Here is a 115,343-nt window from a genome sequence, read left to right as displayed (position 1 = left end):
TGGGTGTCCCGCATATTGTATTTGAGCGTAACCGCATTGCAGAGCGCTGGCGTTCAGAGCGTTGGGATTCACTGGTCGCCAATGGCCCCGCCTGGCACGATCGATTTCCATCAATGAAATTCGACAATATTTCTCAGGAAGCTTTTCCTCCTAAAGAGCGCATGGCTCAATATTTCGAAGATTATGCCAAAATGCTCAATGCGCCGGTGCGCACTGGCGTTGAAGTGCATCAGGTTGAACGTCTGCCGGGACGTAGCGGCTTCAAAGTGCTGACCTCTATTGGAGAATTTGAAGCAGATAATGTGGTGGCGGCAACAGGGCCGTTCCAGAAGCCTTCATTCCCGCAAATCGTGCCGGACAGTGCCAACCTGCATCAAATTCATTCCTCTTCCTATAAGAACCCGCAGCAGTTGCCAGAAGGCGGCGTGCTGGTGGTGGGCGCGGGCGCGTCAGGCTCACAAATCGCGGAAGAGCTGGGTAAAACGGGCCGCAAAGTCTATCTGTCGGTCGGCGAACATTATCGTCCACCACGCTCTTATCGTGACCGAGATTACTGCTGGTGGCTGGGTGCTTTAGGCTTGTGGGATGAAGTGAAAATCAAGCCGAAAAAACAGCACGTTGCCTTTGCCGTGAGCGGCTATGAAGGCGGTAAAACGGTTGATTTTCGTCGTCTGGCTCATATGGGCATTACCCTGGTGGGTATTACTCAGCAATGGGATAACGGCGTGTTGAGCTTTGCTGATGGCCTGGCTGAGAATATTGCAGAAGGTGATAAAGCTTATTTCGACGTACTACGTGATGCCGATGCTTATATCGAGCGTAATGGTCTGGATCTGCCGCTGGAGCCACAGGCCTGGGCATTATTATCCGATCCAGACTGCCTAATTAATCCTTTAACGAAATTAAACCTGGCCGAGGCCGGTATCACCTCTATTATCTGGGCGACAGGTTTTAAATTTGATTTTAGCTGGTTGCAGGCGGATGCATTTGATGAGAAAGGCGTGCCTTTCCATAAGCGTGGTATTTCAGCGGAGCGGGGTATTTATTTCCTTGGTTTACCGAATCTGGTGAATCGCGCCTCCTCCTTTATTTATGGCGTGTGGCACGATGCAAAATATATTGCCGATCATATCGTGCTACAGAATGCCTATACCGACTACGAGAAATCGTAAGTTATCTGTGTGTGTATTTGCGTGATCGCAGGCGGCTAAATGTTATTTTATTTGGCCGCTTTTTTTATCAGGTGGAAAAGTGACCATTACCTGTATTGAAGAATTGCGGCAACTGGCGCGAAAACGTGTGCCAAAGATGTTTTATGACTATGTCGATGCAGGTTCCTGGACGGAATATAGCTATCGCGCCAACGAAGCTGATCTACGCCGCATCGAATTTCGTCAGCGTGTCGCGGTGGATATTGCGGAACGCAGCACGGCAAGCCGAATGATGGGGCACGATGTCGCGATGCCGGTGGCGATTGCCCCCACCGGACTGACCGGCATGATCCATCCCGATGGTGAAATTCATGCGGCACGCGCAGCCAAAAAATTTGGTATTCCCTTTACGCTCTCTTCCATGAGCATCTGTTCGCTGGAAGCTGTATCTCAGGCCACGCAGGAGCATCCATTTTGGTTCCAGCTCTATGTATTGCGTGACCGGCAGTTTGTGGCAAATCTGATCGATCGCGCTAAAGCGGCCAACTGCAGCGCGTTGGTGGTGACCATGGACTTGCAGGTCTTTGGTCAGCGCCATAAAGACATTAAGAATGGCCTTTCCACGCCGCCCAAAATGACGCTGCGCAATGTGCTCAATATTGCCACTAAACCGCGCTGGTGCTGGCAGATGCTGAATACGAAGCATCGTAATTTTGGCAATATTATCGGGCATGTAAGCGGTGTGGATAACATTGACTCGATGGTGGAGTGGACGGCACAACAGTATGATCCGCGGCTCTCCTGGAAAGATATCGAATGGATTAAACGGCACTGGGGCGGCAAGTTGATTGTGAAGGGCATAATGGATGCCACTGACGCGCAACTGGCGATCGAAGCGGGTGCCGATGCGTTGATTGTTTCCAACCACGGTGGGCGTCAGCTGGACGGCGTGTCTTCGTCAATTACACTGCTGCCGGAAATTGTGGCGGCGGTCGGCGATCGAATAGAAGTGCATTTTGATGGCGGCATTCGTTCCGGGCAGGATGTATTAAAAGCCATAGCGTTAGGCGCCAAAGGCACCTACATCGGGCGTAGTATGCTGTATGGATTGGGGGCGCTAGGTGAAGAAGGGGTGACCACAGCGCTAAGCATCATCCGTAACGAGTTTGATCTGTCGATGGCGTTTTGTGGCAAAACCAGTGTAGCGGCCATTGATGGCGGGATTTTACGCGTGCGCTGAAAGACGGGGAAATAGCGGGAGGCTAGTCATCCTCCCGCCGCGTCATTAAAACACTTCATCCAGCAATTGATACAGGCGTTTGAAGGCACGCTGCGTCACTTCCGGATGATACTGCGATACGCCAGCATTATCGGCTTTTGGATCGGTGAAGGAGTGCACCGCACCGGCAAAGCTCACCAGCTGCCAGTCAACGCCTTTGCTGTTCATCTCATTGGCGAAGGCGGCTAGCTGCTCGCGCGGCACAAGAGGATCGGCCGCGCCGTCCAGTACCAGCAGTGAAGCCTGGATAGTATGACTGTCATAAGCGCCCTGGGTATCCAGCGTGCCGTGGAAAGAGGCGGCCGCTTTGATGTCCGCGCCGCTACGTGCCAGTTCAAGCGCACAATGGCCGCCGAAGCAGAAACCGATAGCCGCAACCTTATCCGCGTTGACGGGGGCGGTGGTTTGGGTGCGCAATGCGCTGAGGGCTGCCTGCATGCGCGCCACTTCGGCGGGGGTGTCTTTCACTGCCATCATCATCGCACCCGCTTCTTCGCCGTTAGTGGGGCGTTGACCCTGACCGTACAGGTCAGCTACCAGCACCACATAGCCGTGGGCGGCAATGGCTTTGGCTTGTTCAGCAACATCAGTGGTGGCCCCCATCCAATTGGGCGCAATAACAATGCCCGGTTGAGCAGTGTTATTATCAGCCTGGTAAACTAAATAACCTTCAAATGTCTCGTTGTCCACGGTGTAAGAAAGGAATGAAGACTGGATGTTGCTCATTAATTAAGCTCGCTTATTTTTATTAGCAGATGAAGCCACGACGTTACCGACTATTTTGAATTTAGCAATTGCATGCTGGGCTCACCGCACCAAATGTTTAATGTCATATTTAACATTTCACTTCAGCATTAAATTTCTGCCATTTTTGGCTGGGCTTTTCCTCCGCCAAGCGTGCTAAGAAAACTGAACAGGGTGAATACCGTCATAATGCTCACCATAATCCAGGGCGTACCGTTGTTAAGCCCTGCCAGCAGCAGTGAGGAAACAATCCCACTACCGTATTGCAATGAACCTATTAGCGCGGAGGCTGAACCGGTGGCATTCGGCACGGCATCCAGCGCGGCCGCGGTGGCTGAAGCTGCAATAATCCCGTTCATCGAGAAGAAGATAAAAATACAGATAACCAATCCCGCCAATGCTGCCGGATGCGTTTTCAGTACAAAACACATCACGAAAGTCATCAGTGCGGCGATAAAAGAGGCGGATTTCAGCAGCGTCTCAAGCCGTACCTTTTGCACTAAACGTTTATTAACGGTGCTGACCGTCACCAGTCCAAGGATATTTATGGCGAACAGCCAACCATAATGTTGCGGATCGATGCCGAAATAGCTGATATACACCGCAGGCGATCCGACAATAAAGGCGTAAGCGGCAACGTAGTAAAAAGTCACGCACAAGGTAAAACGCATAAAGTTTTTATTTTGCAACAATGCGCGATAATTACCCATTATTTGCCGAGGTGACGCCGTTACCCTTTTTTCTGCCGGCAGTGTTTCAGGAAGCCAGAGCAGTGATATAAACATCAATGCGCCGACTACCGCCAGAAACCAGAAAATCACCGGCCATTGCGAGTAACGAATGATTTGCCCACCCATTAATGGCCCCGCGATAGGGGCAATCGCCATAACAATGATCAGCGTCGACAGCATTTGCGCAGCGCGCGTGCGGGTGAAAAGGTCGCGGATCATCGCACGCGCCAGCATCGGGCCGGTGCTGGCGCCAGCGGCCTGAATGACACGCCAGAAGACAATCTGAGGCATGTCGCTGGAGAGTGCGCATCCCGCTGAGCCGACAGCAAAGATAATCATCCCGATATATAGCGGTGTTTTTCGGCCGAGTTGATCGCTAATCGGGCCCCAGATTAGCTGTGCGATGGCAAAGCCAATCAGAAATCCGGTGAACGTCAGTTCCGAATCGCCGTGTAACGCGGCTGACATCGCGGGCATCGCCGGAAGATAGATGTCGGTTGAGAGCGAGGTAAATGCCATCAGCGCGCTAAGAATAATAATAAAAGCGATGCCGGTTTTCATATCCGGAGGATGCGTTGCAGTTTTGATATCCATAGTGTCCTTTTATAAGAAAAGGATGGGGCCTGTGCGGTGCCAGGGCTTGAATACAGTGATGGAAAAGGGATTGCGGGGTAGCTTAACAAAGGCGGAAGGGATTGATTAGGTGCGCCAGTCTACTAGCACCTATGAGCAAAATTCATTAATGGGAGGGTTAATAAGACGAGGGCGCATCACCGCCAGAGCAGTGATGCGCTTTAACGCGATTAAGGCTGTTGTGCTGCCAGTTGCAGCAGCAGCGCTTTCGCCACATCTTCTGAGCTGGCCGGATTTTGCCCGGTGATCAACTGACCGTCTTGTACGACAAACGGTGCCCAGTCCGTGCCTTTTTGATAATGCGCGCCCAGTTTGATGAACTCATCCTCAATCAGGAAAGGCACCACGTCGGTCAGCTCAACGGCTGCTTCTTCGCTATTGGTAAAGCCGGTGACCTGCTTACCCTGAATTAACGGGGTGCCGCTCGCAGCTTTCACATGGCGCAATGCGCCAGGTGCATGGCAGACAAAACCCATCGGCTTACCCGCACGATCGAAAGATTCGATCAACTGGATGGAGTCTGCTGACTCCGCCAGATCCCACAGTGGACCGTGGCCGCCAGGATAAAAGACCGTATCGAAATCCTGCTGATCAATGCTTGCCAACTTCACGGTATTGGCCAGCGCCTGCTGTGCCGCCGCATCAGATTTGAAACGTTCGGTCATAGCAGTCTGAAATTCAGGTAAATCACTTTTTGGATCCAGCGGCGGTTGTCCACCCGCCGGAGAAGCCAACACCACTTCGGCACCCGCATCTTTAAACACGAAGTAGGGTGCGGCGAACTCTTCCAGCCAGAACCCGGTTTTTTTGCCGGTGTTGCCCAACGCGTCATGTGATGTCAAAACCATCAAAATTTTCATTGTCTGTCCTCGATTAATGTTGGTTATTCAGTAATGCAGTCAATGCTGCGCTTTTGTCCTGATAGGGCGCACGCAGCCGTAAATTTGTGGTGCCCGCCTCATCCTGGATCACAATCGGCTTGGCGTGACTGAAACGACGGAATCCGTGAATCCCGTGATACGCGCCGATACCGGATGCGCCCACGCCACCAAATGGCAGGCTGTCGAGAGAAGCATGGGTCATGACATCATTTATCACCAGTGCGCCAGAAGTGGTGTGCTGAGCCATCAGCTTTTGACGCTGTTTATCATGGCCAAAATAGTAAGCGGCCAGTGGACGTGGATGCGCATTGATATAGCGAATCGCTTCCTCTACCTCTCCGCTGTAGCTTTTGACTGGCAGCAGCGGGCCAAAAATCTCTTCCTGCATGACTGCCATCTCTTCGGAGACATTGAGGATCAAATGCGGCGCGATTTTGCGGCTTTGGGCATCAAAGTCCGGCTCGCCCGCAGGGGCCAGGCTAACGATCCTGGCACCTTTAGCTCGGGCATCTTCGATCAGATCGATCAATCGCTGATAATGACGAGCACTGATTATGGCGGTGTAATCCTTGTTGCTTTGCAGCGTTGGGTACGTCTGATGCATGAACTGCTGTGACGCGGTGATAAATTCCGCTTCAGCGGCATACGGAAGTAATAGGTAATCCGGTGATATACAAATTTGACCGGCGTTAAAGGTTTTTATGGTCAGGGTTCGGGCTGCCGCCATTGCCACATCCGCATCTGCGTCGATCACCACCGGCGACTTTCCACCCAGTTCCAGCGTAACAGGCACCAGATTCTCTGCCGCTGCACGCATCACATGCTTACCGACGGCGGTGCTGCCGGTGAAGATCAGATGGTCGAATGGCAGAGCGCTAAACGCTTGTCCCACGCTGGCGTCACCCAGAACCACGCTGAGTTCATCGGCGGCGAAGTAACGCGGCACTAACTCCGCCAGTAATGCGGAGGTGTGGGGTGTCAGCTCAGAGGGTTTTAGCATCGCAGTGTTGCCCGCAGCAAACACACCGGCCAGCGGGCCAAATGCCAGGTTAATCGGGAAGTTCCATGGGCTGATAATGCCGACTACGCCTAAGGGTTGTTGTTCGATGCGCGCCTGCATATCCGCAACCGGGACTTCGGCGATCTCCGGCTGCATCCACTGCTCCAGATGCTCCGCGGAGTGCTGCAACATACTGATAGTGGTCATCAGGTCGGCCGCCTGGGTTTGATAGGCACTGCGATGACCAAAATCGGCGCTGATAGCCGCAGTAAACGCGGCATGATTCTCGCGAATTAATGCCACGCTGCGTAATAAGCGATCGCGGCGAAGTTCGGCGCTAGCAGGTTCGTTCTGCAGATGAGCCTGTTTCATTGTGTGCAGCAAATGCAGTAATTCTTGCTGAAGTGACATGATTTTTTCCCGTGCGTTTCAAGATGTGGGCAGCTTACTCGCGCTGGTGTTTGACGGCTAACAAGGCTATTTTGGCAGGGGTATAAAATAATTTATGGGGCACTATGTCACTTGTTCGCTTACGAACGTTTATGGAAGTGTATCGCCAGCGCTCAATTTCCGGTGCGGCGCGCGCACTGAATCTGACGCAGCCTGCGGTTTCGCAACACATTAGCGGCCTGGAAGTCGCAGTGGGTCGACCGCTGTTTGAACGTCAGGCCCATGGCGTAATGCCGACGGCCGCTGCCGACGATTTGGCCGCTGATATAGGCAACTCTCTGGATACCGCAGAGTCTGCTTTATCATCGGCGCGTGCCCGATCGATGGATGTGAGTGGAACGTTGCAGATCATTGGACATGCTGATTTTATGGCGGAGAAATTATCGGCTGAATTGCTGCCTCTGCTTGAAAGCGGCATTCGCGTGCATATGCACAGCGGTGATGGTCCGCTCGTTGCGCAGATGGTGATTGAAGGGCACTGTGATCTTGGCGTGACGGCACATCCGGTGACCGATCCACGTTTAAAGGCTGAAGTGATTTTTCAGGACCGTGTGGTTGCAGTGGCTGCACCGGCCGTGGCGGCTCGCTTACACAACAGTGCAGATTTTTCTGCGGATTTGATTAAAGAACCTTTGCTGGCTTATGACCTAAAACTCTCTTTGATTGATCATTGGCTGGATAAAAATCGCATTAAATACCAGACGCTGTTACCTGCGGTAGTTGGGCAGGATTTACGTGGTTTGCGAAGTTTACTCTGCGGCGGATTTGGCTGGTCGGTGATGCCAGCATTTTTATGCCAGGCGCAAATCGCGCAAGGGGAGTTGGTGATGCTGGACGCGCCGGTGGGGGATACGGAAATTCGTTATCACCTTATCTGGTTACCCAGCGCTCTGCGCCAACCGCGTATTGCCCATGCAAGACAGGCACTGGTTTGGGGGATGAATAACAGCCATTAAGATTTATTATCTAAAGGTTGTGACTGGTAGCTTTTATAATGTTTCCTGACTAGCGGATCGTCAATGTCGCTATAATTGATTTGCCCTTTATCCAATCCATCCAGGCCTTTAATACTACCGATGGTTAAAGGCCATTCGTCCCTGCTATGAATCTCGATAATGAACGGTTGGAGATAATGATCCAGATGTCCTTTCCCAGGTTCACGAATTTCTCTGCTCAATGTGCGAAGGTAATCATCTTTTTTTGTTTTAGACCAGTCGACAGAAAAACCTGCACGGAAGCTTAATTCCATGAAAGTTAGCAAAATTGTACGTCCGTTACCATCGAGGAAAGGGTGAGCAAAAGCCAACTGCCCCATCACTTCTCCTGGCTTTTGACGAAATTTGTCCCTGTCACTGGCAAGCTTTAACGCATACTCCACTGCAAGCTGAATAAGATGTGGATATTCAAATACCGTAATGTGTTCGTCTTCACGCGTGCCTTTAAAGATCGATAGGTGAGGAACTAACTCGTTTCGGTCTTTTCCTGCCCAGTGATAGAAGTCACCGAAAAGAATTTCGTGAACTTTAAGTATGGAAGAATATTTTACGTGTTTTCGCGTTGATAGGTACAGCAGCGCATCTTCCAGACTCAGTTCGAATGAAAGATGTTCAGAAGCTTTAACTTCATCAGGATCTTTTAAATTTAAGGCATTCTGTAAATAACCCGCTGTTTCATAGTCGCCGAAAGGATCAAAAATCATGCAGAAAAATTCTGTTTAATTTGTCTTTTCTCACGCAGATAGTCGCCTTGCATCTCCAGCGTTTCTGCCTTGGTTAAAATGCCTTTTTTCTTCAGATTAACCAGAAGTTGTTCGATGACATCAAGTTCTACGATGTCATCGGCCAGGCGAGTAATTGCAACAGCCATGCGACTCATACCATCACGGTCAGCCGTTACGTGGTGAACTTTAGCCAGTTCACGTACCTGATTAGCAACACTTAATGATGCAGATTTATTCATGTCTTTGCCTCATTCAATGATACCCAATTTTAGCACGCAGAAGGTTGAGTGTCTGCTATGCGATTTGACCTTATTCCAGACACAAAAAAGCCGGACATTGTCCGGCTTTCTTCATTAGCGCGAAGGAGAATTACAGCGCCATATCCTGCTTAGCGGATTCTGCACGAGGCTTAGCCTGCGTAGGGGCAACGGACTGATCACCCATGTTGATGACCGGTGGTTTAGTCAACTGCAGCGTGGCTGCGGTGTTGTCCCAGACCTGCTGAGTCAGTGCGGTGTTACCGTTCAGTTTCTGGCCGAAGCTTGGAATGATGCCGCGGATCTTCTCTTGCCACTCAGGAGAAGCGAACTGCTCCGGGAACAACTTCTTCATCACGTCGAGGGTGATTGGCGCAGCAGTTGAAGCACCTGGTGATGCACCCAACAGGGCCGCCACGGTTTTCTGCTGATCGGTCACGATTTCGGTGCCGAGTTTCAGCACGCCGCCTTTATCCGCATCTTTCTTGATGATCTGTACGCGTTGACCCGCCTGGATCAGTTTCCAGTCTTCTTTACGTGCGTTCGGGTAGTACTCTTTCAGCGCGGCAAAACGATCGTCGTCGTTCAGCATCACCTGACCAATCAGGTACTTCACCAGGTCAAAGTTATCGATACCCACGTGAGTCATCGGCATGATGTTGCTGGTGGTGGTAGCGCTTAACAGATCGAACAGTGAGCCATTTTTCAGGTATTTGGTGGAGAAGGTCGCGAACGGCCCAAACAGCACTACGCGTTTACCGTCCAGATTACGGGCATCGATGTGTGGAACAGACATCGGTGGCGCACCGACTGAAGCCTGGCCGTAGACTTTTTCCAGGTGACGGCTGGTCACTTCTGGATTCTCAGTCATCAGGAACGAACCCCCGACCGGGAAGCCGCCGTAGTTATCCGCTTCAGGAATACCGGTTTTCTGCAGCAGTTTGATGGCCGCGCCGCCTGCACCGATAAACACATATTTCGCGTCAACCGAACGGTTCTCACCGCTCTTCACATCTTTGATGGTGACGTGCCATGAATTATCGCTGTTACGTTTGAAATCAGTAACTTCTGAAGAGGTTTCTAATTTGAAGTTCTGATCTTTCTTCAGGCTGCCAATCAACTGACGGGTGATTTCACCGTAGTTAACGTCAGTACCGACTGGCGTCCAGGTGGCTGCCACCTTCTGATTAGGATCGCGACCTTCCATCACCAGCGGAGCCCACTGCTCAATCTGCTTGTGATCGGTTGAGAACTTCATGCCCTGGAACAGGGTGGTTTTCTGCAGTGCATCGTAACGCTTAGTCAGATACTCAACGTTTTTATCGCCCCAGACAAAGCTCATGTGTGGGGTGGAGTTGATGAATGAACGCGGGTCATGCATTACGCCGCGCTGTACCTGAGAGGTCCAGAACTGACGGGAAATCATGAAAGCTTCGTTAATTTCCAGCGCCTTGCTCACGTCGATTGAACCGTCTGCACGCTCTGGCGTGTAGTTCAGTTCCATGTTCGCAGAGTGACCGGTACCGGCGTTGTTCCAGCCGTTAGACGATTCCAGTGCGACGCCATCCAGACGCTCAACCATCAGTTGCTTCCAGCCTGGTTGCAGTTCCTGTAGCCAGGTTCCCAGTGAGGCGCTCATGACGCCGCCGCCAATCAACAGAACATCGGTTTTTTCTGGTGCGTTTTCAGCGTGGACCACTGAAGAAACAAGCAGCGCTGCCAGTGAAAGGGCAGACACGATTTTTTTAGAGTGAGTCATTCTGATCCTGATCTTTGTACTTTGCAGGTGAACGTTAAAATTTCGGTTTGCAAATTAAAAGATTGTTACGAAAAGATTAACTTGTTTTTAGTTAATAAAGTATTGGTGTTAATTACTTAACTTACATAAAACCAATATTGCGGGAATTTAAGCAATGAATGCGAAAGGTAGGGAGATATATCCGTGAGTACTGCGCGGTTATTCTTTATAGCGAGCATCGCGACTTAGGTCAAATAAAACACCATAACGCCAGGTTAAATATTTACTCGCTAACTGGGTGCGCATGGCTGCGCACCACGACGATGACTAAGCGCGAGCTTTAAAATTGCGTTTCAGCGACATACCGTATCCCATCAAGGCGCAGCCAGCAATGAACCAGGGAATCATCTTCACCACGCTGGAATCACTGCCGCTTAAGGATTGCAGATTATTAACCACCAAAATAATCGTCACGCTCATGCACACCATTGACAGTAACGGTGCCCAGAATACGGTGAATGGATTTTCGCTATTCTCCATCCGACGGAAGAACAGTATCACGGCAGCGGAAACGCCCAGTTGTAAAATCAAAATACACAGTGTGGCGACGGCAGAACCGATAGCGAAGATGTGCACCATCGGGTCCAATCCCGCGCTGCCCATACCTGCCAGTAGCATCAGCATGATCACGCTGTGAACGTGGCTGGCATTATGTGGCGTGCCGTTAGTGGGATGAGTTTTGCACAACTCTTTCCAGATCAGACCATCGCGGCTAATGCTAAACAAATACCGTGAAATATTGTTATGAAACGCCAGCGCCGCTGCAAATAAACTGGTGATCAGCAATACCGACATGGTTTCTACAGCCCACTGTCCAACGTATTGCCGGGTAATGTTAAACACGAAGTTGCCGGGATCTTTACTGGCAATCGCGACAATCTGATCAAAACCGTATGCCTGCACCAGTGACCAACTGGTGAAACAGAAAAATGCCGTGATCAGTAACAAGGCACAAACTGTGGCACGCGGCACAGTTTTATGTGGGGCACGGCACTCTTCCGCATATATGGCGGTAGATTCAAAACCGATAAAAGCGGCGATGGTGAAAATAAAGGCGATGCCAAGGTTGCCCTGCATAAACACCGACGGCTCGAACGATTGGAAGCTGTAAGGACCGACTTTTTTGATTAACAGCATCACGTCGGTGAGTAACACAATAGCCACTTCCGCCAGCATTAATATGCCGAGTAATTTTCCACCGACTTCGACGCGTTTAATGCTCAATACCCAGCATACCAGCACAAATAGCATGCTCAATGCCCACCAGGGAATATGGGCTGAAAAGTGCTCTTCAATAAATAACTGCGTGAAGAATCCCAGCATTGCCACGATGGCAATCTGAATAGAGATATACGCCATTAACGCTAATACTGACGCGGAAGCGCCCCAGTTTTCGCCGATTCCTTTAGAGATATAGGTATAAAAGGCCCCCGCATTATTGACATGACGGCTCATGGCAATAAAGCCCACGGCGAATAACATCAAAATAATACACGAGAGAATATAAAACACCGGAATGCCACCGCCGTTGCCAGAAATAATCGCCACCGGCAAGCCGCCCACCACGCCTGTCAGCGGCGAGGCTGCCGCGACGACAAAAAAGACCAGAGAAAACAAACCCAACGTATTTTTGCGTAAGCCGGAATCCTTATTCATCGCCAAAGCCCTCAACCGCTAAGAGAAAGTTCTCAGGCAATCTGTGCCGCCTGAGGCCGGTAACATAGCGGCATCATTTCTCAGCTGAGCATCTGGCGGATAGAAAAAATCGGACAGCGTCACAGTGCAACGCTGCACCCTTTTAGTGCTCAGTGGAAACGCAAACGATGGAAATAGGCATCATGCGAAATACGCCGCTGATAATCACAGGGCGTGGTGCTGACAAACTTTTTAAACTCGCGCAGGAAGTGCGACTGATCGCTAAATCCAAGATCAAAGGCCAGATCGCTAAACGATACTTCCTGCTGTAAGTGAATGCTGCCCAGCGCCGACTGGCAGCGCAAAATGCGGCTAAAAGCCTTGGGTGACATCCCGGTATCCTGGCGAAACTGGCGCTGGATAGTGCGGCAGGTGTAGCCGGTCAGCGCTTCCAGTTGATCAATGCGAATGTTGCCTTTCTGCTGGCGCATGGTGTGGATGATCAAGGATGTGACGGCGGAAGCTTTGCGCACCAGGCGCGGCGTGAAACTGGCGTTGAACAAAGCAATCTGCCGCGAAAAATCGCGCGTCTGCACGATCTGTTCAAAGGCTAACCGTGCATCCGGCACCACATCGAGGAAATTAAACTCACGATCGGGAATCTCTTCTGCCATCACATCGAGGAAATCAGGAATGATGCCCGGTGCGAAGCGCACACCAAAATAGTGGTGGTTATGCTGCATATCGGCACCGCGCGCTTCCAGCGTGGTGCCACACACGCGTGCTGCAGGCCGCTGCGCATCGCAATCAAACACTATATCCACGCAGCCGTCGGGAATCGCCAGCGTCATGCTGGCACTCTGCGCCACATCAAAACTGTAGAAATGGGAAATAGCCGGGTTGTCTGACGCAATCAGCGAATAATGCTGCGCGGCGTTCAGCACAAACCATGGCTGCTCGGGTTGAAATCCACTGTGGCGATAGAGAGGCAATTGTGTCATGGCGGGCTCCGCTGCGGGCTATTTACTGTCTGTGTGATGCAAGGGCTGTGCCACGCACGAATTTCGTCATGTCGCAAATATTCAATACAGCTCGACAACTGACGCGCTATTTCTATTTCACCCAGCGAAGACCATCGACACCTAAGACGGTTTTAGCCAGTGAAATCGCTAGTTATGGCAGCGCTCGCCACGGCGGGAAATAGACCAAAAGACTGATTGATGAGGCGACTTATGAGTGATTCAACCCGGATTGATTTTATTTACCTGTCGGAGCAAGACATGATTCGTGCGGGCGTGACCGATATGGCCGCCTGTGTCGATACCATGGAAGAGATGTTTGGCCTGTTGTATCACGGCGACTATCGCATGGCCGGATCCAACAATGATTCACACGGCGCGATGGTGACCTTCCCGGAAAATTCGCCGTTCCCGACGATGCCAAAACCCACTGCCGATCGCCGCATGATGGCGATGCCTGCCTACCTTGGCGGCAATTTCGGCACGGCTGGGGTCAAGTGGTATGGCTCCAACATCGCCAACCGTGAGAAAGGGCTGCCGCGCTCGATTCTGATGTTCACCCTCAATGATGCGGATACCGGCGCGCCGCTGGCGCATATGTCAGCCAATCTGCTGTCGGCGTATCGCACCGGGGCGGTGCCGGGCGTCGGCGCACGTCATCTGGCGCGAAAGGATTCTCGCGTGATCGGTTTGCTCGGACCGGGCGTGATGGGAAAAACCGCTGTTGCGGCATTTATTGCTGTTTGCCCACACATCGACACCATCAAAGTCAAAGGACGCGGCCAGCGCAGCCTCGATAACTTCATTACCTGGGTGCAGGAGACCTATCCACAAATTAAGCAGATAGAAATTGTCGACTCACTGGAAGCGGTAGTGCGCGATAGTGACATTGTCACTTATTGCAGCTCAGGTGAAGTCGGTGATCCCGCCACTTATCCGCTGGTTAAACGTGAATGGGTGAAAGCTGGCGCGTTCCTCGCCATGCCTGCGCTGTGCAATATCGATGAAGGAATGGAGCAGTCGGATGTGCGTAAGGTGCTGGATAACACCGGACTCTATCATGCCTGGTTTGATGAAGTTCCCAAGCCTGCGCATCGCTGCGTGCCGATTATCGGTGTGCGCTTTATGGATATGGTCGCTGAAGGGCAGCTGCAGGCGGAGCAGCTGGAAGATATTGGCAAAATTGTCGCCGGCGAGGCGCCTGGCCGCCAAAACGATAGCGAAATCATCATCATGTCTGTCGGTGGTATGCCGGTGGAAGATGTGGCCTGGGGCACGGTGTTGTATCGCAACGCACTGGAAAAAGGCATTGGCGTCAAACTCAACCTGTGGGAATCACCGGTTTTAAGCTAAATCATTCATTAATAGAGAAAACATCATGACCAATATCATTAAAGTAAAAACCGGTTCGAAATTTGAAGAGCAGGCGAGTTATTCGCGCATCGTGGCCGTGGATAACTGGATTTATGTCTCCAACACTGCCGGTCGCAACCCACAAACCAAAGAAATTCCCGAAGACCTGCGCGAGCAGACTTTGCAGGTGTTTGCCAATATCGAAGCCGCACTGGCAGCCATCGATGCCTCATTACAGGATGTGGTGTGCTCGCGCGTGTTTATTCAGAATCCGGCGGATGTACCTGCAGTGATGCCGATCATTGGTGAGAAGTTCCGCGGAATTAATCCCGCCTCGACAGTGACTTGCCCGCCGCTGGGATCGACCGTTTATAAAGTTGAACTGGAAGTTACGGCCTATCGCGGGGCCGGTAACGCTCAGGTTCAGGAAATTACCGTAGCCCTGTAAGGGTGGGAGACGCGCTATGGCACCTGTTATTTCTCCGGTTACGCCTTCGCCAACGTTGCCGGATGCCACCACGGTGGTCGTTATTGGCGGCGGGATTGTAGGGTTGACCGCCGCACTGACGCTGGCGGAGCGCAATATTCCCGTCGTGGTGTTGGAAAAGGGGCGGATTGCGGGCGAACAGTCTTCCCGCAATCTCGGCTGGATCCGTAAAACCAGCCGTGCGCTGGAGGATATCCCGCTGGCGCAGGCCGCTGACCGCTTGTGGGCGGGGATGGCCGCGCGGGTTGGCAGTGACGTGGGATATCGTCAGGCTGGCATTATGTTTGTGGCACGCAACGAGCAGCAGATGTCACTGCATGAAAAATGGTTAAGCGGGGTTAGTGCCGCTGGCCTGGATACGCGCTTGCTCAGCCACGCACAAATTGCAGCACAAGTGCCAGGCGGTGCGGAGAAATGGGCAGGCGGGATTTATACTGCTTCCGACGGGCGAGCCGAACCCACGCTGGCGGCCAGCGCGATGGCGAATGCCGCCATCGCCAGGGGGGCGATTATCATGGATCACTGTGCGGTGCGTGGCCTGGTCACCAGCAACGGCAAGGTCAGTGGTGTGATGACCGAACGCGGTGAGATTCGTTGTGACCAGGTGTTGCTGGCGGCAGGTGCCTGGTCGCGTCGTTTCCTTGGCAATCACGGTATTAATCTGCCGACGCTGCCGCTGATTTGTTCGGTGATGCGCACTAAACCGCTGGAAGGCCCGGCCAATTTAGCGGTGGGCGCTCCTGACTTCTCATTCCGAAAACACCAGGACGGTGGCTTTATCATCACTCAACGCGGTGCGCTGGATGCGCCAATAACGCTTGATCATCTATTGATCGGCACACGTTATATGCCTCAGCTACGGCAGGCGCGTGACAACCTGCGGATTTCGCTGGGCAAATACTTTGTGAAGGATCTTGCACTGGCACGTCGCTGGCGCAACGATCGGCGTTCACCCTTTGAGCAGGTCCGCACGCTGGACCCTCTTGCCAATCCGGCACTGAACCAGGAAGCGATGCGCAACCTTCGCGCGGCGTGGCCGGTGTTCCAGCAGGCGGAGATGGCGGAGTCATGGGCTGGCGTGATAGATGTTACCCCGGATTCGAACCCGGTGATTGGCCCAGTGGCTTCGATACCTGGGCTAACTTTGGCGACGGGCTTTTCAGGGCATGGTTTCGGTACATCACCCGCAGCCGGGCAGTTAGCCGCAGATTTGGTGACCGGGCATACGCCGCTTATCGATCCCGCACCTTATCGCTTCGAACGCTTGCAGTAGCATCATACTTCTATCGGCGGCTGTGAGGTCGCCCATTAAACACACTTCATAAACCATCACTTCACGTACTGTGTTCATAGTCTTAACCACAACTGTATTACCCTAGAGTCTCTAATGACTTGTTGATACTTTTATGTGGGCAATCGCATGGCTAACAAAACACTGTATGAAAAACTGATCGACCAGCATGTGGTACGTCAGTTAGACGATGAAGGGCATGTGTTGCTCTATATTGATCGATCAATACTCAACGAATACACCAGCCCGCAGGCCTTTAGCGGGCTGCGTGAACATCATCGCCCGGTACGTCGTCCGGCGACTATCTTACTCAATGTCGATCACGTAAATCCCACGCGTCCTGAGCGTGACGATGCGATGACCGATGCCGGCGGGCAGCTGCAGGTGGATTACTTCCGTCAAAATGCCGCCCATTTTGGCATCGAACTGTTTGATGTCATGGACCCGCGCCAGGGCATCGAGCATGTGGTTGCGCATGAGCAGGGACTGGTCATGCCCGGTATGGTGATCGCCGCCGGTGACAGCCACACCACCACCTATGGCGCATTTGGTGCGTTGGGTTTCGGCATCGGAACGTCAGAAATTGAACATCTTCTCGCTACGCAAACTCTGATTTATCGCACGCTGAAAACCATGCGCGTCACGGTAACGGGTGAGCTGCCTTATGGCTGTTCGGCTAAAGACATCATTCTGGCGTTGATTGAAGATATTGGCGCCTCAGGGGCAACCGGTTATGCCATCGAGTTTGACGGCCCGGCGATTGACGCGCTGAGTATGGAAGGGCGCATGACGCTGTGCAATATGGCTGTCGAGGCCGGTGCACGCGGAGCGATTATTGCGCCAGATGAGAAGGTATTCGCCTACATCCAGGGCAAACCGCAAATGCCAACGGGTGCATTGTGGGAGCAGGCAAAGGCCGAATGGATGACTTTGCGCAGTGATGACGGGGCCAAATTCGACCGTGCGATTGAGCTGGATTGCAGCGACCTTGAACCTAAAGTGACCTGGGGCATCAGCCCGGATCAGACCTGTGCTATTGGCGGCTGTGTACCTGATCCGCAATACGAACCCGATTTGATTAAACAGCAGGCAATACAAGCCGCACTGAAATATATGGGGCTGGAACCTGGCATGCGCCTGTCTGACATCGCCATCACCCATGCGTTTATTGGCTCCTGTACCAACGGCAGAATCGAAGATTTGCGCGCTGCAGCAGCGGTGATTGGCGAGCGCAAAATCGCCCGACACGTGCGCGGGATCATCGTGCCAGGCTCCACACAGGTGCGTCAGCAAGCAGAGGCTGAAGGCTTAGCCGACATTTTTATCAATGCAGGTTTTGAGTGGCGGCAGTCGGGGTGCTCAATGTGCCTGGCAATGAATGAAGATGTCCTGGAACCCGGCGATCGCTGTGCTTCAGGAACCAACCGCAATTTTGCGGGCCGCCAGGGTGCAGGAGCACGAACCCATTTAATGAGCCCGGCGATGGTCGCCGCCGCTGCGGTGGCCGGTCATCTGGTCGATGTACGCAACTTCACGACAGTAGAGGTTTAATATGGACGCTTTTCACAGCATGACCGGACGCATTGCCCATTTACCGGCGGCCAACATTGATACGGATGTGATCATGCCAAAGCAGTTTCTGAAAGGCATCGATCGCCAGGGTTTGGATCGGGGCGTGTTCTTTGACCTGCGATTTTTGCCCGACGGCAGTGCGAATCCCGCGTTTATCCTCAACCAGCCTGCCGGAAAGAACGCGGCATTCTTGCTGGTAGGACCCAACTTTGGCTGTGGTTCCAGTCGCGAACATGCGGTGTGGGGACTCAATCAGCTGGGCATTCGCGCCATCATCGGCACCAGTTTTGCCGGCATCTTTGACGATAACTGCCAGCGCAACGGCGTATTGACGCTAACGCTAAGTGAGGAGGCGTATCAGCAGCTCAGCGCTGCTACCGCTGATGCAGAACACAACCAGATTACGGTTTCTCTGGAAGATAAGACCCTCACCTTCAATCAGCAGGTGTTGCATTTTGAGGTCAGCGCGCTCAAACGTGAGATGTTAATGGGTGGCGGCAGCGCGGTAGACTGGACGCTCCAATACGAGACTGACATTACGCAGTTTGAACATCGGCACTTTGCTCAGCGCCCCTGGCTGCAGCGGGTTAAAGGACCAACAGCATGAGTGATATCAAGGATTGCGGCGCATCGCCGTTTATCGACGGATTTGCCTTGAAAGCGGTCACGCTGAGCAACGGTATCACACTACGCGTGGCAATCGGGGGCGAAGGACCGCCGTTGCTGATGCTGCACGGGCATCCACAAAATCATCTGGCGTGGCGTAAAATCGCTCCGCAGCTGGCGCAAAAATACCAGGTGATCCTGCCTGATCTGCGCGGCTACGACGACAGCGACAAACCCGCCAGCGACGAACGCCATCTGGCCTATTCAAAACGCGCCATGGCTGAAGATATCAGCCAGTTGATTGATGCACTGGGTCTTTCGCGTGTCGCGTTTGTCGGACACGATCGCGGTGCCCGGGTTGGACATCGTCTGGCGCTTGACCATCCGGAGAAAGTGGCTTGCGGCACTTTCGTCGATATCGCCCCGACTGCCACCATGTATGCGCAGACCGATAAGGCGTTTGCTACGCGCTATTTTTGGTGGTTCTTTCTTATCCAGCCTTACCCACTGCCGGAGACGATGATCGGCCACGATCCGGCCTTCTTCCTGCGAAAACATATTGACGGTCAGCTCAAGACAGCGGGGGCGACTTCAGAAGCGGTATTCAATGATTATTTGCGCTGCTATCAGCAACCCGAGATGATCCACGCCGTCTGCGAAGATTACCGCGCGGCCGCCACGTTGGATTTAGAGCACGATGCAGAGGACAGCGACAAACGCATCGTTTGTCCGCTTCAATTGCTGTGGGGGGAAAAGGGCACGGTCGGTCAGCTATACGATGTGGTTGAAACCTGGCAGGAGAAGGCCATTAATGTGCAGGGTAAGGCACTGCCTTGTGGGCATTCCCCACAGGAAGAAGTCCCGGCGGTATTTTTAGCACAGCTTCAGGGCTTTCTCGATTCTGTGTTATAACCGCTCGATGTTGGCTAACTGCGTAATAGTATGAAGCTCTTGCTTGCCGGGAAAAACGTTCAGAAACCGCTACAGGGCTGGCCCTCTGTCGAAGACCTCTATGTGTTTATCAGCGTGGCGCGTCATGGTGGTTTTGGTCGCGCTGCCGTGGAGCTGGGCCAGTCTCCATCGTATATCAGCAAACGTATCGCCATTCTTGAGAAACAGCTCGACACCCGGCTTTTCTTCCGCACCAATCGGGTGATGCGCCTGACGCCAGAAGGTGAGAAAGCGCTGGAGGGGGCGCTGCTAGTGGTACAGGAAATGGATGCGTTTCTGAATAATTTTCAGCAGTGGCGCGGCGAATTAACCGGTGAGTTGACCGTTGGCTGTTCGCTGGGATTTGGTCAGGCGTATTTATCTGATGCCATTTCAGCCTTTATTTCTCAGCATCCATCTTTAAATATCAAACTCATTTTAAGCGATCGTGAGATTGATTTGATGCAATCCGGCACCGATGTGGATATACAGGTTGGCGATAATCTGAATCACTCTTACATCGCGCGTAAACTGGCCGTTAATCGGCGTATTCTTTGCGCATCCCCTGAATATTTAGCGCGCGCTGGGGCGGTCAATTCGCTGGATGAATTAATTGACCACAGCTGCCTTATCATCAATGAAAAGAACAATTCATTCGGCAATTGGGCGCTGACTGACGGTAAGCAACAGGTATTGTGCCGACTGAATAGCCGTTATTCGTCAAACAGTGGCAAGGTCATTTTAAACTGGGCGTTGAAGTCACACGGGATTGCGCTCCGCTCGGCATGGGATGTAACGCCTTATCTCAGCACGGGCGAATTGGTCCATGTTTTACCGCAGTGGTATCAGCAGGCGAATATCTGGGCGGTGTATACGCAACGGACATCGGAATCGCCGCGCATGAAAGTGTTTATTGATTTTCTCGCCGAATACTTTGCAGATAAAAGCCTGTCACAAGAGTTGCAGGCTTAAATGCAACAGCGAAGGGGGGTTAACATTAGCCGTACGCCACTTTGCTATTGATATGGTACAGGGTTGCGGTAGCCGCCATTACATGCTGACCATCGTGGCCCGGCTCATGGGATTCAACATCAGTGATGTGATAACCCACGGCCCCTGCAGCGAGCGTTTTTTTCACAATCGCATCAGTCAGTTCTTCCATCGAAGTGGCCCAGCTCACGGAAGTAAAGCCCACAGGATGAATCGATGATAATTCACGATGGGTCAAATCCGCACGGACTAAAACGGGTTTAACATTTTGCGGTGTGAAAATAGAGATAACGTCATTAATAAGTTCTTTCATGGTCTTACTCCTCAAAATAACTGCTGAGCCGATTTCGAAGCTATGCATTTTATTGTTGATGGTGATTTTATACATTCCGACAGTTGCGCACGGCAGGTAATGAGTGCCGGTAGGCTTAATAAACACCTTTTGAGGTTATGCGTTTTAGCTTTAATTGCTAATTAGTTGTTAAGAAAAGTTCAGCCACAACTCCGTTAAACTTTCGGGAATATTCTTTCATCTGGTTACATTTGTGGCAGGGCAATAAGTTGAATGAGGCGTCATGCACGCCCCATTTTGTTAAAACTCGCGTTGTCCACCCAGTTCGATAACGCGATTGGGTGGAATATTAAATTGCTCATGCGCACGCAGCGCATTGCGTTGGCAGAAGTGAAAGATGCCGCCTTTTATTCTTGCCAGTCCGCGGCGTTTTTTCATCACCAGGGTGTCGTGTGAGGTAAAGAAAGACGCTTCATTCAGCGTGCAGCCAAAACCTTCCAGTCCGCACAGGTGTAAAACCTCCGCCATTGAAGGGACTTCTCGCCAGCCGTATGCCGCGGTTACCTGCCAAAAGGACGGCGAAAGTTGGGTGATGGTGATGCGCTTCTGATTGTGCACGCGCGGCGTATCTGTCGTGCGGATGTTCAGCAACACCACGCGCTTATGCAGCACCCGGTTATGCTTGAGGTTATGCAGCAGCGCCTGTGGAATCTCAAACTCTTTACGCGCCAGGAAGATGGCAGTACCCGGTACACGACTGGGCGGATTGGTTTCCAGTGATTTCACCAGCGCCTGCAGGCTTTCCGGATCGTTGTTCAATTTTTTGATTAACCGATTACGCTCGGTGCTCCAGATCAGCATCAACCCCATCATGGTCAGCGCCATCAGTACCGGAACCCAACCACCTGACAGCAGTTTCATCAGGTTCGCCGCAAACAGCGGCACGTCAATGCTCAGCATACATAGCAGGAAAATCCCCGCCAGCGGCAGTGGCCATTTCCAGTTACGCAGCGCCACCACGCCGGCCAGACAGGCGGTGATCACCATAGTGCCGGTCACCACGATACCGTAAGCGGAGGAGAGGGCCGAGGACTGACGGAATGCCAGCACAATCACCGTTACCGCAACAAACAGCAGCCAGTTCACCACGGGAATGTAGATTTGGCCAGATTCAGTATGCGAGGTGAACACAATACGCATGGGTGGCAGAAACCCCTGACGAATCGCTTGATGCGTCAGGGTGTAAACGCCGGTAATCACCGACTGGGCTGCGATCACCGTGGCGAGCGTTGACAGCACTATCAGGGGAATTTGCCCCCAGCCCGGCGCGAGGTTGAAGAACGGGTTATTGATCGTCTTCGCATCCGCAATCACCAGTGCACCCTGGCCAAAGTAATTGAGCACCAGGGCAGGCATGGCAATCACCAGCCACGCCAGGCGGATCGGCGCTTTGCCGAGATGTCCCATATCCGCATACAGCGCCTCGGCACCGGTAACGGCCAGTACCACCATACCCATCGCGGCAAAGGCGAGCGCTTCATGAGTCAGCAAAAAGGTCAGCGCGTAGCTGGGATTCAGAGCCTGCAAGACCGTGGGGTTGAGCGCAATCCCGCGAATACCCAGTAAACCAATCGAGACGAACCAAACAAACATCACCGGCCCAAATACTTTACTGACTTTTTCCGTACCGTGTTTCTGGATGAAGAACAACAGCGTGAGTATGAGTACCGCCAGTGGGACCACGTATTTGTCGAGTTGGGGTGATACCACCTCAATCCCTTCAATGGCGGAGAGCACCGAAATCGCCGGCGTGATGATGCCATCACCGTAAAAGAAGGCGCCACCCGTCAAACCGGCCAGAATAATGATGTGACCAATCTTCGGACCGACGTTACGACGCGCCAGTGACATCAGCGTTAAAATACCGCCTTCACCATCATGGTCGGCACGCATGACAAAGCAGACATATTTCAGGGTAACGATCAGGGTTAACGCCCAGAAAATCAGTGACAGAAAACCCATCACGGCAGTGGTTGAGATTGATCCATCCGGTAAGATCGACAGGCACTCTTTCAGGGTGTAAAGCGGGCTGGTACCGATATCACCAAACACGATCCCTGCGGCGGCCAACATGCCAGCAGGCAGAGACTGTTTCTCGGTCTGACTCATATATTTCCTGTTTCTTATCAGCGTGGAACGGCGATGGCTGTGTCTATGACGGCGAACATACCTGTTTACCCGAACGGTTAATAGCGGGTGGTGGTTTTGTGACCTGCATTTTTACGCCTGGCAGCGAAATTTTTACGACATTTTTATATCGCGGCGGTTTTTTAATCTCAGAATAGACGAACGGTGAGAAATAAAATGACGGATGGTTATCAGAGATAAACGAAAGCTAACTGGACCGCTTTTTCCCTCACCTTGTGCAGATCGCATTTATCCGCCATTTATCTGCGCTGGCATACATTCGAAGCCACGCTCAATGGACCGTTTTCGTCCAGAAACCAACTGATAGCTGAATACTATGAATACGATTTTAATTACTGGCGCAACCGGATTTTTAGGCGGAGCAGTAACGGTTAACTTATTGAAGAAAAGCGAGAATAATCGACTGTTACTGCTGGTGCGCGGTGATTCACCCACCGAAGGACTGAGTCGGTTGCAATCCAATCTGGCTAAATTTGGCGTGGCACAAAATCTGTTGGAGTCACTGACCACAGATAACATTCTTATTGGCGATCTCGCGGAACCAGAGCGGTTTACTGCCGACCCGCGTCTGGATAGCGTTACACATGTGCTCAACTGTGCGGCTGTGGCTTCGTTTGGGGCGAATCCTTACATCTGGAAAGTTAACGTTGAAGGAACTTTCACCTTCGCCAGTCGTATGAATCAGGTCAGCGGACTTAAGCGCTTTATTCATGTCGGAACGGCAATGTCTTGTGCGCCGGAAGCTAACACCCTGGTGACCGAGAGCAAACTGAATACGCTGCGCGATCAGCACATTGTTGAGTACACCTGGAGTAAAGCCACGGTGGAAAAAATGATGAGCGAGATGTTACCCGAACTGCCGCTGGTTATTGCGCGTCCCTCTATTGTTGTGGGCCATTCCGATCATGGCTGCACGCCATCGCCGAGTATTTTCTGGGTGTTCCGCATGGCACTGACATTGGGTAAGTTTATGTGTGAGCTGGACGATCGTATTGATGTGGTGCCTGTGGATTATTGTGCAGATGCGCTGGAGCTGTTGTTGACCGCTGAAAACGTCGATAAAAGCATTATTCACATTTCGGCGGGGCTCAACAGCAGTGTCACCTTCGCGGAGATTGATAAAGCGATGGCGAAAGCCTCAGGCAATGTGCCCGTGGGCGAGAGTTATCAGAAAGTGAATTATCGCGAACTGGCCGAAAGTAAGAAAAACTTCGCGTCGTTATTTGGGCCGTGCAATGAGCGGATTGTATTGCGCGCCATGAATCTTTACGGCCATTTCTCCAAACTCAACGTGGTGTTCTGCAATGAGAAGTTGCTGGAGTTAGGCATGCCGCCCTCCTCGAAATTTACTGATTACCTGCACCGCTGCGTGACCTCGACACAGGATTCAACCATCGCTGAATTGATGGCAGTGGATTTTAAGTAATAAAAAGCCGCGCAACACGCCTGTTGCGCGGCTTTTTTAGCGGCTATTACCAACCCTTGATAATGTCGCCTTTGTAAATCTCGTTTGCTTTATCCAGTACTTCTTGCGACTGGAAAGCCTCTTTCAGCTTCTGCACATTTGCGCTGTCTTTGTTATCCTCGCGCGCCACAATCGCATTCACATACGGCGACGCTTTGCCTTCCATAAACATGCCATCCTTCGACGCGGAGAGGTTAACCAGCGCGGCAAAGTTGTTATTGATGATGGAGATATACACCTGCGGATCGTCGAGAGTGCGGGCCAGTTGCGGGGTATCGACTTCAACGATTTTAAGCTTCTTCGGATTATCCGTGATATCCAGCGTGGTTGGCAGCAAGCCCGCTTCGGGTTTCACTTTGATCAGTCCCTGAGCTTGCAACAGCAACAGGCTGCGACCGAGAGTGGTTGCTTCGTTAGAGATGGTAATGGTCGCGCCATCTGGCAGTGCATCGAGCGCTTTGATCTTGCGGGAATAGCCGGCAATCGGGAACACAAACGTGTTGGTGACCACGGCGAACTTATAGCCACGCTCTTTCGACTGCATCTCCAGATAAGGCAGGCTCTGGAAGGCGTTGGCATCGACATCTTTATTGAACAGGGCTTCGTTCGGTTGTACATAATCGTTAAATGCCACCACATCGACATCCAGATGATATTTATCATGAGCGACCTGTTTAACGGTCTGCCAGAGCGCTTCGTCAGGACCGGTGTTAATGGCGACTTTGATGGCATTGTCTTTGTTGTTGTCGCAGGCGCTCAGCAGTGAAACTGCAGCGGCGAGAAGGGTGGTAACGAGTAATTTGTTCATAGTACGAGTCCCTGAGTAACGTAGGAGACGGACTATAATATACGTCTGGACGTCTGTACATCCGTGAATGGTTCGTTCGTCGAAATTTCGTCCGGTCTAAAAAGCACCGATGTATAGCAAATAATAATTAATATCGGTGAGTGACGTTGTGCGTTGTTGATATATTCAGCAAGCAATCATCAAGAAAAACCACAGTTTTACGTTTCGCTTTAAGGGTAAATTGCACTCTTCAGAGCTGAGATCGATCTCATTAATCAGAGAATCTGCGGGTTTTAAAGCGGGTGGCCGCAATCCTTCATCGGATTTTTTGCAGATTGTAATATTAATATAACTGCATTGTGCATCAAGAGAATTACAAGATAATCTGTTGAAGCAGATTATCTTGTTATAGATCGGGAGAAGATGATGGAGTCTGTTAAAGCGTTGGATATGGAGCAGTTAAACTCGTTTCTGAGTAGCGGTAAACACCCTTCAGTTATTATTGGCTTCAATTTAACCAGTGATGCGTTTTTCAATATGGCAGCATACTGGCGTGAACGCGGTGTCACGATTGAAAAACACGATAACTATTTTGTCGCCAAATCGGACAGTTCAGTGACCACGTCCTGAATCGAAAAATTTCTATTATTCAAAGCGCGAGTTTAATAAAGGCATGCAGATCGCTGATTGCCTGTTCCCGCGCTTCAGCTTCCTGCACCACAATGAGTAAATCCGCATAGCCGTTCAGCATAGCACTGAGCTGACGCGCTACCTGTTCTGCATCAGCCTGACGAAAAACACCTGCATTTATCCCATCACGTATGATGTCGGTCATCAGTGCATGCCACTGCTTTGTTACCTGAGTGGCCAGTTCGGCATAGTCGACTTCCGTAGTGGCTTTTCGCCAAAGTGAGCTGTAAAGCTGCCATACCGCATCCGGTTCCAGCGGCAGATAATCGGCAATAAAGGCTTCCAGTCTTTCATGGAAGGGCAGCATTCCAATTTGCTGCGTAAATTCCTGAAGATCTTTTTGTGCGAAGCGCGCGCACGCCTCCAGACTCAATGACGCCCAGCCTGAAAAGTAGTGATAAATGTGGCTACGGGATAACCCCAACTGTGTCGTCAGTTCGCGGGTTTTCACATTCTCTAAACCTTTTTCGATGAACAGTGCCACCGCTGTATCCAGAATCTTTTCACGCAATTCTGCTGTTGTCTCTTTCATCACCACCGCCGTTGACTTTGAGCAAGTGCTCAAATACACTTTTGCCATTTTTGAGCAACCGCTCAAAAGTGGCAATTTGAACGTAATCTAATGCAAATCATACCTGAAAATATATCAAGCGGGGCCTCACGCAGCGCCCTTAATACACTGAAAGTGCTGGCGAAACGTAATAAGAAAAAATTACTGCTAACCATGATGCTGGTGATCGCTGAAAATGTGGTTTACCTGCTTTACCCGTTGCTGGCGGGTTTCGCGATCAACGCCATCATGCATGGCAACGCACTTCACGGCCTGTTTTATGCCGGTTTAGTGATGATTATGTGGTTGATTGGCGCAGCGCGCCGCACCATGGACACCCGCACTTTTGCACGCATTTATGCCGGTCTGGCAGTGCCCGTGATCCTCGCTCAGCGTGAAGAGGCGCACAGCCATTCCGCCATTGCGGCAAGGGTGACGCTTTCACGCCAGTTTGTGGATTTTTTTGAAACGCATCTTCCGATGTTGATCACCTCCGCGGCCTCGATGTGTGGTGCCGTGGTGATGTTACTCACCATTGAACCCTGGGCCGGATTGGCGTGTTTAACGGTTTTGCTGCTGTTTGCCGGATTCTTGCCGGGCTACACACGAAAAAATGAATCGCTTATCGGGCGGATGAATGATCGACTGGAGCGGGAAGTGGGTTTTGTCAGTACCGCAGGCGAACAGAAGCTTAATCGCCATTATCACTTTCTGGCGCAAGTGCGGATTCGCTTGTCTGACCGCGAAGCGATTGGCTATTTGTCGATTGGTATTGCCTCCGCACTGCTGTTTGGCATCACGATCAGCGTGATGGCGTTAAAAGGCGGTATGAGCGCAGGCCATATTTATTCGGTCATGACCTATTTATGGATGTTTGCCATGAGCCTTGATGATGGCCCGTCCTTGCTGGAAAAGTATTCTCAGCTGAAAGAAATCGGTAAACGGGTGAATACCGGGCTGGCAGGTTAATTATTGCAGGCAGCGGATATAACGTTCAGCTGCCTGTCTGACAATGGATTGTGCCTGCTGTGTCATTTCCCGACCGGCAAAAGCGCCATAAATCTGCGAGAAGGTGACCTTATCCAGTCGGTGAATGAGCGTATTCACCGTAGCTGCAGAAAGCGGCAACATGTTGGGATAGCTCCACATAAATGACACGGAATTTGCACCGGGTGTCACTTGCACAACATCACCACTCAACAGCACGCCATCATGTTGCGACCAGTGCAGTACACAGCCTCCTTTAAAATGCCCACCCAGGCGTAATATCGTGACATCGGGCAGTAAATCCAATTCGTCACCTTGCCAGAGATGAATATGCGAGCTCTGGCGCATAATCCATTCCCGATCATCCTCATGCAAATAGATGGGTGCATTAACTGCCGCAGCCCAGTCTTGCATGGTGCTGTAGTAATGGGGATGAGAAATGGCAATGGCATCAATACCGCCGAGTGCGTGTATCAATGATTCCGTGGCGTCATCCAGATTCGCAATGCAGTCCCAGAGAATATTCCCCTGCGCGCTTTGCAGTAAAAAAGCACGTTGGTTGATGGCGAAACTCGGGACAGTTTGCAGGCTGAATAATCCCTTTAGATGCTGCTGCCATTTATTTTGATGTGTGGCACGCAGAGCCGAGAATTCCAGCCATTGCTGCCCTTTGACAGGCACAAACTGCCGCTCGTCTTCGCAAATTTTGCAATGTGAGATGCCTGGATCATCTTCATAAGAAGTACTGCAGGCGGTGCAGAGTTTGCTCATCTGAATGCTCCTTGATGCGGTTTGCATTCATTCTAGCCTGGCTTATTAAGTGCGAGCGTGCTGCAACCCATACCGCAGAGAATACCTATGCCGCAGAAGCCAGATGTATTCTCATTTCGCAAGGTATCGTGGGCGTTGCGCTTGCTTAGGCTGGAAAAGAGCAGGGCAGATTAGGCCTGTGGCGGCTGTAACTGATAAATCCACGCTGTGATTTTCTCTCCTTCGAGGGTGGTGACTTCAACATCAACACGATCATAACCCTCCTCGAACTCATCCAGCATTGTCCAGTGCGCGGTCAGATGCTCTGAGAAGAAGAGTGAGCCTTTGACAAGGCCCGCATTGTTGTCCAGCACAATGCCGGGAAAATCCGCTGCCGCGCCCCAGCCGCGTTCATAGAAGATGCCGTTGACCGTTCCGGGCAGCCACTCTCCACCGATACTGTCCAGAATATGCGCATTTGAATGACCTGGTTGCAAGGTGCCGTATACAAATAAAGGTTTCATTTTCCCTCGAAAAATCAAACAAAAGAGTGACTTTAGCGCTCATGAAATGAAAAGTCATCTGAAGGTTGAATTTCATGACCAGACCGCCCGTTATGCCATATAGGGTTCACTAAAACACGGTATTGTGAGCCATCGTATCCGGTCAGGAAAAGATCAATGTTGAATTGTTCAGGCATCTCCCGCAGTGCCATCAAGGGTTATCCGCAATCCGCACAGTTCGATGGCAAGCGTTTCACCAATGCTGCTCCCCGGCAGCCGTTGAAATTCAGCGAATATATGAAGATGTTCTGGGATTTGGCGTTCAACAAGCCAAAAGAAACGGTACCTCAGCAGCAATTACCTGTGCAGCCCATCACGTCCGAGGCGCTCGCCATGGCAGCCGACAACAGTGTGTTTCGACTGGGGCATTCATCGCTGCTGCTCAAATTGAAAGGTAAGTATTGGCTTACTGACCCGGTATTTAACCTGCGAGCGTCTCCTTTTCAGTGGCTCGGGCCAAAGCGTTTTCAGGCTGCACCCATCGAGCTGAGCGATTTACCGCCTATTGAGGGCATTATTTTATCCCATGACCATTATGATCATCTGGATTACCAGACGATCATGCAGTTGAAAGATCGTGTTCGCTATTTCCTCGCTCCGCTGGGCGTCGGCGATTTGCTGGCGAAGTGGGGAGTGGCTGAGGAGAAGATCACCCAACTGGATTGGTGGCAATCTACGGAGGTGGGCGAGGTGCATTTTGTCGCCACACCGTCGCAGCACTTTTCCGGACGTGGTTTGTTTGACGGCAATAAACGTTTGTGGTGTTCATGGAGCATCATCACCGATGAGTTTCGTTTATTTTTTGGCGGTGACTCCGGCTATTTCCCAGGCTTTAAAGAAATCGGCAATAAATACGGTCCATTTGATGTTGCCTGCCTGGAGAATGGGGCTTATGACAGCCGGTGGGCGGATATTCACATGATGCCAGGGGATACCATCCGGGCGTTTCAGGATTTAAAGGGAAAATGGTTAATGCCCATTCATAACGCGGCCTTCGATCTTGCTTTTCATCACTGGAATGACCCCCTGATACAAATAGCGGAGCTGGCGCGTGAGCAAAAAATTAAATTGTCTTTACCGGTCATCGGACAAGCCGTGAACATTGTGCAACCAAGGGAAGAAGCTGTCTGGTGGTAACTGGAAATATAGGCTGCTATTTACGGTAAGTAGCAGCCATTCTTTTTACGATTCAGTCAGTAAAACGCCATGTTTTCATTACTCAGCGGTAAGCTCATCATAAAGACTGCGCAATCGCGTACGCAGGGAAAGCACCGCTTTGTGTTTGCGTGATAACAGCGCCTGGACGCTGACGCCGCTCTCTTCAGACAGGTCGTTGTAGCTGTAACCCAACAACTCTGTTTTTTCGAACACTTCGCGCTGAGCGAGTGGCAGTTCCGCTAAGGCTTCCTCCAGTTCTTCCCATAACAGCGCTTTGAGATATTCATCTTCCGGTGTTTCCGGCACGCCAAATAGCGTTTCAGCCAGCTCATCTTCAGGGAAATCCGCTTCATTATCGCCGTCTAAGAGAGCGGATAGTGGCAGTTCACGCTTTTTTCGTGCCCGGTCGGTCATCTCATTGCGTGCGGCACGGAATAACCAGGCCGCGACATTTTCCACCGGTTGCTCAACCTGCATGAGCTTGTAGGTCACTTCCTGCAGGATATCGTCGGCATCTTCACGGATCGAGGAGCGGCCGCGAATAAATGCGCTCAATTTTGCCCGACAGGCGTTCAACGCGGACATCAGCAGAGAATCCTGCGCCATGGCGTTTACTCTGCGTCTGACGATTTAGCGGGAGCCTCGTCGGAGGGTGAGCGCGCATCATCGCGACGGCCATGCCAGTCACAGCGATCGCGGCGTCCACGGTGCGAACGTTCACGGCGGTGTTGCATAAACTCTTCGCGCTGTTCTGGGGTCATCTGCATCCAGCGTTCGTGCATGCGACGACGTGCCATACCGAACATGCCGGGGCGGAAACCTAAGCCACCAAACAGTATGCGGCACAATACCAGTAGCCCGATCGCCTGCCAGAACCCAATCGCCTTCACGCCGATGATGGCTGGCAGCACGGCATTCCACAGCGACATCACCAGCAGCCCGAGTGCCGCGATGATCACCACGCCGAGCAACAGCGGTTTCATCATGCGATGACCACCAAAATGGTGGTCACGGCGGTGTTGTCTGCGCATATCGAAATCTCTCATTGTTGTTATTCCTCATTACAGTAGCCGATATTGGCTCGTACTGAGGTAGACGAATGAGCGATGTGAATATTGCCAAAGAAGTGAAAATATTTTCCGAGCTTATAAATTTAGCGGTGATTCGGTGTTGTTCTACCGATCCGATTCACCGCTGCTCCCGAAGCGTATTCTCCTGCGATGAACGGGATCCATCCAACGATGGCTGCTACCCATACTGTCAGGGTTAAACCATAAGCTGACGTATAAACGTTAAATCAGCTTGCTGCGCTAATTCCTTTAGGCGCTGATAAAGCAATTCTGCCTGGGGTAGCGCTGCACAACAATCTAAGAACTTTGCCTGGCGATCGTCGGTGCTGAAAGGTTCGTCTAACGCACCACGCGCCCGCAATCTGGCGTGGACAATTTCCTGACCATTCCTGAAACGCAAAGTGAGGATATGCGGCAAGTTTCTGTCTTCAGCCTCCTGTTCCGCTGTCCATGGCGCGAGGGTAATCATCGCCAACAGTTGTACATCTGCCTGTTGTTTTACGCTGGCGGCTGTAAAGTCCTGCACGCTCAACGTGCCGTTCCTGAGCATCATGGCAACGCAATATTGCATTGAGAAGCGCGCTTGCATTTCATCCTGCGGCTGGTGGTAGGCAAGATTGCGCCAGTTGGCGATCCCCACCTGGCAGTGCACGCTTTCAATGTCGTCAATCTTCAATGTTTGCTGTTGCTGGATATCGGCAATTGCATCGAGAATGCGGTGGGTAGACCCGCAGCACGGATATTTTTTCGGCATCACACCGATTTGTTCAATGACATGCTGCTCAGCGCCGGGCAGCGACGGTTGGCTTAACAGACCGGCATAGAGTTCCGCAAAACCCTGTGCGCACTCAAGAATATCCAGACGACCTTGCATGCCGGTTTGCGCCAGCGTCGCGGCTTCAACGGCATTGCGCGCCGCCATTCCGGCATGAAACGGTTTCAGAGGCGTGCCAAACTGGCCTTTGACCCCACTGGCCAGACTTACCGCAATGCTCAACGTACGGGCAATCCCTGCTGCATCCTGGCCGAGCAGGGCAGCAACACCTGCCGCGCTGCCAATGCAACCCACGGTGGATGTACCATGCCAGCCAGCAGTGTAGTGCTGATAGCCGATGGCTTCGCCTATATAGGCTTGTGCCTGCAGACCAATTAAATAAGCGTGTATCAACGATGCGCCGTCGCTGTTTTGCGCCACGGCCAGCAGTGCAGGTACCAAAACGGCCGATGCGTGACTCATGCCCGGTGCAAAGTTGTCGTCAAAGTCGATAGCGTGAGCGGCCGTGGCGTTGAACAACGCATCGAGCGCCTGGCTACGGGGTATCTGAGGCCATGCCTGCTGCACCGCCTGGGTAGAAAAGTCGCTACGGCCAGCTACCATGCAACCCAGGGTATCAATGATGGCGTCAATCGCCAGTTCACGAGCACGAAGAGTAAAGGGCGGTGGATTGGCACACCACTGTGCCAGAGATTCGATGAGCGTCATGATGATGTCTCCCTGTCCAATACGGTGAGCAGCCTGTGCAACAACGAGCCAATCTGGAAACGGTTCACCTCTTGCCCCGGTGTGCGGGTGTCAACACGATGCACGATCACCCTATTCTGTTGCGGCATCACCAGGCAGAAGTGACCGCCTGCACCACGCGCTGAGTAACTGCCCGCTGGCAGGATCACCTCTGGCCAGGCCACGCCATCGCGCGTGATCCACCACATATAGCCGTAGCCCCCGCGATCGCCCGCATGCGAAACAGGCAAGGTGCTGGTGCGAACCCACTGTTGCGGGATGATTTGTCGATCGCCCCAGCGCCCCTGCTGCAGAAAGAGCTGGCCGAATCGCAGCAGGTCGCGACTTGAGAGCGTAAAGGGATAGGCAGGGTGATCAGAAAATTCTCCGGTTTCCAGCCAACTGTCCTGATCAACGCGATAATCCTGCATCCCCAGCGGGTCGGCAATGCGCTGCGCAAACGCCTGGTTGATCTCCTCTCCCGTGAGCTGACGGTAGGCACTGCCCAGCACATTAAAATCCCAGTTGCTATAGCACCAGTTCTCGCCTGGCGCATGCAGGTGGCGCGGGGGTTTAATACGCTGCATCCAGGCGGTTTCATAGTTCGCCGGATGATAAATGCCAGAACGGGCGGTCAACAGATCGTATAGCGTGGCCTGTTTCTCGCTGACGCTCAGTCCTTCACGGTCATCGATTCCCAGCGTCTGCAAGGTTAAGGAGAGATCAAAACGGCCTTCTGCCACTGCGCAGCCGATCAGCGCACTAAGAAAGCTTTTGCGCATCGAGTGGCAGGGGTAACGTTGGGCAGCATCGCCGTAACTGAACAGGATTTCATCACCCTGCGCCACCAGCAGCACGGCAGTGGCCTGGCCTTCAAGTTGTTGCTGAAGTGATTCAAACATGGCAAAGCCTCATCGTTTTAGTGTGGATCAGAGGTTCACGCCTCACTCGCCGCCAGAAACTCGCGGGTATAGATTTCCCGTGCTCCGCCCTGACGCACGCTATCCGCACTGAGTTCTTCCAGCAATTTGCCGTGATGCATGATGCCGATGCGACGGCACAGGTGTGTCACGACCGCCAAATCATGCGTCACCATTAAATAAGTGAGGCTGCGCTGCCGTTGCATGCTGCTGAGTAAATTGAGGATTTCAGCCTGAACTGAGACGTCCAGCGCTGATGTCGGCTCATCCAGTAACAGCACGGAAGGTTCGAGAATGAGGGCCCGCGCGATGGCCACACGCTGACGTTGACCACCAGAAAGTTGATGGGGATACCGATAACGGTAGGCATCGGAAAGTCCGACCGCATGCAGCACATCGCTGATGCGCGCTTCATGGTGGTCCATAGCATGCAGCTTCAGCGGTTCACGCAGACTGGCCCACACCATTTTTCGTGGATGGAGCGAGGCGTAAGGGTCCTGAAACACCATCTGCACCTGGCGATAAAAGGCTTTATCTCGCTGCGGCTGCTGTTCACGATTATTGAACAGAATATGGCCCTGATAATCGTGATTCAGGCCAGCCAGCGCGCGCAAAATGGTGGATTTTCCACAACCCGATTCACCAATCATGCCGTAACATTCACCTTGTGCCAGCGTCAGGCTAACGTTATCGACCACCTGACGCCGATGCGTACCCTGACCGAATGCAATGCTGACATCCACCATTTCAATACTGCGTTGTGCGGTTGGAATAGGTTTCATATTGCGACTCCATCACGAAAGCAGGGGCCATTGAGCCAGCTGGCATCACGCGTTGGCACACGCAGCGTATCAAGGGGATGATGCAGACGTGGCTGACTGGCAAGTAATGCCTGCGTGTAAGGATGCTGCGCCTGTTCCAGACGTTCGGCACGAATCTCTTCGACGATACGCCCGGCGTACATCACCAGCACGCGATCGCAGAAACGAGAGACCAGATTAAGGTCATGACTGATAAACAGCAGGCCGGTTTGACGCCGCGCCAGCTGTTCATTCAGGATGCTCAGCACCTGCTGGCGCACCGTCACGTCCAGTGCGGAGGTGGGTTCGTCGGCGATGATCAAATCCGGCTCGGGGATTAGCATCATCGCGATCATCACGCGCTGGCCCATACCGCCAGAAATCTCGTGGGGATAGAGGCGTGCCACTTTCGCCACGTCGCGAATATGCACCGATTCCAGCATCGTTAGCGCGCGATCTCTGGCTTCGCTTTTACTCACCCGGCGATGCAACCTGAAGGCTTCCGCCACCTGATCGCCAATGCGCATTAGCGGATTAAGCGAGAAGCGGGGATCCTGCAGGATCATTGAAATACGATTTCCGCGAATCTGGCGCATCTGTTTTTCACTGCTGTTGAGCAGATCTATATCACCGAACTGCATCTGATCGGCGGTAACGCGACCGATTTTGGGCGTCAGCTGCAGCAATGCACGGCAGGTCTGTGATTTTCCCGAACCGGATTCACCGACAATCGCCACTTTCTCACGTCCAACATGAAAAGAGACGTCACGTACCGCGCGGTGCTCCCCGTGCGCGCTGCGAAATACGATATTGAGGTTTGTCACCTGAAGCAGATTATTCATGGCGGATATCCATTACGTCGCGCAGGCCATCACCCAACAGGTTGAAGGCGAGACTGGTGAACAATATTGCTAATCCAGGGATGGCAGCGATCCAGCCATTGTTCAGCATGAATTCGCGGCCGGAAGCCAGCATAGCGCCCCATTCCGGACTAGGCGCTTGAGCGCCAAGCCCCAGGAAACCCAGTCCAGCGGCGGTAAGGATAATCGCCGCCATGTTAAGGGTGACGCGCACGATGACAGAAGGCAGGCACATGGGGATGATATGTCGCACGATGATGTGCCAGGCGGATGCCCCTTGTAAGCGTACCGCGGCGATGTAATCCATCTTACGGATGGCCAGAGTTTCGGCGCGCGCGAGGCGGGCAATCGGCGGCCAGGCGGAGAGAGAAATCGCGATGATTGCATTCTCGATACCAGGCCCCAATGCCGCAACAAACGCCAGTGCCAAAATCAAACTGGGGAAGGCAAGGAAGATATCCACCAGACGCATCAGCACCGTATCAACCCAACCGCCGAGATAACCTGCACTGGTGCCGACCAGTAAGCCAATGGGGGTGATGATCAGCGCGGTTAAGCCTGCGATATACAGTGTGATGCGCGCGCCATACAGCAGACGGCTGTAAATATCCCGTCCCAATTCGTCGGTCCCTAGCCAGTGTTCAGCAGAAAACGGTTGCAGGCGGAAAGCGAGGTTTTGGGCATAGATATCGTGTGTGGCTAACCAGGGCGCAAACACCGCCGCGCCAGCAATGATCAACAGCACCAGCAAACCAAAGAGCGCGGAGTGATTAGCGCAGAAGCGTCGCCACTGAATCCATAGCTGTTGCATGTGCGCCTGAAAAGGTGACTGCGGCGAAGGATCGCGCAGCCAGGCGCGTAAGCTACGCGAAGGGTTGACGCGCATCGATTTATTGACGGAATCGGTCATGCTTCCTCCTGACGCGTACGCGGATCGAACAGACGATAAAGCAGGTCGCACAGCAGATTGATGCCGACAAAAATCGCGCCAATTAGCAATGTGCAGCCGACGACCGCATTCATATCGCCCGCCAGTAAGGCATTGGTCAGATAGCGACCAAAGCCGGGCCAGGCAAACACGGTTTCGGTGAGAACTGCGCCTTCCAGCAGCCAGGCCCAGGAAAGGGCCACCACTGTCAGTGTGGGCACGGCGATATTGCGCAGAGCATGCACCCAAACACATCGCGCCCACGACAAACCTTTCACGCGAGCGGTAATGATGTATTCCTGCGACAGTTGTTCCAGCATGAAGCTACGCGTCATACGGCTGATGTAAGCCAGCGCGCTCAAGCCAAGAATCGACGCGGGCAAAATGATGTGACCAAACACGTTGCGGAACATATCCCAGTTTCCGCTCAGCGCGCTGTCGATCAGCCAGAATCCCGTCACCGGATGTAAATCGAACTCGTAGATAAAATCGATGCGTCCTGGTCCGCCAATCCAGCCGAGCGTGGCGTAAAACAGCAGCAATCCCATCAGACCCAGCCAGAAGTGCGGGGTGGAATAGCTGAGTAGCCCCACGAAGCGGATCAGATGATCGAACCACGTGTTGCGGTACATTGCCGCCAGCACGCCCGCCGGAATACCGAAACCGACGCCGATAATGGCCGCCACGGTGGCCAGTTCCAGCGTAGCGGGGAAGACGCGCGCGATATCCTGCGCCACCGGATGGCTGGTGGTCAGAGCGATACCAAAATCGAGGTGCAGCAGTTGCCAGACGTAGTCGGCAAATTGGTGCCACAACGGTTGATCCAGCCCCAACTGATGAAACATCTTGTCGTAGGCTTCCTGACTGGCGTTATCGCCGATGATCGCGACCACCGGGTCGATAGGCAGTAAGCGACCAATAAAGAAGGTCAGGGCAGCTAACCCTAGTAGCGTGCAAACAATCGAGACAAGCCCACGAGCAAGGCGTCTTATCAGACGCCAGCCAGCGGAAGGGGGGTTGTGTGCAACGGGTATCATGACCTGTGACATCTGCCACCTCCATTATTTACTTGCGGCACCATACCAAACGCGAAAACCGTTCCAGGTCCAGTTTTTCACCGTTGGGCTAATTCCCGCGGTGTTGTACATCTGGAACATGATCGCCATAGGTCCTTTTTGCATCTGCTCTTTCTGCAGATCGCCATAGAGTGCAGCGCGCTTGGTGTCATCCGGTTCTAACAGTGCGGTTTCCACTTTCTGATTCATCTGCGGATCGTAATAAGCGGCACGCCAGCTTGGATATTGCGTGGCACGCGCTTCTTTACGATTGTCAGGGTTATAAACCAGACGTGAGGCATTGCCGTAGGCATCGGGCACCGAGGTTTGCCACGCCATCATTGCGCTCTGGAATTCCCGGCCACGTACCCGGCTGAACAACTGCGCGTTAGCCATGCGTTCCAGATTGAGTTTCACGCCGATTTTGGCGGCATTCTGCTGTACGCTTTGCGCGATTGGCGCCGAATGCGGCAGGGTGCCAAACAACACCGCCGTACTGAAACCATTGTGATAACCGGCTTCCGTCAGCAACTGTTTGGCTTTATCCAGATCGAGATGGAAAGGCTGACCTTGTTTGGCATCCAGCGCACCAAACGCCCCTTGTTGAACAAAACTGGCGCGCGGCACGCCGAGATAAGGCATGACGCTCTTCGCTAACCCGTCGTAATCGATCAGATAGCGCATGGCGAGACGGACTTTTTCGTTTTTGAAAATGGGGTCTTCATTATTGAAGGTCCAGAAAAACAGCTGTGGCTTCAACACTTTTTCCACTTTCACTTTGCCGCCCTGATCCAGCGTTTTCAGATCATCAGCTGAGAGATCGCGAGCGATATCCACATCGCCCTGCGTCACCAGCAGACGCTGAGTGCCGGTTTCAGCCACATGACGAATCAGAATGCGCTTCAGTACCGGCGCTTTTCCCCAGTAGTTCGGGGTGGCCTGGAGCACCACACCTTCACCGGCATTCCAGCGCACCAGTTGATAAGGCCCAACACAGGCGGTATGAGTGGAAAGGTATTTGTGTCCCAGATCGCCATCCACTGCCTGTTTTTCGACTTCTTTGCGGTTAAGCAGGGAAGAGACGTTATTGGCGGCAATCGCCTGGAGCACCAGATTCGTGGGGTAAGCTTTATCGAAACTCATCACCAGCGTTTTGTCATCGGGCGCGCTAATGCGTGAGTCGACGTTATCTTTATCAAAGCCATACTCCTTGATAGCGGCTGCATTGCCGTAGCCCAGTTTCACTACGCGCTGCATCGACCACGCCAGGTCGCTGGCGGTTGCGGCTGAGCCATCGGCAAATTTCAGGTTGTCCTGTAAATGAAAGGTGATGGTCTTGCGATCGGCAGAGACATCCCAACTTTTGGCCAATGCAGGATCGAGTTGCGTTTCATCACTGACGCGAAAATCAACCAGTGTGTCACAGGTGTTTGAATAGATTTCACTGGTGACCACTTCACCAATCTGCGCCGGATCCCAGGTACTGATGGCATCAATGTTCCACGCCATCACTAAAGAATCGGCGGGCGTTGCGGCCTGTGCCGAAGCGCAGCAGGTCGCTGCCAGCGTCAATGCGGCAGTTAACATCTTGTTTTTCATCTATCTCTCCTGAGGCGTTACAGAGTATCCGGGCGCGGTTGAATGGGTGGTTTCACCTCAGCTGGAATAGGGCAGTGATAGGGTTTTTCACTGACCTGCTCGAAATGGGCTTTCTTCATCTGGGCCATCAGTATTTTGTCGGTCAGCACGTCCACCGCCGTCGCGGCCATGAGTTTCGCGACATGGCCCAGCGCTTTGTGTGCGGCCGGCATTTTGCCTTGCGCGGTCAGTTGCCATGAGTGACCAGGGGTTCCAATAGCCATGGTGGGTACGTGCGCCTGCACGGTCGGGATCACCCAACTGACATCACCGACATCGGTCGAGCCAATCATGACCTCTCCGTGGGTATCGAGCGGAATGATGTAATCGCTGAGGGGTTTAGGATCGGCGGGTTTCACACCGGTTTTGCGGTAGCAGTTATCAATCTCTTCCGCTGTTAGCGTGGCCTGAATTTCAGCTGCAAAGGCGAGGTCAGCCTGGTCAAATGGCACCGGACCAAGCGCTTCCAGATTCCGCTGCATCGCTTCTTCTAACGGACGATTGCCAAGCAGGTTGGATACCGCGCTCATGATGCTGATATCCACTTCGGTATCGGTCATGATGGCGGCACCCTGAGCCACGCGCTTGACCCGCTCATTCAGTTCAAACATCGCGTGGACATCGCGCGAGCGAATGGCATAACGCACGGTAGATTTTGCCTGTACCACATTGGGAGCCACACCACCGGCATCGAGGAAGGCGTAATGTATGCGGGAATCTTGCGGCACGTGTTCGCGCAGGAACTGTACGCCAACGTTCATCAATTCGGCGGCATCCAGCGCACTGCGCCCAAGATGTGGAGAAGCCGCAGCGTGGGATGAGCGGCCACGGAAAGCGAAATCCATGCGGGTGTTAGCGAGAGAAAGCGGTTTTGCCACTTCATGATGCGCGCTTGGATGCCAGGTGATGGCCACATCGACGCCATCGAATGCGCCAGCACGCGCCATAAAGGATTTGGCCGCACCGCCTTCTTCTGCCGGACAGCCATAATAGCGAACGCGGCCCGGTGTGCCGCTCTCTTCAAGCCATGACTTCAACGCAGTAGCCGCCAGCATGGCAGCCGATCCCAGCAAGTTATGCCCGCAGCCATGACCATGGCCGTTGCCCGGCAGTGGAGAATAACGCGCCACGCCTGCTTCCTGACTCAACCCTGGCAAGGCATCATATTCGCCGAGGAAAGCGATGATGGGACCGCCTTCACCGGCTTCACCCATCACCGCCGTGGGGATGTCGGCCACGTTTTCTGTGACGCGGAATCCTTGCTGATTTAGCATCGCGGTGTGTTCAGCCACCGAACGATACTCGGTATAGCAAATTTCCGGCATGCCCCAGACGCGATCGCTCAGTTCACAAAATACCCCTTGATATTCTTCTACCCACTTCCAGACTAACGCTTTGTTTTCCATGATAGTCCCCAGCTTGGTTGGTCAGGTTTTCGTCTCTCTGAAGCCCCAGCATGGAGTAAATCATCAGCGTAAGGCCAATGAGCAATTCACACTCCCCATTCCAAAACGGCATAGTTTTATGTCAGGCCGCATTAGCCGTCTCGCTGGCACATGCTCGCAGCCACAGTTGTTCAGCCTGAGAATTTTGCAGAATCGGTTGACGATAGAGCCGAATCGCCAGCGACATATCCCAGCTGCTGTCATCGGCGCGCACTAAACTGCCGCTGGCCAGTTCTTCATGTACCAGACTCAGAGGCAACCACGCCACGCCGCCACCGGCCAGGACCATGGCTTTGAGATTCACCGACATACCATTTTCATATACCGCTTCAAGAGGAAGCGGGCGTTTGCTGAGCATTTGCGCCAGCGCATGAGCAAAGAAGGTATGTTGTCCATAGCTCAACCACGGAATCGGACCGCCATCCGCGCGCACCGGATAGAGTGGCTTGCCACTGCTATCCGGGCGACACACGGCAATGGCACGCTCACGGCCCAGTTGCACCATGGGATACGCCGCCAGCTGATGTATTAGCGACACCGCATCGTGCGCGTAAGTCAGTAGAAAATCGGTTTCACCGCTGTGTAAGGTGGAGATGTGCTCAGCGAAAGTCGGTTTTTGATTACACAGGCGGATATAGCTGAGATTGGGCTGCAGATTTAATCGCTGTATCCAGTCAGGGAAGAACGTCAGAGAAAGGGTATTTAGCATCGCAAAGCGTAATACCGCAGTGCGCGAACTGTAGCGCTGGTGCAGATCATTGCGCAGATGCGACATGGAAAATACCGTTTCGCTGGCGGTCGCGAGGAAGGTTTGTCCCTCTGGCGTGAGCGTAACCGGATAGGTTTTACGATCGAATAACGGCACACCCAGCCACTCTTCCAGTTGCCGGATGCGCCGACTGAGCGCCGATTGCGTGATATGCCGCTCATCCGCGGCACGGGTAAAACTATAACAGCGTGCAACACTGAGAAAATCTTCAAACCATTTCAATTCCATAGCAAAGACCTCTTTGGATGAATGGGAAAGCAACGTCAGCGGTGGGAAACCTTTTGTTACACGCAAGAAACGCGCCAGGCTTAATTACGGCGGTACAGGCACTGGCACAGCCACGACGCCGTCTTAAACGCTTAGGATGGAGCAACCACTGCACTCGTGGGGTGCAGAGGATTTGCCCTGATGATGGTTGGAGATTGGCAAAGTCGAATTGACCAGGCGACAATAAAGGCCTTTGAAATTTAAGCGATGAAATGAATCTATGAATGCCCATATTGAATCTGTTGAGCTGGAAAAAGCCTATCGCCTGATCAACCATGGCCCAACGACATTGGTTTCCTCCCGCCATGACGGGATTGACAATGTGATGTCTGCATCCTGGGTATGTGGATTAGAGTTCAAACCGGCAAAATTGACGGTTGTGCTGGATAAATCCACCTTCACGCGTAAGTTGATTGAGCAAAGCCTGAAATTCGTTATACATGTCCCAACCGTCAGCCAGGCGCAGATGGTTCATTATCTCGGTACGCATTCCCGCGCTGAGCAGTCAGATAAGCTAGCCACAGCTGGCGTCGAGTTCTTCCAGTTACCGGAAAGTCATCTCCCTTTGGTGGTTGGCTGTGCGGCTTGGTTGTACTGCGAGTTGATACCTATCGAACAAAATCAGATCGACCACGATTTGTTCATCGGTGAAATCAAGGGTGCCTGGGCGGATAGCCGGGTGTTTAAAGAAGGGCGCTGGTTATTCGAGGACGCACCAGACGAGATGCGCAGTTTGCATTACATCGCGGGGAAACGTTTTTATAAAACGGGCTCACTGCTGGATGTCGAGTGAACCCGTCCAATTCATTCATTGAGTTTGGCCTGGCGCATGGGCATTTTATCAATGGTTGAGAGCAACACCTCAGTATTCAGAGGTGTTGTTTCGCGTAGTTTCATTCCACCATCTTTTCCAACCAGCACCACTTCAAATCCTTTCGGATTGAGTTGTTTACGCAAAGTACCATTAGCTTTGGGTGAAGTATCACTGAACACAATGATATCGCGATCGGCCAATTCTGCTTTCTGCTTCTCCAGCATCGCTATCTGCGCGACATAAGCAGGATCTGTTTTTGATGGGGCAAAGATCACCAGAGGGCGATTGTGCCAGCGATATTGAGTGAGGTCTGAGACCTTCGGCGATAAAGGCTGGAACAGGGGCTCTTCAGCCGCACGAACGTTGTTAAGGCTCATTATTGAACAAATGGCCAACAGCAGCATTGGCGTCTTCAGCAGTAAATTCGTCTTCGACATGATGGTTTCCCCGGCAGGTTAAAGAACGTGTACTACCAAGGTTAGCGGAACCGTGCGCGTGCGTAGGTTACTTCACGTTTCTTTACCCACAGAGGGAAAAATGAAAACAAGAAATGTCTTTCGTGTTGCTAATGTCACCCGGAACTTAAGGCTTCGTATGTCACATTCTGATGTTTTTCTGAAGAAGAGAACAGGGCATATACATATGTCAAAGCTGGGCATATACTAGACATATGCTGAGTGATAAAGCTCAAAACATAAAGCCGGTGACGGCACCGTTCCGGAAGTCCGTTCAGGAGGATTGCTCATGCGAACTGTTTCTGTATTTAAAAATGGCAATAACCGCGCCATTCGTTTGCCACGCGATATGGATTTTGAAGGGGTGAGTGAGTTAGAGATTGTCCGGGAAGGTGACAGCATCATACTGCGTCCCGTACGGCCGACTTGGGGCTCATTTATGCAGCTTGAGAAAGCGGACCCGGATTTTATGATGGATCGCGGGGATGTTGTCAGTGATGAGGGAAGATTTGATCTGTGAACAAAACCTACATGCTGGATACTTGTATATGTTCGTTCATTATGCGCGAGCAACCAGAGGACGTGATCAGACGGCTTGAACAAGCGGTGCTGCGCAACCATCGCATTGTAGTTTCGGCTATTACTTACGCAGAAATGCGCTTTGGTGCTATTGGAAAGAAAGCCTCGCCGCGTCATGGTCAACTGGTTGACGAATTCTGCGCCCGACTTGATGCGATTGTGCCCTGGGATCGGGCGGCGGTGGACGCCACCGCTGTAATTAAGGCCACCCTAAGCGCAGCCGGAACACCGATAGGCCCAAATGACACGGCGATTGCCGGCCATGCCATTGCGGCCGGCGCTATCTTGGTGACAAATAATACCAGGGAATTTGCGCGGGTACCGGATTTGGTGCTTGAAGACTGGGCGAAGTAAGCCGCTTATCAATCTCGGAAAGTACCTGAAGCATTTCTGCGGTAATTTGTGGGCAAAACCCACGTAATTTTCACGTAGCAGCGTCAGTATGTGGTGGCGCAGACTCTCATCGATGCGATGTGTGCCGGGCTTTCCACTCCGTGCATCGGTAAGACCGGCTGCACCAGACTCGCGGTAGCGCTGAAGCAGGCGACGACAATGCCGGTCGGAAATACTGAGACGCTCAGCAGCGAGGTGGGTTGTCAGCCGCCGGTCGACAACGTCCTGAATAACTTTGACGCGGTTAATCTCTTTCAACGTAAATACCCCTGAGCTATCTGCGATCACGGCAAGCCTCCCGGTAGTTTTACTGACTGAAAACGACTCTGTGAGAGGTACCATAACGCGGTCATGTTTATTGAGCCACAAGCGGACATTACTATTGGGGTGCTACAATCAAAGTGCGCATAATCATGATTATGTTAAATTGGATATTTTGAAGCACACCACACATCATGCTGGGCTTTCTGGTGCTCACTTCTACGGCGCCAATTCTCGCTCATCAGATTTATTCCACAAATGCATAAAATTTTCTTTACTCAGCTTATGACAGTTACATGAATCCTGTAATATCCCTATCCACTCTGCCCACCTTTTCAGCATGCACAAAGAGTATCAATGCGTAAAAGTGTCCTCTCAGATAGCACCCCTCGTCTGCTAAAGACTTCTCTTGGAAGAAGTATGGCCGTATTTCTGCTTTCCATCAGTTTACTGGTTGTGGCTATTAATGCCTGGTCTCTTTGGCACTCCTGGCAGCAACACCTGGCAGAAAAAGAAGAGGATGCACGCAATCTCTCGCTCTCATTAGCCAAACAAGCTGAAGATGCCTTTTTACAGGTTGATATTACCCTCGCGGATGCTGTGCGCCAGTTACGTCAAAACGGCAACAGCTTTGCTGCAACACCGCAGTTCCTGCATCAAATCAAAGACCAGCAGAGCAAGCTCCCTCAGCTGCACGGATTGTTTGTTTACGATACCGAGGGACATTGGGTGGCTTCATCTGGCAACTTCACGCCAACCAATGCCAGTAACGCCGATCGTGATTACTTTGTCTGGCATCGGACGCATCCCAGTCTGGATATCCATATCAGCCATGTCATCCGCAGTCGCTCCACCGGTGATCTGGTGATTCCTGTTTCGGTACGCCTAAATGATAATGCGGGGAATTTTGCTGGTGTCGCCCTTGCGACGGTCAAAGTGGATTATTTCCGGCAGTACTACAGCTACTACACGCTTGGCGATAAAGATGCGTTGGGATTGATCCTGGCGGATGCCACGGCCCTCTACATCCGCCCTTTCCCTGACTCTTATATTGGCCGGACCCTATCCGCCAGCCCGCTGTTTCAAACCGAGCTGAAATCCGCTTCAAGTGGCAGTGCAACCTGGCGTTCAACGCTCGACGGTGTTGAACGTGTGTTCGGCTATGCTCGACTAGAGCGTTATCCACTGATTGTGACGGCTGGCTATGACCGTGACCGGCTTCGCATGGAGTGGATGACGGCCAACCTGACGAATGTTTTGCTCAACATTGTGCTGCTCTTAACTATTACCGGCATGGGCGTCTTTGTATTGCGTCAGGTGGGTACCAATGTGCGTAATCAAATTGAACTGACCCATGTTCGTGATGAACTGACCACCATCAACCACACGTTGCAATCTTTAGCATTGGTGGATGGCTTGACTGGCCTGGCAAACCGTCGTCAGTTCGATGCTCTGCTGGAGCAAGCCCTGCTTCGTTCAGAAAAGCACGCTGAGCCGCTCTCGCTGGTGATGATCGATATCGATTATTTCAAGCGCTATAACGATACCTATGGGCATGTTGCGGGTGATGAGTGTTTGCAGGATGTCGGCCTGGCGTTAAAGGATAGCGTGCATTATCAAGGCGATATCGTGGCACGTTATGGCGGTGAAGAGTTTGCGATCATTCTGCCCAGCACCTCAGCCTTTGATGCCAAAAAAGTGGCGGAGCGCGCGGTCAGATTTGTTGCAGAAACCGGCATTGCACATGAAAGCTCAGATGTTCCAGCTGGCGTAGTGACCATCAGCGCTGGCTACAGCACGCTGACGTCAACTGGTAAAACCGGCGAAGCAGACCAGCTGAAACAGGACGCCGACAAAGCCCTTTATCTGGCAAAACGCAGCGGGCGTAATCAAATTAAGCCCTGATGTTCGCTATCAGTGCGCTCTATTTCTTCACGCTGAGAGACAGGTGTTTAGCGAGCAAAAACGGCCTTAAATAGCCAACAGCATTGGATAGCGGCAATACATCGGCATTGAGTTTAATGCCGATTTCATTGCGCAGGTAATCACGTCGACGTGTAATTCGCTGCCAAAGTTTCGGATACGCTTCAGCGATCTTAGCCTGAAGTGATGAATCGGCCAACGCAACACACTCTTCTGCGCTGACACCGTTATAGCCCGGTACCGATGGAATGATATCGAGCTGCAAGATCATGCCACTTCTCAACAGTTCGCCGGAATTTGGGTAAACCGGCGATGACATCCACTCTTCATCAGCAACCAGATGGCCAGGATTGAGATGCCAGCCATATCGGGTTTTGGGCAGTACATCTTCGATCACGTCATAAAGCTCACCGCCAGACATACCCACGCGGATATTTTCCAGCCAGGCTACCTGTGCAGAGAAGTGGGGTTTAGCGATTCTGTCTAACCAATCTTTCTGAGCGTCAGGCAGTTCAGCAGGACTGGCGATAACGAAAGCAGCTCTGCTGGACAAGCCACCTTTAAATCCTGTGGTCAGCGACAAAGGATCGCCGTGCTGCACCCTTTTGTATGTTGGAAAAAGGTTAGCATGATCGAAGCGGACGCCGGTGGCAGCGATGGAGACCACCGTATTGTATTGGCCTTCCGCCGTCAGAAGCGCGCCCAAATCAATTTCCCGCACTCCTACTTCCACCGCGTCCATCGCATTAAGAATACAGTTAGATGCCAGATTGGCCCCATACTCATAATGCGCGATTTCATTGGCGTTGTTGGTCACTCTTGCACCGCCAGCGCCGCTAATAAATAAGTGCGCTGCATTTAACAGTTCAGCCTCTTTTTTCAGCGTGCGTTGCAACGCATCAACAATAAAATAAGGTACATCGAAATAGGCAGAACCATTGCCTGCGGCTGGGGTGAACATTTTCCATCCCACCAGGCCTACTTTACTTTTGTTACTCAAGCCGGCAGATGCCAGAAGGTTTTCAAGCGGTGTTTCATGATCCATTGGCTGGTTAGGCAGCGAAAACAACGGGCAGTGAAGCAACGTGACAGGTACGCGTGAAAAGCGAGCCAGTTTGAGATTCTCATTCCCGAGAATAGCGGTACATTCTCCACTGGCATCAACGATCAACAGCCCCTCTTCAAAACGCGGGATGAACCCTGTTAAGTATTCAAAATTCCCGCCGTGTTCTTTGTCTGCATAAATGACCAGCGCATCAAAACCGCCCTCGACCATCCTTTGCATAACCTTATTTTTTCGCTCCAGCATAGTCTTGTCGGAGAGGAAAACGGGTTCAACCTGGGTAAATTTTATCGGTACTTTAGTCGGGCCAAGCTGAATTGGGGGAGACATCATGATGAATGACCTCAGGTTAACGTGTTTAAGGCTGGAGTGGCGGAAACTGATTGCCGCAGGATTAAGCAAGGTAGCACCTGTTGATTTTAATTGTGCACGGATAATGTCTTTCCCGATTCCTTTCTCACCTCAGACACACAAATTTTGTGTGAGGCCACCCTCAATTTCTTCACTCAATGCTGGTTAAGCAAGAAGCTCAAGGCGCAGAATGGAATATATAACCGTTAGTGAATATATATTCATGCATTATTGTAGCGCCTCGGATTACCCTAATCCCTAAGGAGAATGTCTTATGAGTGGTTACACCTACCCGAAATTTGGTGCCGGTTTGTGGCATTTTGCTAACTACATAGATCGTTATGCCGTCGACGGATACGGTCCGGCGCTCAGCACGCTAGACCAGATCAAACTGGCTGGCAGTGTTGAAGACTTATCGTATGTTGATGTGCCCTATCCCTTTACTGAAGGTGTTACCGTTGCCCAGGTTAAAGAAGCCTTAGACCAGGCTGGGCTGAAAGCGATTGGCGTGACGCCTGAAATCTATCTGCGCCGCTTTTCTCGCGGTGCCTTTACTAATCCTGATCCCGCACTGCGCAAACAGGCCTTCGACCTGATGCATGAAGCGGCCACAGTCGTGCGAGAATTGGGTGCTAATTATGTGAAAATCTGGCCGGGACAAGATGGATGGGATTACCCCTTCCAGGTTGATCATAAAAATCTTTGGAAACTGGCGGTTGATGGCATGCGCGAACTGGCGAGTGCCAATCCTGATGTCAAATTTGCCATCGAGTACAAACCGCGTGAACCACGCGTTAAAATGACCTGGGATTCCGCTGCGCGCACCTTGTTGGGGATCGAAGATATCGGCCTCGATAACGTCGGCGTGTTGCTGGACTTTGGCCACGCGCTATTTGCCGGTGAATCACCAGCGGACTCAGCCCAGTTGATAATTGACCGCGGCAGGCTGTTCGGTATGGACGTGAATGACAACCTACGTGGCTGGGATGACGATCTCGTTGTCGGCACAGTGCACATGACAGAAATTTTTGAGTTCTTCTATGTGCTCAAAATCAATAATTGGGATGGCGTATGGCAGCTAGACCAATTCCCCTTCCGTGAAGACCATGTTGAAGCTGCCAATCTGTCGATTCGATTCCTGAAGCATATTTACCGTGCACTGGATAAGCTGGATATTGCCGCGTTGCAAGCGGCGCAAAGTGAACAAAATCCACTCAAAGCCCAGAAAATCATTCAAAATGCGCTGTTAAGCAGTATTGAAGACTAGCCCTGTTGTGCCCGGCACTCTTTTGGCCGGGCAACCTCAATACGCCCCACGCACGTCACCACCTAAATTCTCGTACGTAATTGCTTGTTATAAAGGTTGGGTAAAACAAGCTGCATCCGAATTACAGCAATCTTGAAGCCTCCCTACTACGTGTGGACGTGAAAAGCATTCGCGAAAAAATCTATGAGCAGAAGTGTTATGGCTCAAGGGGTTGGCTGTGCATCCTGAACGAACTTGGGTTGTTGAAGCAATATCGGGTTATCTCTCACCAATGCCGGCAGTGCTCTCGATTCACGCCAGATAAACGCGATGCTGAAGTTTATCAATACCTTTGTAATCTTTAACTGCCCTCCGATGACAGATCTTTAGATGCGCGCGATAAACTGCTGTTTAGCTTCAATCGACGCAGTGGCTTACTGATGCGCATCTTTCAGAGACTTTATTGGATGTTGTAACTTAAGCCCGTAATAAACAAGCGGAGCATTGCCAGAAAAAATTTGCACCCGGTAGCATTTCTATTCTCTTGTTAGGATGCTTCGCCCAAATTTTGTGATCCAGATGAAGGAATCAATTTTTAGCGCGTTGACTAATTTCTAGCCTAATCTGAAAGTAATGTTACGCGCTCAGGGTCACAGCGAAAAATATACACAGCACTGTGTGTTGATACGCAATTTATTGCACCCGGGTGCACAAATACCCTATCCACCTTACAGAGATACAAACATGAATATAATTAAAGCAATAATAATCGCCTGTGGTTTACTCAGTGTGTTTGTCGTGCAAGCCAAAACGTATATGGTGGGCGTTGCTCTGGCTAATCTGGATCTTAACTTTGTTTCAATCCTGCGCAGTCAAATGGAAACGCAGTTGAAAGAGAAAGGATTGAATAGCCAGTTTGCCGATGCCAAAGGCGATGTTTCACTGCAAATCCAGCAGGTTGATGATTTTATTAATCAGGGTGCCGACGCGATTATCGTGAACCCGGTAGACACGCAAGGTGTTATGCCTGTGATTGCTGCAGCAAAGAAAGCCAATATCCCTCTGATTTTCGTCAACCGTAAACCTGAAGTGCCCCTGAGCGGTAAGATGGCTTACGTTGGCTCCGACTCTGCTTTGAGTGGAAAAATGGAGATTGAAGCGCTGGCAAAACGCATGAACAACCAGGGGAACATCGCCATCCTGATGGGTTCACTCTCTACCGAGGAAGCGCGCCAACGCACTAAAGCCGTTGAAGATTATGTCAGCGCTCATCCAGGTCTTAAAGTCATTCAAAAGCAGACCGCTAACTGGCAACGCAATGAAGCCGTCGATAAAACCCTCTCCTGGCTACAGGATGGCAATTCGATCAACGCCATTGTTGCTAACAATGATGAGATGGCAATTGGTGCGATTATGGCACTGGATCAGTTGAAGAAGAGCGATGTGTTAGTGGCTGGCATTGATGGCACACCGGATGGTTTGCAATTCATCAAGAATGGCAAAATGGCGGTGACCATTTTCCAGGATGCGAAAGGCCAGGCCATTGGCGCAGTTAATGTGGCAAGCGATATGCTGACCGGCAAAAAAACCGAAGCCTATAACTGGGTGCCCTATCAGACCGTCACGAAGGAAAATTACCAGGCCCTCAGTGACAAGAATCAAAAGTGAGATGATGGCGGTCGACAGGGCCGCCAGTTACACGGATGATGATGGCCCCCCTTTTTTTGGCGTGAAAGCTCCATGTGCCAACGCTGTTCATTCATACCCTGCACGGAATTTCATCCACTTACTGAGTTAGTTTCGCAAGCAAAAAAAGCAGCCCATCGATTGTAATGATAACTATTCGCAGTTAGTATCAGCTCAACTTTACATTTGACACACTTTGACATCATGTTGCCCGCTGCCACTTCCTCTGCTGCGCCTTCGCTTGCGACATTCTATGCCGATAACTGCGGCTGGCTGACGCAATGGCTCACTGCAAAGCTGCGATCCGCTTTTGATGCGGATGACGTCACGCAAGATACTTTCATGCGCCTGATGAGCGGCAACAATCTCTCCGAAGTGCGCGATGCCAAATCTTTCCTGTGTACCATTGCCAAACGCGTGATGGTCGATCGTTTTAGACGTCATGCGCTGGAAAAAGCTTATCTGGAGATTCTCAGCCAACTGCCGGAAGCGGTAACGCCCTCACCCGAGTTACAACAGAGTCAGCTGGAAACGCTGCAACTCGTGGATCAGATGCTGGATGGACTGGGTAACAAAGCACGTCAGGCATTTCTGCTGTCACAGTTGGATAACCTCACCTACGCCGAAATCGCACAGCAGCTTTCGGTGTCTGTTAGTTCAGTGAAAAAGTATATGGCAAAAGCCACCGAGCACTGTCTGCTGTTTCGCCTTGAGCACGGTATCTAAATCATGTCATCCCTCACGACTGAACAACGTCAGGCTCTGCGTAACGCCTCACACTGGTATGCCGTGTTAAGCGGCGAACGTGTCAGTCCGCAGCAGGAAGAAAAGTGGCAGCAGTGGGTCGATGCTAATCATGAAAATCAGTGGGCATGGCAGCAGGTGGAAAATCTGCGCCAGCAAATGCAGACCATGCCAGGCAATATTGCCAGCAAAACGCTGCATGATTCTCAACTGACCCGACGCCACGTTCTGAAGGGCTTACTGCTCGCTGTGGGAGCTGGCGCGAGCTGGCAACTTTGGCAAAGTGACCTTTCCACTGGCATCCGCGCTGACTATCACACGGCGAAAGGCGAAATTCGCCAGTTCCCATTAAAAGATGGCAGCTTGCTCACGCTGGACACCGCTTCCGCCGCTAATGTGCGTTATGACGATAACGAGCGGCATATTGATTTGCTGTTTGGCACTCTGGCGCTCACCAGTGGCAAGGATGCGCTGAAGCGCCCGCTTCGTGTTTATACCCCACAAGGACAACTCACTGCGCTGGGTACCGAATTTAGCGTGGAGCAGCAAGATAATCTCACCCTGCTGAGGGTGAACCAACATGCCGTGGCAGTGCGATTGGCACAGCAACCGGATCAGATCATGATCGTGCAGCAAGGTGAGATGCTGAGTTTCAGCGCTAACGCCTTCGATGCAGTGCAAAAGGTTGACGAAAAACTGCAATGGACACGTGGCCTGTTGAGTGTCAGCGATCGTCCGCTCGGCGAAGTCATCGCGCAACTGGCACGTTATCGCCAGGGCATTTTGCGCTGTGATCCTCAAGTCGCTCAGTTGCGCGTCAGTGGAACCTATCCTCTGTTGCAAAGCGATGTTGCGCTCAATGCTTTGCAACAAACGCTGCCCATTTCCCTGCAACGCGTTACGCGCTATTGGGTCACGGTGAAGGCCCGATAATTTTTTTATAAAAAATGTCTCCGGGGATTGTCCCTTTTCTGCCGCTCATACGACTTCTCTCTGAATACAGCAAAACAATGATAATTTTTGGAGACGTTATGACGGTTTCACGTGCCTCTTCACTGCGCGCATTGTCCAAAGCCAGCCCGCTGGTAATGGCTATTCGCCTGAGTTTGTTACCTTTGGCTTGTTTCACACCAGGCATCGCTCAGGCTGCAGCGCCAGCCACCGCGCATTATGCCATTCCTGCGGGTCCTCTTGATGCCGCGTTGAATCAGTTTGCGGCCTCAGCGGGTATTACGCTGTCACTGGATGCCGAGCTAACTCGCGGAAAAAAGAGTCCCGGCTTACAGGGCGACTATACGATTAATGATGCGTTCACCCATTTGCTGCAAGGCAGCGATCTTCAGGCTAATGGCCTCGGCGCAAATGTATGGACTGTCAAACCGCTCGGTCACACCGTGGGTGAACCCAGTCTGACCGTAGTAGGCGACTGGTTAGGTGATGCGCGTGAATCTGACGTATTCGAACATGCCGGTGCACGCGATGTGATCCGTCGCGAGGATTTCGCCAAAAACGGTGCCGCCAGCATGCGCGAAGTGCTTAACCGTATTCCGGGCGTCAATGCGCCGGAGAATAACGGTACCGGCAGCCACAATCTGGCGATGAACTTTGGTATCCGTGGCCTCAATCCTCGTCTCGCCAGCCGATCAACCGTGCTGATGGATGGCATACCAGTGCCCTTCGCACCTTACGGACAGCCGCAACTCTCTCTCGCTCCGGTTTCACTGGGCAATATGGATGCTATTGACGTGGTGCGCGGCGGCGGTGCAGTACGTTACGGGCCACAAAGTGTCGGCGGCGTGGTCAACTTTGTGACGCGTGCCATCCCTGAGCATTTTGGTATCGAAGCCGGCGTTGAAGGCCAGCTCAGCCCCACCTCCTCACAAAATAACCCAAAGGAAACCCATAATCTTCTGGTCGGCGGAACGGCTGACAACGGTTTTGGCAGCGCGCTACTTTATTCGGGCACCCGAGGCAGTGACTGGCGAGAACACAGTGCCACACGTATTGATGATGTGATGTTGAAAAGCCGTTATGCGCCGAATGAAGTCCATACCTTCACCAGCCTGTTGCAATACTACGATGGTGAAGCCGATATGCCGGGCGGCCTGTCGCGCGCGGATTTTAATGCCGATCGCTGGCAATCCACCCGTCCTTATGACCGCTTCTGGGGGCGTCGTCAGTTAGCCAGCCTGGGCTATCAGTTCCAACCCGATCAACAGCATAAATTCAACATTCTTGGTTTCTACACCCATACCTTGCGCAGCGGCTATCTCGAACAAGGGTCGCGTATCACCCTATCACCGCGTGAGTACTGGGTGCGCGGCATTGAGCCACGCTACAGCCAGAGCTTCAATCTTGGCCCTTCTGCCCATGAAGTCGGCGTCGGTTATCGCTATGTCAGCGAATCCGGTCATGAAATGCGCTATTACACCCCAACCGTGAGTGGTGAATTGCCCTCTACTGCCAGCTCTTACGATCGCGACACGCGTTCTGGTACCGAAGCGCACGCCTGGTATCTTGATGACCGCATTGATATTGGCAACTGGACCATCACGCCAGGGATGCGTTTCGAGCACATCAGCTCCTATCAACGCAATGCCATTCGCGGCACTCAGCAGGACGTCAGTTATAACGCGCCACTGCCTGCATTGAATGTGCTTTATCACCTGACCGACAGCTGGAACCTCTACGCCAACACCGAAGGCTCCTTCGGTACAGTGCAATATAGCCAGATTGGTAAAGCCGTAGAGAGTGGCAGCGTTGAACCTGAGAAAGCACGCACCTGGGAGATCGGTACGCGCTTTGATGACGGCGCGCTGACGGCCGAAATGGGCTTGTTCCTGATTAACTTTAACAATCAGTACGACTCAAATCAGACTGACGATTCTGTGACGGCTCGCGGGAAAACCCGTCATACCGGCCTGGAATCGCAGGTACGTTATGACCTTTCCGCCCTGAAGCCTGCGCTGGAAAACGTCTCAGTTTATGCCAGCTACACCTACGTGAATGCCGAAATCCGTGAAAAAGGCGAAACCTATGGTAATCAGGTACCGTTCTCACCGCGTCAGAAAGGCACGCTTGGCATTGACTACAAACCGGGCAACTGGACCTTCAACCTCAACAGTGATCTCCAGTCCAGCCAGTTCGCTGATAACGCCAATACCGTTCAGGAGAGTGCTGATGGCAGCACCGGCCGCATTCCCGGCTTTATGCTGTGGGGAGCGCGTGCCAATTATGATTTCGGCCCACAAATGGCCAACCTCAATCTGGCCGTTGGCGTGAAAAATATGTTCGATCAGGACTATTTCACTCGATCGTATGATGACAACAACAAAGGCCTGTACGCTGGACAACCGCGCACCTTCTATTTGCAGGGTTCACTCAAGTTCTGATAAGCCATTTATAACCGGGCAGCCCTTGGGCTAGCCCGGTTTTTTGCTTTGTGGAGATGTCACTATGCAACAATTATTTCGCTGGCTGATGATGGGATGTTTCTTCGCATCGGCTTTAAACGCGCACGCTGTCACGGTGCAGGATCAACATGGGACTTTCACCATCGAGAAGGTTCCTCAGCGCATTGTGGTACTGGAGTTATCCTTTGCGGATGCCCTCGCGGCAGTGGCAGTGAGCCCGGTGGGCATCGCTGATGACAATGATCCGCAGCGTCTGCTGCCAGAAGTCCGTCAGCAGCTGCAACCTTGGCTATCCGTTGGCCTGCGGGGACAGCCAAGTCTTGAAGCCATTAGCGCCCTACATCCTGATCTGATTATTGCTGACAGCAGCCGCCACGCCACGATTTATGCCTCACTGCAGCGCATCGCCCCGGTTTTATTACTGCAATCGAGGAATGAAACTTACGCGGAAAACCTGCAATCTGCCGCGATCATTGGCGATGTGGTTGGGAAACATACTGAAATGCAGCAGCGTCTGGCATTGCATAAGCAACGCATGCATGACGCCGCCGCAAAATTGCCGCCAAATACCTCGGTGCTGTTTGGCACTTCACGTGAAAACCAGTTCACTTTGCACTCCTCAGCCAGTTATACCGGAGGCGTGTTAATGGCGTTAGGAATTCAGGTGCCCCAGCCTGTCAATCACACGCCGATGACCGTGCTCAGCCTGGAGCAGTTGCTGGCGATTAATCCTGATTGGTTACTGGTGGCGCACTATCGCGATGAAAGTATAGTGAAAAAATGGCAGCAAGATCCGTTGTGGAGCCTGATCAAGGCTGAACAGCAGCATCATATCCGCGCAGTGGACAGCAACAGCTGGGCGCGCGCACGCGGATTGTTTGCCGCGGAAAAAATTGCCAGTGACGCCGTCACGTTATTGACTGCGCCATGACACAATTTCAACGCTGGTTAATCAGCCTGCTGGCATTGGGCACCGCGTTTTGGTTCAGCCTGATAAGTTTTGCCGCGCTACCGATATCCGCGCAGGCGGCCTGGCATGCACTGCTGCCAGGAGACGCGCACAGTGTGGCGGAAGCCCTGGTTTATAACCTTCGCCTGCCGCGTACGCTGGTGGCCATCATGTTGGGAGCCAGTCTGGCGTTGGCTGGTGCGCTGTTGCAGGTGCTGACCCACAATCCGCTGGCCTCACCGGCTATTCTTGGCATCAACAGCGGTGCGGCTCTGGCGATTGCGCTGACGTCTGCATTTAGCCCGATTGTGTTGCAGGGCTATCCGCTTTCGATCATCGCGGCTACGGGGGGTGGGTTGAGCTGGCTGTGCGTCAGTGCAGCAGGCCGAGGAAGTAACCAGCACACCGACCGCCAGCGGCTGATCCTTGCTGGCATAGCCCTTTCTGCGTTTTGCATAGCGTTAACGCGTGTGACGCTGCTGCTGTCAGAAGATCACGCCTTTGGCATTCTTTACTGGCTGGCTGGCGGTATTTCCCATGCGCGATGGCAACAAGTCTGGTTACTGCTGCCGTTTGTCGGTTTCCTGACGCCGTTAATTTTATTACAGGCTCGTGCGCTCAATCTGCTCGGCATCGGTGATGAGGCTGCTCATGCGCTGGGGGTGAATTTGTATCGCCTTCGACGACTCCTCAGCGTGGCACTGCTGATACTAGTGGGCGCCTGTGTGAGTGTAGCCGGGCCGTTAGGCTTTATCGGGTTGTTGGTTCCTCATCTGGCGCGGGCGTGGATTGGGCATGATTTACGCATCATGTTGCCGATGTCGATGATCCTCGGCGCGTTGATTTTGTTAATGGCGGATATCGCCGCCCGGTGGTTAGCCTGGCCCGGTGAAATACCCGCTGGCGTGGTGCTGGGATTGATTGGCGCGCCGGGATTTGTCTGGCTGGCGCGGAGACGCCATTCATGAGTGCACGCTTAGTATTCTGTTTACTGTTGGCGGGGATGATAGTCGCCGCGCTGTTCAGTTTGAAACTCGGCGTGCAAGGCATGAGCTGGACGGTGTTTTGGCAATCATGGCATTCCGCTGGCGATGCCCACTATGCCGTGTTCGAATATCGTTTGCCGCGCCTGGTGCTGGCGGTTTTGGTGGGGGCGGCGCTGGCCGTTTCCGGTGTTCTGGTACAGGGCATCATTCGCAATCCCCTGGCTTCACCGGACATTCTCGGCGTCAACCATGCCGCGAGCCTGGCTACGTTGTCAGTGCTGCTGCTCTTCCCTGCGCTTCCTGGCTTCTTGCTGCCCCTGTTTGCCTTCGGCGGTGGATGTCTGGCGTTACTGATATTACGCATGCTGGTGAATTTCTCGACACCTTTACGTCTGGCAGTGGTTGGCATCGCGCTGGCGGCTTGCTGGGCAAGTTTGACGGATTACCTGATGTTATCGCGCCCGCAGGATGTCAACATGGCGCTGCTTTGGCTGACTGGCAGCTTGTGGGGACGTGACTGGTCGATGGTTACGCTGGCATTGCCTATCCCACTGTTGCTGCTGGGCAGCCTGCGTTTTACGCGCGATCTTGATCTGCTGGCCCTCGGCGATGAACGCGCCGCCACCCTCGGCGTTGGCCTGGCGTCCGTTCAGCGTTGGGCTTTAATCATCGCCGTGGCGCTGGCGGCGATCGGCGTGGCGATCTGTGGGCCAATCGGCTTTATCAGCCTGGTGGTACCCCATGTGATGCGCCATTGGGTTGGCGGACGCCATCGCCACTTACTGCCGCTAGCGGCTATTGGTGGTGCATTGCTGCTGGTATTCGCTGATTTATTCGCACGCACTATTGCCCCCCCGATGGAACTGCCAGCAGGTGTGATTACAGCACTACTCGGTGCTCCCTGCTTTTTCTGGTTACTGATTAGGATGCGCTAAATGCAACTCTCAACTCACGATCTCTGTATCGGTTATGGCAACAAACGCATCCTTCACCATTTGAATCTTGCGCTACCGAGAGGACAGATTAGCGCGTTGCTCGGTCCCAACGGCTGTGGCAAATCGACGCTGCTGAAAAGTTTTGCCCGATTACTTACCCCGCAGCAAGGCGAAATACGCATTGAACAGCAAGCTTTAACGTCTCTGACTTCTCGTCAACTGGCACGACATCTGGCGTTGTTACCGCAGCAGCATTTGATACCCGAAGGCATCAGCGTTGAAGAGCTGGTGGGATATGGACGCAGTCCGTGGCTGCCCTTCTGGGGCCGCCTGTTAGCCAGCGACAAAATGCAGGTTCAGCATGCGATGGATCGGATGGATATTGGTGACCTCGCGCGTCAACGGGTCACCGCTTTATCAGGAGGCCAACGCCAGCGGGTCTTTCTTGCTATGTTGCTGGCGCAAGATACGCCGCTGGTTTTACTCGATGAACCCACCACCTGGTTAGACATCAATCATCAGGTTGAGCTGATGAAATTGATGGGTGAACTCAAAGCACAGGGTAAAACCGTTATTACCGTGCTGCATGACCTTAACCAGGCCGGCCGCTATTGCGATCACCTGGTGTTACTGAAGCAGGGGCAGTTGGTGACTCAAGGCACACCGACAGAAGTATTGACGCCGCAGGTCTTACGCGAGGTTTTTCATGTCGAAGCCAGCGTGGTGGCCGACCCATTGTGCGGCGCACCACTCTGTTTATTTCACGATGCTTAAATCAAGCGCCACCGAAGGTGGGCAGCCAGCCCACCCAGCTCAGTAACCAGGCGACGATATTCAGCACACCGAAAATCATCACCAACACAATCGGGAGCGTGGAACGCGGCATCCCGGCAAAACGCTGTTGTGCTTTCCATGCCAGCATTGCCGGGATAAACACGGCCCAAAGCGTTGCAAACAGTCCTGCGAAGCCAATCGCGGCGACAAAGCCATGTGGCCAAAATAATGACGCCATCAACGGTGGCAGAAAGGTCAGGCAGGCGGTTTTCAGCCGTGCAGCAGGAGAATTGCCCCAGCCTAAACGATCGGCGATGAAGTCAAACAGACCGGCTGTAACGCCGAGAAAGGACGCAATCACAGCGAAATGCGAAAAGATCGACATCATCAATGACAGTGTGCTGACGTGCAGATGATTGCTCAGCGCCGCCATTAGCGCGGCGATATCGCCACCCTGCTGCACGATTGCAGGAAATGCCGCGCGCGGCAAATTGCCCATGGTGCTGGTAACCCAGAACAGATAGAGTGCCAGCGACATTAGGGTACCGAGCACCAGCGCTTGAGTGATATGCCGTTTATTGCCGTGGTAATAACTCACCAGCCCGGTGATATTGCCGTGATAACCAAAAGACGCCAGACAAAACGGCAATACCCCGAGAGCATAAGGCCAATAGCTTTTCCCAACTGGCGCCGCGCTGATCAACGAAGGTAAGCTGACCTGCGTCAGCAAACCACCAAAGAGCAGGATCAACAGCAGGATTTTCGCCAGTACGCAGAAGGTCATTAAACGACTCACGCCAGTGGTACCGAGCCACACCACGGCGGCAACGCAGAGCGTTAGCGTGATTTTCGCACCGGCGGTGGAGAGCGGCAGCCTCGCCAGATTGAGCGAGTGCTGATAAACCGGACCGCTGGCGGAGATGTAGGCATAAGTCAGGATGCCCAGCACAAACAGAATACTGAGACCGTTAAGCGTTGCCCAACCGCGACCCAGTAGATCTTTGGTTAAGGTGTCATAACCCGAACCCTGCGGATAATGCAGGCTGGTGCGCATAAACAGCAAACCTGATAGCAACATCGCGCCCCACGTCACCAATAACAGCAGCAGCGCCCAACCAAACCATGCACCGGCCATCACAATTGGCAAGGTGAACATACCCGCACCCACCACCGTGCCGCAGATAATCATCGCGCCCCACCAAACAGAGGGTTGGCGACGGCTCAAGGTTAAATCCGTCATTTTGTAAAATCCCTGCAAACATCAAAGGCGGCGATATTACACGGAAAGCGGCGTGAGGGAGAGGCAACGGCAGCAGGTCGTGACGCGCTGAGTGTCAGCGTAGGGTGACAGCGTCATTCGTTAGAGAGGTGTTCAGACTTGTTGTTGATGAATTCATCGAAACATTGGTAAGTGCTGGTATCAAATAACGAAATGGCCTCTACTTCATTCATTGGTATCACATGCCGGAAATGTTGCAGGTTCAATCCCTTTGAGTCCGCCGTAATCCCCTTCTTCAGATAGAGTTCGTAATAACGATGTTGTTCGTGATAATACAGCGTGTCCTTATCCCGGTAGCCACTGATACAAGGGATGATAGACAGGTGCTGGGTGAGACTGTGCTCTATACGAGGTGCGGCGACATAACCAATGTAGACCTTGCGTGATTTAAGCGTAACGAAAATCAACATGTCCTCATCAATAGCCTGAACCAGCAGGGATTCAATCGCATCCAGGGCTGCCATTTCACGATAGGCGGCCTGACGGACGCGTTCGTCACGCAATGATTTTTGTGCGGCATCACCTGCCCTCCAGGCGATAAAACACCCTGCACACAAAGAGAGAATGAAAAACAGTGGATATGAGAGAGCCGTTTTGTTCGTTAACCACGAATAGAAGTCTTTGATGCCATAGGTGGACACAAACACATGGGGGATTGAAATAATGAGACTAACAATGAGTAAAAACAGGTAGATGAACAGAACCAGGCAAAATCCCTGAATGACAAACTTGCAACCATGCATGGCAACATAAAAGTACGATGTCCAGCCATTAGTTCTGGCCTGGCGTATGCGTGATTGATAATGATTTTCTGTAAACCAAAAGCCACAGACCAATACAACCATAATCACCAACGGACCCATCGTTAATCCTTAACGTTTCGCGGCCAATTCCTTCATGCGAGCCTGCATGGAATCGCGGACCTGCGGATTACTCATATTTAACCAGGCATTACCGTTCGCATCAGTGATAATTTTACTGTCATTTGACTGCTCAATATCCTGCTGGTTGATTGATTGCATCAATCGCCCCGGCATGCTGAGAAAACGCTCCAGAAATTTTGGCATATGATCTCCTGACTTCACGAAGTTTAAACCGTCAACGGGCATCAACCGTTTCAACATGATGCCTCCTCAAATTAAAAACTCAACCTTTCCTGAAATTTCGACATTTAAATGTGGGCAACATTCAATTCAAGTCTGAAAAAGTAGCCCTTTTAGAAGGCAAAACAAGCCATCTCGCTTTAAATGAACTGAATATTTATACAGCACTTAGCGGTGAATCTCCAACGATAAATCAAGCACACTTTCTGACGCTGGCTACTGACACGGGCGCACTTGGTGCGCCCGTGTTTCCGTCATTGATAAAACGCAGGGCGTGGTGGCATGGTAATCGGCACAATCTCACCGTTGTTCTGCGCGGCAACACAAGCATCGGCAGCAACCGCCGCAGCATAGCCATCCCAGGCCGATGGGCCCGTCATGTTGTCAGACAACACATTGTTAATGAAATCCTGCAATTCCACATCATAGGCATCGATGAAGCGCTTTTTCCAGTCGGTCAGAATTCCCGTGGAGAGTTTAGCCGCGCTGCGCGTCTGAACGGACATCGGCTCAGGTAAGCTCGCAATCCCGGTCTCACCCACCACTTCACACTGGATATCATAGCCATAGGCACAGTTGACGAAAATTTCGACGTCAATACGCACACCTTTCGCCGTTTCCAGCAGCACTATCTGTGGGTCTTTCAGATGCGATGAGGCTTTACGGGTTTTACGCGGATAAATCACCTGAGCACTGACGTAATCGTCTTTCAGCAACCAGCGCAGAACATCCAGTTCATGGATCAGCGTATCGGTAATCGCCATGTCCGTGGTGTAGGCATCGCCGACTTCCGGGTTACGGTGTGCGCAGTGCAGCATCAAGGGTTCGCCAATGTCTCCGCTATCAATAACGCTTTTCAATGCACGATAGCCGCTATCGTAAGGGCGCATGAAGCCAACCTGCACGCGCTTTTTACCACTCGCGATCTCCGCCTCCACAATGTTCATACAACCCTGCGCCGTCACCGCCAGCGGCTTTTCACAAAATACCGCTTTCCCGGCTTTAATCGCTGCCAGCACAAATTCTTCATGTGTCGGGCCCCATGATGTCACCAGAACCGCCTGTACATCGGGAGCATTAATCAGGTCATGTGCATTGTCATAGATCTCGGCTTTGAGCGCGAGATCGGTCAGGATCTGCTCGCAGTTAGCACGGTTGATGTCATTCAGTGCAACTACGCGAGCGTTTTGCAGCACCTGACTGCAACGACGAATGTGTTCGCGCCCGATTGCGCCAGTGCCAATTACACCAATATTCAGCGTCATGGTTTGTTCCTTCGTTCTTCTGTACGAGTAAAATTAATGGTTCAGATAATCAATGCTGGTACGAATCTCACGCGCGATATCCGCTTCGCTCCACGCTTCCATCACTGACGAGAAGGGTTCAAACGCGTAAGTACCGGTGTAACCTCTCTCCTCCAGGCGCTGGACTTGTCGTTTCGATTGCAACATGTCATCAGCGCTGAGCATGATGCGTTCTTCATCAGTCAATTCTGCAGTTGGACGTGTATCCGTCACACCAGACAGGTGAACCAATCCGATGCGGTTAACGTCAACGCCACCGGCGAAGACCTGTTCTGCGCCTTCATACAAATGATGATGGAAGGTATCGAGCACGATCTTGAATGGCACATCTGCCTGTTTGATCAACTGTTGTGCCAGTGCCGCCGAACGCAGCGAACTCTGTGGAAAGCCCAAAGGTTCCACCAGCCCTTCAATGCCGTATTCGGCGAACAGCGGCGCGAGCGTTTTTAAAGCGGCAACCGTTTGTTCACTGGAGACCACCGTTCCGTCATTGAGTGGGCACAGCACCAGCGCTTTCGCCCCGGTTTCACGTGCGTCTTTTAATAAACCCTGTGTTTTTTCCAATATCTCAGCGGATAACTGGTTAAAGGGATACACCGCATTGATTGTTTCGATGGTCAGCGCATGTTGATTTGCCAATTCACGAATTTTCTCGCCCCCTAAACCATCCGTCACACTTCCGCCCTTCATATCATTACGAATCTCGACCTTATTTATCCCTAAATCTTTCACTAGGGTGAAAAACTGATTAACAGTTAAGTTCGGCGCAATTCTTCGATTAATACAAAAACGGTCACGGCTTATTTTCTGGCTCATGTTATTTCCTGAAATGATTATCAGCGCATTGTGTTTTGGTTATTCTGTTTTGCTGCAGTGTTTAGCGTGTTTTGATAGTAATTTATCTTCTGGATTTATACTGCGTCATCGTTGAGTGATTTACATCAAGCTCGCAAATCCATCCTAAGGCTTGTCGTCATACAGCGCGAAGAAGTAATGCTCGACCTGTTCCAGACTGCGCCCTCGCGTTTCCGGAATGGTGCGCAGCACAAACATCGAGCCACCAATACCGATGATCGCGAAGGTGAGGAATGCGCCTGCAAGACCAAAAGCAGCCAGCAATATTGGAAATGCCATTGAAATAGCAAAGTTGGCCATCCACAGTGCGTACACCGCGCCGCCCATGCAGATCCCACGCATGCGCGCCGGGAAGATCTCCGAAAGCAGCAGCCAGGTCACCGGGGAGAGCGCGCCCTGCTGGAAACACAGGAACATCAGCATGCCAGTCAATACCAGATAGGCACGCAGCAGATTGACCTCTCCGCCTGCCAAATATTCCGGCATGAAGAAACACACGGCGGCAATAAAGAACAGGCAAGCCGTACAGCCCATCTGTCCCACCAGCACCAGCGGTCGACGACCGATTTTGCCTATCATCCAAATCCCGACCAGGGTCATCAACACGGAAATGACGCCGTTGGCAATGGTGGCAAACAGTGCGGCATCATTGCTCAGCCCCGTTGCTGTCAGCATGGTCGGCGCGTAGTACATAATGGTGTTCACGCCGGTCAACTGCTGGATGGCAGCGATACCAATACCTAACAGAAACACCTTACGTAGCCAGGGCGTACGCAGATCGCGCAGCCGACCTTTACCTTTCTGCCGGTTTTCTTCAATGGTCTCTTCAATCTCTTCTAACTCCCACTCAACATCCTCTGCTGCACGGGTCTTCTCCAACACATGCCTGGCTTCGCGGACATTGCCTCGCATCACAAGCCAGCGCGGGCTTTCTGGCATAAAAATCATGCCCAGCCACAACAGCACGGCGGGAACAGTCGAGAGTGCCAGCATCCAGCGCCAGGTATGTTCACCTCCCCAGATTTCATTGAAGGTTGCATTCGAGACATACGCCAGCAGTTGACCCGATACAATCATCAACTCCTGTAAGGTCACCAGTTGGCCGCGTTTATTGGCTGGCGCGATTTCAGCGATATACACCGGCACTGTCGCCGCAGCACCGCCCACGGCAATGCCGAGGAAAAGTCGTGACATAATCATCGACACAACATCCGGCGCAAAGGCTGAACCGACTGCGCCAAGGGCAAAAATAAACGCCAGAGTGATGATGATTTTGCGCCGGCCCATGGCATCGGCGAAATGTCCGGCCAGCAAAGCGCCGAATGCGGCTCCAAACAGTAACGAGCTGGTCACCAGGCCGGTGGTGAAGGGCGTTAATTGCAGGTCACTGCGCATAAATAACAGCGCACCCGATACCACCCCAGTATCGTAGCCAAATAATAATCCGCCGAGCGTTGCCACCAGCGCAATAATCTTCACAAAAGGCTCAGTTCGCGTCACGCTATTCGGGCCTGACGCGGTATTGGTCGAGATATACAGTTCTTTTTCCATAACCTCTCCTGGTAAAAACGCATTTGGAAATACAGCAGAACAAAACAGAAAATGACGCTATCGGTATTTTTATTTCATGTTAATTTTTATTTGAAATTCATTTTCCGAAATGTGATATCAAGCATTCTGGCCGATTTATTTTGATGGTTAAACATCAAAAGGGAGCGTTAATTTAAAGAGTGAGAGGCGAAGATGGATTCGAATAACCCTGGATTGAGGTGGGCGATATTGATTAATAGCGGCGTGTATGTATTTAAACATTCGAGAGAGGAAATAAGAAAAACCTTACGCCAATGGGTATTGGCGTAAGGTAAACGCGATCAGAATTGCCAGCGAACCCCGCCGTTATAGCGCCAGCCTTTCGTACCGTTACCGTCAATTTCCTGACGATAGTCGGCCTCGGCATACAATGAGAGATTCCCTTTTAGCGCGGCCGTACCACCGATGCCCACATCCCACATCTGTCCGAACTTCCCGCTGTCGAAACTGACACTGTCCGCGCCGCCGTTAATGCCCGCTCGCGTAGTGGCCGCCCCTCCCCAACCACGCGTATAGCTGGTGCGCAGATAAGGCGTATATTGCTGGCCGGCTGTATCTTGCCAGGTGCGATCCAAACGCACGCCCACGCGGCCAATGGTTTGATCGTAATTGCCCCAACTGACGCGTGTGTTATCCCGATCCACCAGATTATCCATGTTAAGTTGCAAGTACATTAACTGCGCCTGCGGTTCGAGACGTACGCCATTGCCCAACTGCCACGGATAGCCGGTTTCCAGTGACGCGCCCCAGCCATTGCCTTTCAGTTTGCCCACCTCTTTTTGCCGCGCAATATCGGTATCGCCACGATGCCAGTCGAATGACAGTGCCCCATCAAAATAGAAGCCACTGTCACGCAGCCAGGTGCCGTACAGCGACAAGGTATCGCTATCGAAAGTGGTCGAGCTGTAACCGTCCGCTGCAACAGGACGAATACGGGCATTACCGCGCGTATAGGCCACTCCGGCTCGCAAACTGTCGCTGGCGCCTTGCAGATGAATTAGATTGCCGCCCAGTTGCACTGCGCTGTAATCAAGATCGAAATCGTAGCCGTTTTGACTCAGGCTGCGATCCGTCTTGTAGGTGAGATTGGAACCCAGATAACGGATAAACATCTCACCGCCGTTGCCCGCGCTGCTGCCTGAATCCTGACGTAGCTCTCCCAGTCGCTTATGAAGATCGTCCATCACCGCCATGTTGTAGTAGGCCAGCCCGACCGGCGCAGAAATATAAGATGGCATCTGAGGCGTAAGTTGTGGGCGCACCGCATTACCTGCTGCATCGCTGACAAAGTTACTCGCGAGACGAAAATCCTGACCGGTTCCGTTAGAACCGCTGTAAAGACCATATTGATAAGGACCCGCGGCGACATAGCCCTTTGCCAGCGCGAAGCTGTTAGCACTGGCATTGCCGGTTACCTGCGCCAGTGCAATGCCCTGTTCAGGCGTCATCACCGCCAGACGGTTCCCCGTCGGGTTAACATCCAGCAGAGTGGTGCCGCTGGTATTGCCATTCACACGCACACTGTCACTGACGCCTGTATCAATTTGCGTATTGAGCTTCACGCGTCCGCCAGCTGAATTGAGATCGCCATCGATGGTTAGCGTGTTGCCCGGAACACCATTGCCATTAGTCAGATCCAGCGTACCGGCATTATTCACTACCAGCGAACCGTCGGTGGCGCCACTCAGCAGTGGATTGACGCCGTCGCCCGCATACACCGTTGAGCCTTCGCCGATATTAATAGTGCTGTGCGCCAGTTTCAGGTTATCGGTCAACGTCCATTGAGTGTTATCGAAGTTGATGGTGCTCCAGCCACCGCCAAGGTTGGTGCCTTTGCTCAGGTCATCGGCGCTAAATGACCCGCCGCGCGCATTGATGTCATTAAAATAGAGCGTGCTGCCTGCGCCATTCTGCGTGGTGATGTGCCGGGTATTGGCCATATCAACCTTCTCCACCAGCGCCTGGTTAGTACCGCTCCCCATTGTCACGCTGCCATTAAGCGTGCCGCCGGACACCTGCACGATGTCGTTACCGGCCCCCGTATTCACATCCCCCACCACGCTGCCTGACATCAGTGCAATGCGGTCGTTGGTCGCGCCGCCCGCCACCACCTCAATATCCGGGAAGGTGGCGCTGATTTGCCCCTGGTTGATAAACAGTGTTTGCCCTCCGCGCAGATCAATCACCGGTGAGACTTTACTGTTTGAGACGATACTGCCCCGGTTAATCACTTCACTGGCGGTGTCAGTGACAATCGCCGATCCGCCACTAAAGTCATACACACCGATAAAGCCTTCGTTGATCACTCTGCCGGTCGTATTAGCACGTACGCCGGTAGTATTGGCACCCGAAAGGAAAATGGTGTAATTGGGACCGAGGGTCAAATCGTTGTGGGTGACAGAACCATCTTCATTAGCAAACAGATAGCCGATGCCGGGCGCGTTGGTCAGGCTGTTGCTGCTGACGTTGATATAAACATGGTCGTCATAGCCGAACGACGTTGCCGAGCGAATGCCATTACCGCCATTGACGTCCAGTCGCACATAATTCAGTGCAATATTGCTGGTTTCAGCGCGGTTATTAATAAGATTGCGGGCACCACTCAATTCCACATGATCGGCGATAAATCCTGCGGCACCGTTATCAATCAACACCGTGTCTGCGTCACCGCTGGACCAGATATTGCTGCTGTAACTGTTGTACTGTTCGCCTTGCCCATCACCAATAATGTTAAGCGAACCGCCATTGCCAACACGAATGGCAGCGGTCCCTTCGGAATAGATCTGTCCACTGCTTTGCCGATAAGTTGACGCTCCTGATGAGGCATCCAAAGCCACACCTTTATAAGCGGAAATCGAACCACTGTTGACCAGAAGGCCGCCATCCGTCAGTGCAACCGCGCGGCTGTTGTTGCCATTGACGGTGACGGTACCCTGGTTATTGATATAGCCGCCGTCGCCTGCACTCAGTAACGAGATGTTCTCCGCATCCGTCGTCAAATTGGAGCTGTTGCTAATGCTGCTAAAGCCTTCAAGCGCCTGATAACCGATTTGATTGGCAGCATGGAATGCAATTTGACTGCCTTCACCAATCACTACCGTTCCGCCATTGCCCGCCTGTGCGCCCACCGCATGTTCACCGTACAGATTGATGGTGCCATTTTGGTAGAAATAAGCTGCGTCCCCAAAAGCTACGCCGCCCACGGAAGGCTGTGTCGCGCTGGCATTGCCGGCGGAGACATTGATCGTGCCGTTGTTGGTCGCACGAGCGCCAACCGAATAGGTATAACCCTCGGTGTAAAGCCCGCTACTGCCATTCGTGATCGACACAGTGCCATTGTTGGTGGCATTCCCGCCGAGCGAGCCAATCCCCACCGTGTTGCTGCCTTCCAGCGCGATATCACCGTTATTGATCAGCTGCCCAGAGCTACTGGCAATAAAACCAATCTGCCGATCCTGCGAGCCATAGATATTGGCATTGTTAGTCAGCAGCGTGTTGGTGTAAGGCAGCGTTGTGGAGTTGGTAATATTGCCATTGAGGTCGGTACGATTGCCTTGTACCTGTGCCACGATGCTATGTATGCCATTCATATTGACGGTGGTTGCAGCGTCAATCGTGCCCTGCGCAGCACCCTCAATACGCAACCCGATGCCATTTTCGCCGAGATTAAAGATGGCATTGCCAGTGCTGACCGTGGTGTTATCGCCACTGCCCAGGACGGCGGTGGAAAGATTGCCGTTTGAAGTTAACGTCATGCCACTGCCATCAAAGCTCGCGCCATCCTGCACACGAAAGATGGATGCGTTCTCTCCCGTTACGCCGTAGTGGCCATTCTCGGGCAGTAAAATTTTTGCGTTCGGCCCCATAGCGAGAAAGGTGATTTGATCGGCACCGCTATTACCCGTGGGTAGAGCCGCCTGCGACACATTCACCGTGGCATTGCCTTCCGCGCGTATCCCAATCGCGCCAACTCCGTTTAAGGTGATCGGTCCGGTGATCTCCGCCGAAGCGACGCCGCTATTGATACCCTTCACCCATACTGCGGTGTTACGTGTCCCTGTTGTGACATTTGCATTGCCAGCAATATTGATTGGGCCACTCGACCAGGCGTGCGAAAGAGCACCGTCATTCGCCGTCACCAACAGGCCGGTACCGTTATCGCCATTCAGGTTAATCACTCCGGCATTGCCCACCTGACCGCCGCTGCCAGAGTCCATCACCGCCAGTCCAGTGCCGCGACCATTGACATCAATGACGCCATTATTCAGGGTGGCGGCATCCGCGCCGCCAGACACGCTCATCGCCGCGCCGCTTTGTACGCCCGAACCCATGATGATGTGGCCGTTGTTGACTGCGCTGTTGCTACCCAACTGAAGGATACCGGTGGCGCTATCCAGCATAATGTCAGACGTTGCATCACCGGGATGATTTTGCGGCGTACGGCCAAGATAGATTGTGCCGTTGTTAGTAAAGGTGCTCGCATCGCCGCTCAGCGTCACCGCTGTCGCACTGCCGTTGTCGCCGACCAGATTGATGGTGCCGTTATTCACCCCTTCGCTGTTATCCAGCAGGACGGCTGATCCCGCGCTGTTGATAATGCCGTTGTTGATAAAGTGACTATCACTGGCATTTACCGCTAATCCGTTAATGCCGAGCGTGCTGTTATCAATGCCACTCCCATCGGCGTTATTAAAGAAACCGCTATTAATCACACCGTTGTTGATGCCGCTGCTGCCATTGGTTAATACCAGGGCATCATTATCGGTGATTCCGCTACCGGTACTGGCGAGCTTGCCGTTTATGGTTGCGGTAGCGCCATTGTCCGCACGCATGGCCCCGCCATTGGCATTCGCGACCTCAAGGGTTTTTCCTGCCTCAATGGTGGCACGCGCATTGGCACCGTCAGCACTGAGTACTACGCGTTCGCCTATTGGCAGAAAGGCTTCATCGTCATCCGGAGTATTGACTCCCCACACCACCTGCCCGCTGCTGAGCGTCACTGCTTTATTAAATTCGTTGTTGTAGTCAGCGGAACTAATTTGGCTATTCTGCAGTTGCTCAATCAGCCAGTCGTTGTAATTTTGCAGGTCGCTCAACGACGTCACGTTAAAGTCGGTGGTATCGCCATAGAGGCTGGTCACACTGAATGCGCCGTTATACGCCACCAGATTGTCCACATTCAGACCCCACCGCGACACGGCAGGAATCTGCGTCGCGGTGAATGTGATACGGTTATCCGAATCCCAGTTCATGTTGCCTTTGTTGCTGGCAGTGAATAAGCGGCTCTGCTTTGCCGCCATCTCCCAACCATTTGCCACCGTGCTGGCTCCCTCAGTGCCTAGTTGCACGTTGATAGTGCCATTACTCACTGAGGCAACACGCGAATCGATGTACTGCTGATTCTTCACCTCTTCGAAATCGGTGACCAGGGTGCTGCTATCGACCGGGGCGAGATTGCTTAACGCGGCAGTGTTATAAGTCTGAAAGTTGCTATAAGAGCGGTGATCCTCATTAGGCACGGAGATCGTGAAATCTTGCGCCCCCAGACTCAACCTCTCTTTACCCAATAAGTTGTTATCTGTCACCAATCGGCCTTGATCCTGTAACTCGCCAATGGAGACCTGCAATTCGCCACTTTTACCCGGCGTAAATTGCGGCAACCCCGTTAGCGATTGTGTGCTGCCGTTGCACACGCAAAACACCCCCACTTTGTTGTCATTTTTCGCAGGGTCAAAGGGTTGAATCACGGCGGCATTGGTTTGCATCGCAGGAATCATAATGCCTTGTGCAGCCAGCAAACTGATAATCAGCGGTTTTAATTTAAATAACATCCTTTCCTCCAGAGAGAAAATAATATTTTCCGCGCGGCAAAAACTAATACCGCGCATGACGATTGGTTTAATAAACGTGAGAACAAGAATGGAGAGTGCATTATGTCGAGTTATCTCACCATTTCGTAAAGAAAACGTCTAGCTGGAGTTAAGGTAAACAGTAAGGCTTAAGTCAGATTAAGAATTAACCCTTGAAAATCAGCAGGTAATGCGGGGTGACTTAATGGATTCATCTTCATTTATATCAATGCATTAGTCTAAATTTAAAGTCCATTCATTACTGGGTTTATCGAGGCTTATATATTCTTATTATCGATATTCGCAGATAACAGAAAAAACGATTTCCCAGTGAAACAGATCCATTATATTTTGAATATTAATGTTATGAAGATTAATAAGCGCAGCGCTGTAGCGGGTCGGAAATAATTGACTCAAAATTGATATGCTGTCGATTCTCGAAGGCAGGAATCAAAGCGAGGATGTAAATTCTCGCCATCTTAAATTTGTGATCGTTCGCGCAACAAACCAACAAACATCCTTGTATGGTAGTCTAAAATTATAAACCTGCAGGATTTTGACTATGGCATCTTCCACTTTTACTCAGACCCAAACGGCACAGGGAAATCACACCTCACTCATTCGTCGTGTCGCCAGTGCTTCGGCGATTGGCACCGCGGCGGAATATTATGATTTCTTTGCCTATGGCACGGCTGCAGTGCTGTTTTTTGGCCACCTGTTCTTCCCCAGCCACGACCCTTTGATCAGCACCCTCGCCGCGTTTGCAACTTATGCCGTTGGCTTCCTCGCCCGGCCGATTGGCGGCATCGTTTTTGGCCATATTGGTGACAAAGTGGGACGTAAAAAAGCGCTGGTGGCCACCATCCTGATAGTGGGTCTCGGTACTTTTTGTATTGGCTTGCTGCCAACCTATGAAAAGATCGGCATCTGGGCACCGGTGTTGTTGATCGCTATTCGCCTGCTGCAAGGTTTTGGCGTGGGCGGCGAACAAGCTGGCGCGGTCCTGATGACCGCAGAATATTCGCAAGCATCACGTCGTGGTTTTTTTGCCAGCTGGGTACAAATCGGTGCGCCGGTTGGGTTCCTGCTGCCGCTGGCACTGTTCGCAATTCTTAATGCCTCCCTGAGCGCGGAACAAATGATGGATTGGGGTTGGCGCGTGCCCTTCTTACTGAGCGCAGTGCTGGTCATCGTAGGATTGTTTATTCGTTTGCGCATCGATGAATCGCCAGTGTTCGCCGCCATTCGCGAAACCAAGGCCGCCGAATCGCGTCCGTTAAAAGAAGTGATTCGCGGTAATCCTAAATTAGTCATCAATGGTGTGGCGGCTAAATTAATTGAAGCTTGCGCCTTTGCCCTCTTCACGGTGATTATCCTGGCGTGGGGCAAAGCCAACAATCTCGACGCCGGCATACTGATGAACAGCATGATTGTGGCTGTGATACTCGAGGTATTTGCCATTCCGCTGATGGGGGCGTTATCCGATAAGATCGGTCGCAAACCGGTATACATGATGGGTGCACTGCTGATTGTGATTTCCATCGTGCCGTTCTTTTATGCCCTGTCCCAAAACAGCTACTGGCTAACGCAAATTGCGATGATTGTCGCGCTGACGCTGGGCCACAGTATGTGCTACGCCCCACAGGCTTCCTGGTTCCCGGAACTGTTCCCGACGCATATTCGCTGCAGCGGCATTGCAGTGATTTGGCAGGTGGGATCGTTAATTGGCAGTGGCGTGCTTGGCTTAGTCGCGGTGAAAATCCTGCAGGCCACCGATGGGCACTGGTATGGCCTGGCGCTGTATGTTGCAGTACTGGGGGTGATTTCCGTTGTAGGCCTGCTGCGATTGCCTGAAACGGCTCCAGGCCGACGTGATGGCGAATATCATACCTGGGAACAACATTAATTAACGATGGGCGCACTAAGGTGCGCCCATATGCTTTATTCAGATATGCAATGCCATTTAAAGCATTTGCCAGACCCCCTTCTTGCAATAGCATGACTTTTCTCTTCTTTATCCTCACAGCTGAATCGCTAGCCCATGCGCAAACTGTATCAACGTTGCCTCTCGTTAAATGATTTCGAGAAATATGCCCAAAAGCGTCTGCCCCATCCGCTGTTCGCTTATGTGTCCGGTGGTGTTGAGGACAACATTGCGCTCCATCACACTCAGCAATCCTATGCTCATTACGGCCTGATACCTGAAAACATGGTCGATGTGTCGCAACGTAATACTGAGGTAGATCTGTTTGGGCATCGCTATGCGGCGCCTGTGGGTATTGCGCCGATGGGCATCTCTGCCATCACCGGTTTTCAGGGCGATATTGCTTTAGCGCGGGCAGCGGCGTGCAAGAACGTGCCCTTTATTATGAGCGGTTCCTCGTTGATTCCACTGGAGGACGTGGCTGCGGCTAATCCGGCGATGTGGTTCCAGGCCTATTTGCCAAAGACGCTGGAAGAGATTGATGCGTTGGTGGATCGCGTAAAGCGAGCGCGCATATCCGTACTGGTCGTGACGGTGGATACGCCGGTCAAAGCTAACCGGGAAAACAACGTGCGCGTCGGATTTTCCACGCCATTCCGCCCCAGTCTGGCCTTGGCGTGGCAAGGCGTCACCCATCCCCGCTGGCTTTACGGCACGCTGTTGAAAACCTTACTGACCTCGGGCATACCTTATTTCGAGAACAACAACGCAGTGCGTGGCGCACCGCTGTTTTCCAAAAATGCCGTGCGTGACTTCAGTGGGCGCAGCCATCTCACCTGGCAGCATATCGAACATATTCGTCAGCGCTGGACGGGCGCGATGGTTATTAAAGGCATTCTGAGTCGAAATGATGCATTGCGCTGTAGATCCATTGGCATCGACGGCATTGTGGTCTCGAATCATGGCGGTCGTCAGTTGGATACAGTGATCCCGCCGATTTGTGTTCTGCCCGAGATTGTCACCGCTGCGGGAAATATGACGGTGATGATGGACAGCGGCATCCGACGTGGCACCGACGCCATCAAAGCATTGGCGCTGGGGGCAAGGGCCTGCTTTGTTGGCAGGCCTTTTAACTATGCAAGTGCAGTAGGCGGAACATCGGGGGTTGAGTGGGCCATTGACCTTATCACTAATGAAGTCAGTCGCGATCTGGGCATGCTGGGTGCACCCTCGCTCGCTGACCTCAGTGAAAAGCATTTACGCCTGATAAAGTGACAGTGTCATGCCATGCAGCTCGTCGACGAAATGTGGTCCCCGCTTTGGTTCCATGGGGCTCGCCTGTCACATCTAACGTTCTGCGGCTAAGGTTTACGCGGCAGTGAAACGCACAACAATCCAAACACAATCAATACAACACCGGCAAAACTGCTCCAGCGGAAGGCTTCACCGAACATTGGCAACGAAATAGCTGCCAGCCACACCAGCACATAACTCAGGCTCAGCAACGGATAGAGGCGGTTAAGCTGCATATGACGTAGCGCCAGCATCCAGCACAGCATCGATAATGCGTACGCACCAAGTCCCAGACCGAGCAGGAGCAGCGGCTGCAGATGCTGCCAGAATTGCGGGCTAAGGATTGCAGTCAATGGCGGGAAATGTAGCATCGCGGCACGCAGGACCAATTGCGCCAGCGACACCAGCAGCACGCTACACAGTGCGAGGATCACCCCTTTCATAGGTGGCTCCCCATCAGCGCGACCCCGGCAACAATCGCCAGCGTACCGAACCATTGTTGCAAGGTGTATGTCTCACGCCAGATCAACTTAGCTGCTATGGCCACCAACACGAAGTTGAGACTCAGCATCGGATAGGCCACGCTGACCGGCACCACACGCAATACCAGCAGCCATAGTAACATCGCCACGCCGAGCAAAAAGAGGCTCAGCGCAATCCACAAGATGAGCTGCTTCTTGCCGTGGCGCATCCCCAGATACGCCGCCTGCTTTTGACAAAGCTGGGCGGCGCAGCTCAACAAACTGACCAGAAGAATAAGCAACAGGTTCATGGTGTCGCGTTATAACCGTAATAGACCAGTCGACCTTGACGATAAACGTCATCCGGCGTTGGCATTGCAGGGTCAGGCCCGTTCTCGCCCGAGTTGAGCATCATCACCACGGACACTTTGCCATGGCGACGATGTTCACGCAGCCAGTCAGCAAATGCTGCGCCATCAACATAGCGCGTTTTCGCATCGGGATAGCTAAGACCGTATTGCAGTTCGCCTTTGGCATCATAGAAAGTGATATCACTGCGCTCAGTTTCCCATGCCACCGCAGCCGCGATGCCAGGATTGTCAGCCAGCAGATAACGGCTGTCTGCCAGTTGATGATGCACAGCCTGTACAAAACTCTGCGGCTGTTTGGAGTCACGAACCTTCTGCGGTATCGCGAAGCCGATCAGTAGCGCCAGCGTTAACGGACAAAGCGCCGCCAGTTGCCAACGGCAGGCACCCGGTTTGAGACTGAACCACCCCATAATGCCCCAGCCGGCAAAGGCCAGTACGCCACAGATTAACGGCAGTATTTCATCATGGGTATAAACGGGCTTGTGCGCCAATCCCCATGGCGCAACCACCACCAACAGGACTAAGGTGGTTATGGCGCCAAACAGCAGGTTTATCCAGCCATTAACTTTAAACACCTTCACTAATTGTGCAGAACCACTGTGGGCGTAATGCGCCATCAACAGTGCTAAAGGTGCAAAGCACGGCAGAATGTAGGTCGGCAGTTTGCCTTTAGCGATGCTAAAGAACAGCAGTGGCAAGATCACCCAACTTAACAGGTAAACGGCTCCCGCATGTTGACGACGCTGGCGCCATGCGCCCATCAATGAGCCCGGCAGCAGCGCCAGCCACGGCAGGCATCCCGCCAGCAACACCGGCAGGTAATACCAGAAGGGGGCTTTGTGCTGTGCATCTTTCTCTGCAAAGCGCTGAATATGCTCAACCCAGAAGAAGTAATGCCAGAAATCCCCTTCCTGGCGATAAATGGCCAGCGCCCACGGCGCACTGAGCAGTGCGGCAACGATGATCGTCAAAGGTCCCCAGCGTAATAGCTCGCCGAAGCGTTTTTGCCAAATCGCCCAGGGCACTATCGCCAATACCGGCACCGCCAGCGCAAGGAAGCCCTTGGTCATAAAGCCCATCGCGCAGGCTGCGCCCAGCAGCACATAACCGCAGAGACGCTGTTGCGTAGTAGAAGCTTGCGCCACCAGCCAATAGCTGCACATCGCGGCAACCATCCACAACAGCAGAATAGGATCCAGCACCGCGTAAGTGCCAATGCCATACACCAGAAGCGAAGTGAGAAAAATGATGCTGCCGGTCAGAGCGATTTTCCGGCTGGCAAACATCTGATGACCCAGCCAATAAATCAGCACTGCACTGAGCGTGGTGCAAAAAATCGAACCGGCGCGTACACCGAAGTTGGTATGGCCAAATAAGAGCTGGCCAATATTGTTGACCCAATAACCCGCTATAGGCTTTTCGAAATAACGCAAATCAAAGAAGTGCGGTACCACCCAATTGCCATTGACCAGCATTTCACGGCTGATTTCAGCGTAGCGGGTTTCATCCGGCTGCCATAAGGCGCGGAATTCGATCGGGATAAGATAATAAAGCGCGAAAAGCGCCAGGAGCAGCGCCGTTTTGGTGCCTGTACGCATCCGTGGTTCCTATAAAGTTTCCTGTTAACGTTTAGCGCTGGCAGCCCAGCCAGCCTTCGCGTCCGGGTATATGCCCACGTACCAGATTGCCCTGCGGGAGTGTGCTGAGATCGTCAGGTAACAACTCGCTCAGAGGACAGAAGTGAATGCCTTGTTGCTCTGCGCGGGTTAATAACTCGCCAAACGCCTTAGAACCGATAATGCCTTCAACTTCAGCATGAATGGTGTACACCGGCGATCCTTCGGCTGCGAGCATCTGCTCAAGAATGAAATCGTTATAGTCAGCGGCGCTAACCGACTGTCCGACGACTTCATCCCAGGTAGGCAATGTCACGGGGATTTGCACCGTGCCTAAGCTGCCATCACGCAGACGCGGCAAGAAGGGTCCAGTACCACGACAATCACTGTTGTAGCTGAAACCGAAGGTCTGCTTAGCGGCGACAACGCGGCCATCCGCCCGCCATCCGGCCACGGCAGAGCAAGTGACAGCGTCACCGATAATCGCTTCCAGTTCAGCTTTCCCACGCGAAATCTGTTCCAGCAACTTCTCTTCTGACCACACGCCTGCCCAGGTTTGCCAGGCAAAGTGATCCCAGGCGTGCAGACCGACTTCATGATGATCGGCTGTGGCGCTGATGATCTCCTCCAGACCGCGGCCAATCTCACGTCCTGGCCAGGCCGTACCAGCCAATAAAATATCCCAGCCGTAGAGTGAAGCTGCGCGCGAGCGCAGCATTTTCCATAAGAAGCGCGGTTTAATCAGGCGCCACAAGTGGCGCCCCATGTTATCCGGCCCAACGCTAAAGAAGAAACTGGCCTGCAACTGATGCAGGCTAAACTGCTCTAGCAGCGCCGGAACGCCGAGTTTGGTTCCACGCCAGGTATCAACATCTACGCGCAAACCAATTTTCTTCATGGCTTATCCTGCAACTCAACGGTGCGCAGGAAGAAATCCAGCGTGTTATCGATCGTGGTATCCATCTCAATGGTCGGCGTCCAGTCCAGCAAGCGACGCGCATTTTTGATTGACGGCTTACGATGCTCGACGTCCTGATAACCTTTACCGTAGTAGCTGCTGCTCTCTACTTCGCGGAAACCGGCGAACGGCGGGAATTGGTTGCGCAGCGGATGACGTTCGAAGCTTGCCAGCAGACGTTCCGCCAGCTCTTTGATGCTCGCCTCATTTTCCGGGTTACCGATGTTGACGATCTGACCGTCGCAGTTGTTGTTCTTGTTCTCAATGATGCGGAACAAAGCTTCAATACCATCACGAATGTCAGTGAAGCAGCGCTTCTGTGCACCACCGTCGATTAACTTGATCGGCGAACCTTCCACCAGGTTGAGGATCAATTGGGTGATCGCACGGGAGCTACCAATACGCGCAGCGTTGAGGTTATCAAGACGCGGACCCATCCAGTTGAAAGGACGGAACAGCGTGAAACGCAGCCCTTCTTTTTCGCCATAGGCCCAAATCACGCGGTCCAGCAGCTGTTTGGAAACCGAATAGATCCAGCGCTGTTTGTTGATCGGCCCCACCACCAGGTTGGAGTGATCTTCATCGAAGTGTTTATCAGTGCACATGCCGTACACTTCTGACGTGGAAGGGAAGATGATGCGCTTTTTGTATTTGACGCAATCGCGGATGATCTTGAGGTTCTCTTCAAAATCGAGTTCGAACACGCGCAGCGGGTTGCGGGTGTATTCAATTGGCGTAGCAATCGCCACCAATGGCAACACCACATCACATTTTTTGATGTGATACTCGATCCACTCTGAGTGAATGCTGATATCACCTTCAACAAAGTGGAAGCGCGGCTGATCGAGGAAACGGCTAATGGCATCCGATCCAATATCCAGACCGTAAACTTCAAAGTTGTCATCCTGCAGCAAACGTTCGGTCAAGTGGTTACCGATGAAGCCGTTCACACCCAGAATCAACACGCGTGTACGACGTTTAACGGCTGCAACCGGCTGAGAGTACAACAGTGCGCCCGGCACCATTCCCAGACTCTGCGCCAGCTGGCTGCCGTTCATATAGACGCCATTTTCACTTTGTCCGGTTACTACTTCCAGGGCACCTTCTCCGCAGGCAATCAGGAAAGGTTCAACGGAAATCACTGTGCCTGGCTTGGCTTTTGGCGCATCAACATGTACGCGCCCTTTCCACACCACAAATTTCACAGTACCGGCGAAGGCAAATGCGCCCGGCCATGGATCGGTGACCGCACGCACCAGGTTGTTGATTGACTGTGCGGACTGTTCCCACTTAATGCGACCGTCTTCTGGTGTGCGACGTCCCACCACCGTCGCCTGGCTGTGATCCTGAGGAATTGCCGCAATTTCACCACGTTTCATCGCTGGTAGTGCCTGCTCCAGCAGTTGTGTAGCACAGGCTGTCAGTTTGCGATGCAGAGTTAAGGCGTTGTCTTGTTCATCAATGGCGACACGCTGCTGTGCCACGATATCGCCTGCATCCGCGCGTTTTACCATGCGATGCAGGGTCACGCCGGTTTCAGTCTCGCCATTCACTAACGCCCAGTTAAGTGGCGCGCGCCCACGATATTTAGGCAGCAGTGAACCATGCAGGTTGAAAGCGCCCAGGCGCGCGCTGCTGAGGATGCTGTCATTGAGCAGATTGCGATAGTAGAAGGAGAAAATGTAATCCGGTGCCATGGATTTAATGCGGTCGACCCACAGCGGATGGTTAGCATCTTCCGGCGCATACACCGCGATACCCTGCTCTGCCGCCAAACGGGCGACAGAACCAAAGAAGTGGTTCTCATTAGCAGAATCAGCATGAGTGAAGATCGCGCTGATTTCGAAACCCGCATTTAACAGCGCAGTAATACCTGCACAGCCCATATCGTGATAGGCGAAGACGATAGTTTTCATTGCTCAATTTCCTGTACAGAGGAGACATCTTTCTGCGAGTTAATAACACGTTGAATGAAGTAGCGCGGACGAGCGCGGACGTCGTTGTAAATTCGGCCGATGTATTCGCCGAGTAGGCCCATACCGATAAATTGCGCGCCGACAAAAATAAACAGCACCGCAAACAGCATGAACACCCCGTCTCCGGCCCAGTCGGCACCGAGGAACAGACGCAATACGATCAGTACCAGTGAGAAGGCGAAACCGGCCAATGCAATCAGACTGCCAACAATACTCAGCAGGCGCAGTGGCGTGGTGGTCAGGCAAGTCACCAGGTCATACATCAAATTGATCAGCTTCATAAAGCTGTATTTCGAATCACCAAATTCGCGCTCGGCGTGGGCGACAGGCAGCTCAATCGTGCGGCGCGCAAAGGTGTTAGCCAGGATAGGAATAAAAGTGCTGCGCTCGTGACAGTTGAGCATGGCATCGACAATGTGACGGCGATAAGCGCGTAACATGCAGCCATAGTCACCCATCGCTTTACCGGTGACGCGTTGAATCAGCTGGTTGATAGTGCGGGAAGCGCGGCGGCGGAACCAACTGTCCTGACGATTTTGACGCACAGTACCGACCACGTCATAACCCTGCTGAGCGGCTTGCACCAGATTGGGGATCTCTTCAGGTGGATTCTGCAAATCCGCATCCAGTGTGATAATCAGGTCGCCTGATACATGGCTAAAACCGGCCATGATTGCCGAGTGTTGTCCATAGTTGCGGTTCAGCAATACGCCGACCACATGGCTTCCGGGCATGTCAGCGGCATCGGCGATCATCTCACCTGAGCGGTCGCTACTGCCGTCATCCACCAGCAAAATCTCATAATCGAGATTCAGCACAGCACATGCCGCATCGGTGCGACGCACCAACTCTGGCAGGCTCTCCTCTTCGTTGTAAACCGGGATCACCACGGAAACTTTACGAATATCTTTTTCTTCGAGCATGTCAATCAAACTCCAGCGATATGACGTAATGCACCGATTACGCGGCTGACATCTTCATCGCGCATATCAGGGAACAGCGGTATTGAGCAGATGCGGTCGCTATTCCATTCCGTGTTGGGCAAGGAAAGTTGCGGATAACGTTCGCGGTAATACTTGTGGGTATGCGCAGCACGGAAATGCAATCCGGTACCAATATCCTGCTTTTTCAATGTTTCCATTAGTGCATCGCGGCTTAAACCGCAGGTGGCTTCATCGGCGCGGATGATAAACAGATGCCAGGCATGTTGATGAGACCATTCAGGCTGAGCGAGCGGTAAAAAAGGGGTATCCGCCAGCTCGATCAGATAACGCTGCGCAATCTCAGCACGACGCGTATTAATGGCAGCCAATTTGTTTAACTGCACCAGCGCAATCGCCGCGCTGATATCTGGCAAGTTGTATTTGAAACCTGGCATGATCACTTCAGCCTGCGGTTTGCGCCCATGGGTATGGCGGTCATAGGCATCCACACCCAAGCCATGGAATTTCAGGCTGCGCATACGATCGGCAAGTTCAGCGTCATCGGTGACGATCAAACCGCCCTCTGCACAAGTCATATTCTTAATGGCATGGAAGGAGAAAATGGCCGTACCTTGCTGGCCAACGTGCTGACCTTTGTAGTAACAACCTGCGGCATGTGCAGCATCTTCTATGACTGCAATGCCGTGGCGCTCACCGATTGCGCGAATCGCATCAATATCCGCAGGTGCCCCGGCATAATGCACTGGAATAATGGCACGGGTACGAGGCGTAATCGCTGCTTCAATTTGCTCAGGTGTGACCATCAGTGTATCGCGATCAATATCAATCATTACCGGCGTGGCGCCGAGTAACGTAATAATGTTAATTGTCGACACCCATGTCAGTGAGGGCGTAATCACCTCATCACCGGGTTGAATATTTAACGCAAGAAGCGTGACGTGCATGCCTGCCGTGGCGGAACTGACAGCAATCGCATGTTGATTGCCGGTTAACTGGCAAAAGGCTTGTTCCAGTTCCGCATTTTTAGGGCCAGTAGTGATCCAGCCAGATTCAAATACCGCTTTTACCGCTGCTAACTCTTCCTCGCCTAATGAGGGACGCGAGAATGGAAGAAAAGTCATAAGTTTACCTTACCGTTTCAAACCCAAAGTTGCCTGCAATAGGGCCAGTTGCAGTGTGCAATCATAAAGTTTCTCAACAACATCCAGTAACTTGCTGTTTAAACGTAGATTAAGCGGAACCAATTCGGTAGCACGAACTGTTAATTTTTAATCTGGCGCAAAAAACTTAAGCACACCTGTCATATTGCCTCGTAGAACAAAATACGGAGGAAAACTTAACGGAACATTAAATGACAGTAAGACAAGTTGAGTTATTTCTTAAATGTTGATGATCGGTAGAGGAATCTGGCGGGGAATGTCCTCACGATATGAATATTCATCAATTTCTCATCAAATATTCAAAATGGTTTAATCAACGCAAGGCGGCAGAAAAGATGATTAGGAAGTTTCTATTTAAATCAATAATAAACATAACGATAAAAATTCAACCTATACTGTTCTTAAGGTTAAATTAATATTCAAATCTTACTCTATGTTGGGAAATCAAACGGCATATAAATGGAGGAGGATACGCAATGAATACAGGAGCCGACAGACTCGCTCAGGCAGCGCTGCGCCGCCACCATATCGGGGTGAAAACCAAAGGTTTGCGTTTTCGCGGTGACATGTATGTGTTTCGCTACAACGCAGGCCATTATGACGTTTTTCTCAACAATGACCGCGTGATGTCACTGGCCACCAGCAACGTTCAGGAAGCCATTCAAATGTTCAAACAGCAGTCCTCTCTCTGACTGCTGTTCCTGCCCCTTATGCTCTACGTTTTTACGGTTGGATTGTTGAATCTGCTCTGAAATCTCACTGATAAACTATGTAATACCCTGTTCGAACTCGCTAACTTTAACATTCGAGCGTAGCGTCTCCTGGCTCATGCAAAGGGATCGCCGAGGTTAATCATGGAGTGGACGTTATGGATAGTCGTGTGGGTGTTGGGATCAAGCGTTGGCAGCTTCATTAATGTCGTGGTTTATCGACTGCCCAGACAATGGCTGCATTCGGAAGCGCAGATAAGTTTGTGGCGGCCCGCTTCACACTGCCCGAAATGCAAACAGGCGCTGCGCTGGCGGGATTTGCTGCCCGTGATCAGCTGGCTGCTTTTACGAGGTCAATGTCGAGATTGTCACTCTGCAATCAGTGCACGTTATCCCGTGGTCGAATTTTTCAGCTCATCGGTCAGCCTCATCCTCGTCTTCTTGTTTCCTGCTGATGGACATTACGCCATCACGCTCCTGCTGTTTTGGGCGCTGCTAACCCTATCGCTGATCGATATTGACCATTATTTGTTGCCGGATGTGATCACCCTGCCATTGCTGTGGTTTGGACTATTATTAAAAGCAGTCGGATGGCTACCGGGCTCACTCAATGATGCCGTGTTTGGCGTGGTTTCAGGTTACAGCGCACTTTGGTTAATCAGCCATTTATATCAATGTGTTAGTGGTAAATTAGCACTGGGTATGGGCGATGCAAAGTTAGTGGCGGCATTAGGCGCCTGGCTGGGTTGGGCACTTTTACCCTATGTGCTTTTGCTAGCTTGTAGTGGCGCAATTTGCGCACTATTTTTCGCCAGTATTGGCTGGCAACGTGACCTCTCTCAACCCCTTGCTTTTGGTCCCTGGATTGCTCTGGCGGGCATAAGTCTTTTTATTAACACGATTATTTAATAACCACTTCATCTGCTGGCGCTAAAATAGCCGGCCAATTAGTGGCCAACGCCCTGATTCCTATATGAAAAGAATAAACAAATCTAAACAAAATAAATCATTGTGATGTACGTCAAAAGGCTCTATATTGGCCGCGTTTTTTAAACCACTGATACTTTTTTGTTCAATTAGTCAATCGGCCAGCCATTACGAGCCCCGGTTGAAGGAGAGATATGATGACGGATAAAGTCCGTATTGATAATTTTGGTGCCAACGCATTCAATGGAAACAACGACGCTTTCTTAGCCCGTCAGGCTGAGTTTGAATCAAACGTCAGGAGCTACCCGCGCAAGTTGCCTTTAGCGATTGCCAAAGCCAACGGCGTGTGGATCACAGATGTCGAGAATAAACAATATCTTGACTGCCTGGCTGGCGCAGGGACGCTGGCACTTGGTCATAACCATCCTGATGTTCTGCAGAGCATCCAAAATGTCATTACCAGCGGCTTGCCGTTACATACTCTTGATCTGACGACACCTCTTAAAGATCAATTCTCAGAATCTCTGCTCTCGCTGCTGCCTGGCCAGGGTAAAGAATATTGCCTGCAGTTCACCGGTCCTTCCGGTGCGGATGCGGTTGAAGCAGCACTGAAGCTGGCGAAGAAAGTCACTGGCCGTAGCGGCGTGATCAGCTTCTCTGGTGGTTACCATGGTATGACTCATGGTGCGCTGGCTGTGACTGGCAACCTGTCACCGAAAGAAGCCGTTAACGGCATGATGCCAGAAGTGCAGTTCATGCCTTACCCGCATCTGTACCGTTGCCCACTGGGTCTCGGCGGTGAAGCGGGTGTGAAAGCCCTGACTTACTACTTCGAAAACCTGATCAACGACGTGGAAAGCGGCGTGCGCAAGCCTGCAGCCGTTATCCTGGAAGCCGTTCAGGGTGAAGGCGGTGTGAACCCTGCTCCGGTCGAGTGGCTGCAGCGCATCCGTAAAGTCACTCAGGAACACGGTATTCTGCTGATTCTTGATGAAGTTCAGGCAGGCTTTGCCCGTACCGGCAAATTCTTTGCCTTCGAACACGCAGGCATTGAGCCAGATATTATCGTGATGTCTAAAGCAGTAGGCGGTGGTCTGCCACTGGCTGTTCTGGGTATCAAAAAGCAGTTCGACGCCTGGTCTCCAGGTCACCATACCGGTACCTTCCGCGGCAACCAGCTGGCGATGGCAACCGGTCTGGCCACTCTGAAAGTCCTGACCGAGCAGAACATCGCCGGTAAAGTGGCTGAACAAGGTGAATGGCTGAAAGCACAGCTGGCTGAGATGCAGAAACGCTTCCCGGTTATCGGCCACATCCGCGGTCTGGGCATGATGATCGGTATCGAGATCGTTAAACCAAACGAAGCGGCTGACCATATGGGTAGCCTGCCGGCTGATGGTGAACTTTCTGCACTGCTGCAGAAGAAGTGCTTCGAAGCAGGTCTGATTCTGGAGCGTGGCGGTCGTCACGGTGCAGTACTGCGTCTGTTGCCGTCACTGCTGATCACCAACGAAGAGCTGGCGATTTTCCTGGATAAATTTGAGCAGGCGCTGATTGGCGCTGGCGTCAAACCTGTTTGATTGGAAGAGTAAATGTCTGAAGTAAACCCGATTCTGGCCGCCTCTGCACAAAGCATTGAGGCGTACCAGCAGGCGATTGCCCAAAGCAGCGCCGCGGTTGTGCAGTGGCTGCAACAGCCTGAGATGTATCAAGGCAAAAGCGTTGCAGAACTGCGCGAGCGTATCACGCTCGACTTCAATCCAAACGGCCTGGGTAACCAGGCCGCGATTGAACGCGCGATTGAGTATTTCCTGAAAGACAGCCTGTCAGTGCACCACCCACAATGTGTGGCGCACTTGCACTGCCCTAGCCTGGTGGTTAGCCAGGCTGCCGAAGTGTTGATCAACGCCACCAACCAGAGTATGGACTCATGGGATCAGAGCCCTTCTGCCACCATCATTGAGGTCAAACTGATCGAATGGTTGCGTGCACAGGTGGGTTATCCAGCAGGCGATGCTGGCGTCTTCACCAGTGGTGGCACCCAAAGCAACCTGATGGGTCTGATGCTGGCGCGTGATGCGTTCTATCAGCGTCAAGGTCATTCCGTGCAGTTGGACGGCATCACTGGCGATCTGCGTAAGATCAAAGTGTTGTGTTCTGAGAACGCGCACTTCTCGGTACAGAAAAACATGGCGCTGCTTGGCCACGGCTACAATTCTGTGGTGCAGGTGAAGTCTGATCAGTTCGCACGCATGGACGTTAATGACCTGAAAGCCAAACTGGCGCAGGCCGAAGCCAATGGCGAGCAGATTTTGGCGATTGTCGCGACGGCTGGTACTACCGATGCGGGTGCGATTGATCCACTTCGCGAAATCGCGGGCATCGCGGCTGAGCACAACATTTGGATGCATGTCGATGCAGCCTGGGGCGGTGCACTGCTGCTGTCTGAAAAGTATCGTGACTATCTGGACGGCCTGGAGTTAGTGGATTCGGTGACTCTCGACTTCCACAAACAGTATTTCCAGACCATCAGCTGTGGCGCATTCCTGTTGAAAGACGAGCGTCACTATGAGCTGATGCGTTATCAGGCGGCTTACCTGAACTCTGAGTTCGATGAAGAAGCCGGTGTTCCTAACCTGGTTTCAAAATCTCTGCAGACCACGCGTCGTTTCGATGCATTGAAACTGTGGATGGGTCTGGAAGCGTTGGGCCAGAAACAGTATGCCGCGATCATCGACCACGGTGTGACGCTGGCACAGGAAGTGGCGAAGTTTGTTGCGTCAGAACCACGCCTTGAGCTGGTGATGCAGCCACAACTGGCAAGCGTGCTGTTCCGCTATCGTCCAGAGCAGCTGACCGATACCGCGCAGATTGCTCTGTTCAACCAGCGCATCGGCGATGCTCTGCTGGATTCAGGCCGCGCTAACGTTGGCGTGACTGAAAACCAGGGCGTTACCTGCCTGAAACTGACGCTGCTGAACCCAACCGTGACGCTGGAAGACATCAAAGTCTTGCTGGCGCTGGTGGAGAAAACCGCGAATCAGTTGCTGAACGCGTAATTTCGCTTCAAACGAAAAGCCGATAACTGGCAACAGTCATCGGCTTTTTTATTGCCTGTCGATTGCCCAGCCCGTTCATTTTTGCTCACTCATCCCTCTCGAATAACAACCCATTTGGTTGATTGGCAGATAACGTTAGCACGGTCAATGACGGTGCAAGTTGCACCGTCATAAGGCTCGATCACGTGGAAAACTGCCTATCAGGTGTTGAAACACTCTCATTTACCCTCTGGCACGGTAATTGCTTATTACTGTCAACCGCATCCTGCATGTCAGGAACAGGCGCCGAAGTCTGGTAAGCGGTTTGTGGCACTCTGCCACTCCAATACATCGAATTCAGGCGAAGAAGCCCCACCGGCAATGCTGTCGGCGGGGCTTTTTTATTGGAGTAAAATTATGAGCAAGTTAACAGCGTGGTTTCAGGGACCTCAAGACATCACCGAAGCGGAAGCCGTGGAAGATTATGCCGTTGGGCGTGTTCCCTCCCACTATCGCTGGCCGATCCCGGCCATCATTTTAGTGTTACTGGGAAACTCGACCGCCATGTTTTGGTTCAGCCTCGGCGCGGATATGAGCTATCAGGTCGGCTGGCCGCTGCTGCTATTACCGATTGGATATATGGTGGTGTTTGCGACCTTAATTGGCTCCTGCATTATGAAAATGGCCAGTAAAGAGGGCCTGTCACTCAATCTGATGACGCGAGGCCTGGGCTTCGGATATATGGGGTCGGCTTTTACCTCGCTAATCTATGCCATCAACTTCATCTTTTACTTCTTGTTCGAAGGCACCATCGTGTCGCATGCCATTGCGAACTACGCGGGCGTCCCGGTTAACTCCTTCACGGGCATTGCGATTTTTGCATTAATGGGATTGGCGGCAATCTGGTTTGTTTGGAAAGGCATGTCGTCGATGCAGTTCCTGCAAACCTGGGGCGTGCCGATCTTCATCTTGCTGTTCGGTTTCTGCATCTGGCAACTCACGCACCATCATCCGTCGGTGGGCTTCGGTGGCTGGCAGCCTAAAGCGGAAGTCGACAGCAATGCGCTGTGGTTAGTGATGAACATGGCCAATGGACAAATTGTGTTTCAGGGCCTGATGGCGACTGATTATGGCCGCTTCGCTCGTCCCGGCGTCAGCCATAAAGGCACGGCGACTATCATGCTGGGTATGCTGATTCCGATTGTAGTGGTGATGCTGTTCGGCGCGTTTATGGCCTATACCCTGATGCCACACATTCAGGGAGAGGATGTCTGGTCACTGGCATTAGATCCAGGCTTCGTCTTCCCGCTGATTATTGGGCTGACCGGCGTGCTGTTTGCTGTGATTACACAGATTCGTATTAACGTGCTGAACCTCTACTCCGGATCCATCGCATTGTCGAATACCATGGATATGGCGTTTAACTATCGTCCAGGCCGTCAATGGTGGATGCTGCTGGTCTGGCTGCTCGGCGTGGTGTTCTACGTCTGCAACATTCTGCAGTACACCGGTACTTTCCTGTCGATTACCGGCATTCTGACCAATACCTGGGTGTTCATAATACTCGCTGACTATTATGTCTGCCGCAAAGTGTTGCACCTTGCGCCGTCTGATTTTGTCGAATTCCGCAAAGAGTATCTGCGGATGTGGAACCCAAGTGGCGTCATTGCCCTTTGCGTTGCGGTGGCCATTGGTGCCGCTGGCGTACTCGGTGTTTATCCTATGGTGTACGCGTCGTTCATCGCCATGCTGGTGGGGCCTCTGCTGCACGTTGCAATCAGCGTCGCTACGCGCGGTCGCTATTACTTCAAGACGTTCCCGCAAGATATGCAGACCAACTGGAAACCTTCTGATGCCTATCAGGGACCAAAGCCCGTCTTCAATCCATTGCTGAGTAAGGAGGCTGAATAATGAACGTTAAGGTTGCCACAATTCAGTTTGAACCCACGCAATTTCGCAAAGATGAAAACGTCACTCATCTGCTGCAACTTGCCAGCCAGGCGGCCCGTGATGGCGCGCGATTGATTGTCATGCCGGAAATGGCTACCACCGGTTATTGCTGGCAGGATCGTGCGGAAGTTGCACCTTTTGTAGAAACCCCTGATGGCGTGACCAGTCAGGCTTTCGCTGCTATCGCACGGGAGTTCCAATGTTATCTGGTGTTTGGTATGCCGGAGCGTGACCCTGTCACAGAAATCTATTACAACAGTGCTGTTTTAGTCGGCCCGCAAGGTGTGATTGGCGTTCATCGCAAAACCCACCCTTATATTTCTGAACCCAAGTGGGCTGCCAACGGTGATGCCGGGCATCAGGTCTTTGCCACCGAAATTGGTAATATCGCCTTGCTGATTTGCATGGATATCCATTTTATCGAAACCGCTCGCCTGGCGGCGTTAGGCGGCGCGCAAATTATCTGTCATATCAGTAACTGGTTGGCTGAACGGACACCCGCGCCCTACTGGTTAAATCGCGGTTGGGAGAATGGCTGCGCCTTAATTGAAAGTAATCGTTGGGGCTGGGAGCGCGGCGTACAGTTCAGCGGCGGCAGCTGTATCGTTGACCAGAATGGCATCGTTCTGGCTAGCCGTGATAGCGGCGATGGCGTGATAGCAGCTGAGTTAACGCTGTCTGCGGAGAATCCTTCACTGCGCAAACGACGCCCTGAGCTGTATCAGCGCCTGATGACCAATACCTTTATGTGGAATCCGCAGGATTTCTTTGGCTTGTACGGCGGCGATCCCCTGCCTGCCGCCAAAGATTCACGTATCGCTGTAGCGCAGTTTCATCCGGCCAATAACATTGCTGAAAATCTTTCGGTGATCCGTCATTGGGCCGAACAGGCAAAATCACGCGGTGCTGAACTGCTGATTTTGCCAGAACGAGCACTGACAGGCGGCGAAGGTAAGAATAATGCGCTTACGCTAAACGATGCGCCAATTCAGAGCCTGCTGAAACTGGCGATTGAACTGGATATCGCGTTGTTAACTGGATTTGCCGAGTGCGAAGGTCAGCAGTTTTATAACAGTGCGCTATTGGTAAGCAGCGCGGGGTTGAACGCGCACTATCGACAAATTCACCTTAGCGAAAACGATAAGCAATGGGCTAGCGCAGGCAATCAATGGGTGACCTGCGATCTACCCTGTGGACGCGTGGGAATTCTGCTGGGTGAAGATTTGCTGGTACCAGAGGCAGCACGCATTCTGGCACTGGAAGGGTGCGACATCATCGCCTGTCCCGCCCTGCTCAACACGCCGATCCCGCTGGCGCATACGGGGACGGAGATCCCGCACGCCTGGCCGATTCTGCGCGGTGCCGACCCGTATCACTGGCTATTACCTCGCGTACGCGCGGGCGAGAATAATGTCTGGCTGGCCTTTGCCAACTGGACAACCGCGACCGGCATGAGTTTTGGGCTGAGCGGTGTGTTTGGCCCGGATACGTTTGCGTTTCCACGTACCGAAATCAAAGTGCCGGGCACGGATGGCTTGGCGGTGCTGGATATGACTACCGGGTCAGCGGAAACCGCATATCCTAATCATGTAGTGAGACGAAAGGATTTGGTATTGATGCGCCAGCCGCACTATTACACCCCACTGGTGTTGCCGTCCAGCCAGTAAACACAAGGAGCGGCCTGTTATGACTGTCGTGGTCTTCAACGGTGCAACAGTCGCTCTTATTAAAGCTGATGTATGTCGTTATGTTCTGGCGGCCACCCTGCCGCCAGAACAGGAAAGACGTTTAATCACCAGGAGACTCTATGTCTGCCACACCCCCGCCAAAGAGTGTCATTCCGATTGGCATCCTTTACTCCGTATCCGGCGATTATGCCGTGATCGGCCGCGAAATGCTCAACGGCATCCTGCTGGCGATTGAAGAGATCAACGCCAACCCTGATTATCACTTCACCCTCGCGCCAGTGGTGCGTGACCCTGGCGGTTCGCTGGATAAATATTATGACGACTGCCACGACTTACTTTTTCGCCACGGTGTACGTCATGTGATTGGTTGCTACACGTCAGCGGCCCGCAAAACCATTCTCCCGCTCATCGAATCTGCCAACGCTCTGCTGTGGCACTCCGCACGCTATGAAGGTTTTGAAAGCAGTAACAGCGTAATTTATCTGGGGGCGACGCCCAATCAGCATGTGTTGCCGCTTCTGAACTGGCTGTTGCAGCAGCAGAATGTCGCGATGTATCACGTGGGGTCGAATTACGTCTGGTCATGGGAGATGGATCGCATCACGCGTGAAGCGGTCATCCCGGCTGGTGGCGAAGTATTAGCCAGCAAGTTACTGCCGCTCGGTGAAGAGAATGTCGATGAGCTGATTACCGATATTATCGCGCAGCGGCCCAGGGTGCTACTCAACACCATGGTGGGAAAAAGTGCGTACAGTTTCTACCGTGCCTGGCATCGGGCCAGCCATCAGCAGCCCTGGCTCAATGACGTATTAAAATTAAGCCTGACGCTGTGCGAGCCGGAAGTGAACATGATTGGCGCAGAAGCTCTTGAAGGATATCTGGTCTCAGCGAGTTGGTTTCAGTCCATCGACAGTGCCGCCAACCACGATTTTTTACGCTGCTACCGCCAGCGTTTTGGCGAAGACGTGTCCCCCTCCGTTGACAGCCAAAGTGCCTGGTTGGCGGGACACCTGCTGGCGCGCGCTATCAACCGTCAAGGTGATGCTGACGTTGAGGCCGTGCGTGCTGCCGTGCTTAAAGATGAGATGGATTCCCCCGCCGGACCGATCCGAATTGATGCCGATAATAATCACAGCTGGCTGACGCCGCATCTGGCGCGCTGTCATGATGGCAAGCTAGAAAGTTTTTGGCAGGCACCACAACCGGTAAAGCCTGATCCCTGGTTAGCCTGGACCGATCTCGATAATCTGAATCAGGATGGAGAGCGCACATGAGCCGAAAAAACGTGCAAATGCGCGGACTCAAAGTGTGCGTAATGGGCTGTGCGGATCGTGATAATCATCACCTGGAGCAACAATTTTCCCGTATGGGCATTCGGGGAGAATTTTTCCCGGCCTTCCCAGATGTAGAGCAGCTCGTCGGGCAACAGTTACTGGTGTTCGATGGCGACAACCCAGCGCTGTTTCATCCCACTAACAAATTGCCCTGGCCGCCCTTACCTAAAATTGCGCTCACCGCGATGGAAACACCTTCGCGACTGCAGTGGATAACTGAGCAGAAAATTGACAGCTATATGCGTAAACCGGTGCGCTTCGACGGCGTGATGACTGCCTTCACGCTGGCGCTTGAGAGTGCAGCGCGTTTTGCCCAACTGGAACAACAACTTAAGCGTCAGGAGGAACGTCTGCGCGCGCGCAGGTACCTGTTCTCCGCGCAAATACAGGTGATGCAAGCGTTTCAGTTAGGGGAAGATGATGCTTACAACCTGCTACGTCTTGCGGCCATGGCGCAGCATATGACGATTGAGAATCTCAGCTGCGAGTTTCTTAACAATCAAACATCCTGGTTAAACCTGCTTAAAGCGCTGGCAGCTGAGAAATTATGAAAGTGGTTCAGGCAAAGTGAAACACTCACTCATCTTGCACATTAAGTTCGCGCACATAATCAAGAAAAGCCTGCAGCGGTGCTGGGATCAAACGGCGGTCGTTATAGTAAAGCCACAGTCCGGAAAAGCTCTGCCACCACTCGCTTAGGATGGGTTGCAGGCTGCCATTATCCAGTGCGGATTTGATCCAATCCTCAAACAGATAGACCACCCCTGCGCCGGATACCGCAGCCGCGACCGTGAGATCCATGGCCGCGCCGATGCTGCAAATAAGCGGCCCCTTAGGCTGTAAACGCACCACCTCTTCGCCCTTTTCAAACTCCCAATCTGCAATGACTCCTGTGGCATAGCGGCCATTTAGACAACGATGCTTTAGCAAATCACGTGGATGTTGTGGCGTGCCAAATTTTGCAAGATAAGCGGATGAGGCCGCTGCTGCAAAGCGTTGTACGCGGGGTCCAATCGGTAATGCCACCATATCCTGTTCGAGATGATCGTCGTAACGAATTCCGGCATCACAGCCGTCGCGGAAGATATCCTGCACATTGCTTTCCGCCACCACTTCCAGCTGTATGTCAGGATATCGCGCCAAAAAGCCGGGCACGATAGAGGGCAAAACCAGGCGGGCCGCGCTAACGGGCACATTGATTCTTAACGTGCCACCCGGTGTGTTGCGGAAATGATTGAGCGAATCGAGTGCCGCATCCACTTCATTCATTGCTGGCATTAAGCGCGTCATTAACGCCCTGCCTGCTTCGGTGAGCGCGACGGTGCGCGTGGTGCGATTGAACAACCGCACGCCCAACTGCTCCTCAGCTCGTCTTACGGCGTCACTTAAACGAGAAGGATTGCTTCCCGTCATGCGGGCGGCTTCACGAAATCCGCCCGCTTTTGCCACGGCCACCACCGCATGTAGCAGTGCAATATCCAATGCCATTGTTCGCCATTCCGCACACTGTGTCCTGATTTCACCGGATAGTTGCACAGCCATGCGTCGATTACAATCTGTACACACATCGACGAAGGAGGTTTCCATGTCTCACAACGTAAATACTTATACTTTGGGCGATCGTCAGGTTAAACGCCTCGGTTATGGCGCCATGCAGCTCGCTGGCAAAGGCGTGTTTGGCCCACCGGCAGATGAGAATCGGGCATTACAGGTGCTACGTGATGCGGTGGCTGCTGGCGTGAATCATATCGATACCAGCGACTTTTACGGTCCGCACATTACTAATCAACTGATTAAAAAAGCCCTGCATCCCTATTCCGACGATCTGGTGATCGTCACTAAAGTCGGTGCACGTCGTGATGCGAAAGGAGGCTGGTTGCCCGCTTTCTCGCCCGATGAATTGACCCAGGCGGTAGAAGACAATCTGCGTCATCTTGGTCTGGAGGTGATGGAAGTCGTGAATCTGCGTTCGATGCTCGACGTGCACGCACCTGCAGAAGGCTCACTCGAACCGCAGGTCGAAGCGATGATCAAGCTTAAAGAGCGCGGACTGGTTAAGCATATTGGTCTGAGCAACGTAACGGCCAAACAAGTGGCGGACGCGCAGAAAATGACGCCCATCGCCTGTGTGCAGAATCTTTACAATCTGGCGAATCGCCAGGATGAAGCGTTGGTCGATCAACTGGCTGCGCAGGGCATTCCTTATGTGCCGTTCTTCCCATTGGGTGGTTTCTCACCGCTGCAATCCGAGCAGCTTACCGCCGTGGCCGAAGAGTTGAATGCCACTACATTGCAGGTTGCCCTGGCTTGGTTACTTCAGCGTTCGCCAAACATTCTGTTAATTCCTGGCACATCATCACCAGAACATCTCCAGCAGAATCTCGCCAGTGGCGATCTGGTGTTGAGTGCTGATGTCGTGCAACGTTTAAACGGCATCGCTTAGTCCTGAATGACGCGGCCCCCGGGCCGCCCATCATTATGATTGCATGCGCACACGTCTACGAACGCGCTAAAATCCCGCTCTCCATCAGACATGCCTTCAATACACCAAACGCATCCTGACACTGACGCTCATCCACGCAGGCATAACCCAGCAGCAATCCTCGTCGCTCCTGCTGGTGCATGTAATATTGCGACAGCGGTCTAACCTTCACACCGCGCCGCAGCGCCAGTGCAGCAATCGCCACATCATCACATCCAGCCGGTAAATTCACCACCAGATGCAAGCCCGCTTCATGATTGACGCGCGGCATAAAATCAGCGCCAAGATAACGCTCAATCAGACCCGCTAAAAATCGACGACGCTGGCTGTAGAGTTTGCGCATACGGCGGATATGCGCCATGTAATGCCCTTTCTGGATAAATTCCGCCAGCGCCCGCTGCACCAGCAGATGCCCGCCACGATAGAGTTCCGCCGCCGCCACGCGTAAAGGTTGAGCCAGCGCTTTTGGCACCACCAGATAACCCAGTCGCAGTGCCGGATAGAGCGTTTTGCTGAACGTGCCCATGTAAATCACCGGCGCATCGGGCTCAAAACCTTGCAGCGAGGGAAATGGCTGACCCGCGAAGCGAAACTCACTGTCGTAGTCATCCTCTATCAACCAGGTTTTATGTTTGCTGGCTAAATCCAGCAACTGCTTACGTCTTTCAAGGCTGAGATGAACGCCCAATGGGTATTGGTGTGACGGTGTCACAAATATCACTTTTGGCGCCCGACTGCGCGGCGGTAAGTCAGGAATAATGCCCTGATCGTCGACCGGCATGGCCTGTATTTTCAACCCATTGATGCGTAAAAGATTGCGGGTTCCCCAGTAGCCAGGCTCTTCAATCCACGCGGTATCACCCGGATCGCAGAGTACGCGCGTGACCAGATCAACCGCCTGATGGATGCCTTCGGTGATGATGATTTGATCCGCATCCGCACGCACCGATCGGGCTACGCTGAGATAGTCCGCCAGTGCCTGTCGCAATAGCGGACAGCCGCCATTGCTGCTGTAAATTAGTCGATCAACATCGGGCTCGCGATTTAATCGCGCCTGAATCTGGCTAAAGAGTTTGTGCGGAAACTGCGTGACATCCGGCGCGCCTGGCACAAACGCGCCCCATTGATAAGGCGAGGCGTTGGCATGGCCCAACAGCGATGCACCGCGTTTAGAAATCGCCGCCGTTTTCACGCTCAGCGGCAGCGTCAGGTCATCGCCACGCGGGCTGTTTAAACACCCTTCAGGCAGCGTTTCGGCGATCCAGGTTCCGCTGCCGGTGCGCGCTGTAACATAGCCCTGTGACATCAAATTTTCATAAACGTTAAGTACGGTATTACGTGAAACCGATAACTCCCGTGCCATATCGCGCGTGGCCGGTAATCGCGTGGCGCGTGGAAAAATCCCCTCAACAATCGCCGCCTGCATACACGCCAACAGGCGCTGCTGCAACGTCCCTTCCGGCATAAACTGCAAACGTTCTAATACATGATCGGCGTACAAACTCCGCAATTGGCTCCATCCTTTTCTGTAAAAGTGGCTCTGGCAACAAACCTTAGCGCAGGGATAAATAAGCGTGTTTGTCGTGATTTGTAAAGACGCTTATCGCTAAGGAAAGGTTATGGAAGGTAAAAACAGCCAGCTGCAACAACGTAAAGATGACGCACTCCCACGTGGCACCGGTAATCTTTGCCAGTGGTATGTCGATCAGGCAGAGAACGCGACGTTGCGTGACGTTGAAGGCAACAGCTGGATTGATTTCGCTGGTGGTATCGCGGTGCTCAACACCGGCCACCGTCATCCGCGCATTGTGAAAGCCATCGCGGAACAGTTAGAAAAATTCACCCATACCGCGTTCCAGGTGACGCCTTACGAGAGCTATGTCGGCCTGGCAGAGCGCATCAACAGCGTGGTGCCCATAGCCGGTAAAGCCAAAACCGCCTTTTTCTCAACCGGTGCTGAAGCGGTTGAGAATGCCGTTAAAGTTGCGCGCGCCGCCACACGCCGTCACGGCATTATCACCTTCGGTAACGCGTTCCATGGTCGTACGTTTATGACGATGGCGATGACCGGTAAAGTGGCCCCCTATAAGCGTGACTTTGGCCCGATGCCTGCTTCCGTGTGGCACGCTCGTTACCCCAACAACGTGACCGGTATCAGCGTTGATGATGCTTTGGCGAGCCTGCAAGACATCTTCACTCAGGACATCGCGCCGCAAGACGTGGCAGCCATTGTGCTGGAGCCAGTACAAGGCGAAGGCGGTTTCCACATCGCCCCTGCTGAGTTCTTCGTTCGCCTGCGCCAACTGGCCGATCAACACGGCATTCTGCTGATTGCCGACGAAGTGCAAACCGGCTTTGGTCGTACTGGCAAGCTGTTTGCCATGGACCATTACACCGTTAAACCAGACTTGATCACTATGGCGAAAAGTCTGGCGGGCGGCATGCCGTTGTCTGCGGTGAGTGGTCGCGCAGTGATCATGGATGCGCCCGGCCCCGGTGGGTTGGGTGGCACTTACGCCGGAAACCCGCTAGCGATTGCCGCCGCGCATGCGGTGCTGGATATTATTGCTGAAGAACAACTGTGTGAGCGCTCAGTGAAACTGGGTGCGCAACTGGTCGAATTCCTCAATGAGGCACGTCGCCACTGCTCTGCGATCACCGATATCCGCGCATTAGGTTCGATGGTCGCGGTGGAGTTTGCCGAGGCGCAAACCGCTCAGGCCATCCAGCAACACGCCATGGCGCGCGGTTTACTGTTGTTGACCTGTGGTCCGCAGGGCAACGTGATTCGCTTCCTCTATCCGCTCACTATTCCGGATGCGCAATTCAGCCAGGCGCTGGAGATTCTCAGCCATGTGCTGAGCGCGCACCAGGATTCGTAGGCCCCCAGCTTAACCAGCCCGTATGCGGGCTTGTCATCCACCTGCTGCAGCCAGGCTGTGTCAAATCACAGCCCGAGAGACAATCTGGAGAAAACAATGAGTTCACAGAATGCCGATGCGCTTGCGCAAGGCTTAAAGCCGCGTCATGTCCGCATGTTATCCATTGCCGGTGTGATAGGTGCCGGACTGTTTGTCGGTTCCGGTCATGCTATCGCCGAAGCAGGCCCCGCCGTGTTACTGGCCTACATCGCAGCCGGTGCGCTGGTGGTGCTGATTATGCGCATGTTAGCGGAAATGGCCGTTGCCTCACCGGACTCCGGCTCTTTCTCCACCTATGCAGATAAATCACTGGGACGCTGGGCCGGATTTACCATTGGCTGGCTCTACTGGTGGTTTTGGGTGCTGGTCATTCCGCTTGAAGCCAATGCCGCAGGCACGATATTGCACAGTTGGTTCCCGCAGATTGCCGTGTGGGAATATACCCTGGCGATCACCACGTTTCTGACGGTCAGCAACCTGTTCAGCGTGAAGAATTACGGTGAGTTCGAATTCTGGTTTGCGCTGCTGAAAGTGGTCGCCATTGTCGCCTTCCTGATTGTCGGCAGCCTGGCGATATTCGGCCTGATGCCCGGTAGCAGCACACAAGGCATTTCCCATCTCTATGACACGCACGGGTTTATGCCAAACGGCATCGGTGCCGTACTGGCTGCCATTCTGACCACCATGTTCTCCTTTATGGGAACGGAAATCGTCACCATCGCGGCAGCGGAATCACGTGAACCGAAAAAGCAGATAACGCAGGCCACCAACTCCGTGATCTGGCGTATTGCGCTGTTTTATTTGCTGTCGATCTTCATTGTTATCTCGCTGGTGCCGTGGAATGCCCCGTCGCTGATGAAAGCCGGTTCGTATCAAACGGCGATGGAGATGATGAATATTCCTTACGCGCGGCAAATCGTCGATGTAGTGGTGTTGATCGCGGTGTGCAGCTGTCTTAACTCTGCGCTCTATACGGCTTCACGCATGCTGTATTCGCTTTCTCGACGTCAGGATGCCCCTGCCGCGGCATCAAAAACCACGCGCAGCGGTACGCCCTGGGTTGCAGTCATCGCCTCAACTGCCGCTGCATTTCTCGCGGTGATCGCCAATTATCTGGCACCCGCAGCAGTATTTGAGTTCCTGCTAGCCAGTTCCGGCGCGATTGCGTTACTGGTTTACCTGGTGATAGCGGCCTCGCATCTGGTGTTGCGCAAAAAGCGCGAGGCACGGGGTGAGATCTTAAGTTATCGCATGTGGCTGTTCCCAGGCTTAACCTGGGCAACCATGGTGTTCATCGTGGGAGTGTTGGTCTCAATGCTGTTTATGCCGGCGCATCGCTCTGAGATCATAGCCACCGGTCTACTCACGTTGGCGGTGTTGATCACCAGCCGCATCGTGCATCGTAAACGCGCTTTGCGCGAGCGAAAGGCGTTAGTGGCAGTGCGTTCATAATGCCAGAAATTTCCGGGCTGGGAGGCCCGGAAGCCTTACTCATATTGCACATCGATACTGATCGACTCTTCCGGCACGTTAATCACCACAACGCATTTATTCCACACCGGCTTCCCTTCGGTCATATCGTGCTCAACGAAGTAGTGTTGGAAATCTTTCAATGCTTCAGTTAAATCACCAATTGCCTGTGCATCCGGTTCAAACCAGTCTGGCTCGCCGTTTTCATCCAGATAATCGAACTGGTATTCACCGCCTTCGTCATTGGCAAATAGCTCGGCTTTTACGATCAGCTCGCGTGCACCTTGCGGTCCGCAGCTAAAAACGATCATTGCGATGCGGCGGTAAAGGTCTTCATATGTCATGGCAGTGTATTCCTGTTTTTAGTGAGTTCCCGTGCGCAGCGTTAGCCATAGATGGCATGACAACGTTACCGAGGGCTCTTATTGACTTTAAGGCTGATGAGAAGAGAATGAGGCTCTTCGAACAGTAAATTGAAAAAAATGGAGTTTATCATAGCCTGTTCCACGCGTTTTCCCCGTATAGCTACCGTGAAAAAAATGGCCACGCTATTGGCTGCGCTGCTTTTAGCCAGCTGCAGTTCCGAGCCGCCTAAATCACTGGTCACCCCGTTCCCGACAGTGACACCGAAGCCACATCCTGTTCAGCCCGTTGCCAACGCAGAACCGGTGCGTGGTGTGTGGCTCACCACGGTGTCGCGTCTTGACTGGCCACCCATAGCCTCAGTGAATGCCAGCCCGGCAAATCGCATCAGCCAGCAACAAAAGGCGCTGACCGATAAGCTGGATAAACTTAAAAGTCTCGGTATTAATACCGTCTTCTTCCAGGTGAAACCTGACGGCACGGCACTGTGGCGTTCTAAAATCTTACCCTGGTCAGATATGATGACCGGAAAGATTGGGGAAGATCCCGGTTACGATCCGCTGCAGTTTATGCTGGATGAAGCACACAAACGCGGTATCAAAGTGCATGCGTGGTTTAATCCTTATCGCGTTTCCACCAACGTGAAACCCTCGACGGTGGCAGAACTCAACAACACACTCTCCCTGCATCCAGCCAGCGTTTTTGTGCTCCATCGTGACTGGATCCGCACCGCAGGTGACCGTTTTGTGCTGGATCCAGGCATTCCTGATGCCCGCGACTGGATCACCAGCATCGTGGCGGAGGTGGTTGCAAATTATGATATCGATGGCGTGCAGTTTGATGACTATTTCTATGCGGAATCGCCCGGCTCAACACTGAATGACAGCGCCACCTTCCGCCAGTATGGTCAGGGATATGCCTCGAAAGCGGACTGGCGACGTCACAATACTCAGCAGCTGATTGAACAAGTGTCCCGCACCATTAAGCAGTTAAAACCGCATGTCGAATTCGGCGTCAGCCCCGCTGGTGTGTGGCGCAACGTATCCCACGATCCCGCAGGCTCAGACACGCGCGGCGCGGCGGCCTACGACGAAGCTTATGCCGATACACGCAAATGGGTGCAGATGGGCCTGTTAGATTACATCGCGCCGCAGATTTACTGGCCGTTTTCACGTCAGGCTGCACGTTATGATGTGCTCGCAAACTGGTGGGCCAATGTGGTGAAACCTACACATACCCGGCTCTATATCGGTGTAGCGCTGTATAAAGTCGGTGAAACCTCCAAAATGGAGCCAGACTGGACCATTAATGGTGGCGTGCCGGAACTAAAAAAACAGCTCGACCTCAATGAATCAGTGCCGCAAATCAACGGCACCATTCTGTTCCGCGAGAATTATCTCAACCAACCACAAACGCAGCAGGCAGTGAATTATTTACGCAGTCGTTGGGGAAGTTAATTTTTAAGGCCAATCACTGCCGGATTTCCCGGCATATCTCAGCCAAATTGTTTAACGATAATTCGCCAGCAACAGACGTTGCTGGCTTCTTTTCAGATAAATGGCTCTGTTGCACTATTTAATGGAATGCTCCATTCATCACCATTAACCCGAACTTTTAAATAACGACGGGTACGCCACTTACCTGGCTCGTACTCTTCGGGCTTACCCAGAATAAGCGTCCCGTTCAACAGCAACTCTTTGTCGTTGTTGTAGCCTATACCCACTTTTTCATTGCCAATCCAGTGTTGTTCGAAAGCCACCACAGGTGCGGCATCCAGCCTTTTCGCGTCATCATCGGAGCAGAGTGTATAGCTTTTACGGAAGATGAAACACAATCCCGCTTTATACCGATCCTTGCCGTTCGTTTCCACCTGCGCGGTAGCAAAACCGGTGTATTGCGCCAATTTAACGTAGAGCTTCGTGCGGGTGGCACCGCCTTCAATGTGCACTTTCGTCACCGGGCAGGAACCTTCGCCATACCAACTGCCAATGGTATTGGCATCGTTGCGCGCCTGAAGGTAAATATTGGCGACTCCTTCTGGCGTTCGTCCAGAGTACTGAGTTTGCGTGGCGCTTTGCGATAATATTTGCGATGTCCCCACCACACGCACGTGAATCTGCGTCCCTTCATCGGAGAAATTAAATTCGCCAATATAGAACCATCTCTCTTTATCGCTACGGTTATCCATGTGGTGTTGGGAAGTAATATAATCGTAGTTTAACGATCCCTGAATGATGGCACCCCAATCCGATATTTCCATGACTCCGCGGTCACCCTCCGCCAGCAGTGACCAGGGTTCAATGCCTGTGGTGCTGTAATCAAACCCGGCGCTTTGGTTATGAATACTTTTCTGAATGATCAACGCGCGGCAATAGCCCAATTTGAGCGGGTGAGTCGTTGATTCAATCGCCAGCCCCTCAATCACCCACTGGCCATTGGTTAAATCCCCGGCGAATTCTGAATGTTCAATCCAGCCATTACGAATAAAGGATTGGGTGCAGCGCGGTAAATCTAAAACCGGCTTTAAGGTATTTTCTTGCAAATTGAAGTTGGATAATTCAATGGCCGTGCTGTGGTCCCAGGCTCCTGCTTCACGGTCAGACCAGCGCGCATAAACAATGCTATCCTGACATCCTCTTGAATAGAACTGATCAATTTTGCAATCCAGCGTATCAATGAGATCCAGCGCCCTCCCGCCCAGATAGCGAAACTCCATACTGCTCACCCGCAGAAACTGCCCGCCAGTAATAATGTTGGCGTAAAAACCGACTTTATTAAATGCGGTACCGCCGTCTCCGCCGTTATTTGAACTCATGCCTTTCACCACAATGCCCGATATCTCTGCATAGCGCGCATTGACTTTGAAAAAGTGCAGTCCTCGTGGCTGTGTACCCCAGTTGAATGTCAATGTGGTGGTGGGAAAGTAGCCAAAATTGACGTTAGCACCCGAAACTTTGAAACGGTTAATCTCTTTATCTGAGATGTCGAAAGTAGACATGCTAAATACCCCGGCGGTAAACCGGATACCGGCAGCAGGCAGCACACGCTGTGACCAGGTATACATACGTTTTACTGCCTCGATACAATCTGTTTTACCGTCGGCTATAGCACCAAAATCCAAAACGGTGACGGTGCTGTAATCCTGAATCACTCGCTTCCAGCGTTTATTGCCTGCCGCGATAAAGACAATTCCACCATCGTCTGGGCTGGTGGTATCGGTCGCGTCATACACAAACACCCCGCCGCCCATTTTACTGCCTCTGGTGTACTCCAGCACCGAAGCGATTTCACCTCCGGATGTCGGTACGGTAGCGCGTAATTCATCAATGGTTTTCAACTGCACGACGGCACCCGTTGTGGCGTTGACGGCATTTTGTGGCGTGGTGTTATTGGACGCATTAACCATGGTGTACCCCTTAAATATTAAGAGAAAATAACTGCACCCATGGAGTATAAGTAGCTGATAGTTAATATGTTGATGTGTGCCAGTGTAATTAGAGGCGTTAAACATCCAACAGATAAATGGGATACACCAAGGTAATGATTGCTGAAAGAAAGCGCAGCGGTAAGGGCGGGATTTTACAGAATAATCGCAGGCACATTATTGCTTATCGCGGCCGCAAAAAATGACTGATTGACGCAAGATTCCGATTGAATACCTTAATCCGGTAACTGTTTCGTTCACTTATTAATGCAGGTTTGTTGAAGCTCAATCAGTGCCAGCAAGCCACGACTTGCTGGCACGTCACCTTAAAATGTGGCATTCACCCCGACGTTCCAGGTCACCTGATGATAATCGCTGTTACTGGCAACGGTGGACACGCCAGCAAAGGCATTGACCGTATCGCCCAACGGCACGTTGGCACCGACCGCCACATCCAGCCAGTTTTTATCCCCAGTTGCCACCGTCCGCTCAAAAGAGGTCTGGGTGGATTTCAAACCAGCACGTACGGTTGAATCCGTGTCACCAAACTGATGGTTATAACTGACCTGAGCCCAAGGATTGACCACCCACTGCCGGCTATCGACGCGCCAGCCAATTGAACCGATCTGTGAGTGAAGCGTTTGATCAGAGAAGCGCATCGAGGTGCTGCTATTGCCATTTTCCTCATAGCCACCCACGCGTCCATAATCCAGCGCATAGCTGGCAACCGGGCCGGTCGTAATATGGTTCCCCAACGGTAAATCCCAGCCAGTTTGCACCCGCATGCCCAGTAATTTACCGCTGCTGTTGCCTTGTTCAGTACGGGTGGCAGGGCCGATGTTGATGTTGCGCTCGATACTGTCGAAATCGAGATCGGCATAGTGGAGATCGGCATTGATCCAGCCTTGGTCAAACAAGGTGAGCTGGCTGTAAAGCGCCACCAGATTACCGCGCAGCTTATAGTCATAGTTTGATGAGGGATCCATGCGCTGATTGCTGTTTGAGAACAACAAACCGGTTTGCCAGTTATCGGTCAGCTGATAGCCGATCCCCAACGTCAGATTGGTGGTGTTCGCATCTCCGTTGCTCCAGGCATCACCTTGATAATCGACGTGTTGTCCTGCGTAGCCGCCAAACACCGTGAACTGACCCGCGCTGGCCGGTTGCTGGCGTTGCTGTTGCAAATGCCCATCCAGTGTATTATGCATGTCGCGCGCCATCAGCAGTGTGGATTGCGACAGTGCCGCGACCTGTGCAGGAGCATCGAGAATCGATTGAATATAATCTGCCAGCATAGCGTGCACTGCCGGGCTGGGATGCAGGCGATCGGCAAACAGATACGCTTGTGCGCTACTAAAACCGGCATCAGAGGAGTGGCATTCATCTGCAGAGGTGCCCACCGGACAGGCAATGCCGATGGTGTTGGTCAAACCATAACGTCCCGGGTTTGCGACCACCTCACTAAACAGTTCAGCGATATCCACCCGAACGATATTGCCCTTCAACGCGGCCAACTGGGCCTCTTCCTGCTGGTTGTAGCCATCGGACAAGGCTGTCACCTGAGTACTGAGTGCTTGCCAGGCGTCGTAAAGCTGTTGAGCCAATACGTCACGCGCCGTGGGGTCGCCCAAAATTTGTCCGGCGGCGGCTGTAAAGGCCTCTTTCACCGCCTGTTGACGGGCGGCAGCATCCGGTGTGGCAGCGTTATCGAGCGACTGAAAAGCCGCGACCATGGCTGATGTTCCAAACGTACTCAAGACGATCTGCACCATGTAGGGCGTCAGCCCCAATTGCGGAACATTGGGCACGATGACCGCTCCCGCGCCCGCATCCAGTAGCGTTTTGACCTGGGAAGCCGCAGAAACTGCGCTGTTGCTAATGGTTTCACGTGCGGTGAGCGGATTGGTGACGGCGGCGGCAATATCATTTGCACCGACCCAATGAATGTACAAGCCGTTCCTGTCAGCGCGCCCACCGGTGGATTGCAGATAGGTCGCCAGCTGGTCCTGGGTGTTCAAATCAGGATCCAAAGCAGGTACCGCAACAGCACCACCTTGGGCATAGTTACTGCCCCCTAAATCGGAAGACAGTAGATTTTCACCCAGATGCGTTGCCAAAATTTCATCGTTCAGCGGATGCTGCGCGCCGTCGGCGGTAAAACGCCCAACATTGCCACCGTCGCTCAGGCTATCACCAAAAACCGTTAAGCTGTCCCACGCCTCAGCGTCAGGTGTTGCCAGCAGGGTACTTATGGTCGCTATCGCGACGAGGGAAAGTGCGGATTTGCGTTTTTTCATCATCCACTCCGTGATGAGTCAGACGGTTTGTGCCTGACGCGTAAAAGATGTGACTTGCGCATGACACCGCAGCAACACAAGTCAATAAGGTCGCATCAAGGATGCGAAAAGGACGTTAAGGAGATAACAAGGACGTTTAAGGTTTAGTCAGTCAGGGAAGGTAATACCAGTTTGCATACATAAGATTACTGCGAGTATTTTTAGGAATTTAACCTCGCTCACACTACCGCACGTCTCTCATGAAGGAAGGACTGATCTATAGTTATGGGGTTGCCGGGCAAGGATCCGGCAACCGCAATTTGCGCCACATCTCTGGATATGGAGTCAGTAAATGAGTGATTGTAAAGAGCAGCATCACCAACATCATGACCATCAACATGGTGCGCACTGTGGTCATACCGCGATTCGCCATGAAGGACATATCGATTACTTGCACGGCGGCCATCTTCATCATCCACACTGAGATCATGTTGATGAACATGTATTACCGGTGAATGCGCACAATCCCGATCAATGCACGCCAGACCACCATTGCAGTGGTCATGAACCAGGACATGTTCATGGGCCCGGATGTGGGCATGAAGCCGTACCGCATGGCGACCATGTGGACTACCTGGTTGATGGGCATCTGCATCATCCACACGGTGATCATTGCGATAACCATGGGCCGGTTGAAATTATAGAATCCGCTAAGTCGCTGCCCTGATGCTATCCTCAGAGCCGTGGAGCGCCACTCACGGCTCTTATCAGGAAGAGAATGCCCCGTACTGCTGCCACAGCCGTTGCAATTTAAGCACTACATCATTAACGACCTGGTGCCTTCTCGCTCCCGGCGCCCACAGTGCCACCAGAGTGATATTGAGTCCCTGATGCCCCACCTCAGTTGGCAAAACTTGCACCTGATGCCATTTCTGCGCCTGAAAATGCGTTGGTAGAAATCCCCAACCTTGCCCCTGCTCCATCAGAGACTGCAACATGGTTCGCTCGTTCACAAACAGTGACTGTCCCGAAATTTGCAGACGGTGCGTGATTTGTTCATCAGCATGCGCATGCATTACCAATTGCGGTTCCAGGGCGAGGTTTAGCAACGTCAGAGGTGAATCTTGATGAGCGAACAATGCTGTCGCCGCATAAAAGTTCAGTTCAATGGCACCTAACGCGCTCCACTCCATCTCATTACCTAACGAACGATTCACTGCCTGACAAATTGCCAGGTCGGCCTTGCCCGATTTTAGGGCACTCTCAGCTTCGAAACGCGAAGCACACCAGAGAGTTAATTGCACCTGCGCCCTGCTGCACTCACTGATGAATGCCTGCAAAAATAACTGCGGGACAAAAGGGTCATACACCAGCGTGATTTGCTGCGTGCGCGACTCCGGCAAGGTCTGCGCGAAAGCTTCAAATGCATGAGCCTGACGCACCAGCAAATGCGCCTGACGATGTAACTGCTCCCCCCTGGATGTCAGCACCAATTTGCGCCCTTCACGCTCAAACAACGAGTAGCCAAGGGCATCCTCCAGGTAATCGATGAGATCGCGCACGGTGGTGCGATCTTTCCTCAGTTTCTCTGCTGCACGGGAAACCGTGCCGAACTCTGCAATCGCCGCAAAGGCTTCAATTTGTGAAAAGGAATAGCGCAGCGCATTCATCTGAAATCCTATGTCTAACATTTGGGGGGGAATTTCCCCCATGGGGTGATTTTAACCTCGCCCCATAGATTTCTATACTCGCCGCACTCTTAACTGCACTACAAAGGCACTTTTCATGCAACGTCACACCGTGATTAAACCCCTGCTGTTTTCTCTCTCACTAGCTGTGAGTAGCTATGCAACTGCTGCGACAGAGTGCGATGGCGTGGCGCTCACGCCCTGTCCTGCCCCCTTTGATCATCAGTTACCTGACCCTCACCAGATGCTGAGCTGGAGTCAAAAAGATCGAGTAGTCGGTTTCCGTAATGATTACCGAAATTATGCGGGAGATGTGTTTCATCTTAGTTAAATGTTCTGGAAACCGCGCCGATAATTAAGCTACCTTTATCAAAGCGGACCGTAACCGGTCCGTTTACCACAACATCAGGCAAACAAAACTCAATACACCCAGCCTGCGTACGCGCAGAGAAGCACATCGCAAGAAAAGTGTTCAGCTGAGGAAATTCAGCGGAGCGGCAAAAGCTGCACGCATTATGTTCAATGACATAATATCGCCTGAGGTCACACATGTTTGGGGTGAAGAAATCCAGCCTTTCTCTGCCATTTTATAAAAGTGGCGATGTACTCAAAGATATCAATGCAATCAAACAACATGTGGCATGGATTGAGTTTTCGCCCAGCGGTGAAATCCTCAGCGCCAATCCGCAATTCCTTGAGGTGACCGGCTACAACCTGCATGAGATTCAGGGACAGCATCATCGCATTTTCTGCAGCCCGGCCTACAGCCAGTCATCGGAGTACTTTGCTTTCTGGCAGACGCTGGCCTCAGGTGCATCCGTCACCGGAATTTTTGAGCGCTTTAATAAACAACGCCAACGTTTCTACCTGAGCGCAACGTACTTCCCGGTGAGCGATGATAAAGGCAAAGTCTATAAGGTGATTAAAGTCGCCAGTGATATCACTGCCCGACATGAAGAACTTGAGCATAAAGAGGCAGTGATCACCGCTCTCGACCGCTCCATGGCCGTCATTGAATTCACGCCCGATGGTCATATACTGACAGCCAACGCGAATTTCCTGACACACATGGGTTACGAGCTTAAAACGATTGTCGGTCAGCATCATCGCTTGTTCTGTTTCGATAACTTTTATCGGGAAAATCCCGAGTTCTGGCGCAAAATCGCTAAGGGGCAACACTTTGTCGGGCGCTTTGAGCGTAAGACCGCCGCGGGCGAACGTATCTGGCTGGAGGCGAGCTACAATCCGGTGTTTGATGCCGACGGCAAAGTGTACAAGGTGATCAAAATTGCTTCCGATATCACCACGCGGGTTGAAGCGGCAAAACGGGTCGCTGATATTGCCCTCACCACCTCAGAACAAACTTCGCAAATAACGGATAACGCCAACGAAGTGCTGGATGAAACCATCCGCAACTCCGGTCTGGTGGCAGTACAAGTCAATGCCGCCACCGATATTGGCACCCAGTTAAATGCCTCGGCGAAAAGCATCAACGAAGTGGTAGAAACCATCAATCTGATTGCTTCACAAACCAATATCCTGGCGTTAAATGCCGCGATTGAAGCCGCGCGCGCGGGTGAAGCGGGGCGTGGATTTAGTGTGGTAGCGGATGAAGTGCGGCGTCTGGCGGCTTCCACCTCCAGCGCAACCAAAAAGATCACTCAAGTCGTGGAGCACAACGCCATGCTGATTCATCAGATGGAGCAACAGTTAGGCGAAGTGAAACAGTTCGTGGTGACCGAGCAGGATAAAATCAGCGTGCTGTCACGCAGCCTGCGAGAAATAAACAGTGGTGTGCATGAGTTTGTGAATGTCATTCATCGACTGGATGTTTAGGTTATCACCCACCAGCGATGCTCAGGCGGCCTGAAGGCCGCCTTTCACTTTTAACGATGCCACGATCGGTCAGTACCTGGCAGGCTTTTACATCATCTGCGGTTCGCGAATCGCATTACCTTTGGCAAAGCGCGCCAGACTGTAAGGTTCAGCATCCGTAAACAGCGGTTGGTTATTCACCATCTGCGCACACAATAAGCCCGCTCCAGGACCGATGCCGAAACCATGGCCACTGAAGCCAGAGGCGATAAACAGGCCCGGCACATTATCCATCTCATCAATCACCGGTACCAGATCAGGCGTGGTGTCGATCCAGCCCCCCCAGGCATGATCCACTTTGATCCCGGCAAGTTCCGGGTAAAACTGAACCAGCAGTTGCATCGCTTCCTGTACAATCGACGGATCGCCGGCGGGATCGAGCACACGGATCTTTTCAAATGGCGATAAGCTCTGATTCGACCAGGAACCCGCGGCTTCCGGACCATTAAAGAAAGAGCCGTTGATGCGCACTTTGAGTTTTTTGGCAATTTTGCTGCGATACATCGGATAAAATTTGGTGGCATAGCGGATATTTTGCGGAGCCAGGTCGATCTGCCCACGACCGGAGAGTGCCACGGTGTAACTGCCATCCTGACGACGGCGAATACATAAACCGCCCATACTAATACAGCCTTTGATCACCTCCGGTGCGGCTGTGGTTTTAAACGCCGTACCCAAGATATTGGCGCTCGGCAGTTCAACACCGTACTGTTTGCAGAAGCGGGAACTCCAGGCACCGCCACAGCAGATCACCCGGTTCGCTTTCACTAAGCCACGCTCGGTCCATACGCCGGTGACGCGCCCGCCGCTGATATCCAATCCACGCACCGCGCAGTTTTGATGTACTGAAGCACCCAGATTTTTCGCGCCCGCGGCAATGGCCGGGGCGGCCATGGAGGGTTCAGCACGCGCATCGCTCGGTGACCACACGCCGCCCACCCATTGGGCCTGTTCACCAATGCGCTCGCGCGTCTCTTTGCCCGTCAATAAGTGGCTAACAAAGCCGATTTGTTTCGCCTGCTTGCCCCAGGCTTCCCAGCGCGCCACATCCGCTTCACTCAGCGTGCCGTAGGTGATTCCCTGGCGGCTAAAGCCAAGATCGAGTCCGATTTCGCCGCTCAACGCTTCCCAACGCTGCAAACTGCGTATCGCCATCGGCAGCTCATACAGATCGCGATTCTGCTGGCGAACCCAGCCCCAGTTGCGTCCCGACTGCTCACCGCCAATCACGCCTTTTTCAAACAGCGCCACGGAAACGCCCTGCTTTACCAGTTCATAACTGACGGAAGTACCAATAATCCCGCCGCCGATGACGATGACATCCACCGCGCTGGGGAAAGTTTCACTGTCTGCTACGGTATTCACGTTGATGCGCATGATGTTCAATCCTGACCTTTATAAATGTTGCTCAGAGGAAATATGCATGATCCACAACACAGTCGCGTCACTGGACGTCGGGTTAAAAATGTTGTGCGGGAGATGGCTCTGAAATTGAAAACTGTCACCGGGTGTCAAAAGCACGGTGTCACCGTCAATCTCCAGCGTCAGTTCACCCGCCATCACTAAGCCTGCTTTTTCCCCCTTCCCCATTAACATCTCAGCGGACTGCACGCCTGCCGGGATATTGATGAACATGAACTGCAAATCATGGTCGCCCGAGGGAGAAAGCATCTGTTTAGAAATGCCCTGTTTACCTACGTTAAAGTGCGGGCGTTCCGCTGCGCGCCGGACATAATGCTCAGCACCACGAGTGTGAGCTTCGGCCTCTTCCAGAAAGGCCGAAAGGGGGACTTTTAAGACCAGACGCAGTTGTTCCAGCACACGCACTGTCGGATTCGTCAGATTGCGTTCGATCTGACTGATCGCGCCAGCGGAGACATTCGCCAGCAGCGCCAGTTCAGTAATGGTCATATTCCGCGCCTTGCGCACACGTTTTACGCGGGAGCCGATATCCGCTTCCTTCGCGCCTGACTCCCCTTTGATGATCGGTTCTTTTTTCATCGGCTGAATTCCATTCGCATCCCTGTCAGCTGAGCTTAAGGGTGTCATCAATCAAGGCATGCCCCATTTGGTTTTAATCGTCTGCAAAGTGCCGTCATCTTTCATGCTGGTTAACGCGCTATTTATCTGCGCCATTAAGGCATCGTTGCCTTTCTTCACGCCAAACGCCATGGGGGAAACATGCTCCGGTTTATAGCCGTCCACTACATGCATGCCTTTTAGTCCACCGGCTTTTTCCTGCGCTTTTAATATCGGATAGTCATTTAATCCGGCCGCCACGCGACCCAGTGACAAATCTCGCGTCATATCCGCAGGGCTGTCGTAGACCTTCACTTCTTTCGCAATACCGCTGGCCATCAGGCTTTGGGTATAATCGGTGCCGGCCATGGTGCCCACCACTTCACCCTTAAGATCCTGCCAGGAGTTATACGCTTTTTTATTGTCATCCCGCACGATCAATCCCGCGCCAAAAGCCGTCACCGGTTGAGAGAACGTAATACGTTTCGCGCGCTCTTCAGTCGGTGTCATTCCCGCCACTATCATGTCAATCTTTCCGGCAATAACAGATTGTATCAGCGTGGAAAAAGGGATTGCGCTGTATTGGATGTCCAAATGCTCACGTTTAGCCACTTCTGCGGCCACATCCGGCATAAAACCCTCAATCTTGCCCGTTTGGGTATTGAGAAAGGTAGTGGGTGCACTCGATGGCGGTGAACCCGCGGTTAACACCGCTGCACTGGCATTGAAACTCAACGCAGCCGTGAGGCCGAGGATCATCAACGGGGAACGAATGGCAAACATGGCTCACTCCTGGGTGCAATGAAAGGGATAATGCTCTTTTTCACTATAATGAAAATTGCACACCTGCTGTCAACGATTTATTTAATGAAAATGCGCCAACTCACAAATTAACAATAAAGCCTTTGATTTCACTAAATATCACACCTATAGCTTGTTCGTATGAGCGTAATAAGTAAATGCTATCTCTGTCATGAGAGTAAAGATTGACAGCGATTTGCTATCAACGATATTCATTATAATGAATTTATCGCCTGATTTTAGGGTGACACTACAAGCCAGGAGAACAAAATGGACTGGAGCAGCATCCACCAGTATCTGCCCTTTTTATTGAAAGGGGCTGAAATGACGATCTATATCACCCTTTTGTCTCTGATAATCAGTACGCCATTGGGGTTGATTTTTGCCGCAGCCAAAATGTGTCCGTGGAAAATTATTTCATGGCCCATCGCCACCATTATTAACATCACACGTGGTCTGCCGATGATTGTGGTGCTGTTTTATATCTACTTTGTCTTCCCGGATATTGGCATCACCCTCACCTCGTTTCAGGCCAGTGTTATTGGTATCGCCTTTTGCTTTTCCACTTACATCGCAGAAATATTTCGTTCCGGCATTGAATCGGTTGATCGCGGGCAGCTTGAAGCCGCGCGATCAATGGGCATGAGTTATGGCAAAGCCATGCGCCGCGTGGTGCTGCCTCAGGCTTTCCATGTTGCCTTACCCCCGTTCAGCAATACGCTCGTGATGATGCTCAAGGACTCTGCGCTTGCCTCGACCATTGCGGTGACGGAAATGACACGTCAGGGCCAGCTGATTGCTGCCTCAACCTTCGATAACACCACGGTGTACACGCTGGTGGCACTGCTGTATCTGGTGCTTTGCCTGCCGCTGCTGGCACTCACCAAGAAGCTGGAAAAACGTCAGATGAAAGGGGCTTAAGATGATTGAAATTCATGAGGTACACAAAAAATTCGGCCCCATTGAGGTGCTGAAAGGCGTGAGTTTCAAGGTCAGCGAAGGCGAAGTGGTTTGCCTGATTGGCCCTTCGGGTTCAGGTAAATCAACCATACTGCGCTGCATCAACGGCCTTGAAACCTATGAAGGCGGCGATATCACCGTACTGGGCCAGCGCGTCAACAACAAGCACAAGAGCATTAACGACCTGCGGCGTCAGATTGGCATGGTGTTTCAGCGTTTCAACCTTTTCCCGCATCGCAGCGTGCTGGAAAACGTGATGGAGGGTCCGATTCACGTCAACGGTGAATCTCGCAACGTGGCGGAAAAGCGCGCCAAAGACTTACTGGCAATGGTAGGTCTGGCTGAGAAAATCAACGCATGGCCAGCCCAGTTATCTGGCGGACAGCAACAGCGCGTGGCGATTGCCCGCACGCTGGCCCTACAGCCCAAAGCGATCTTATTTGATGAGCCCACCTCCGCGCTTGATCCCGAATTAGTGGGTGAAGTGCTGCAGGTCATGCGCAATCTCGCCCGTGAAGGGATGACCATGATCGTGGTCACCCATGAGATGCAGTTCGCGCGTGAAGTGGCCGATCGCGTCTGCTTCCTGCACAGCGGACAGATTGTAGAACAAGGTCCCGCTGACAACCTGTTACTGCGACCACAAGAAGCGCGCACGCAAGATTTCCTGCGCCGTGTTCTGGGTAACACCGTTGCGCAGCCCTGCTCATGCTGCCAAACGCTGAGTTAGGCGGCGCTCTCACCCCCTTTCAAAGTGCAGGCAGGCGTCGCCTGGAACCGACTCAGATGACTGATCGGGGGTGAATGGACGCCGCCCCCCACTTGCAGCGTGAAGCATGGTGAGGAAACAAAAGTTTCTGCCAAAGCCGTGCGAATAATCATTCAAATATGTTATTCGCACGGCAATAAGTCCCCTCAGGTTTTACTGCAATCGCTTAATCTGAATTGAGTTTTTCCCCAATGCACTTTGCCATTGTGGTGAGTGCTATTTGTCACTGCTTACAGGAAAAAGAACTGATGAAGGTGCAAAAAATTGAACAGCCAGCGTTAATTGAAACAATGGAACCCTGGGGCAGCGTGGAAGGCTTACCGGGCAGCGGCACTATTGCCCTTTCCGGTATCCAGAAAGTGATTCCCGGCAAAGAAGATATCGATACGGGCATATTTGAATGCGCAGCAGGTTCCTATCGTCGCTCAGTGAAACAGGCTGAAATTATGCATTTTCTTAACGGCACAGGTTCATTTACTCCTGATGGCGAAGCAACCCTAAATTTTAAACCGGGTGATTCCTTTTTCTTCGAAGCCAATACTGAAGGGACCTGGGTAATTGAAAACACGATGCGTAAACTGTATGTGATTTTTGATGCCAGCTAATTTATTTCCGCATTTATAAATGGCGCGTTAATTCGCGCCTTTTTTATATCCTCGCTGTGACATCCCGGTGCATATTTTTTCGCCTTGCACCAGTAAAACTCAGATCTCCTGCTTATTACTGCCCAGAAATGTCAATTAAATCAGGCATAAAAATAATGGCACGCGCCTTGCTATGAAATTGGTAGAGATGTTGGACCAATTAAGGCCGCGCTATGCAATCTCCTTTTGAGCTTCAACCGATAACCACACCGCGCAGTGACACGCTGATTCTTGATGCACTCACGCGTTTTATGGCGCAATCCGGCGCGCAGCCGGGGAGTCGCTTACCGCCTGAACGCGAGCTGGCGGAAAAACTCGGGGTGAGCCGCAACACCGTGCGTGAGGCGTTAAAACGCTGGGAAGCACTGGGCATCATTCTGCGTAAGAAAGGCAGCGGCACGTTTTTGCAGGCAGATGTCGGCATCAACGACAGCTTTCTCTCGCTGCGATTCAAAAATGACTCCGCCAATATGCTGCACGCGCTGGAGGTCCGTCGCATTATCGAATCAGAATCCTGTGTGCTCGCTGCACAGCGTGCAAGCGCCGAAGACCTGCTGGAAATCGAACAGCGATTGATTGAAATGGAGCGCGTGCATCTGGCGGTCGGCTCAGCCGGTGCCGAAGACTGGGCGTTTCACACCAGCATTTATCGCGCTTCAGGCAACCCCCTTCTGCTGCAAATGCTCAACGGCATCTACGACAGCATGCACGCCTTTTTTGAATCGCCACCGGAGCAGGCACTGTTTGCCGACTCCTTCCCGTTACACCGCGATCTCTTCAATGCCATTTGCCAGCGGGATGGTGAAGCCGCGCGCGCCATTTGCCATCAAATTCTCGATATCACTGAACGCGACATGAAGGATGTCATCAATGCCAAACGATAAACCGGTCTCGCAACAAACACTTTTGTCCCATGATTTACGCCATGAAAAAGGCGCGGTCACCCCGCCGATCTACCAATCGTCACTGTTCACCTTCAGCGATTACGATAGCATGATTGCCCGCTTCCGTGGCGAAAGCGATCAACCGCTCTATTCGCGCGTCGATAATCCCACGGTCCGAGCGCTGCAGGAGAAAGTTGCCGCACTGGAAGGGGGAGAGGCTTGCCTGGCGTTCGGCAGCGGCATGGCCGCCATCAGCAATGCCATTCTCAGCGTGCTGCAACCCGGCGCAAAAGTGGTGTGTGTTAATCACGTCTATCCCGATACGTATCGCTTCCTGCGTGGCTTCTGCCAGCGTTTTGGTATCACCACCGAGTTCGTCGATGGTGATGATGAAGAGGCAATTCGTGCCGCGCTGCCGGGTGCCAGCCTGCTCTACCTGGAAAGTCCGGTGAGTTGGGTGATGAGCGAGTTGGACCTGAATAAACTGGCCACGCTGGCGCGTGATGCTGGTGCGGTCACCATTATCGATAACAGCTGGGCGTCGCCGATTTTCCAGCAGCCGTTACTGTGTGGGATCGACATCGTGGTGCACTCGGCATCGAAATACATCAGCGGGCACAGTGATGTGGTGGCCGGCCTGGTCATTGCCAGTCAACAGCACATCGGCAATATCTCACGCCACATCAGCCCCTTCCTCGGCGGCAAGCTATCGGCGCATGAAGCCTCATTGCTGATCCGTGGTCTGCGCACGCTCCCCCTGCGCATGAAGCAGCATCACCAAAGCGGCATGGAGCTGGCACAAAAGCTGAGTGCCCATCCACAGGTTACGGCGGTATGTCATCCCGGTTTGGCCCCTAAATCCTGGTCATCGCTGCGCGGCTACAGTGGCCTGTTTGCGTTTGAAGTGACCGAACAAATCGATATCCCCGCCTTCTGCAACGCCTTGCACTATTTCCATATGGGGGTGAGTTGGGGTGGATTCGAAAGTCTGGTGATGCCCGCCATCTCAGTCATCAATCAAGCCAGCGAATTTAACTCAGCCGTTGATTTCGGCGTCTCGCCACGTTTGATCCGCATCTCGATTGGTCTGGAAGAGACCGAAGACCTCTGGAACGACCTGCAACAGGCGCTGGCTACCGCAACCCGCGCATAATCACTCACTCCCAGGAGAAGCTGCAATGACGACTCGTTTTGCGATTAACGCACTGGTTTTAGCCATTGGATTGGGTTCAGCACTCAGCAGTATGGCGGCAAAATTAACCGTGGTGGAAGTGATTACCAGCCCGCCCCGCACTGAACTGCTGCAGAAGATGCTGACCGAATACAAAACCCAGCATCCCGGCACGGAAATTGAGTTGATCTCACTGCCGTGGGGTCAGGCGTTTGAGAAATTAGGCACCATGCTGCAAAGCGGACAAGTGCCCGATGTGGTGGAAATGCCCGATACCTGGCAAGGGCTGTATGCCAGCAACAACATGCTGGAGGATCTGGAACCGCGCCTGAAAAGTTGGGATGGCACCGCCCAGTTAACCGATAAAACGCTGGCGATGGCGCGTGCCGCCAATGGCAAAGCCACCATGATCCCTTACGGCTTCTACCTGCGCGCCCTGTTCTGGAATAAGAAACTCTTCCAGCAGGCCGGATTGAGCGAGCCGCCAAAAACCATGGATGAGTTTGCCAGCGATGCTAAACGCATCAGCCAGTTGGGTAACGGCATCAGCGGCTACTGTATGCGCGGCGGCGTCGGCGGCACCAACGCCTGGATGATGTTTATGGCGGCAATGAACGGCTCACCGGATTTCTTCGATAAATCCGGCAACAGTACTCTGACTCAGCCAGGGGCGATCAAAGGGGCGCAGTTGCTGGTCGACATGTACAAACAAGGCGGCGCGCCAAAAGACAGTGTGAACTGGGGCTTTAACGAAATCGTCTCCGGTTTCTATTCCGGCAAGTGCGCCATGCTCGATCAGGACCCCGATGCGCTGATTGCGATTAAAAACAGCATGGCCGCCGATGATTTTGCCGTTGCACCGATGCCTGTCGGACCGTCGGGTAAAGCTTTCCCTACCATTGGTTATACCGGCTGGGCGATGTTTAAACAGGGCAAACAAAAAGATCTCGCCTGGCCACTCATCACCTTCCTGAGTAATAAGACCAACAACCTCGCATGGGCAAAATTTGTTGGCACCCTGCCGATTTATAAAGGTGCAGAGCAGGATCCTTTCTATCAAACACCGCAGTTTGCCGGCTGGTTTAAAGAGTTAAACGATCCGAACTATGTGCCGTTGACCATGCCGACACACTTGAAAGGCTGGGGTTACTTCAACTCGGTGATCGTGAAAGAGAGTAGCCAGGAAACCCTGCTGGGCGAAAACGACACCGAAGACATGGTGAAAGACTGGGCTAAATATCTGACCAAAGAACAGAAAAGCTGGCTCGCCACGCAGTAATCACCGATCGCGCGGAGAACAATGATGATGCTAGAAACTTCACTTGATGCCCGCTCGCCGCGCTCACGCTACTCGCGCTGGCTGCGGCTGGCTGAGCCGTGGTTTTATCTTTCGCCGGGACTGTTGCTGATCGCCTTGTTTATTTTTGTGCCGATGGCGATCGGCATTTCCTACGCGTTTCAGAG

The 115,343-nt window shown here is 52.4% G+C and carries 101 protein-coding genes and 2 pseudogenes (1 of these 103 running past the window's edge); 51 read left to right on the top strand and 52 right to left on the bottom strand.

The window, feature by feature from the left end; genetic code table 11:
• Window positions 1-1,172 carry the 3' portion of an NAD(P)/FAD-dependent oxidoreductase gene (locus FD737_RS14970; RefSeq protein WP_160833881.1) on the top strand. The gene continues 79 nt to the left of window position 1, outside the view, so 1,172 of the gene's 1,251 nt are visible here — the last part of the coding sequence; its start codon lies beyond the left edge, outside the window; it ends in the stop codon at window positions 1,170-1,172.
• 79 nt (window positions 1,173-1,251) lie between these two features.
• Window positions 1,252-2,391, top strand: a complete 1,140-nt coding sequence (locus FD737_RS14965) for an alpha-hydroxy acid oxidase (protein ID WP_160833880.1) — start codon at window positions 1,252-1,254, stop codon at window positions 2,389-2,391.
• A 45-nt stretch (window positions 2,392-2,436) separates the two neighbouring features.
• Here FD737_RS14965 and FD737_RS14960 read toward each other — a convergent pair whose 3' ends face one another.
• The 4 genes from FD737_RS14960 to FD737_RS14945 form a co-directional block, all read right to left on the bottom strand.
• Entirely contained in the window at window positions 2,437-3,156 is a 720-nt protein-coding gene (locus FD737_RS14960) for a dienelactone hydrolase family protein (RefSeq protein ID WP_160833879.1), read from the bottom strand.
• Between the two features lie 128 nt (window positions 3,157-3,284).
• A complete protein-coding gene (locus FD737_RS14955; RefSeq protein ID WP_160833878.1) occupies window positions 3,285-4,499 on the bottom strand; it encodes a multidrug effflux MFS transporter in 1,215 nt (404 codons plus the stop codon).
• 209 nt (window positions 4,500-4,708) lie between these two features.
• Window positions 4,709-5,398: a type 1 glutamine amidotransferase domain-containing protein gene (locus tag FD737_RS14950; RefSeq protein ID WP_160833877.1), complete on the bottom strand. Its 690-nt coding sequence runs from the start codon at window positions 5,396-5,398 to the stop codon at window positions 4,709-4,711.
• 13 nt (window positions 5,399-5,411) lie between these two features.
• Complete coding sequence (locus FD737_RS14945; protein WP_160833876.1) at window positions 5,412-6,830, bottom strand: coniferyl aldehyde dehydrogenase; 1,419 nt, start codon at window positions 6,828-6,830, stop codon at window positions 5,412-5,414.
• 104 nt (window positions 6,831-6,934) lie between these two features.
• Here FD737_RS14945 and FD737_RS14940 point away from each other — a divergent pair, with 104 nt between their 5' ends.
• Complete coding sequence (locus FD737_RS14940; protein WP_097119153.1) at window positions 6,935-7,825, top strand: LysR family transcriptional regulator; 891 nt, start codon at window positions 6,935-6,937, stop codon at window positions 7,823-7,825.
• On the opposite strand, the gene FD737_RS14935 is transcribed toward FD737_RS14940, so the two are convergent.
• The 5 genes from FD737_RS14935 to FD737_RS14915 form a co-directional block, all read right to left on the bottom strand.
• Window positions 7,822-8,568, bottom strand: coding sequence for a Fic family protein (locus tag FD737_RS14935; RefSeq protein WP_160833875.1), 747 nt, complete (start codon window positions 8,566-8,568; stop codon window positions 7,822-7,824). The two genes, FD737_RS14940 and FD737_RS14935, sit on opposite strands and share 4 nt — an antisense overlap.
• Entirely contained in the window at window positions 8,565-8,828 is a 264-nt protein-coding gene (locus FD737_RS14930) for a hypothetical protein (RefSeq protein WP_058961386.1), read from the bottom strand. The genes FD737_RS14935 and FD737_RS14930 overlap by 4 nt, the downstream gene beginning before the upstream one ends.
• Before the next feature lie 130 nt (window positions 8,829-8,958).
• Window positions 8,959-10,605 (bottom strand): malate dehydrogenase (quinone), encoded by a 1,647-nt coding sequence (mqo, locus tag FD737_RS14925; RefSeq protein WP_034823997.1) that lies wholly within the window; start codon window positions 10,603-10,605, stop codon window positions 8,959-8,961.
• A gap of 306 nt (window positions 10,606-10,911) precedes the next feature.
• Window positions 10,912-12,300, bottom strand: a complete 1,389-nt coding sequence (locus FD737_RS14920) for an APC family permease (RefSeq protein ID WP_097119155.1) — start codon at window positions 12,298-12,300, stop codon at window positions 10,912-10,914.
• Window positions 12,301-12,449: 149 nt separating this feature from the next.
• The gene (locus FD737_RS14915; RefSeq protein WP_034823993.1) at window positions 12,450-13,280 is read right to left on the bottom strand and encodes a helix-turn-helix domain-containing protein; all 831 of its coding nucleotides are present in this window, start codon (window positions 13,278-13,280) and stop codon (window positions 12,450-12,452) included.
• 231 nt (window positions 13,281-13,511) lie between these two features.
• Here FD737_RS14915 and FD737_RS14910 point away from each other — a divergent pair, with 231 nt between their 5' ends.
• The 7 genes from FD737_RS14910 to FD737_RS14880 all read left to right on the top strand — a co-directional run bounded on the left by FD737_RS14910 (window position 13,512) and on the right by FD737_RS14880 (window position 20,509).
• A complete protein-coding gene (locus tag FD737_RS14910; RefSeq protein WP_160833874.1) occupies window positions 13,512-14,651 on the top strand; it encodes a tyramine oxidase subunit B in 1,140 nt (379 codons plus the stop codon).
• 25 nt (window positions 14,652-14,676) lie between these two features.
• Window positions 14,677-15,099: a RidA family protein gene (locus FD737_RS14905; RefSeq protein WP_160833873.1), complete on the top strand. Its 423-nt coding sequence runs from the start codon at window positions 14,677-14,679 to the stop codon at window positions 15,097-15,099.
• Between the two features lie 16 nt (window positions 15,100-15,115).
• The gene (locus FD737_RS14900) at window positions 15,116-16,411 is read left to right on the top strand and encodes an FAD-binding oxidoreductase (protein WP_160833872.1); all 1,296 of its coding nucleotides are present in this window, start codon (window positions 15,116-15,118) and stop codon (window positions 16,409-16,411) included.
• A gap of 147 nt (window positions 16,412-16,558) precedes the next feature.
• Window positions 16,559-17,980 carry a 3-isopropylmalate dehydratase large subunit gene (leuC, locus tag FD737_RS14895; RefSeq protein WP_097119159.1) on the top strand — a complete coding sequence of 474 codons (1,422 nt, stop codon included), beginning with the start codon at window positions 16,559-16,561 and terminating at the stop codon, window positions 17,978-17,980.
• A gap of 1 nt (window position 17,981) precedes the next feature.
• Window positions 17,982-18,608: a 3-isopropylmalate dehydratase small subunit gene (leuD, locus tag FD737_RS14890; protein ID WP_160833871.1), complete on the top strand. Its 627-nt coding sequence runs from the start codon at window positions 17,982-17,984 to the stop codon at window positions 18,606-18,608.
• Window positions 18,605-19,519 (top strand): alpha/beta fold hydrolase, encoded by a 915-nt coding sequence (locus FD737_RS14885; protein WP_160833870.1) that lies wholly within the window; start codon window positions 18,605-18,607, stop codon window positions 19,517-19,519. The genes leuD and FD737_RS14885 overlap by 4 nt, the downstream gene beginning before the upstream one ends.
• Before the next feature lie 30 nt (window positions 19,520-19,549).
• Window positions 19,550-20,509, top strand: a complete 960-nt coding sequence (locus FD737_RS14880; protein WP_160833869.1) for a LysR family transcriptional regulator — start codon at window positions 19,550-19,552, stop codon at window positions 20,507-20,509.
• 25 nt (window positions 20,510-20,534) lie between these two features.
• On the opposite strand, the gene FD737_RS14875 is transcribed toward FD737_RS14880, so the two are convergent.
• Both FD737_RS14875 and kup read right to left on the bottom strand, forming a co-directional pair.
• Window positions 20,535-20,840, bottom strand: coding sequence for a DUF1471 domain-containing protein (locus tag FD737_RS14875; protein WP_045815559.1), 306 nt, complete (start codon window positions 20,838-20,840; stop codon window positions 20,535-20,537).
• A gap of 279 nt (window positions 20,841-21,119) precedes the next feature.
• Entirely contained in the window at window positions 21,120-22,988 is a 1,869-nt protein-coding gene (kup, locus tag FD737_RS14870; RefSeq protein ID WP_160833868.1) for a low affinity potassium transporter Kup, read from the bottom strand.
• Between the two features lie 355 nt (window positions 22,989-23,343).
• On the opposite strand from kup, the gene FD737_RS14865 reads away from it, so the two are divergent.
• Entirely contained in the window at window positions 23,344-24,453 is a 1,110-nt protein-coding gene (locus FD737_RS14865) for an SDR family oxidoreductase (protein ID WP_160833867.1), read from the top strand.
• 46 nt (window positions 24,454-24,499) lie between these two features.
• Here FD737_RS14865 and FD737_RS14860 read toward each other — a convergent pair whose 3' ends face one another.
• Window positions 24,500-25,300, bottom strand: a complete 801-nt coding sequence (locus FD737_RS14860) for a MetQ/NlpA family ABC transporter substrate-binding protein (protein ID WP_160833866.1) — start codon at window positions 25,298-25,300, stop codon at window positions 24,500-24,502.
• Between the two features lie 405 nt (window positions 25,301-25,705).
• On the opposite strand from FD737_RS14860, the gene FD737_RS14855 reads away from it, so the two are divergent.
• Window positions 25,706-25,909 (top strand): hypothetical protein, encoded by a 204-nt coding sequence (locus FD737_RS14855; protein WP_034823970.1) that lies wholly within the window; start codon window positions 25,706-25,708, stop codon window positions 25,907-25,909.
• Between the two features lie 19 nt (window positions 25,910-25,928).
• On the opposite strand, the gene FD737_RS14850 is transcribed toward FD737_RS14855, so the two are convergent.
• Window positions 25,929-26,501: a TetR/AcrR family transcriptional regulator gene (locus FD737_RS14850; RefSeq protein WP_034823968.1), complete on the bottom strand. Its 573-nt coding sequence runs from the start codon at window positions 26,499-26,501 to the stop codon at window positions 25,929-25,931.
• A gap of 90 nt (window positions 26,502-26,591) precedes the next feature.
• Here FD737_RS14850 and FD737_RS14845 point away from each other — a divergent pair, with 90 nt between their 5' ends.
• Window positions 26,592-27,488: an ABC transporter six-transmembrane domain-containing protein gene (locus FD737_RS14845; RefSeq protein ID WP_097119168.1), complete on the top strand. Its 897-nt coding sequence runs from the start codon at window positions 26,592-26,594 to the stop codon at window positions 27,486-27,488.
• Here the strand turns inward: FD737_RS14845 and FD737_RS14840 are convergent, their stop codons facing one another.
• Both FD737_RS14840 and FD737_RS14835 read right to left on the bottom strand, forming a co-directional pair.
• The gene (locus tag FD737_RS14840; RefSeq protein ID WP_160833865.1) at window positions 27,489-28,277 is read right to left on the bottom strand and encodes an MBL fold metallo-hydrolase; all 789 of its coding nucleotides are present in this window, start codon (window positions 28,275-28,277) and stop codon (window positions 27,489-27,491) included.
• Window positions 28,278-28,447: 170 nt separating this feature from the next.
• Complete coding sequence (locus FD737_RS14835; RefSeq protein ID WP_034823962.1) at window positions 28,448-28,780, bottom strand: gamma-glutamylcyclotransferase family protein; 333 nt, start codon at window positions 28,778-28,780, stop codon at window positions 28,448-28,450.
• Window positions 28,781-28,936: 156 nt separating this feature from the next.
• Between FD737_RS14835 and FD737_RS14830 the strand changes: the two genes are divergently transcribed.
• A complete protein-coding gene (locus tag FD737_RS14830) occupies window positions 28,937-29,956 on the top strand; it encodes an MBL fold metallo-hydrolase (protein ID WP_160833864.1) in 1,020 nt (339 codons plus the stop codon).
• Window positions 29,957-30,034: 78 nt separating this feature from the next.
• On the opposite strand, the gene FD737_RS14825 is transcribed toward FD737_RS14830, so the two are convergent.
• The 11 genes from FD737_RS14825 to FD737_RS14775 all read right to left on the bottom strand — a co-directional run bounded on the left by FD737_RS14825 (window position 30,035) and on the right by FD737_RS14775 (window position 41,191).
• Entirely contained in the window at window positions 30,035-30,583 is a 549-nt protein-coding gene (locus tag FD737_RS14825) for an RNA polymerase sigma factor (RefSeq protein WP_160833863.1), read from the bottom strand.
• Between the two features lie 5 nt (window positions 30,584-30,588).
• The gene (locus FD737_RS14820; protein WP_034823957.1) at window positions 30,589-31,023 is read right to left on the bottom strand and encodes a hypothetical protein; all 435 of its coding nucleotides are present in this window, start codon (window positions 31,021-31,023) and stop codon (window positions 30,589-30,591) included.
• A 220-nt stretch (window positions 31,024-31,243) separates the two neighbouring features.
• Window positions 31,244-32,530: an MmgE/PrpD family protein gene (locus tag FD737_RS14815; RefSeq protein ID WP_160833862.1), complete on the bottom strand. Its 1,287-nt coding sequence runs from the start codon at window positions 32,528-32,530 to the stop codon at window positions 31,244-31,246.
• Entirely contained in the window at window positions 32,527-33,450 is a 924-nt protein-coding gene (locus tag FD737_RS14810; protein ID WP_160833861.1) for a serine hydrolase, read from the bottom strand. The genes FD737_RS14815 and FD737_RS14810 overlap by 4 nt, the downstream gene beginning before the upstream one ends.
• A 35-nt stretch (window positions 33,451-33,485) precedes the next feature.
• Window positions 33,486-34,250, bottom strand: a complete 765-nt coding sequence (locus FD737_RS14805; protein ID WP_160833860.1) for an ABC transporter ATP-binding protein — start codon at window positions 34,248-34,250, stop codon at window positions 33,486-33,488.
• Window positions 34,247-35,110, bottom strand: coding sequence for an ABC transporter ATP-binding protein (locus FD737_RS14800; protein ID WP_160833859.1), 864 nt, complete (start codon window positions 35,108-35,110; stop codon window positions 34,247-34,249). The genes FD737_RS14805 and FD737_RS14800 overlap by 4 nt, the downstream gene beginning before the upstream one ends.
• On the bottom strand, window positions 35,103-36,038 hold the full coding sequence (locus FD737_RS14795; protein ID WP_160833858.1) for an ABC transporter permease: 936 nt from the start codon (window positions 36,036-36,038) through the stop codon (window positions 35,103-35,105). The genes FD737_RS14800 and FD737_RS14795 overlap by 8 nt, the downstream gene beginning before the upstream one ends.
• Complete coding sequence (locus FD737_RS14790; protein ID WP_097119177.1) at window positions 36,035-37,105, bottom strand: ABC transporter permease; 1,071 nt, start codon at window positions 37,103-37,105, stop codon at window positions 36,035-36,037. The genes FD737_RS14795 and FD737_RS14790 overlap by 4 nt, the downstream gene beginning before the upstream one ends.
• Window positions 37,106-37,117: 12 nt before the next feature.
• A complete protein-coding gene (locus FD737_RS14785) occupies window positions 37,118-38,710 on the bottom strand; it encodes an ABC transporter substrate-binding protein (protein WP_160833857.1) in 1,593 nt (530 codons plus the stop codon).
• Window positions 38,711-38,727: 17 nt separating this feature from the next.
• The gene (locus FD737_RS14780; protein ID WP_160833856.1) at window positions 38,728-40,155 is read right to left on the bottom strand and encodes a M20 family metallopeptidase; all 1,428 of its coding nucleotides are present in this window, start codon (window positions 40,153-40,155) and stop codon (window positions 38,728-38,730) included.
• Between the two features lie 121 nt (window positions 40,156-40,276).
• The gene (locus FD737_RS14775; RefSeq protein WP_058962178.1) at window positions 40,277-41,191 is read right to left on the bottom strand and encodes a LysR family transcriptional regulator; all 915 of its coding nucleotides are present in this window, start codon (window positions 41,189-41,191) and stop codon (window positions 40,277-40,279) included.
• Between the two features lie 259 nt (window positions 41,192-41,450).
• Here FD737_RS14775 and FD737_RS14770 point away from each other — a divergent pair, with 259 nt between their 5' ends.
• Complete coding sequence (locus FD737_RS14770; RefSeq protein WP_097119180.1) at window positions 41,451-42,023, top strand: flavin reductase family protein; 573 nt, start codon at window positions 41,451-41,453, stop codon at window positions 42,021-42,023.
• 11 nt (window positions 42,024-42,034) lie between these two features.
• Here the strand turns inward: FD737_RS14770 and FD737_RS14765 are convergent, their stop codons facing one another.
• Entirely contained in the window at window positions 42,035-42,481 is a 447-nt protein-coding gene (locus FD737_RS14765) for a DUF4174 domain-containing protein (protein ID WP_160833855.1), read from the bottom strand.
• Window positions 42,482-42,788: 307 nt separating this feature from the next.
• Here FD737_RS14765 and vapB point away from each other — a divergent pair, with 307 nt between their 5' ends.
• Both vapB and FD737_RS14755 read left to right on the top strand, forming a co-directional pair.
• A complete protein-coding gene (gene vapB / locus FD737_RS14760; protein WP_045815538.1) occupies window positions 42,789-43,019 on the top strand; it encodes a type II toxin-antitoxin system VapB family antitoxin in 231 nt (76 codons plus the stop codon).
• Window positions 43,016-43,432, top strand: a complete 417-nt coding sequence (locus tag FD737_RS14755) for a type II toxin-antitoxin system VapC family toxin (protein WP_160833854.1) — start codon at window positions 43,016-43,018, stop codon at window positions 43,430-43,432. Before vapB ends, FD737_RS14755 begins: the two co-directional genes overlap by 4 nt.
• 158 nt (window positions 43,433-43,590) lie before the next feature.
• Here the strand turns inward: FD737_RS14755 and FD737_RS24170 are convergent.
• Window positions 43,591-43,759 (bottom strand): annotated as a pseudogene (locus FD737_RS24170) (helix-turn-helix domain-containing protein); the annotation flags it as partial.
• 393 nt (window positions 43,760-44,152) lie between these two features.
• On the opposite strand from FD737_RS24170, the gene FD737_RS14745 reads away from it, so the two are divergent.
• Window positions 44,153-45,637 (top strand): sensor domain-containing diguanylate cyclase, encoded by a 1,485-nt coding sequence (locus FD737_RS14745; protein ID WP_160833853.1) that lies wholly within the window; start codon window positions 44,153-44,155, stop codon window positions 45,635-45,637.
• A gap of 19 nt (window positions 45,638-45,656) precedes the next feature.
• On the opposite strand, the gene FD737_RS14740 is transcribed toward FD737_RS14745, so the two are convergent.
• Window positions 45,657-47,051 carry a Xaa-Pro peptidase family protein gene (locus FD737_RS14740; protein ID WP_160833852.1) on the bottom strand — a complete coding sequence of 465 codons (1,395 nt, stop codon included), beginning with the start codon at window positions 47,049-47,051 and terminating at the stop codon, window positions 45,657-45,659.
• A gap of 292 nt (window positions 47,052-47,343) precedes the next feature.
• Between FD737_RS14740 and FD737_RS14735 the strand changes: the two genes are divergently transcribed.
• The 9 genes from FD737_RS14735 to fecE all read left to right on the top strand — a co-directional run bounded on the left by FD737_RS14735 (window position 47,344) and on the right by fecE (window position 57,802).
• Window positions 47,344-48,336 (top strand): sugar phosphate isomerase/epimerase, encoded by a 993-nt coding sequence (locus tag FD737_RS14735; RefSeq protein WP_097117921.1) that lies wholly within the window; start codon window positions 47,344-47,346, stop codon window positions 48,334-48,336.
• Window positions 48,337-49,059: 723 nt separating this feature from the next.
• The gene (locus tag FD737_RS14730; RefSeq protein ID WP_160833851.1) at window positions 49,060-49,983 is read left to right on the top strand and encodes a substrate-binding domain-containing protein; all 924 of its coding nucleotides are present in this window, start codon (window positions 49,060-49,062) and stop codon (window positions 49,981-49,983) included.
• A gap of 222 nt (window positions 49,984-50,205) precedes the next feature.
• Window positions 50,206-50,727 carry a ferric citrate uptake sigma factor FecI gene (gene fecI / locus FD737_RS14725; RefSeq protein WP_097117920.1) on the top strand — a complete coding sequence of 174 codons (522 nt, stop codon included), beginning with the start codon at window positions 50,206-50,208 and terminating at the stop codon, window positions 50,725-50,727.
• Between the two features lie 3 nt (window positions 50,728-50,730).
• The gene (gene fecR / locus FD737_RS14720) at window positions 50,731-51,678 is read left to right on the top strand and encodes a ferric citrate uptake sigma factor regulator FecR (protein ID WP_202404563.1); all 948 of its coding nucleotides are present in this window, start codon (window positions 50,731-50,733) and stop codon (window positions 51,676-51,678) included.
• Window positions 51,679-51,776: 98 nt separating this feature from the next.
• Window positions 51,777-54,137 (top strand): TonB-dependent Fe(3+) dicitrate receptor FecA, encoded by a 2,361-nt coding sequence (fecA, locus tag FD737_RS14715; RefSeq protein WP_160833850.1) that lies wholly within the window; start codon window positions 51,777-51,779, stop codon window positions 54,135-54,137.
• A 64-nt stretch (window positions 54,138-54,201) separates the two neighbouring features.
• The gene (locus FD737_RS14710; RefSeq protein WP_202404562.1) at window positions 54,202-55,089 is read left to right on the top strand and encodes a Fe(3+) dicitrate ABC transporter substrate-binding protein; all 888 of its coding nucleotides are present in this window, start codon (window positions 54,202-54,204) and stop codon (window positions 55,087-55,089) included.
• Complete coding sequence (gene fecC / locus FD737_RS14705) at window positions 55,086-56,075, top strand: iron-dicitrate ABC transporter permease FecC (protein ID WP_097117917.1); 990 nt, start codon at window positions 55,086-55,088, stop codon at window positions 56,073-56,075. Before FD737_RS14710 ends, fecC begins: the two co-directional genes overlap by 4 nt.
• The gene (fecD, locus tag FD737_RS14700) at window positions 56,072-57,028 is read left to right on the top strand and encodes a Fe(3+) dicitrate ABC transporter permease subunit FecD (protein WP_160833849.1); all 957 of its coding nucleotides are present in this window, start codon (window positions 56,072-56,074) and stop codon (window positions 57,026-57,028) included. Before fecC ends, fecD begins: the two co-directional genes overlap by 4 nt.
• Window positions 57,029-57,802 (top strand): Fe(3+) dicitrate ABC transporter ATP-binding protein FecE, encoded by a 774-nt coding sequence (gene fecE / locus FD737_RS14695; protein WP_160833848.1) that lies wholly within the window; start codon window positions 57,029-57,031, stop codon window positions 57,800-57,802.
• Window position 57,803: 1 nt separating this feature from the next.
• Here the strand turns inward: fecE and FD737_RS14690 are convergent, their stop codons facing one another.
• The 7 genes from FD737_RS14690 to FD737_RS14660 all read right to left on the bottom strand — a co-directional run bounded on the left by FD737_RS14690 (window position 57,804) and on the right by FD737_RS14660 (window position 69,764).
• Window positions 57,804-59,042: an aromatic amino acid transporter gene (locus tag FD737_RS14690; protein WP_160833847.1), complete on the bottom strand. Its 1,239-nt coding sequence runs from the start codon at window positions 59,040-59,042 to the stop codon at window positions 57,804-57,806.
• A gap of 113 nt (window positions 59,043-59,155) precedes the next feature.
• Window positions 59,156-59,944 (bottom strand): hypothetical protein, encoded by a 789-nt coding sequence (locus FD737_RS14685; RefSeq protein WP_160833846.1) that lies wholly within the window; start codon window positions 59,942-59,944, stop codon window positions 59,156-59,158.
• A 9-nt stretch (window positions 59,945-59,953) separates the two neighbouring features.
• Window positions 59,954-60,205: a hypothetical protein gene (locus FD737_RS14680; protein ID WP_236699759.1), complete on the bottom strand. Its 252-nt coding sequence runs from the start codon at window positions 60,203-60,205 to the stop codon at window positions 59,954-59,956.
• 233 nt (window positions 60,206-60,438) lie between these two features.
• A complete protein-coding gene (locus FD737_RS14675) occupies window positions 60,439-61,449 on the bottom strand; it encodes a Gfo/Idh/MocA family protein (protein WP_160833845.1) in 1,011 nt (336 codons plus the stop codon).
• Window positions 61,450-61,482: 33 nt separating this feature from the next.
• The gene (locus FD737_RS14670; RefSeq protein ID WP_160833844.1) at window positions 61,483-62,304 is read right to left on the bottom strand and encodes a TIM barrel protein; all 822 of its coding nucleotides are present in this window, start codon (window positions 62,302-62,304) and stop codon (window positions 61,483-61,485) included.
• 144 nt (window positions 62,305-62,448) lie between these two features.
• Complete coding sequence (locus tag FD737_RS14665) at window positions 62,449-63,894, bottom strand: sugar porter family MFS transporter (protein WP_160833843.1); 1,446 nt, start codon at window positions 63,892-63,894, stop codon at window positions 62,449-62,451.
• Window positions 63,895-64,214: 320 nt separating this feature from the next.
• Window positions 64,215-69,764, bottom strand: a complete 5,550-nt coding sequence (locus FD737_RS14660) for an autotransporter outer membrane beta-barrel domain-containing protein (protein WP_160833842.1) — start codon at window positions 69,762-69,764, stop codon at window positions 64,215-64,217.
• Window positions 69,765-70,344: 580 nt separating this feature from the next.
• On the opposite strand from FD737_RS14660, the gene FD737_RS14655 reads away from it, so the two are divergent.
• Together FD737_RS14655 and FD737_RS14650 are read left to right on the top strand one after the other, a co-directional pair.
• On the top strand, window positions 70,345-71,688 hold the full coding sequence (locus FD737_RS14655; protein WP_160833841.1) for an MFS transporter: 1,344 nt from the start codon (window positions 70,345-70,347) through the stop codon (window positions 71,686-71,688).
• 135 nt (window positions 71,689-71,823) lie between these two features.
• Entirely contained in the window at window positions 71,824-72,981 is a 1,158-nt protein-coding gene (locus FD737_RS14650; RefSeq protein WP_160833840.1) for an alpha-hydroxy acid oxidase, read from the top strand.
• An 86-nt stretch (window positions 72,982-73,067) separates the two neighbouring features.
• Here FD737_RS14650 and arnF read toward each other — a convergent pair whose 3' ends face one another.
• The 7 genes from arnF to arnB are packed head-to-tail and all read right to left on the bottom strand — an operon-like array spanning window position 73,068 to window position 80,446.
• Window positions 73,068-73,442, bottom strand: coding sequence for a 4-amino-4-deoxy-L-arabinose-phosphoundecaprenol flippase subunit ArnF (gene arnF / locus FD737_RS14645; protein ID WP_097117907.1), 375 nt, complete (start codon window positions 73,440-73,442; stop codon window positions 73,068-73,070).
• Window positions 73,439-73,771: a 4-amino-4-deoxy-L-arabinose-phosphoundecaprenol flippase subunit ArnE gene (gene arnE, locus FD737_RS14640; protein WP_034829847.1), complete on the bottom strand. Its 333-nt coding sequence runs from the start codon at window positions 73,769-73,771 to the stop codon at window positions 73,439-73,441. The genes arnF and arnE overlap by 4 nt, the downstream gene beginning before the upstream one ends.
• On the bottom strand, window positions 73,768-75,429 hold the full coding sequence (gene arnT, locus FD737_RS14635; RefSeq protein ID WP_160833839.1) for a lipid IV(A) 4-amino-4-deoxy-L-arabinosyltransferase: 1,662 nt from the start codon (window positions 75,427-75,429) through the stop codon (window positions 73,768-73,770). The genes arnE and arnT overlap by 4 nt, the downstream gene beginning before the upstream one ends.
• 31 nt (window positions 75,430-75,460) lie before the next feature.
• Window positions 75,461-76,345, bottom strand: coding sequence for a 4-deoxy-4-formamido-L-arabinose-phosphoundecaprenol deformylase (arnD, locus tag FD737_RS14630; protein ID WP_160833838.1), 885 nt, complete (start codon window positions 76,343-76,345; stop codon window positions 75,461-75,463).
• Window positions 76,342-78,321 (bottom strand): bifunctional UDP-4-amino-4-deoxy-L-arabinose formyltransferase/UDP-glucuronic acid oxidase ArnA, encoded by a 1,980-nt coding sequence (gene arnA, locus FD737_RS14625; RefSeq protein WP_160833837.1) that lies wholly within the window; start codon window positions 78,319-78,321, stop codon window positions 76,342-76,344. The genes arnD and arnA overlap by 4 nt, the downstream gene beginning before the upstream one ends.
• The gene (gene arnC / locus FD737_RS14620) at window positions 78,318-79,304 is read right to left on the bottom strand and encodes an undecaprenyl-phosphate 4-deoxy-4-formamido-L-arabinose transferase (RefSeq protein ID WP_034829843.1); all 987 of its coding nucleotides are present in this window, start codon (window positions 79,302-79,304) and stop codon (window positions 78,318-78,320) included. Before arnC ends, arnA begins: the two co-directional genes overlap by 4 nt.
• Before the next feature lie 5 nt (window positions 79,305-79,309).
• Window positions 79,310-80,446: a UDP-4-amino-4-deoxy-L-arabinose aminotransferase gene (arnB, locus tag FD737_RS14615; RefSeq protein WP_160833836.1), complete on the bottom strand. Its 1,137-nt coding sequence runs from the start codon at window positions 80,444-80,446 to the stop codon at window positions 79,310-79,312.
• A 515-nt stretch (window positions 80,447-80,961) separates the two neighbouring features.
• Between arnB and FD737_RS14610 the strand changes: the two genes are divergently transcribed.
• The 8 genes from FD737_RS14610 (at window position 80,962) to FD737_RS14575 (ending at window position 90,683) form a co-directional block, all read left to right on the top strand.
• Window positions 80,962-81,177: a hypothetical protein gene (locus FD737_RS14610; protein WP_097117901.1), complete on the top strand. Its 216-nt coding sequence runs from the start codon at window positions 80,962-80,964 to the stop codon at window positions 81,175-81,177.
• A gap of 162 nt (window positions 81,178-81,339) precedes the next feature.
• Window positions 81,340-82,104, top strand: a complete 765-nt coding sequence (locus FD737_RS14605) for an A24 family peptidase (protein ID WP_160833835.1) — start codon at window positions 81,340-81,342, stop codon at window positions 82,102-82,104.
• A gap of 215 nt (window positions 82,105-82,319) precedes the next feature.
• Complete coding sequence (locus tag FD737_RS14600; protein ID WP_034829839.1) at window positions 82,320-83,702, top strand: diaminobutyrate--2-oxoglutarate transaminase; 1,383 nt, start codon at window positions 82,320-82,322, stop codon at window positions 83,700-83,702.
• A 12-nt stretch (window positions 83,703-83,714) separates the two neighbouring features.
• A complete protein-coding gene (locus FD737_RS14595) occupies window positions 83,715-85,181 on the top strand; it encodes an aspartate aminotransferase family protein (RefSeq protein WP_097117899.1) in 1,467 nt (488 codons plus the stop codon).
• Between the two features lie 396 nt (window positions 85,182-85,577).
• Window positions 85,578-87,071 carry a cytosine permease gene (locus tag FD737_RS14590; protein ID WP_160833834.1) on the top strand — a complete coding sequence of 498 codons (1,494 nt, stop codon included), beginning with the start codon at window positions 85,578-85,580 and terminating at the stop codon, window positions 87,069-87,071.
• Window positions 87,071-88,777, top strand: a complete 1,707-nt coding sequence (locus FD737_RS14585; RefSeq protein ID WP_160833833.1) for a nitrilase-related carbon-nitrogen hydrolase — start codon at window positions 87,071-87,073, stop codon at window positions 88,775-88,777. The genes FD737_RS14590 and FD737_RS14585 overlap by 1 nt, the downstream gene beginning before the upstream one ends.
• A gap of 140 nt (window positions 88,778-88,917) precedes the next feature.
• Window positions 88,918-90,072, top strand: coding sequence for a transporter substrate-binding domain-containing protein (locus tag FD737_RS14580; RefSeq protein WP_160833832.1), 1,155 nt, complete (start codon window positions 88,918-88,920; stop codon window positions 90,070-90,072).
• A complete protein-coding gene (locus FD737_RS14575) occupies window positions 90,069-90,683 on the top strand; it encodes an ANTAR domain-containing response regulator (protein WP_097117896.1) in 615 nt (204 codons plus the stop codon). The genes FD737_RS14580 and FD737_RS14575 overlap by 4 nt, the downstream gene beginning before the upstream one ends.
• A 25-nt stretch (window positions 90,684-90,708) precedes the next feature.
• Here FD737_RS14575 and FD737_RS14570 read toward each other — a convergent pair whose 3' ends face one another.
• Window positions 90,709-91,620, bottom strand: a complete 912-nt coding sequence (locus FD737_RS14570; RefSeq protein ID WP_160833831.1) for a LysR family transcriptional regulator — start codon at window positions 91,618-91,620, stop codon at window positions 90,709-90,711.
• A 97-nt stretch (window positions 91,621-91,717) separates the two neighbouring features.
• Here FD737_RS14570 and FD737_RS14565 point away from each other — a divergent pair, with 97 nt between their 5' ends.
• Complete coding sequence (locus FD737_RS14565) at window positions 91,718-92,575, top strand: aldo/keto reductase family oxidoreductase (protein WP_160833830.1); 858 nt, start codon at window positions 91,718-91,720, stop codon at window positions 92,573-92,575.
• Window positions 92,576-92,630: 55 nt separating this feature from the next.
• On the opposite strand, the gene FD737_RS14560 is transcribed toward FD737_RS14565, so the two are convergent.
• Window positions 92,631-94,124: a PLP-dependent aminotransferase family protein gene (locus FD737_RS14560; protein WP_058961043.1), complete on the bottom strand. Its 1,494-nt coding sequence runs from the start codon at window positions 94,122-94,124 to the stop codon at window positions 92,631-92,633.
• A gap of 109 nt (window positions 94,125-94,233) precedes the next feature.
• Here FD737_RS14560 and gabT point away from each other — a divergent pair, with 109 nt between their 5' ends.
• Together gabT and gabP are read left to right on the top strand one after the other, a co-directional pair.
• Window positions 94,234-95,496 (top strand): 4-aminobutyrate--2-oxoglutarate transaminase, encoded by a 1,263-nt coding sequence (gabT, locus tag FD737_RS14555; RefSeq protein WP_160833829.1) that lies wholly within the window; start codon window positions 94,234-94,236, stop codon window positions 95,494-95,496.
• 96 nt (window positions 95,497-95,592) lie between these two features.
• A complete protein-coding gene (gabP, locus tag FD737_RS14550; RefSeq protein ID WP_160833828.1) occupies window positions 95,593-96,987 on the top strand; it encodes a GABA permease in 1,395 nt (464 codons plus the stop codon).
• 35 nt (window positions 96,988-97,022) lie between these two features.
• Here the strand turns inward: gabP and FD737_RS14545 are convergent, their stop codons facing one another.
• The gene (locus tag FD737_RS14545; RefSeq protein ID WP_160833827.1) at window positions 97,023-97,349 is read right to left on the bottom strand and encodes a hypothetical protein; all 327 of its coding nucleotides are present in this window, start codon (window positions 97,347-97,349) and stop codon (window positions 97,023-97,025) included.
• A gap of 138 nt (window positions 97,350-97,487) precedes the next feature.
• Between FD737_RS14545 and FD737_RS14540 the strand changes: the two genes are divergently transcribed.
• Window positions 97,488-98,825 (top strand): glycoside hydrolase family 10 protein, encoded by a 1,338-nt coding sequence (locus FD737_RS14540; protein ID WP_160833826.1) that lies wholly within the window; start codon window positions 97,488-97,490, stop codon window positions 98,823-98,825.
• A 92-nt stretch (window positions 98,826-98,917) separates the two neighbouring features.
• Here the strand turns inward: FD737_RS14540 and FD737_RS14535 are convergent, their stop codons facing one another.
• Window positions 98,918-100,774 (bottom strand): hypothetical protein, encoded by a 1,857-nt coding sequence (locus FD737_RS14535; protein WP_160833825.1) that lies wholly within the window; start codon window positions 100,772-100,774, stop codon window positions 98,918-98,920.
• A 344-nt stretch (window positions 100,775-101,118) separates the two neighbouring features.
• The gene (locus tag FD737_RS14530; RefSeq protein WP_160833824.1) at window positions 101,119-103,089 is read right to left on the bottom strand and encodes an autotransporter outer membrane beta-barrel domain-containing protein; all 1,971 of its coding nucleotides are present in this window, start codon (window positions 103,087-103,089) and stop codon (window positions 101,119-101,121) included.
• A gap of 331 nt (window positions 103,090-103,420) precedes the next feature.
• Here FD737_RS14530 and FD737_RS24060 point away from each other — a divergent pair, with 331 nt between their 5' ends.
• Window positions 103,421-103,552 (top strand): hypothetical protein, encoded by a 132-nt coding sequence (locus tag FD737_RS24060; protein WP_255492024.1) that lies wholly within the window; start codon window positions 103,421-103,423, stop codon window positions 103,550-103,552.
• A 31-nt stretch (window positions 103,553-103,583) separates the two neighbouring features.
• On the top strand, window positions 103,584-103,772 hold the full coding sequence (locus tag FD737_RS23750) for a hypothetical protein (protein WP_202404561.1): 189 nt from the start codon (window positions 103,584-103,586) through the stop codon (window positions 103,770-103,772).
• A 63-nt stretch (window positions 103,773-103,835) separates the two neighbouring features.
• On the opposite strand, the gene FD737_RS14520 is transcribed toward FD737_RS23750, so the two are convergent.
• Complete coding sequence (locus tag FD737_RS14520) at window positions 103,836-104,738, bottom strand: LysR family transcriptional regulator (protein ID WP_160833905.1); 903 nt, start codon at window positions 104,736-104,738, stop codon at window positions 103,836-103,838.
• A gap of 115 nt (window positions 104,739-104,853) precedes the next feature.
• Between FD737_RS14520 and FD737_RS23935 the strand changes: the two are divergent.
• Window positions 104,854-105,078: pseudogene (locus FD737_RS23935) on the top strand (serine hydrolase); the annotation flags it as partial.
• Window positions 105,079-105,305: 227 nt separating this feature from the next.
• Window positions 105,306-106,592 (top strand): PAS domain-containing methyl-accepting chemotaxis protein, encoded by a 1,287-nt coding sequence (locus FD737_RS24090; RefSeq protein ID WP_160833823.1) that lies wholly within the window; start codon window positions 105,306-105,308, stop codon window positions 106,590-106,592.
• Window positions 106,593-106,679: 87 nt separating this feature from the next.
• Here the strand turns inward: FD737_RS24090 and FD737_RS14510 are convergent, their stop codons facing one another.
• The 3 genes from FD737_RS14510 to FD737_RS14500 are packed head-to-tail and all read right to left on the bottom strand — an operon-like array spanning window position 106,680 to window position 109,433.
• Window positions 106,680-108,008, bottom strand: a complete 1,329-nt coding sequence (locus tag FD737_RS14510) for an FAD-binding oxidoreductase (RefSeq protein ID WP_160833822.1) — start codon at window positions 108,006-108,008, stop codon at window positions 106,680-106,682.
• A gap of 18 nt (window positions 108,009-108,026) precedes the next feature.
• On the bottom strand, window positions 108,027-108,632 hold the full coding sequence (locus FD737_RS14505; RefSeq protein ID WP_160833821.1) for a cupin domain-containing protein: 606 nt from the start codon (window positions 108,630-108,632) through the stop codon (window positions 108,027-108,029).
• Between the two features lie 51 nt (window positions 108,633-108,683).
• On the bottom strand, window positions 108,684-109,433 hold the full coding sequence (locus tag FD737_RS14500; protein ID WP_160833820.1) for a transporter substrate-binding domain-containing protein: 750 nt from the start codon (window positions 109,431-109,433) through the stop codon (window positions 108,684-108,686).
• Between the two features lie 288 nt (window positions 109,434-109,721).
• On the opposite strand from FD737_RS14500, the gene FD737_RS14495 reads away from it, so the two are divergent.
• The 6 genes from FD737_RS14495 (at window position 109,722) to FD737_RS14470 (ending at window position 115,158) form a co-directional block, all read left to right on the top strand.
• The gene (locus FD737_RS14495) at window positions 109,722-110,372 is read left to right on the top strand and encodes an amino acid ABC transporter permease (RefSeq protein ID WP_058961056.1); all 651 of its coding nucleotides are present in this window, start codon (window positions 109,722-109,724) and stop codon (window positions 110,370-110,372) included.
• Between the two features lies 1 nt (window position 110,373).
• Window positions 110,374-111,141 (top strand): amino acid ABC transporter ATP-binding protein, encoded by a 768-nt coding sequence (locus FD737_RS14490; RefSeq protein ID WP_034829813.1) that lies wholly within the window; start codon window positions 110,374-110,376, stop codon window positions 111,139-111,141.
• Between the two features lie 287 nt (window positions 111,142-111,428).
• The gene (locus FD737_RS14485; protein ID WP_045815471.1) at window positions 111,429-111,785 is read left to right on the top strand and encodes a cupin domain-containing protein; all 357 of its coding nucleotides are present in this window, start codon (window positions 111,429-111,431) and stop codon (window positions 111,783-111,785) included.
• Between the two features lie 212 nt (window positions 111,786-111,997).
• The gene (locus FD737_RS14480) at window positions 111,998-112,708 is read left to right on the top strand and encodes a FadR/GntR family transcriptional regulator (RefSeq protein ID WP_058961058.1); all 711 of its coding nucleotides are present in this window, start codon (window positions 111,998-112,000) and stop codon (window positions 112,706-112,708) included.
• Window positions 112,695-113,861: a PLP-dependent transferase gene (locus FD737_RS14475; RefSeq protein WP_160833819.1), complete on the top strand. Its 1,167-nt coding sequence runs from the start codon at window positions 112,695-112,697 to the stop codon at window positions 113,859-113,861. Before FD737_RS14480 ends, FD737_RS14475 begins: the two co-directional genes overlap by 14 nt.
• Window positions 113,862-113,886: 25 nt before the next feature.
• Window positions 113,887-115,158 carry a sugar ABC transporter substrate-binding protein gene (locus FD737_RS14470; RefSeq protein WP_160833818.1) on the top strand — a complete coding sequence of 424 codons (1,272 nt, stop codon included), beginning with the start codon at window positions 113,887-113,889 and terminating at the stop codon, window positions 115,156-115,158.
• The last annotated feature ends 185 nt before the right edge of the window (window positions 115,159-115,343 follow it).

Source organism: Pantoea sp. Seng, assembly GCF_009829935.1.
Taxonomy (GTDB): domain Bacteria; phylum Pseudomonadota; class Gammaproteobacteria; order Enterobacterales; family Enterobacteriaceae; genus Pantoea; species Pantoea communis.
This window is presented reverse-complemented; position numbering and strand designations above follow the sequence as displayed.

What these genes read in the sequence shown, in the direction of transcription:
- FD737_RS14685 (WP_160833846.1), bottom strand. Translation starts at nt 59,944, where the DNA reads ATGGGTCCGTTGGTGATTATGGTTGTATTGGTCTGTGGCTTTTGGTTT.
- FD737_RS14480 (WP_058961058.1), top strand. Translation starts at nt 111,998, where the DNA reads ATGCAATCTCCTTTTGAGCTTCAACCGATAACCACACCGCGCAGTGAC.
- FD737_RS14740 (WP_160833852.1), bottom strand. Translation starts at nt 47,051, where the DNA reads ATGATGTCTCCCCCAATTCAGCTTGGCCCGACTAAAGTACCGATAAAA.
- FD737_RS14540 (WP_160833826.1), top strand. Translation starts at nt 97,488, where the DNA reads ATGGAGTTTATCATAGCCTGTTCCACGCGTTTTCCCCGTATAGCTACC.
- FD737_RS14840 (WP_160833865.1), bottom strand. Translation starts at nt 28,277, where the DNA reads ATGAGCAAACTCTGCACCGCCTGCAGTACTTCTTATGAAGATGATCCA.
- FD737_RS14765 (WP_160833855.1), bottom strand. Translation starts at nt 42,481, where the DNA reads ATGTCGAAGACGAATTTACTGCTGAAGACGCCAATGCTGCTGTTGGCC.
- arnF (WP_097117907.1), bottom strand. Translation starts at nt 73,442, where the DNA reads ATGAAAGGGGTGATCCTCGCACTGTGTAGCGTGCTGCTGGTGTCGCTG.
- FD737_RS14940 (WP_097119153.1), top strand. Translation starts at nt 6,935, where the DNA reads ATGTCACTTGTTCGCTTACGAACGTTTATGGAAGTGTATCGCCAGCGC.
- arnB (WP_160833836.1), bottom strand. Translation starts at nt 80,446, where the DNA reads ATGACTTTTCTTCCATTCTCGCGTCCCTCATTAGGCGAGGAAGAGTTA.
- FD737_RS14485 (WP_045815471.1), top strand. Translation starts at nt 111,429, where the DNA reads ATGAAGGTGCAAAAAATTGAACAGCCAGCGTTAATTGAAACAATGGAA.
- FD737_RS14605 (WP_160833835.1), top strand. Translation starts at nt 81,340, where the DNA reads ATGGAGTGGACGTTATGGATAGTCGTGTGGGTGTTGGGATCAAGCGTT.
- FD737_RS14675 (WP_160833845.1), bottom strand. Translation starts at nt 61,449, where the DNA reads ATGACGCTGAATATTGGTGTAATTGGCACTGGCGCAATCGGGCGCGAA.
- fecD (WP_160833849.1), top strand. Translation starts at nt 56,072, where the DNA reads ATGAGTGCACGCTTAGTATTCTGTTTACTGTTGGCGGGGATGATAGTC.
- FD737_RS14830 (WP_160833864.1), top strand. Translation starts at nt 28,937, where the DNA reads ATGTTGAATTGTTCAGGCATCTCCCGCAGTGCCATCAAGGGTTATCCG.
- leuC (WP_097119159.1), top strand. Translation starts at nt 16,559, where the DNA reads ATGGCTAACAAAACACTGTATGAAAAACTGATCGACCAGCATGTGGTA.
- vapB (WP_045815538.1), top strand. Translation starts at nt 42,789, where the DNA reads ATGCGAACTGTTTCTGTATTTAAAAATGGCAATAACCGCGCCATTCGT.
- FD737_RS14710 (WP_202404562.1), top strand. Translation starts at nt 54,202, where the DNA reads ATGCAACAATTATTTCGCTGGCTGATGATGGGATGTTTCTTCGCATCG.
- arnE (WP_034829847.1), bottom strand. Translation starts at nt 73,771, where the DNA reads ATGAACCTGTTGCTTATTCTTCTGGTCAGTTTGTTGAGCTGCGCCGCC.
- FD737_RS14575 (WP_097117896.1), top strand. Translation starts at nt 90,069, where the DNA reads ATGAGCCGAAAAAACGTGCAAATGCGCGGACTCAAAGTGTGCGTAATG.
- FD737_RS14530 (WP_160833824.1), bottom strand. Translation starts at nt 103,089, where the DNA reads ATGAAAAAACGCAAATCCGCACTTTCCCTCGTCGCGATAGCGACCATA.
- FD737_RS14500 (WP_160833820.1), bottom strand. Translation starts at nt 109,433, where the DNA reads ATGTTTGCCATTCGTTCCCCGTTGATGATCCTCGGCCTCACGGCTGCG.
- arnT (WP_160833839.1), bottom strand. Translation starts at nt 75,429, where the DNA reads ATGCGTACAGGCACCAAAACGGCGCTGCTCCTGGCGCTTTTCGCGCTT.
- FD737_RS14610 (WP_097117901.1), top strand. Translation starts at nt 80,962, where the DNA reads ATGAATACAGGAGCCGACAGACTCGCTCAGGCAGCGCTGCGCCGCCAC.
- FD737_RS14495 (WP_058961056.1), top strand. Translation starts at nt 109,722, where the DNA reads ATGGACTGGAGCAGCATCCACCAGTATCTGCCCTTTTTATTGAAAGGG.
- FD737_RS14955 (WP_160833878.1), bottom strand. Translation starts at nt 4,499, where the DNA reads ATGGATATCAAAACTGCAACGCATCCTCCGGATATGAAAACCGGCATC.
- FD737_RS14650 (WP_160833840.1), top strand. Translation starts at nt 71,824, where the DNA reads ATGCGCAAACTGTATCAACGTTGCCTCTCGTTAAATGATTTCGAGAAA.
- FD737_RS14915 (WP_034823993.1), bottom strand. Translation starts at nt 13,280, where the DNA reads ATGACACAATTGCCTCTCTATCGCCACAGTGGATTTCAACCCGAGCAG.
- FD737_RS14775 (WP_058962178.1), bottom strand. Translation starts at nt 41,191, where the DNA reads ATGGAATTGAAATGGTTTGAAGATTTTCTCAGTGTTGCACGCTGTTAT.
- FD737_RS14590 (WP_160833834.1), top strand. Translation starts at nt 85,578, where the DNA reads ATGAGCAAGTTAACAGCGTGGTTTCAGGGACCTCAAGACATCACCGAA.
- FD737_RS14545 (WP_160833827.1), bottom strand. Translation starts at nt 97,349, where the DNA reads ATGACATATGAAGACCTTTACCGCCGCATCGCAATGATCGTTTTTAGC.
- FD737_RS14810 (WP_160833861.1), bottom strand. Translation starts at nt 33,450, where the DNA reads ATGTTTGAATCACTTCAGCAACAACTTGAAGGCCAGGCCACTGCCGTG.
- FD737_RS14595 (WP_097117899.1), top strand. Translation starts at nt 83,715, where the DNA reads ATGTCTGAAGTAAACCCGATTCTGGCCGCCTCTGCACAAAGCATTGAG.
- FD737_RS14600 (WP_034829839.1), top strand. Translation starts at nt 82,320, where the DNA reads ATGACGGATAAAGTCCGTATTGATAATTTTGGTGCCAACGCATTCAAT.
- FD737_RS14900 (WP_160833872.1), top strand. Translation starts at nt 15,116, where the DNA reads ATGGCACCTGTTATTTCTCCGGTTACGCCTTCGCCAACGTTGCCGGAT.
- FD737_RS14800 (WP_160833859.1), bottom strand. Translation starts at nt 35,110, where the DNA reads ATGAATAATCTGCTTCAGGTGACAAACCTCAATATCGTATTTCGCAGC.
- FD737_RS14565 (WP_160833830.1), top strand. Translation starts at nt 91,718, where the DNA reads ATGTCTCACAACGTAAATACTTATACTTTGGGCGATCGTCAGGTTAAA.
- FD737_RS14845 (WP_097119168.1), top strand. Translation starts at nt 26,592, where the DNA reads ATGCAAATCATACCTGAAAATATATCAAGCGGGGCCTCACGCAGCGCC.
- FD737_RS14670 (WP_160833844.1), bottom strand. Translation starts at nt 62,304, where the DNA reads ATGAGCCAGAAAATAAGCCGTGACCGTTTTTGTATTAATCGAAGAATT.
- leuD (WP_160833871.1), top strand. Translation starts at nt 17,982, where the DNA reads ATGGACGCTTTTCACAGCATGACCGGACGCATTGCCCATTTACCGGCG.
- FD737_RS14835 (WP_034823962.1), bottom strand. Translation starts at nt 28,780, where the DNA reads ATGAAACCTTTATTTGTATACGGCACCTTGCAACCAGGTCATTCAAAT.
- FD737_RS14880 (WP_160833869.1), top strand. Translation starts at nt 19,550, where the DNA reads ATGAAGCTCTTGCTTGCCGGGAAAAACGTTCAGAAACCGCTACAGGGC.
- FD737_RS14820 (WP_034823957.1), bottom strand. Translation starts at nt 31,023, where the DNA reads ATGAGAGATTTCGATATGCGCAGACAACACCGCCGTGACCACCATTTT.
- FD737_RS14680 (WP_236699759.1), bottom strand. Translation starts at nt 60,205, where the DNA reads ATGTTGAAACGGTTGATGCCCGTTGACGGTTTAAACTTCGTGAAGTCA.
- FD737_RS14535 (WP_160833825.1), bottom strand. Translation starts at nt 100,774, where the DNA reads ATGGTTAATGCGTCCAATAACACCACGCCACAAAATGCCGTCAACGCC.
- FD737_RS14780 (WP_160833856.1), bottom strand. Translation starts at nt 40,155, where the DNA reads ATGGAAAACAAAGCGTTAGTCTGGAAGTGGGTAGAAGAATATCAAGGG.
- FD737_RS14655 (WP_160833841.1), top strand. Translation starts at nt 70,345, where the DNA reads ATGGCATCTTCCACTTTTACTCAGACCCAAACGGCACAGGGAAATCAC.
- FD737_RS14935 (WP_160833875.1), bottom strand. Translation starts at nt 8,568, where the DNA reads ATGATTTTTGATCCTTTCGGCGACTATGAAACAGCGGGTTATTTACAG.
- FD737_RS14735 (WP_097117921.1), top strand. Translation starts at nt 47,344, where the DNA reads ATGAGTGGTTACACCTACCCGAAATTTGGTGCCGGTTTGTGGCATTTT.
- FD737_RS14490 (WP_034829813.1), top strand. Translation starts at nt 110,374, where the DNA reads ATGATTGAAATTCATGAGGTACACAAAAAATTCGGCCCCATTGAGGTG.
- FD737_RS14510 (WP_160833822.1), bottom strand. Translation starts at nt 108,008, where the DNA reads ATGCGCATCAACGTGAATACCGTAGCAGACAGTGAAACTTTCCCCAGC.
- mqo (WP_034823997.1), bottom strand. Translation starts at nt 10,605, where the DNA reads ATGACTCACTCTAAAAAAATCGTGTCTGCCCTTTCACTGGCAGCGCTG.
- FD737_RS14865 (WP_160833867.1), top strand. Translation starts at nt 23,344, where the DNA reads ATGAATACGATTTTAATTACTGGCGCAACCGGATTTTTAGGCGGAGCA.
- fecR (WP_202404563.1), top strand. Translation starts at nt 50,731, where the DNA reads ATGTCATCCCTCACGACTGAACAACGTCAGGCTCTGCGTAACGCCTCA.
- gabT (WP_160833829.1), top strand. Translation starts at nt 94,234, where the DNA reads ATGGAAGGTAAAAACAGCCAGCTGCAACAACGTAAAGATGACGCACTC.
- FD737_RS14875 (WP_045815559.1), bottom strand. Translation starts at nt 20,840, where the DNA reads ATGAAAGAACTTATTAATGACGTTATCTCTATTTTCACACCGCAAAAT.
- FD737_RS14730 (WP_160833851.1), top strand. Translation starts at nt 49,060, where the DNA reads ATGAATATAATTAAAGCAATAATAATCGCCTGTGGTTTACTCAGTGTG.
- FD737_RS14475 (WP_160833819.1), top strand. Translation starts at nt 112,695, where the DNA reads ATGCCAAACGATAAACCGGTCTCGCAACAAACACTTTTGTCCCATGAT.
- FD737_RS14805 (WP_160833860.1), bottom strand. Translation starts at nt 34,250, where the DNA reads ATGAAACCTATTCCAACCGCACAACGCAGTATTGAAATGGTGGATGTC.
- FD737_RS14920 (WP_097119155.1), bottom strand. Translation starts at nt 12,300, where the DNA reads ATGAATAAGGATTCCGGCTTACGCAAAAATACGTTGGGTTTGTTTTCT.
- FD737_RS14470 (WP_160833818.1), top strand. Translation starts at nt 113,887, where the DNA reads ATGACGACTCGTTTTGCGATTAACGCACTGGTTTTAGCCATTGGATTG.
- FD737_RS23750 (WP_202404561.1), top strand. Translation starts at nt 103,584, where the DNA reads ATGCGCACAATCCCGATCAATGCACGCCAGACCACCATTGCAGTGGTC.
- arnD (WP_160833838.1), bottom strand. Translation starts at nt 76,345, where the DNA reads ATGAAGAAAATTGGTTTGCGCGTAGATGTTGATACCTGGCGTGGAACC.
- FD737_RS14905 (WP_160833873.1), top strand. Translation starts at nt 14,677, where the DNA reads ATGACCAATATCATTAAAGTAAAAACCGGTTCGAAATTTGAAGAGCAG.
- FD737_RS14960 (WP_160833879.1), bottom strand. Translation starts at nt 3,156, where the DNA reads ATGAGCAACATCCAGTCTTCATTCCTTTCTTACACCGTGGACAACGAG.
- FD737_RS14785 (WP_160833857.1), bottom strand. Translation starts at nt 38,710, where the DNA reads ATGAAAAACAAGATGTTAACTGCCGCATTGACGCTGGCAGCGACCTGC.
- FD737_RS14585 (WP_160833833.1), top strand. Translation starts at nt 87,071, where the DNA reads ATGAACGTTAAGGTTGCCACAATTCAGTTTGAACCCACGCAATTTCGC.
- FD737_RS14520 (WP_160833905.1), bottom strand. Translation starts at nt 104,738, where the DNA reads ATGAATGCGCTGCGCTATTCCTTTTCACAAATTGAAGCCTTTGCGGCG.
- FD737_RS14570 (WP_160833831.1), bottom strand. Translation starts at nt 91,620, where the DNA reads ATGGCATTGGATATTGCACTGCTACATGCGGTGGTGGCCGTGGCAAAA.
- FD737_RS14950 (WP_160833877.1), bottom strand. Translation starts at nt 5,398, where the DNA reads ATGAAAATTTTGATGGTTTTGACATCACATGACGCGTTGGGCAACACC.
- fecC (WP_097117917.1), top strand. Translation starts at nt 55,086, where the DNA reads ATGACACAATTTCAACGCTGGTTAATCAGCCTGCTGGCATTGGGCACC.
- FD737_RS14930 (WP_058961386.1), bottom strand. Translation starts at nt 8,828, where the DNA reads ATGAATAAATCTGCATCATTAAGTGTTGCTAATCAGGTACGTGAACTG.
- FD737_RS14660 (WP_160833842.1), bottom strand. Translation starts at nt 69,764, where the DNA reads ATGTTATTTAAATTAAAACCGCTGATTATCAGTTTGCTGGCTGCACAA.
- FD737_RS14860 (WP_160833866.1), bottom strand. Translation starts at nt 25,300, where the DNA reads ATGAACAAATTACTCGTTACCACCCTTCTCGCCGCTGCAGTTTCACTG.
- FD737_RS14770 (WP_097119180.1), top strand. Translation starts at nt 41,451, where the DNA reads ATGAATGCCCATATTGAATCTGTTGAGCTGGAAAAAGCCTATCGCCTG.
- FD737_RS14790 (WP_097119177.1), bottom strand. Translation starts at nt 37,105, where the DNA reads ATGTCACAGGTCATGATACCCGTTGCACACAACCCCCCTTCCGCTGGC.
- FD737_RS24060 (WP_255492024.1), top strand. Translation starts at nt 103,421, where the DNA reads ATGAGTGATTGTAAAGAGCAGCATCACCAACATCATGACCATCAACAT.
- FD737_RS14885 (WP_160833870.1), top strand. Translation starts at nt 18,605, where the DNA reads ATGAGTGATATCAAGGATTGCGGCGCATCGCCGTTTATCGACGGATTT.
- arnC (WP_034829843.1), bottom strand. Translation starts at nt 79,304, where the DNA reads ATGCTCGAAGAAAAAGATATTCGTAAAGTTTCCGTGGTGATCCCGGTT.
- FD737_RS14505 (WP_160833821.1), bottom strand. Translation starts at nt 108,632, where the DNA reads ATGAAAAAAGAACCGATCATCAAAGGGGAGTCAGGCGCGAAGGAAGCG.
- FD737_RS14665 (WP_160833843.1), bottom strand. Translation starts at nt 63,894, where the DNA reads ATGGAAAAAGAACTGTATATCTCGACCAATACCGCGTCAGGCCCGAAT.
- FD737_RS14850 (WP_034823968.1), bottom strand. Translation starts at nt 26,501, where the DNA reads ATGAAAGAGACAACAGCAGAATTGCGTGAAAAGATTCTGGATACAGCG.
- FD737_RS14815 (WP_160833862.1), bottom strand. Translation starts at nt 32,530, where the DNA reads ATGACGCTCATCGAATCTCTGGCACAGTGGTGTGCCAATCCACCGCCC.
- fecA (WP_160833850.1), top strand. Translation starts at nt 51,777, where the DNA reads ATGACGGTTTCACGTGCCTCTTCACTGCGCGCATTGTCCAAAGCCAGC.
- FD737_RS14945 (WP_160833876.1), bottom strand. Translation starts at nt 6,830, where the DNA reads ATGTCACTTCAGCAAGAATTACTGCATTTGCTGCACACAATGAAACAG.
- fecI (WP_097117920.1), top strand. Translation starts at nt 50,206, where the DNA reads ATGTTGCCCGCTGCCACTTCCTCTGCTGCGCCTTCGCTTGCGACATTC.
- FD737_RS14745 (WP_160833853.1), top strand. Translation starts at nt 44,153, where the DNA reads ATGGCCGTATTTCTGCTTTCCATCAGTTTACTGGTTGTGGCTATTAAT.
- FD737_RS14825 (WP_160833863.1), bottom strand. Translation starts at nt 30,583, where the DNA reads ATGGCGCAGGATTCTCTGCTGATGTCCGCGTTGAACGCCTGTCGGGCA.
- FD737_RS14855 (WP_034823970.1), top strand. Translation starts at nt 25,706, where the DNA reads ATGGAGTCTGTTAAAGCGTTGGATATGGAGCAGTTAAACTCGTTTCTG.
- FD737_RS14580 (WP_160833832.1), top strand. Translation starts at nt 88,918, where the DNA reads ATGTCTGCCACACCCCCGCCAAAGAGTGTCATTCCGATTGGCATCCTT.
- FD737_RS24090 (WP_160833823.1), top strand. Translation starts at nt 105,306, where the DNA reads ATGTTTGGGGTGAAGAAATCCAGCCTTTCTCTGCCATTTTATAAAAGT.
- kup (WP_160833868.1), bottom strand. Translation starts at nt 22,988, where the DNA reads ATGAGTCAGACCGAGAAACAGTCTCTGCCTGCTGGCATGTTGGCCGCC.
- gabP (WP_160833828.1), top strand. Translation starts at nt 95,593, where the DNA reads ATGAGTTCACAGAATGCCGATGCGCTTGCGCAAGGCTTAAAGCCGCGT.
- fecE (WP_160833848.1), top strand. Translation starts at nt 57,029, where the DNA reads ATGCAACTCTCAACTCACGATCTCTGTATCGGTTATGGCAACAAACGC.
- FD737_RS14690 (WP_160833847.1), bottom strand. Translation starts at nt 59,042, where the DNA reads ATGACGGATTTAACCTTGAGCCGTCGCCAACCCTCTGTTTGGTGGGGC.
- FD737_RS14910 (WP_160833874.1), top strand. Translation starts at nt 13,512, where the DNA reads ATGAGTGATTCAACCCGGATTGATTTTATTTACCTGTCGGAGCAAGAC.
- arnA (WP_160833837.1), bottom strand. Translation starts at nt 78,321, where the DNA reads ATGAAAACTATCGTCTTCGCCTATCACGATATGGGCTGTGCAGGTATT.
- FD737_RS14795 (WP_160833858.1), bottom strand. Translation starts at nt 36,038, where the DNA reads ATGACCGATTCCGTCAATAAATCGATGCGCGTCAACCCTTCGCGTAGC.